Annotated in this window: 92 protein-coding genes and 1 tRNA gene (2 of these 93 running past the window's edge); 23 read left to right on the forward strand and 70 right to left on the reverse strand. The window is 37.7% G+C overall.

What is annotated here, in order from left to right:
- Window positions 1-2,505, reverse strand: the 5' portion of a protein-coding gene (locus ACWNCI_RS05875; protein WP_449387548.1) for a TonB-dependent receptor domain-containing protein. It extends 783 nt beyond the left edge of the window; only the first 2,505 of its 3,288 coding nucleotides appear in the window; its start codon is at window positions 2,503-2,505; the stop codon falls past the left edge of the window.
- Between the two features lie 45 nt (window positions 2,506-2,550).
- Window positions 2,551-3,501, reverse strand: coding sequence for a FecR family protein (locus ACWNCI_RS05880; protein ID WP_449387549.1), 951 nt, complete (start codon window positions 3,499-3,501; stop codon window positions 2,551-2,553).
- A gap of 295 nt (window positions 3,502-3,796) precedes the next feature.
- Between ACWNCI_RS05880 and ACWNCI_RS05885 the strand changes: the two genes are divergently transcribed.
- From ACWNCI_RS05885 to ACWNCI_RS05895, 3 genes are all read left to right on the forward strand, one after another.
- Window positions 3,797-4,417 (forward strand): RNA polymerase sigma factor, encoded by a 621-nt coding sequence (locus ACWNCI_RS05885; protein ID WP_346985163.1) that lies wholly within the window; start codon window positions 3,797-3,799, stop codon window positions 4,415-4,417.
- A gap of 263 nt (window positions 4,418-4,680) precedes the next feature.
- Window positions 4,681-5,652 (forward strand): aldo/keto reductase, encoded by a 972-nt coding sequence (locus ACWNCI_RS05890; RefSeq protein WP_449387550.1) that lies wholly within the window; start codon window positions 4,681-4,683, stop codon window positions 5,650-5,652.
- Window positions 5,653-6,459, forward strand: coding sequence for a helix-turn-helix domain-containing protein (locus tag ACWNCI_RS05895; protein ID WP_449387551.1), 807 nt, complete (start codon window positions 5,653-5,655; stop codon window positions 6,457-6,459).
- A gap of 112 nt (window positions 6,460-6,571) precedes the next feature.
- Here ACWNCI_RS05895 and ACWNCI_RS05900 read toward each other — a convergent pair whose 3' ends face one another.
- From ACWNCI_RS05900 to ACWNCI_RS05960, 13 genes are all read right to left on the reverse strand, one after another.
- Complete coding sequence (locus ACWNCI_RS05900) at window positions 6,572-6,706, reverse strand: hypothetical protein (RefSeq protein WP_346985160.1); 135 nt, start codon at window positions 6,704-6,706, stop codon at window positions 6,572-6,574.
- Between the two features lie 240 nt (window positions 6,707-6,946).
- Window positions 6,947-7,744: an SDR family oxidoreductase gene (locus ACWNCI_RS05905; RefSeq protein ID WP_346985159.1), complete on the reverse strand. Its 798-nt coding sequence runs from the start codon at window positions 7,742-7,744 to the stop codon at window positions 6,947-6,949.
- Between the two features lie 80 nt (window positions 7,745-7,824).
- Window positions 7,825-8,709, reverse strand: a complete 885-nt coding sequence (locus ACWNCI_RS05910) for a helix-turn-helix domain-containing protein (RefSeq protein ID WP_449387552.1) — start codon at window positions 8,707-8,709, stop codon at window positions 7,825-7,827.
- A 209-nt stretch (window positions 8,710-8,918) separates the two neighbouring features.
- On the reverse strand, window positions 8,919-9,779 hold the full coding sequence (locus tag ACWNCI_RS05915; protein ID WP_449387553.1) for an SDR family oxidoreductase: 861 nt from the start codon (window positions 9,777-9,779) through the stop codon (window positions 8,919-8,921).
- Between the two features lie 79 nt (window positions 9,780-9,858).
- The gene (locus ACWNCI_RS05920) at window positions 9,859-10,428 is read right to left on the reverse strand and encodes a Crp/Fnr family transcriptional regulator (protein ID WP_346985156.1); all 570 of its coding nucleotides are present in this window, start codon (window positions 10,426-10,428) and stop codon (window positions 9,859-9,861) included.
- Between the two features lie 83 nt (window positions 10,429-10,511).
- Entirely contained in the window at window positions 10,512-11,339 is an 828-nt protein-coding gene (locus ACWNCI_RS05925; RefSeq protein WP_449387554.1) for an NAD-dependent epimerase/dehydratase family protein, read from the reverse strand.
- Window positions 11,340-11,402: 63 nt separating this feature from the next.
- Window positions 11,403-12,257, reverse strand: coding sequence for a helix-turn-helix domain-containing protein (locus ACWNCI_RS05930; protein ID WP_449387555.1), 855 nt, complete (start codon window positions 12,255-12,257; stop codon window positions 11,403-11,405).
- A 173-nt stretch (window positions 12,258-12,430) separates the two neighbouring features.
- Complete coding sequence (locus ACWNCI_RS05935) at window positions 12,431-13,342, reverse strand: helix-turn-helix domain-containing protein (RefSeq protein ID WP_449387556.1); 912 nt, start codon at window positions 13,340-13,342, stop codon at window positions 12,431-12,433.
- Window positions 13,343-13,349: 7 nt separating this feature from the next.
- Window positions 13,350-13,706 carry a hypothetical protein gene (locus tag ACWNCI_RS05940; protein WP_449387557.1) on the reverse strand — a complete coding sequence of 119 codons (357 nt, stop codon included), beginning with the start codon at window positions 13,704-13,706 and terminating at the stop codon, window positions 13,350-13,352.
- 222 nt (window positions 13,707-13,928) lie between these two features.
- A complete protein-coding gene (locus tag ACWNCI_RS05945) occupies window positions 13,929-14,363 on the reverse strand; it encodes a DUF2147 domain-containing protein (protein WP_449387558.1) in 435 nt (144 codons plus the stop codon).
- 16 nt (window positions 14,364-14,379) lie between these two features.
- Window positions 14,380-15,156 (reverse strand): SDR family oxidoreductase, encoded by a 777-nt coding sequence (locus tag ACWNCI_RS05950; protein WP_449387559.1) that lies wholly within the window; start codon window positions 15,154-15,156, stop codon window positions 14,380-14,382.
- A gap of 497 nt (window positions 15,157-15,653) precedes the next feature.
- On the reverse strand, window positions 15,654-15,941 hold the full coding sequence (locus ACWNCI_RS05955; RefSeq protein ID WP_449387560.1) for a Crp/Fnr family transcriptional regulator: 288 nt from the start codon (window positions 15,939-15,941) through the stop codon (window positions 15,654-15,656).
- On the reverse strand, window positions 15,928-16,212 hold the full coding sequence (locus ACWNCI_RS05960; RefSeq protein ID WP_449387561.1) for a Crp/Fnr family transcriptional regulator: 285 nt from the start codon (window positions 16,210-16,212) through the stop codon (window positions 15,928-15,930). Before ACWNCI_RS05960 ends, ACWNCI_RS05955 begins: the two co-directional genes overlap by 14 nt.
- 358 nt (window positions 16,213-16,570) lie before the next feature.
- Between ACWNCI_RS05960 and ACWNCI_RS05965 the strand changes: the two genes are divergently transcribed.
- Both ACWNCI_RS05965 and ACWNCI_RS05970 read left to right on the forward strand, forming a co-directional pair.
- A complete protein-coding gene (locus tag ACWNCI_RS05965; RefSeq protein WP_449387562.1) occupies window positions 16,571-18,910 on the forward strand; it encodes a TonB-dependent siderophore receptor in 2,340 nt (779 codons plus the stop codon).
- 117 nt (window positions 18,911-19,027) lie between these two features.
- Window positions 19,028-20,515, forward strand: coding sequence for a PepSY-associated TM helix domain-containing protein (locus ACWNCI_RS05970; protein ID WP_449387563.1), 1,488 nt, complete (start codon window positions 19,028-19,030; stop codon window positions 20,513-20,515).
- Window positions 20,516-21,392: 877 nt separating this feature from the next.
- Here ACWNCI_RS05970 and ACWNCI_RS05975 read toward each other — a convergent pair.
- The 6 genes from ACWNCI_RS05975 to ACWNCI_RS06000 all read right to left on the reverse strand — a co-directional run bounded on the left by ACWNCI_RS05975 (window position 21,393) and on the right by ACWNCI_RS06000 (window position 26,250).
- A complete protein-coding gene (locus ACWNCI_RS05975) occupies window positions 21,393-22,022 on the reverse strand; it encodes a hypothetical protein (RefSeq protein WP_449387564.1) in 630 nt (209 codons plus the stop codon).
- Window positions 22,023-22,046: 24 nt separating this feature from the next.
- Window positions 22,047-22,286 carry a hypothetical protein gene (locus tag ACWNCI_RS05980; protein WP_449387565.1) on the reverse strand — a complete coding sequence of 80 codons (240 nt, stop codon included), beginning with the start codon at window positions 22,284-22,286 and terminating at the stop codon, window positions 22,047-22,049.
- Between the two features lie 7 nt (window positions 22,287-22,293).
- Window positions 22,294-22,632, reverse strand: coding sequence for a hypothetical protein (locus ACWNCI_RS05985; RefSeq protein WP_449387566.1), 339 nt, complete (start codon window positions 22,630-22,632; stop codon window positions 22,294-22,296).
- A gap of 1,061 nt (window positions 22,633-23,693) precedes the next feature.
- On the reverse strand, window positions 23,694-24,464 hold the full coding sequence (locus tag ACWNCI_RS05990) for a hypothetical protein (RefSeq protein WP_449387567.1): 771 nt from the start codon (window positions 24,462-24,464) through the stop codon (window positions 23,694-23,696).
- Window positions 24,465-24,517: 53 nt separating this feature from the next.
- Complete coding sequence (locus tag ACWNCI_RS05995) at window positions 24,518-25,102, reverse strand: hypothetical protein (RefSeq protein ID WP_449387568.1); 585 nt, start codon at window positions 25,100-25,102, stop codon at window positions 24,518-24,520.
- 344 nt (window positions 25,103-25,446) lie between these two features.
- Window positions 25,447-26,250, reverse strand: coding sequence for a helix-turn-helix domain-containing protein (locus ACWNCI_RS06000; RefSeq protein WP_449387569.1), 804 nt, complete (start codon window positions 26,248-26,250; stop codon window positions 25,447-25,449).
- Window positions 26,251-26,865: 615 nt separating this feature from the next.
- Between ACWNCI_RS06000 and ACWNCI_RS06005 the strand changes: the two genes are divergently transcribed.
- Window positions 26,866-27,471: a hypothetical protein gene (locus tag ACWNCI_RS06005; RefSeq protein ID WP_449387570.1), complete on the forward strand. Its 606-nt coding sequence runs from the start codon at window positions 26,866-26,868 to the stop codon at window positions 27,469-27,471.
- A gap of 440 nt (window positions 27,472-27,911) precedes the next feature.
- Here ACWNCI_RS06005 and ACWNCI_RS06010 read toward each other — a convergent pair.
- Window positions 27,912-29,002, reverse strand: a protein-coding gene (locus ACWNCI_RS06010) for an IS3 family transposase (RefSeq protein ID WP_449386732.1) whose coding sequence is annotated in 2 segments (ribosomal slippage) — window positions 27,912-28,750 and window positions 28,750-29,002 — 1,092 coding nt in all. Because the reading frame shifts where the segments join, the coding sequence is not laid out codon by codon here.
- A 50-nt stretch (window positions 29,003-29,052) separates the two neighbouring features.
- Here ACWNCI_RS06010 and ACWNCI_RS06015 point away from each other — a divergent pair.
- Window positions 29,053-29,616 (forward strand): SLATT domain-containing protein, encoded by a 564-nt coding sequence (locus ACWNCI_RS06015; RefSeq protein WP_449389484.1) that lies wholly within the window; start codon window positions 29,053-29,055, stop codon window positions 29,614-29,616.
- Window positions 29,617-29,628: 12 nt separating this feature from the next.
- Window positions 29,629-31,749, forward strand: a complete 2,121-nt coding sequence (locus ACWNCI_RS06020; RefSeq protein ID WP_449387571.1) for a KAP family P-loop NTPase fold protein — start codon at window positions 29,629-29,631, stop codon at window positions 31,747-31,749.
- 230 nt (window positions 31,750-31,979) lie between these two features.
- Here the strand turns inward: ACWNCI_RS06020 and ACWNCI_RS06025 are convergent, their stop codons facing one another.
- The 8 genes from ACWNCI_RS06025 to ACWNCI_RS06060 all read right to left on the reverse strand — a co-directional run bounded on the left by ACWNCI_RS06025 (window position 31,980) and on the right by ACWNCI_RS06060 (window position 41,227).
- Window positions 31,980-33,197 (reverse strand): site-specific integrase, encoded by a 1,218-nt coding sequence (locus tag ACWNCI_RS06025; RefSeq protein ID WP_449387572.1) that lies wholly within the window; start codon window positions 33,195-33,197, stop codon window positions 31,980-31,982.
- Window positions 33,198-33,448: 251 nt separating this feature from the next.
- Window positions 33,449-33,536: transfer RNA gene (locus ACWNCI_RS06030), tRNA-Ser, on the reverse strand.
- Between the two features lie 151 nt (window positions 33,537-33,687).
- Window positions 33,688-35,487: a hypothetical protein gene (locus tag ACWNCI_RS06035; RefSeq protein ID WP_449387573.1), complete on the reverse strand. Its 1,800-nt coding sequence runs from the start codon at window positions 35,485-35,487 to the stop codon at window positions 33,688-33,690.
- 213 nt (window positions 35,488-35,700) lie between these two features.
- Window positions 35,701-36,699, reverse strand: a complete 999-nt coding sequence (locus tag ACWNCI_RS06040; RefSeq protein WP_449387574.1) for an SDR family oxidoreductase — start codon at window positions 36,697-36,699, stop codon at window positions 35,701-35,703.
- Window positions 36,700-36,805: 106 nt separating this feature from the next.
- Entirely contained in the window at window positions 36,806-37,036 is a 231-nt protein-coding gene (locus ACWNCI_RS06045) for a glutathione synthase (RefSeq protein ID WP_449387575.1), read from the reverse strand.
- A gap of 343 nt (window positions 37,037-37,379) precedes the next feature.
- Window positions 37,380-37,598 carry a hypothetical protein gene (locus ACWNCI_RS06050; RefSeq protein ID WP_346985137.1) on the reverse strand — a complete coding sequence of 73 codons (219 nt, stop codon included), beginning with the start codon at window positions 37,596-37,598 and terminating at the stop codon, window positions 37,380-37,382.
- Window positions 37,599-37,722: 124 nt separating this feature from the next.
- Complete coding sequence (locus ACWNCI_RS06055) at window positions 37,723-38,334, reverse strand: alpha-ketoglutarate-dependent dioxygenase AlkB family protein (protein WP_346985136.1); 612 nt, start codon at window positions 38,332-38,334, stop codon at window positions 37,723-37,725.
- 1 nt (window position 38,335) lies between these two features.
- Window positions 38,336-41,227, reverse strand: a complete 2,892-nt coding sequence (locus tag ACWNCI_RS06060; protein ID WP_449387576.1) for an AsmA family protein — start codon at window positions 41,225-41,227, stop codon at window positions 38,336-38,338.
- A 158-nt stretch (window positions 41,228-41,385) separates the two neighbouring features.
- Here ACWNCI_RS06060 and ACWNCI_RS06065 point away from each other — a divergent pair, with 158 nt between their 5' ends.
- The gene (locus ACWNCI_RS06065; protein ID WP_449387577.1) at window positions 41,386-41,616 is read left to right on the forward strand and encodes a hypothetical protein; all 231 of its coding nucleotides are present in this window, start codon (window positions 41,386-41,388) and stop codon (window positions 41,614-41,616) included.
- A 6-nt stretch (window positions 41,617-41,622) separates the two neighbouring features.
- Here ACWNCI_RS06065 and ACWNCI_RS06070 read toward each other — a convergent pair whose 3' ends face one another.
- Both ACWNCI_RS06070 and ACWNCI_RS06075 read right to left on the reverse strand, forming a co-directional pair.
- Window positions 41,623-42,087 carry an NUDIX hydrolase gene (locus tag ACWNCI_RS06070; RefSeq protein ID WP_449387578.1) on the reverse strand — a complete coding sequence of 155 codons (465 nt, stop codon included), beginning with the start codon at window positions 42,085-42,087 and terminating at the stop codon, window positions 41,623-41,625.
- Between the two features lie 4 nt (window positions 42,088-42,091).
- Window positions 42,092-42,841, reverse strand: coding sequence for an NUDIX hydrolase (locus tag ACWNCI_RS06075; RefSeq protein WP_346985131.1), 750 nt, complete (start codon window positions 42,839-42,841; stop codon window positions 42,092-42,094).
- Window positions 42,842-43,394: 553 nt separating this feature from the next.
- On the opposite strand from ACWNCI_RS06075, the gene ACWNCI_RS06080 reads away from it, so the two are divergent.
- The 8 genes from ACWNCI_RS06080 (at window position 43,395) to ACWNCI_RS06115 (ending at window position 57,575) form a co-directional block, all read left to right on the forward strand.
- A complete protein-coding gene (locus tag ACWNCI_RS06080; RefSeq protein ID WP_449387579.1) occupies window positions 43,395-45,659 on the forward strand; it encodes a TonB-dependent receptor in 2,265 nt (754 codons plus the stop codon).
- A gap of 10 nt (window positions 45,660-45,669) precedes the next feature.
- Complete coding sequence (locus tag ACWNCI_RS06085) at window positions 45,670-47,961, forward strand: glycoside hydrolase family 3 protein (protein ID WP_449387580.1); 2,292 nt, start codon at window positions 45,670-45,672, stop codon at window positions 47,959-47,961.
- 114 nt (window positions 47,962-48,075) lie between these two features.
- Window positions 48,076-49,152 (forward strand): formylglycine-generating enzyme family protein, encoded by a 1,077-nt coding sequence (locus ACWNCI_RS06090; RefSeq protein WP_449387581.1) that lies wholly within the window; start codon window positions 48,076-48,078, stop codon window positions 49,150-49,152.
- 18 nt (window positions 49,153-49,170) lie between these two features.
- A complete protein-coding gene (locus ACWNCI_RS06095) occupies window positions 49,171-50,841 on the forward strand; it encodes a sulfatase family protein (RefSeq protein WP_449387582.1) in 1,671 nt (556 codons plus the stop codon).
- A gap of 78 nt (window positions 50,842-50,919) precedes the next feature.
- Window positions 50,920-52,092, forward strand: a complete 1,173-nt coding sequence (locus tag ACWNCI_RS06100) for an esterase (protein WP_449387583.1) — start codon at window positions 50,920-50,922, stop codon at window positions 52,090-52,092.
- 250 nt (window positions 52,093-52,342) lie between these two features.
- Complete coding sequence (locus tag ACWNCI_RS06105) at window positions 52,343-53,221, forward strand: alpha/beta hydrolase (RefSeq protein WP_449387584.1); 879 nt, start codon at window positions 52,343-52,345, stop codon at window positions 53,219-53,221.
- Window positions 53,222-53,489: 268 nt separating this feature from the next.
- Window positions 53,490-55,946, forward strand: coding sequence for a glycoside hydrolase family 3 N-terminal domain-containing protein (locus ACWNCI_RS06110; RefSeq protein WP_449387585.1), 2,457 nt, complete (start codon window positions 53,490-53,492; stop codon window positions 55,944-55,946).
- 198 nt (window positions 55,947-56,144) lie between these two features.
- Window positions 56,145-57,575 carry a sugar MFS transporter gene (locus ACWNCI_RS06115; protein WP_449387586.1) on the forward strand — a complete coding sequence of 477 codons (1,431 nt, stop codon included), beginning with the start codon at window positions 56,145-56,147 and terminating at the stop codon, window positions 57,573-57,575.
- A 67-nt stretch (window positions 57,576-57,642) separates the two neighbouring features.
- On the opposite strand, the gene ACWNCI_RS06120 is transcribed toward ACWNCI_RS06115, so the two are convergent.
- Window positions 57,643-57,993, reverse strand: a complete 351-nt coding sequence (locus tag ACWNCI_RS06120) for a hypothetical protein (RefSeq protein ID WP_449387587.1) — start codon at window positions 57,991-57,993, stop codon at window positions 57,643-57,645.
- Between the two features lie 189 nt (window positions 57,994-58,182).
- Here ACWNCI_RS06120 and ACWNCI_RS06125 point away from each other — a divergent pair, with 189 nt between their 5' ends.
- Complete coding sequence (locus tag ACWNCI_RS06125) at window positions 58,183-59,760, forward strand: sigma 54-interacting transcriptional regulator (RefSeq protein ID WP_449387588.1); 1,578 nt, start codon at window positions 58,183-58,185, stop codon at window positions 59,758-59,760.
- A 19-nt stretch (window positions 59,761-59,779) separates the two neighbouring features.
- On the opposite strand, the gene ACWNCI_RS06130 is transcribed toward ACWNCI_RS06125, so the two are convergent.
- The 16 genes from ACWNCI_RS06130 to ACWNCI_RS06205 all read right to left on the reverse strand — a co-directional run bounded on the left by ACWNCI_RS06130 (window position 59,780) and on the right by ACWNCI_RS06205 (window position 76,644).
- Window positions 59,780-60,418 (reverse strand): TMEM175 family protein, encoded by a 639-nt coding sequence (locus ACWNCI_RS06130; protein ID WP_449387589.1) that lies wholly within the window; start codon window positions 60,416-60,418, stop codon window positions 59,780-59,782.
- A gap of 177 nt (window positions 60,419-60,595) precedes the next feature.
- Entirely contained in the window at window positions 60,596-61,945 is a 1,350-nt protein-coding gene (locus ACWNCI_RS06135) for a sigma-54-dependent transcriptional regulator (RefSeq protein WP_449387590.1), read from the reverse strand.
- The gene (locus ACWNCI_RS06140; protein WP_449387591.1) at window positions 61,945-64,155 is read right to left on the reverse strand and encodes a tetratricopeptide repeat-containing sensor histidine kinase; all 2,211 of its coding nucleotides are present in this window, start codon (window positions 64,153-64,155) and stop codon (window positions 61,945-61,947) included. Before ACWNCI_RS06140 ends, ACWNCI_RS06135 begins: the two co-directional genes overlap by 1 nt.
- A gap of 124 nt (window positions 64,156-64,279) precedes the next feature.
- A complete protein-coding gene (locus tag ACWNCI_RS06145) occupies window positions 64,280-64,945 on the reverse strand; it encodes a YoaK family protein (RefSeq protein WP_449387592.1) in 666 nt (221 codons plus the stop codon).
- 4 nt (window positions 64,946-64,949) lie between these two features.
- On the reverse strand, window positions 64,950-65,423 hold the full coding sequence (locus tag ACWNCI_RS06150; RefSeq protein ID WP_449387593.1) for a Dps family protein: 474 nt from the start codon (window positions 65,421-65,423) through the stop codon (window positions 64,950-64,952).
- Window position 65,424: 1 nt separating this feature from the next.
- The gene (locus ACWNCI_RS06155; RefSeq protein WP_449387594.1) at window positions 65,425-65,850 is read right to left on the reverse strand and encodes a DoxX family protein; all 426 of its coding nucleotides are present in this window, start codon (window positions 65,848-65,850) and stop codon (window positions 65,425-65,427) included.
- 10 nt (window positions 65,851-65,860) lie between these two features.
- On the reverse strand, window positions 65,861-67,750 hold the full coding sequence (locus tag ACWNCI_RS06160; RefSeq protein WP_449387595.1) for an amidohydrolase: 1,890 nt from the start codon (window positions 67,748-67,750) through the stop codon (window positions 65,861-65,863).
- Between the two features lie 2 nt (window positions 67,751-67,752).
- Window positions 67,753-68,499, reverse strand: coding sequence for a M17 family peptidase N-terminal domain-containing protein (locus ACWNCI_RS06165; protein ID WP_449387596.1), 747 nt, complete (start codon window positions 68,497-68,499; stop codon window positions 67,753-67,755).
- Between the two features lie 241 nt (window positions 68,500-68,740).
- Entirely contained in the window at window positions 68,741-70,126 is a 1,386-nt protein-coding gene (locus ACWNCI_RS06170) for an alginate export family protein (RefSeq protein WP_449387597.1), read from the reverse strand.
- Window positions 70,127-70,141: 15 nt separating this feature from the next.
- Complete coding sequence (locus ACWNCI_RS06175) at window positions 70,142-70,774, reverse strand: hydrolase (RefSeq protein ID WP_346985109.1); 633 nt, start codon at window positions 70,772-70,774, stop codon at window positions 70,142-70,144.
- Between the two features lie 86 nt (window positions 70,775-70,860).
- A complete protein-coding gene (locus ACWNCI_RS06180; protein WP_449387598.1) occupies window positions 70,861-71,799 on the reverse strand; it encodes an alpha/beta fold hydrolase in 939 nt (312 codons plus the stop codon).
- A 668-nt stretch (window positions 71,800-72,467) separates the two neighbouring features.
- Complete coding sequence (locus tag ACWNCI_RS06185) at window positions 72,468-73,181, reverse strand: lycopene cyclase domain-containing protein (protein ID WP_346985107.1); 714 nt, start codon at window positions 73,179-73,181, stop codon at window positions 72,468-72,470.
- Window positions 73,182-73,637: a beta-carotene hydroxylase gene (locus ACWNCI_RS06190; protein WP_449387599.1), complete on the reverse strand. Its 456-nt coding sequence runs from the start codon at window positions 73,635-73,637 to the stop codon at window positions 73,182-73,184. It abuts the gene before it with no gap.
- A gap of 24 nt (window positions 73,638-73,661) precedes the next feature.
- Window positions 73,662-74,498, reverse strand: a complete 837-nt coding sequence (locus tag ACWNCI_RS06195; protein ID WP_449387600.1) for a phytoene/squalene synthase family protein — start codon at window positions 74,496-74,498, stop codon at window positions 73,662-73,664.
- A 5-nt stretch (window positions 74,499-74,503) separates the two neighbouring features.
- Window positions 74,504-75,973, reverse strand: coding sequence for a phytoene desaturase family protein (locus ACWNCI_RS06200; protein WP_449387601.1), 1,470 nt, complete (start codon window positions 75,971-75,973; stop codon window positions 74,504-74,506).
- A gap of 2 nt (window positions 75,974-75,975) precedes the next feature.
- Window positions 75,976-76,644 (reverse strand): MarR family winged helix-turn-helix transcriptional regulator, encoded by a 669-nt coding sequence (locus tag ACWNCI_RS06205; protein WP_449387602.1) that lies wholly within the window; start codon window positions 76,642-76,644, stop codon window positions 75,976-75,978.
- A gap of 166 nt (window positions 76,645-76,810) precedes the next feature.
- On the opposite strand from ACWNCI_RS06205, the gene ACWNCI_RS06210 reads away from it, so the two are divergent.
- On the forward strand, window positions 76,811-77,260 hold the full coding sequence (locus tag ACWNCI_RS06210; RefSeq protein WP_449387603.1) for a PA2169 family four-helix-bundle protein: 450 nt from the start codon (window positions 76,811-76,813) through the stop codon (window positions 77,258-77,260).
- Window positions 77,261-77,326: 66 nt separating this feature from the next.
- Here ACWNCI_RS06210 and ACWNCI_RS06215 read toward each other — a convergent pair whose 3' ends face one another.
- From ACWNCI_RS06215 to ACWNCI_RS06225, 3 genes are all read right to left on the reverse strand, one after another.
- Window positions 77,327-78,379: a UDP-glucose--hexose-1-phosphate uridylyltransferase gene (locus ACWNCI_RS06215; protein WP_449387604.1), complete on the reverse strand. Its 1,053-nt coding sequence runs from the start codon at window positions 78,377-78,379 to the stop codon at window positions 77,327-77,329.
- Complete coding sequence (galK, locus tag ACWNCI_RS06220; protein WP_449387605.1) at window positions 78,363-79,550, reverse strand: galactokinase; 1,188 nt, start codon at window positions 79,548-79,550, stop codon at window positions 78,363-78,365. The genes ACWNCI_RS06215 and galK overlap by 17 nt, the downstream gene beginning before the upstream one ends.
- An 80-nt stretch (window positions 79,551-79,630) precedes the next feature.
- A complete protein-coding gene (locus ACWNCI_RS06225) occupies window positions 79,631-80,503 on the reverse strand; it encodes an AraC family transcriptional regulator (RefSeq protein WP_449387606.1) in 873 nt (290 codons plus the stop codon).
- A gap of 161 nt (window positions 80,504-80,664) precedes the next feature.
- On the opposite strand from ACWNCI_RS06225, the gene ACWNCI_RS06230 reads away from it, so the two are divergent.
- The gene (locus ACWNCI_RS06230) at window positions 80,665-81,261 is read left to right on the forward strand and encodes a hypothetical protein (protein WP_346985100.1); all 597 of its coding nucleotides are present in this window, start codon (window positions 80,665-80,667) and stop codon (window positions 81,259-81,261) included.
- Between the two features lie 131 nt (window positions 81,262-81,392).
- Here ACWNCI_RS06230 and ACWNCI_RS06235 read toward each other — a convergent pair whose 3' ends face one another.
- From ACWNCI_RS06235 to ACWNCI_RS06260, 6 genes are all read right to left on the reverse strand, one after another.
- Window positions 81,393-83,426 carry an alpha-glucuronidase gene (locus tag ACWNCI_RS06235; protein ID WP_449387607.1) on the reverse strand — a complete coding sequence of 678 codons (2,034 nt, stop codon included), beginning with the start codon at window positions 83,424-83,426 and terminating at the stop codon, window positions 81,393-81,395.
- 107 nt (window positions 83,427-83,533) lie between these two features.
- The gene (locus ACWNCI_RS06240; protein WP_449387608.1) at window positions 83,534-84,505 is read right to left on the reverse strand and encodes a glycoside hydrolase family 43 protein; all 972 of its coding nucleotides are present in this window, start codon (window positions 84,503-84,505) and stop codon (window positions 83,534-83,536) included.
- A gap of 108 nt (window positions 84,506-84,613) precedes the next feature.
- The gene (locus ACWNCI_RS06245; protein WP_449387609.1) at window positions 84,614-85,732 is read right to left on the reverse strand and encodes an endo-1,4-beta-xylanase; all 1,119 of its coding nucleotides are present in this window, start codon (window positions 85,730-85,732) and stop codon (window positions 84,614-84,616) included.
- 8 nt (window positions 85,733-85,740) lie between these two features.
- Window positions 85,741-87,189, reverse strand: coding sequence for an MFS transporter (locus tag ACWNCI_RS06250; RefSeq protein ID WP_449387610.1), 1,449 nt, complete (start codon window positions 87,187-87,189; stop codon window positions 85,741-85,743).
- A gap of 29 nt (window positions 87,190-87,218) precedes the next feature.
- Window positions 87,219-89,129, reverse strand: a complete 1,911-nt coding sequence (locus ACWNCI_RS06255; RefSeq protein WP_449387611.1) for a sialate O-acetylesterase — start codon at window positions 89,127-89,129, stop codon at window positions 87,219-87,221.
- A gap of 12 nt (window positions 89,130-89,141) precedes the next feature.
- Window positions 89,142-91,529, reverse strand: a complete 2,388-nt coding sequence (locus ACWNCI_RS06260; RefSeq protein WP_449387612.1) for a beta-L-arabinofuranosidase domain-containing protein — start codon at window positions 91,527-91,529, stop codon at window positions 89,142-89,144.
- A gap of 528 nt (window positions 91,530-92,057) precedes the next feature.
- On the opposite strand from ACWNCI_RS06260, the gene ACWNCI_RS06265 reads away from it, so the two are divergent.
- The gene (locus ACWNCI_RS06265) at window positions 92,058-92,744 is read left to right on the forward strand and encodes an NUDIX hydrolase (protein WP_042721007.1); all 687 of its coding nucleotides are present in this window, start codon (window positions 92,058-92,060) and stop codon (window positions 92,742-92,744) included.
- A 310-nt stretch (window positions 92,745-93,054) separates the two neighbouring features.
- On the opposite strand, the gene ACWNCI_RS06270 is transcribed toward ACWNCI_RS06265, so the two are convergent.
- The 3 genes from ACWNCI_RS06270 to ACWNCI_RS06280 form a co-directional block, all read right to left on the reverse strand.
- Complete coding sequence (locus ACWNCI_RS06270) at window positions 93,055-94,959, reverse strand: DUF294 nucleotidyltransferase-like domain-containing protein (RefSeq protein WP_449387613.1); 1,905 nt, start codon at window positions 94,957-94,959, stop codon at window positions 93,055-93,057.
- 4 nt (window positions 94,960-94,963) lie between these two features.
- On the reverse strand, window positions 94,964-95,593 hold the full coding sequence (locus ACWNCI_RS06275; protein ID WP_449387614.1) for a 3'-5' exonuclease: 630 nt from the start codon (window positions 95,591-95,593) through the stop codon (window positions 94,964-94,966).
- 176 nt (window positions 95,594-95,769) lie between these two features.
- Entirely contained in the window at window positions 95,770-96,357 is a 588-nt protein-coding gene (locus ACWNCI_RS06280; protein ID WP_346985090.1) for a Crp/Fnr family transcriptional regulator, read from the reverse strand.
- 139 nt (window positions 96,358-96,496) lie between these two features.
- On the opposite strand from ACWNCI_RS06280, the gene ACWNCI_RS06285 reads away from it, so the two are divergent.
- A complete protein-coding gene (locus ACWNCI_RS06285; RefSeq protein WP_449387615.1) occupies window positions 96,497-97,390 on the forward strand; it encodes an SDR family oxidoreductase in 894 nt (297 codons plus the stop codon).
- 266 nt (window positions 97,391-97,656) lie between these two features.
- On the opposite strand, the gene ACWNCI_RS06290 is transcribed toward ACWNCI_RS06285, so the two are convergent.
- The 7 genes from ACWNCI_RS06290 to ACWNCI_RS06320 form a co-directional block, all read right to left on the reverse strand.
- Window positions 97,657-99,384, reverse strand: a complete 1,728-nt coding sequence (locus ACWNCI_RS06290; RefSeq protein WP_346985088.1) for a sodium:solute symporter family transporter — start codon at window positions 99,382-99,384, stop codon at window positions 97,657-97,659.
- Window positions 99,385-99,387: 3 nt separating this feature from the next.
- Window positions 99,388-100,548 carry an aldose epimerase family protein gene (locus ACWNCI_RS06295; protein ID WP_449387616.1) on the reverse strand — a complete coding sequence of 387 codons (1,161 nt, stop codon included), beginning with the start codon at window positions 100,546-100,548 and terminating at the stop codon, window positions 99,388-99,390.
- Window positions 100,549-100,571: 23 nt separating this feature from the next.
- Window positions 100,572-102,068 (reverse strand): L-arabinose isomerase, encoded by a 1,497-nt coding sequence (gene araA / locus ACWNCI_RS06300; RefSeq protein ID WP_449387617.1) that lies wholly within the window; start codon window positions 102,066-102,068, stop codon window positions 100,572-100,574.
- 249 nt (window positions 102,069-102,317) lie between these two features.
- On the reverse strand, window positions 102,318-103,016 hold the full coding sequence (locus ACWNCI_RS06305; RefSeq protein ID WP_346985085.1) for an L-ribulose-5-phosphate 4-epimerase: 699 nt from the start codon (window positions 103,014-103,016) through the stop codon (window positions 102,318-102,320).
- Window positions 103,017-103,050: 34 nt separating this feature from the next.
- Window positions 103,051-104,751, reverse strand: a complete 1,701-nt coding sequence (locus ACWNCI_RS06310) for a ribulokinase (protein ID WP_449387618.1) — start codon at window positions 104,749-104,751, stop codon at window positions 103,051-103,053.
- A gap of 165 nt (window positions 104,752-104,916) precedes the next feature.
- A complete protein-coding gene (locus ACWNCI_RS06315; protein WP_449387619.1) occupies window positions 104,917-106,902 on the reverse strand; it encodes an alpha-L-arabinofuranosidase C-terminal domain-containing protein in 1,986 nt (661 codons plus the stop codon).
- A 61-nt stretch (window positions 106,903-106,963) separates the two neighbouring features.
- Window positions 106,964-109,600, reverse strand: a complete 2,637-nt coding sequence (locus ACWNCI_RS06320) for a glycoside hydrolase family 3 C-terminal domain-containing protein (RefSeq protein ID WP_449387620.1) — start codon at window positions 109,598-109,600, stop codon at window positions 106,964-106,966.
- Between the two features lie 277 nt (window positions 109,601-109,877).
- On the opposite strand from ACWNCI_RS06320, the gene ACWNCI_RS06325 reads away from it, so the two are divergent.
- Window positions 109,878-111,599 (forward strand): S41 family peptidase, encoded by a 1,722-nt coding sequence (locus ACWNCI_RS06325; protein WP_449387621.1) that lies wholly within the window; start codon window positions 109,878-109,880, stop codon window positions 111,597-111,599.
- Window positions 111,600-111,703: 104 nt separating this feature from the next.
- Here ACWNCI_RS06325 and ACWNCI_RS06330 read toward each other — a convergent pair whose 3' ends face one another.
- Window positions 111,704-114,427, reverse strand: a complete 2,724-nt coding sequence (locus ACWNCI_RS06330; protein ID WP_449387622.1) for a T9SS type A sorting domain-containing protein — start codon at window positions 114,425-114,427, stop codon at window positions 111,704-111,706.
- A 261-nt stretch (window positions 114,428-114,688) separates the two neighbouring features.
- Window positions 114,689-115,343, reverse strand: partial view of a glycosyl hydrolase 115 family protein gene (locus ACWNCI_RS06335; RefSeq protein WP_449387623.1) — the end only. It continues 1,868 nt past the right edge of the window; only the last 655 of its 2,523 coding nucleotides appear in the window; its start codon lies beyond the right edge, outside the window — the gene reads right to left on this strand; the stop codon is at window positions 114,689-114,691.

Below are 115,343 nucleotides of genomic sequence, written 5' to 3' on the forward strand. Positions count from 1 at the left end.
ATTATAGATGAGACCGTTGGCAACGGGATCAAAATAGGGCAATCCGGTTCTTTCGTTAAATTGGGGACGAATGACTGATTTACTGTAGGCCAGTCTGAGATTGATCTTACTAGTTGGACTGTATGTAAAATTGGCGGAGGGCATCCACTGCCAGGCTTTGTCGTCGATTACTTCTCTATTTAGATTTCTTGAGTCTTCCTCATCGATCTGTTGAGAAAGTTGATCGTATTTGAAATATTCAGCCCTCACACCCCAAACCAAACGGAGCTTACTTCCAAAACGATTGTCAAACATCAGATAGGGAGCATGCTGAGTAACTTTACCTTCATATTTGTTATTTTTATATAAAGGGCGGGTTTGCCAACCTATTCCCCCCGGCACATAGTATGAGCCATTGAACCAGTTTGACAGTGACCCATACATCAATAAGTAATTTTTTTCAGTATTTGGAACATCCCTGTTCTCATCAACTCTAAGAAAGAATTTTTCCTGTTGATTGGTATTATTTTTTAGGGTTCCTGCGTATCCTGTTTTAATATCATTTCTGAAGTTACCGATATTTAAACTCCATTTGAACGAAACTCCGAAATTATAATCCGTTTCTTTATTTTTTATAATACCTCTTGCGAAATTATTACCTGAATTATAAACTTTATGATACGTTAAAATTTCACTTCCAATAAAATCGTAAAATGTCTGATGCATTGTATAATCTTTCGTATCCGCCTCTACTCCAGTTCTTGCAGCAAACCAGCTTAATTCGGTATTTCCAATTTTGTGGCTTCCTTCCAGTTTATTTTGTAATAAGGTCTGATAAATTGGATAATCTGTATTATCGGTATATGGCCTGTCCAAAGTTGAAAGTTGAGAAATATCATTATTCGGAATTACACCATTATAGAAGTAATTGTAAGATGCTTCTGCATTTTCAGGCAGTCCGCTTCCGTTAGTATATTCGTTCCAGCCTGTTACCTTTGTAAGCGTATTATCATAGATGTGGGTATATGAATTACGGAATGAAAACCTGTTCTTTCCCAGCTGCAAACCAAAGTTTAACATTGCTGCTGCTGTTGAATTGTAGTTGAAGGACGCTCCCTTGTTTTTAAAATTATAAAATTTAAAGGATGTTGCTTCATCCGTAAAGTACGAAGTGTCAAGCCAGTTTCCTCTTCCTGTATGATCAATATTTAATTTATTCTGTTCATTTCTTATAGTTACAGCTCCCGCAAATCCCCATTTATCATTATTTTTAAGCTGAAAACTTTTACCAAATGCCAACTGGAAGCTGGAGTTTAAGTCAGCTGTTGTTTGATAAGTTGAAAAGTTATCTTTAAACTGTTTTGACTGCTCAAAAAACAATTGGTTATTCCAATCCATAGGCTCTAATCCCTGGGGAAAGGCCTTCGTCCCGTCATCATATCCCCAGTAGTCGTATTTTCCACGTTTACGGGTAAGAAATTCTTTAAATGTAGAGATATCATTATAAGATGTTCCCATATTTATGGTAATAAAATCTTTATTCGGGATGTCCTTGGTTTTTACTTCAACATAACCTCCTGCAAAACTTGCGTTCATGTCAGGCGTTGCAGTTTTGCTTACAACAATGCTTTCTACCATTGCAGTCGGAATAATGTCAAAAGAAAAATTATTATTATATGCTTCCGTACTTGGTAGATTAATACCATCCATTGCCGCTGTATTCCAACGTTCACCCATCGAGCGCACTACCACATATTTGTTATCAATTGTAGTGACGCCTGTGACTCTCTTTAACGTTGCACCAACGTCGCTATCTGGTGTTTTGGATATTTGTTCAGCCGAGATCCCATCGCTCATCTGAGCCGCTTTTTTTTGCTGAATTAATAACCCTGCCTGTGTATCAGCTTTTCGAACGCCCGTGATTACCACTTCTTTTATAGAAGTTTCTTTATTAGAAAGTGGTTTTAATGCAAAAGAAACTGCATTGGTTTCATTTATTTTTATAAAAAGCTTTTCTACACGTAAAGGACTATATTTATCTGCTACCACAGTAAGGGTGTATTCTCCGGCAGTTATATCCAGCGTAAAATTACCATTGTTGTCTGTAATGGCCCTTCTTCCCCCTACGATCACTTCCGCTCCAATAACGGGATCCCCGACTTCATTTACGATCTTTCCCGACAGCCTTCCGTTTCCCAAAATATCGGAGTGGTCTCCATTATATTTCAATGACACGAGATTTCCACGCATTCTGAATGTCACAGGCAGACCATCTGTAATTTCCTGCAGGCATTCCTTAATCGAAATACTCTCACACTTTATATTTTTTACTTTTAATCCTTTAAAATCTTCTTTTGAATATGTTAATCCTAAACCTGTTTTTACGGCAAATTCATCAAGTGTTCTAACCAACGGACTACTCGCAGAAACCTCAAACGATACCTTTTGTATCAATTCCTGTCCATGTAATGATACTGCAAAAAATACAACAGCAACAGTAAGCCCGCATTTCATTATTTTACTCATTATAATTGATTTCCTTAATTATTTGATTTGTTTATGAATAGTTTTTTATTTTTTAAGTGTGTAGGTGTTTGTATTGTCTTTCTCTACTTGAAGGCCAACCGCAAAGGCTAATACCTCAATATTATCATCAATACTTCCTTTAAGTTCTGCCGAAATTCTTTTTGAGGCAATTCCTGTAGGATAGATGATATTTATTTTATAATGATTTTTTATAACACTGATAATTTCTCCAAATGGAACCTCATTGAAACTCAGGGATTCTATTTTTGTCACGGATTTCCCCGACTTCTCATCAATATTCTTTGAATAAACTGCTGCTGTACGAGCGATCCCGAAATTGGTCCAAACCTGATTAGGTTTTAAGTAACAAAGAGGTGCGCCTTCATAAGAAACAGCAACTTTACCTTCATATAAATCTACTGCCTTATTATTCCCGGACTGTGAGATTTTAAACACTGTACCTAGCACTTTGGTACTGAAGTTTTCAGCCTGAACCACAAATGGATGTTTTTTTGATTTTGCCACCGAAAAGATTGCATCACCTTTTAAGCTTACCCACCTGGTATCTTCAGGAAATGACTTTTCAACGGTCAATTTTGCACCTTTTAATAAGGTAACTACAGTACCGTCTTTCAAAATTATTTTTTGGTTTACAGATTTGGCAAAATAAACATCCGATTGAAAATATGTTTTGTAAATAGAAATACCACTCAATGATAGTAACAATATTATAACTGCAGCTGGTATAAACGTTAACAGCCTTTTTGTAGTGAAATAGCTGCTTTTTTGAAGAGTAACTACAGAACTTTGTTTTATATTCAACAATATATGTTTCTTTGTTAGATCCAGATGTTGGATATCCAGATCTTTTAAAGCATCTTCTTCCAACAATTTTGAAAGCTCAGCTTCATTTTTTGTCAAAGTTTCACCTGATGTTTCCCTACCCCAGAAAAAGAAAATAAATGCCTTTAGCTTATTGTCTTTATTGTTTTTCATTCTAATAGATTAATTTTTTACTTTTGTATAATGCAAGAATGTAAGGAACTTACCCTCTCTATTTATATAACAGGTAAAATCTTAAATACTCCCTCAGCATTTTTTCAAATTTACATATCAACATATTATGAAATAAAGTTTTATTAATAATTTAAAATTCTAAATATCAAGCATTTAAATTATTATTAAAATATTATCAGACTACAATCATTAATGATTAATTAACAATCAACTATGGATTTATTCATCGAAAATTAACATTAACATCCTATTTTTGTAGTGTAAAAATTGTCTCATGGGTAAGACGGATTTAGTTCTTCTAAAAAAAATTAGAACTGGGGACCAGAATGCGTTTTCACTTCTATATAACCGTTACTATGAGGGCCTTTATAAAATGGTCTTTGTAAGAACAAAAAATAAATATAGTACTGAAGAATTGCTTCAGAATTTATGGCTGAAAATTTTCGAAAACCCGGAATTTGTTCAGGTTGACGATGAGCAATGCGCTAGAAAATATTTATTTCGTTACATGCATTTCAGAGTCATTGATTTTTACCATGCCTCAAGCAGTAATCCTGAAAATTCAGATATTTCAGAAGATCTATTAGATGATATAAGTGCTTCAGAATATTTTGAAATTTTTGAAGAGAACGATATACAGGAGCTATTTGCAATGATTAAAGATGTTCTATATGGTGTTACTGATACAGAGCAGAAGGTATATGATTTGAGGATCCGCCAGAATAAAACGGTAAAAGAAACAGCTCAAATACTTGGTATTACTGATAAGACAGTGCATAATAAACTAAACAGTGTTCTCACCAAAATTCGAAGTCAGGTAGAGCCAAAGTATAAGTCTTCCAAAAATTTGCTTTATTTTCTGATGTATATAGAAATGGTTTCTACTATGAATTAATTTGCTTACTCAAGTAGAATACGCTCTCAGTGAAACCTAATTCCGTTCATCAAACATCTGCACCATTGGGGCAACAAGCAATTGGAAAAAGAAGTGATCTCGTGTGAAAAATGATAGTAGATTATGATAAGTTGCATATTATACGAATGACTTTATTTTGTTTATCTCCATGTTGAACCATACAGACAAGTAAATTGAACCGTAGAAGAAAGTAATTTAGTTAATAAATGAAGACCTTTGTCCTATCACATTAAATCAATCAAATGTCAGAAATTACTAAAATTCAATTGGGTCATAACGGACCTATGGTGTCTAAACTTGGTTTGGGATGTATGCGAATGTCATCCATCTGGGGCGGGCCCACGCCGGATGAAGCTGAAAGTATTGCGACCATTCACCAGGCTTTGGACAGTGGGATCAATTTTCTTAATACCGGGGATTTCTATGGAGCAGGTCACAATGAGATGCTCATTGGCAAAGCGATCAAGGGAAAACGTGATGAAACCTTCATCAGTGTCAAATTTGGGGCAATCTTTCATAATGGGCAATGGATCGGGATGGATCTCCGCCCAATAGCGATCAAGAATTTTGTCAACTACTCTCTTACCCGGCTGGGAATAGAGACCATTGATCTTTACCAGCCAAGCAGAATGGATGACAGCGTACCTATCGAGGATATCATCGGAACAATTGCCGGCCTTATTCAGGAAGGCAAAGTACGCCATATCGGGGTATCAGAGATCACTGCTGAGCAGCTTCGTACTGCTAACGATATTTATCCGATCAGTGCACTGGAAATTGGTTATTCTTTGGCAGGCCGTCAGATCGAAAATGATCTACTACCCACCGCCAGAGAATTAGGAATCGGTGTTGTAGCTTTTGCCAATACGGCCGAAGGTTTGTTAACCGGTGATCTAAAAGCACCACTTTCACAAGATGACTACCGAAATTATTTCTCCCGTTTTCAAGGCGAGAATCTTATCCATAATCTTGAAAAAGTAGAAGTCCTTAAACAGATGGCTATTAACAAAGGCTTTACACCAACACAACTTGCTATTGCCTGGGTGAAAGAACAAGGCGATCATATCATGCCATTGGTGAGTATGAGTCGCAGGTCAAGGCTGCCTGAAAATATCGCCGCGATGGAAATTGTGTTTACTCCTGAAGAAATGAACATTTTAAACACTACATTTGCAATAGGTGCCATCAAAGGCGAGACCTATCTTCAAAGATAAATGGAAAGCCCAGCAGAAATCCTTCCCGGTGTTATATTCTACTCTTACCTTTCTTCGGAACGGAAAGAAAAAGCCTGCATCTGGAATCATCATACTTTGGTCATGCAGGTTTCGGGTCAGATGGTTCTGGAGACCTCGGAGCAACATTTGATGATGTCTGCCGGCGAAGTATTGCTGATTCACAAAAATCAGCTGGGAACTCTTACCAAAACGCCTGAGCCGGGCGGACATTACGAGACCATCGTCATCTCGCTTCAGGAGGATCTGATGCGTAAGATAGTTCTGGAAGAGAAAATGGAAGCCTATGCTAAATATAATGGGCTTCCAAATCTCATTTTCCCGAATAACGAGTTTCTGAAAGGGTATTTTCAATCCATTGTTCCCTATGCCAGAAACTCGGGTGCTGAAATGACAGACGAAATGGGACTTTTAAAGGTGAAGGAAGGCATTAAATTAATGCTGCATGTTGCACCGGTGCTCCGCAATTTTCTATTCGATTTTTCCGAGCCTCATAAGATAGATCTTGAAAGATTTATGCTCAGCAATTATCGCTTCAATGTTCCGGTAGAAAAGTTTGCACAGCTCACAGGACGAAGTCTTTCAGGATTTAAAAGAGATTTCCAGAAAACCTTTGAAATGCCACCACGAAAATGGCTGCAGGACAAAAGATTGAATGAGGCGCGGCACTTAATTGAAAGTAAAAACAAAAGGCCCTCATCCATCTACCTAGATCTTGGGTTCGAAAGCCTCTCTCATTTTTCTCACGCATTTAAAAAGAAATTCGGAAAGGCACCTACTTTAGGTTGATAAAAAGTTAATTAAAAATAAAATGAATACTTTTAAGTACATTTATATGTAAATAAATCTTGAAATAAACTCAACTATCCCAGCAAAGTCAGCAATTCCAGACTTGTACTTTTTAAATTAAACGACTTCCTAAATACCAAAGGTGTTTGACTGCCACCAATACCAGATTTTGTTTTCTTACTGCCAGTTTCAGGGCTATGGCTTCTCCGATTCCACCTGATGCTCCTGTTATTAATGTAGCTTTCATTACTTTGTTCCTTTAATTTTGATGGTACAAAATTGATAATCTCCATTAACTAAAAAGTATCCAGAAGTCGGTTATTTGTGCTCAATTGGCAGTTTGTATAAATGGAAGACTAATTATATCTTATCAGGGCGCATTATATTTAGTAGAACCAAAAGAGCTTCAAGCTATTAACAATTTCCTTTATCTAGTACACATGGCAAATATGACAAAACACCCGAGGAAGTTTGTAACTCGTTTATGCTATATCATTTTAATGGCATCGAGCCTTTTTTGCAAACCAGTAATGAGATTTTTTGTAGCTACTGAACCAATAGGCAAACGTAAGGGAGGATTTTTTAATGCAGTACATTCAATAATCGCCCCTGCAACATCTGCAACATTATCCAGTTCACCAAAGCCCGCGTCGATAAATTTTCGAATTTCATGAACCGGGGTACTTTGATAAACGTCCATAGGTTCAGCGATCCTCAGGCTGTTTCCAAAATTAGTACCGGTAGGCCCGGGTTCTGCAATGGTAAACCTGATATTGAATGATGAGACATCCTGGGAAGTAGCTTCCACAAAACCTTCGATTCCCCACTTAGAGGCATGATAAAGACTGAACCCAGGATAGGTAATCTGTCCGCCTTCAGATGATACCTGAACAATATGTCCACCTTCGGATTGCTTTCTTAAAAAGGGAATCAAAGCCTTTATCAGCATGATGGAACCCAATAAATTTACCTCCAGTTGTTTTATGATTATTGAACTATCCAATTCTTCTACTGCCCCAAAAACACCTATTCCTGCATTGCTGACTGCAATATCAATTTGTCCCAATTTTTTATAAGCATTGGTGACCGCTTTTTCGATGCTTGCCAAATCCGTCAGCTCCAAATAATCCACATGAAGTCTTCCAGAGTGTTTTTCAGCCAGATCATTTAGCAGTTCCGGCTTTCTTAGTGTGGCAAAAACCGTATGTCCTGCCTCTAAAAGTTGTTCCGTTAAATTACGTCCTATACCGCTTGATGTGCCCGTAATAAACCATTTTTTATTCATAGTAGTTCTTTTTTACAGGGCAAATTTCGAACTAATGACATATTGGTAGTTAACGAAATAAAAACCAATAGTTATAAAAATCAAACTTTTCTATACATGGATGGAGATATACCTTCGTGTTTTTTGAAAAAGCCCGAAAAATGGGTAAGTTCGCGAAAACCCAAACGATGGGAAATTTCCGAAATATCAAGATCGGTATGCTTCAAGAGCAGTCTCGCTTCTTGTAAAAATCGCTCCTGGATAAGCTGCTTTGTGGAGCTTCCCATGTTTCCCTTCAAAATACGGTTAAGATAGTTCGGATGTACGGACAATGCCTCCGCAAAATCAGAAGCTCTATTTAAAATACGACCATGCGGCATTATTTCTGTATTGAACTGTTGTTCAAGTAAATCCAGAAATGCTTTTATAATACGTGTCGAAGTTTTATTATGCCTATCTACATTCGAATCTTGGGGAGACAGTTTCGAAGCAAAATGAAGAAGTTCATATATTTTGCTCCTGATTAAATCATACTTGTGTTCATTATCGCTATCATGCGTATCTTCCATCACTTTAAAAATGTCATCTAAACGAAAAAACTGTTCCTCTTCCAGTTCAAACACCTTTAATCCATCTTGTTGGAAAACGGAGTAAGCTCCCAATGAACCAAAATTATGGAAAAAGTCAGTATTAAAAATACAGTAAACCCCGCTATGCTCCCCATCATTTGGTATCCAGTTATACGGACTCAAAGGATTAGCAAAAAAAATTGCGGCTTTCCGGACTTTATAGGTCTCTTCAGCAAAATGAATGTTATAGGAGCCTCTAAGTAAATTCATTTTATAAAATGACCTTCGGTTATAAGGTATAGGTCGTAACGCACAAGGGTCTTTTTCTGTAATCCGCAGAATATTAAAGTTGCCCGGATTAGATTTGTGTCTAATTTCTGATTGATCTAAAAAGTCATTTATACTAATAGTCTGCATAGTCCAAACTTATAAAAAATAAACTATTTTCCAATTCTTACACCCAATTTTTTTTTAAGTTAATTGCATGCTGGACAAATTCTGACCCCATCCTAAAATTGCTTGCATGCGTAGCCAACGCCATAGTCTTACCGGAATGGCATTCAACATATTTTCAAACAAAAACGGCAGTAGTCATGCCACTGCCGCTCTCATTAAATTTTTTCCGTTTACAATAGCTCACCCATCCCGAATACCGTCAAGCCTCTGGCAAACTGTTCGGCTACGGCCTGGTTGGCGGCTTCTATATATTGTCCGGTTATGGGGTCAACCACGGTGCGTAATGGCCGGGTGCCTTTTGGAGTAGCGATAAGTTTTACAATAGCATCAGCAACATCCTGCGGATTAGGAGTTTTAGCTTGCATCTCTGCGGTCAATGCGGTTACCATTTTGTTGGGAATATCGGCAATGGCACCGTAGCCCTCAAATACCTCCTGATCAGATGCAGGGTTGTTTTTTTGCTGCATTTCCGTAGGGAAAGCACCCGGCTCTACAATAGCTACATCAATACCTAAACGTTTTACCTCGTAATGCAGTCCCTCGCTTATTCCCTCAAGTGCAAATTTTGAGGCAGCATAAATGGTAGCGAACGGGAATGCTACCCTTCCAAAGCCACTGGTTACGTTAATGATCAGTCCATCGGCCTGTTTGCGCATGGCTGGCAGCACTTGTTTCATTAGTCGCCAAGGTGCATAAACATTAATATCAAAGGTAGTATGCACATCGGCTACGGTAAAGCTCTCGGCCACACCGGTCATGCCATAACCCGCATTGTTCACCAGCACATCAATAGTGCCTTCTTTCTCCAAAATGGTGTTAACAGCCTGTTTCGCACTCTCATCGTCTGTCAGGGTAACATCCAAAACGGTCACGTTCTCTACGGCCGCAAGAGCAGCCGCTTTATCAGCATTACGGCCCTGAGTATCGCGCATCGTAGCATACACTTTATGTCCTAAAGCAGCTACGCTTTGGACGGTCAGCCAGCCAAAACCACTATTTGTACCAGTTATTAATACGATCTTTTTGCTCATCTTTTTTATTATTTTAAATGAATATGCAAATATTGAAAATAGTAGTAAAAAAACATTTACCAAATGGTAAAAAGCATCATTAACGGATATTCCGGCGTATACGACTTAATGATTGCTGGGTGACGCCCAGATATGAAGCCACGTATGACAGCGGGATGCGATTGATGAGGTTGGGGAACGCCTCAATGAATGACAGATAACGTGTAGTGGCATCTTCTGAGACCAGCGGACTGCGCCGCTCCATGGCCAGCGTAAGGCATTTTTTTACCATCTTCGCCTTCATCATTTCCCAGCCCACAATGGTATTAGATATATCGTCCCAATCCTTTTTATTAAAAACAAGCACCTTGCAGTCGGTCACAGCCTGTACATATTCTGAAGCAGCGATCTGCGATTCGAACTTTTCGTTATCGACTACAAAATTGCCTTCGTCCACAAAATAATTGGTGACCTCTTCACTCTTGTTGTTATAATAACAAAAGCGGAACACACCTTCCAACACGAATGCTACATAACGGGGCACCTTACCTGCTTCCGACAGGTAGTCGTTCTTTTTAAATTCGAGCGTTTCAACTTTGCTCAGTAAAAATTTGATCTGCTGTTTGTTCAGGTCACCAAACTGCAGGATAAGATTTATCATCGCTTCCATCAAGTAAAGATAGTGCACATCGAAAAGCACTTAATTACCATATGGTAAAAAAACGAGGCGAGCCTGACAAATTGCGTAAGTTGTCAGAGCATGTTTTCCCGCGCCGCCTGATAAACAGTCCTTACGGAAGGTTGAAAGCCCAAAGTGCGGGCCAATGATGCATCAGCATGCAGATACCAAGGATTCACCAGCGGCTCTGCGGATGAAGTCATGGTTTCACCAACAAGGCGCAATAATTCGTAAAGTGTGGTTGGCGCCTCATCTGCGATATTGACCACCCGCCCATCCATAATCCCTTGTAAAGCCATCATTATAGCCGTATATATATCGCGATGATGAATGGTGCTCATCCGCATCGCCGGATGATATTTAGCCGCGACTACATGTTTAGGCAAGTCTTCCAAGTGGCCGTCACCATCCCCATACACAAATGGGAAGCGAAGAACTGACCAGTTCAATCCGCTTTTGCGTAACTCATTTTCAGCAGCCACTTTGCTGGCCGGATAGGCATGCTGCGGGTTAAGTGCATCATCCTCCCGGCCGGGGTGAGGATTGTTCATATCGTAAACATGGCTGGTACTTGCAAAAATGAAGCGGGCATCCGGGGAGTTGCGTTTTACAGCATCAATGAGGTTTTGCGTACCCTCCAGGTTACTTTTCCAGATGAGATCCGTGTCCGGTGAACGAAACACGGCTGCCAGATGAATGATGGCTTTTGCATCTTTTACTGCTTTTTCCAGCGATGCGGGATCAAACAAGTCTCCATCTATAGCCGTTATTCCGGCCGCAACCTGTTTTCCACGTACCAGTGCGAAACAATCATATCCTGCTTCAACAAGGCGGGGTAAAAGCCTTGAACCTATCTGGCCGGTTGCACCTGTTACCAATATTTTACCAAATTGTCTGTCCATAATTAAATTATTTTAGACAAAGGTGGGGTTAATGTAGTAGTCAGGTGTGGACAAAAACCGCTTTTATAAGGACAAATCCTGATAAAAGCCGGCTATTGTTTTACCGGTTACTTTTTTAAACAAACGCGAAAAATACCCGGGGTCATTAAAGCCGAGCTCAAATGCCAGTTCCTTTACCGATGTTTTTTGGTTATGATATATTCTACGCCTTGCCTCGATGATCAATCGGTCTGTGATGAATTCCTTTGGGGAAACGCCGGAATGCTGTTTTACAATCCTGTACAAACCATCTGTACTTAAAGCCAGCTTTTCTGCGATCTCTGTTATGGACGGCTGATCAGTAAGATTCTCTTCCACAAATAGCTTAAACCCTAAAAATTTATCAAGGTTTCCTGCCGTGTGCTTTTTATGCATTACAAAATAGGCGGCGTTTATTTCTGTAAGCAGGCTGTTCAGGTAAGCCAGGATCAGTTCCGGATCAGTATCGGCAGTACGTAGCAGGTCATTTAAGGTTTTGAATGTAGTACAAAGCCTAAGTGCAGCATCGGGCGGGAAACTGATTTTCTGCTGGTTCAGAGGGTTGAGCAAAAATGGGAACTTTCCCGGCAACCGCGAAAGGCATTCGTCGTCAAATCCCAGTTTATAGTAATCTACGCTGTGACCAGCTGTCAGTTGCCTGAGCTGATAGGGTAATGCAAATAAAAGCTCATGCCTGCTAACCGTGATGGTTTCCCCGTCGATAACCTCCTGACTACTCCCATGCAGCACAAAAAGAAGGAAATAATAAGGTAAACGTTGAGCAGAAACATATTGAGCCGCCAACTCCGGAGATACATGCCCGAACTCCGGGGAAACAATACGTATAGAAAGTCCTTTGTTTTGACTCAGATTTTCGGGAAAAGTGTTGTTACTGCGCATAACTTCTAACGATCATTAGTAAACGAAGTTAATCAATTATTTTTTTTTATGCCTTAAAAGAGAGGTTGAAACTATCCCAAACTCTTTTTTGAAAGCAACGGAAAAAACGAGACAGAGATTCAAAACCGAGTTCCAAGATAAATATCCGAAGGTTCAAAACTTATATGAGTATTTCAATTGAAGGACTGACGGAAATCCAACGGACTTTGCTTTGTCTTGCTCTTAAATAATTTATTGAACGACTGAGGATGCTCAAAACCAAGCTGATAGGCAATCTCACTTACAGACATCTGCGTTGTGGATAATTTTTCTTTCGCTTTCTCGATCAGTTTCTCATGGATGATCTGCTGCATCGTCTGACCGGTCAGTTGTTTCAACAGGCTGCTTAAATACTTAGCGGATATGTTCAATGCACCGGCAAAGTATTGTACAGTTGGCAATCCTTCAGACAGCAGTGCTTCGTTGTCTAAATATGTGCTTAAGAGCTCTTCCACGCGGTTTAACACCTGATGGTTAGTGATCTTCCGGGTGATGAACTGGCGCTGGTAAAAACGTTCGGCGTAATTCAGCAAGGTTTCCAGGTGTGAGATAATAATGTCCTGGCTGAACCTGTCGATATTGGAATGATATTCAGTTTTAATATTTTTAACTAAGTCATTGATTACTTCCTCTTCCTTATCTGAGAGGAACAGCGCTTCACTGGTAGCATAGCTAAAGTATTCGTATCGTTTAATCTTGGCAGCAAGTGATGTGTTCCAGAGAAAATCAGGGTGTACGAAAAGCATCCAGCCTTCCAGATCCGGAGGTACGCCGCTGTCTTCACCACGCAGGATCTGACCGGGAGACATAAAAGCCATTAATCCTTCATCAAAATCGTATTTCTGTTGCCCGTAATGCAAACCATCACATCCTCTTTTCATTGAAATCACATACAGGTCGAATACGACCGCATCTATACCTGTATCATTTCTGAGGCCTTTCAGGTCAACGATGCTGATCAGCGGGTGATGAGGTTTTGGAAGTCCCATCAAACGGTGTATTTCTGTTATGGAACTGATTCGGTAAGGTGTACTACTGTTAGCCATGTTGCATTTATTTAAATTTAAACGGATATTTGAGCCATATCATCACTAATGGCATCACTAAAAACGGGATCTCTATCAACGCAATACGATAATTTCCCGCCCGCAGCGCAAGCCCCATGATCATAACGATCAGAAACGCATTTAGCATATTGCCAAGGAAAAAAGTGTCCGGGATCAGCAAAAGTATCCCAATTACTACAGCTACAGCAGTCATATATGGCATGAATGTTTCGCCGATCCCTAAACTCTCTATCATCTTAACAGACTCAGGATTGTTTTTGTAATATACGGAATCCCAAGCATGTTTGAAACTAAGTACTACCGAAATGAGCAGCAATACTGTGGAAATAATGTTTTTCATCATGGTTTAACTAAGGATAAAAGTATTCATGATATAACCTCCGAGTATTGCGATCGGCACACCGATTATTGCGCTTGTTAACGCTTTCCTGGCTTTATTTGGATATGCCTTCCTGTGCCTGAAATACAGGAAGAACCCTATAGGGGGAACGACATTGGACACAACAAACCAAAACCTCGACAAATTGTCTTTATTATCTTTCATGAGCATTGTTTTTATAATTAATTACTGAACCCTTTTCCATTTAAATGATTTCCCCACCATTGGAATCCCTTTGTAGCCCCGGGTTTCAAGGTCATTACTGCTTTTCAGTTTTCCTTTCAAACTATAGGTGTTTCCGTCCTGTATGCTATACAGCTTACCGTCTACGTACTCGCCGTCCTTATAGACAAGACCGGTGATATGTGTAAGACCTTGCACAGACCTGTTGCGGAGTTTTTCATCAGGATTTTTAATGTCTTTCTTTGATGTTTTACCATCGGCTTCGAACATCTCTTTCGACCATAAAAGTTTGGCTGAGTAAGTGTTGCCCACTTTGAACAGCTCAATCTTGTAATCATCACATTTCCAAACTCCGATAATTTGATCCGCAGGTAGTTTCTGTGCAAAGGATGCCAGTGATAACAGCATCGTAAACAGTGCTAAAATTGTTTTTTTCATAACTGATTATTTATTGTTAATTATTAAGTTGTTTAAATTTTTCAAATTCCTTGTGCCCAAACTTCATCAATTGGTTAGGCATCAAGCGGCTCAGAAATTTTATCACATTCACCAGGAATGGCTTGATCTCAGTCTGGTCGTTCAGAAGTCCTTTGATGGCTACACTGACCAGTTTATCCACCTCCATCATTTGACCCGGATTTGGTGGCAGCACCCAATCATTCTGAAGGTTGGTATTCACCCCTGGGGGAACCAGTTCGAATACCTTGACACTGGTTTTGTTCAATTGCAGGCGCAGGGCCTGAGTATAAGCATGAACTCCTGCTTTTGAAGCGCTATAAACCGGAGCGGTGGAATAAGGCATAAAAGCAATGGCAGAGGAAACGTTTACAATGGCCGCCGAACGCTTTTTGATCAGGTGTGGCAAAAACTGATGAACCATCCGGATCGTTCCTGTGAGATTGATATCGATCTCACGGGTCATGTTTTCCAAATCCTTGCCTGTGTCCTGAACGTCCAGTAACCGCATTTCACCTGCATTGTTAATGATTATATTCAGATCAGGGAATTGTTGCGTCATCTCTTTATAGAGGCGCTCAATGTCGTGCGGATTACTTACATCGCTCTGAAAAACTTGTATTTTTGGAAAATGCCTCTTGGTATCATTTAAGGCTTCTTGTTTACGACCTGTAATGATGATCGTTGATCCCAGCTGGGTAAGTTGTTTGACAAGTTCCAACCCTATACCGCTCGTTCCTCCTGTAATCAGGATGGTGCTATTCTTTAGATCCATTTTTTTCTGTTATTGTTGATGCAAAGTTCTGCCAATATCGCTGAGCAGATGTATCCAAAATTCGCGAAGTTGTAGTAAAAAGGAATATTTGCAGGTTTATAACAGGTTAACAGTCTAAGCTTTATTTAAGATCGCAAACACCATTTGCTATACAAACGTTTTTAGACAATAAACCTATAACAAAAGAGAAATTATTGGAAACACTTGCTGAAAACAAAAAATCCTTATTTTTCGAAGTAAGGACAACAAAGAATAACTGACAAATATTTTAAACCCTAATTGTCAGCGAAAATATACTGTCTTTAGATATAAAGATTATAAGAAGTCTGAAAATATTCATTAATCTTATCATTTATTTTGATAATCAAATTAAGATAAAAATTTAATTTATCGGAAGTTTATATTATTATTTTAAAGCAGGTATCTTAACAAAACTATCATTAAACCAATGGATTATCAATGGTTCTTTTGCATCGGCATGTCCTATGTTCACATTTTTAGAGCTTTGATTTTAATCTGCTTAATGTTTGAGGGGTAAGTCCCAGATAAGATGCAACAATTTTGTTTGATAGTCTTGTCAACAATTTTGTTTGATTGGTCAAAACCCAACGAACTTTTTCTATTGCTTCTAAACCCTGAAAACAGTAAATACGTTCTTGGGATTTTATATAGGCTAATTCTAGAATTTGTCTGTAAATAAAAGCAAACTGTGGAACTGTTTCAACCAAATGAAAGTAGTCATCGCGGTTTATAACTAACAGTTCCGAAGGTTCAATAGTCTGCATAAAGGTTTTGATTGATTAAGCTTGGCAGCGCAGTTCCAAAAGCATCCTCAAAATGAAAATATCTTGTGGCCTCCTCTCCTTCTTTATTAACGCTAAAAAGTCGTATGCAACCTTTATTTACAAAATAGAAATGTTTACAGATTTCGTCTTCTTTCAACAGAAACTCGTTTCGTTTGGTCTTTTTAAATTTGGAATATGAGGAGATATAAGAAAGTGTCTTATCGTCAATTTCAGTTCTTGATTTAAAATATTTTTCTAATTGTATATACACTTTAAATGTTTTAGCTTTCGTTACATTGCAGTTAACTGCAATGTAACGGATTACGTCAATCTCATTTATTAAACTATCTTATGAATACAGTAGAAAATGTTCTCTTTCTAACTTGCAGTTTTCGACAAACTTCTTCAACTTTCAGTCATAACTTTGCATGTGTATATCCAAGTATTTTAGTCCTCTTTTTCTTAAAACATTTCCCGCTTTTAAAATGCTTCAGAAGATTCTATTATTATAATTACGTAGATAGCTATAACCTTAACAAATTGATATTGCTAATCTATTTAAATAAATTTTCATTATTATTAATTAGAATAAATAAAAATTATATAAATTTGCCGAAAATTTATATACTATGAAGAAAGCAGTAATTCCTTGTTTGCTTTTATCAGCATTTCTAGGTGCGCAACAAGTGAATGATTCGTTAAAATCGAAAGATATTGATCAGGTTGAAATCATTGGAACAAAATCCGTTATTGCTGATAAGAGTGAGTATGTCGGAAAAATCCCATTAAAAAATCTTGAAAATCCACAGGTCTATACCGGAATTACCAGCAGGCTCATTACACAACAAAAAATTTACGATCTGGAAGATGTCGTACGCTATGCACCGGGACTGAATAAATCCAATGATGGCTGGGCCGGCAATATCATGTATGGCGGAGCCAGTTTTGTCATGAGAGGCTTTTCAACTCAAATACGTGCAACCAACGGATTGGCAAGTGATATCGCTTTGACCACAGATATTCAGAACGTTTCCAGAATAGAAGTGATCAAAGGGCCTTCTGCCACCTTGTTCGGAGGGGTCGTTACGACCTACGGAGGCTTGATCAACAGGGTTACAAAACAGCCTTACAAGGAAATGAATGTCGCTACAGAAGCCAGTGTCGGTTCATATAATTTCCAGAGAGTCGGGGTGGATGTCAACTTACCGATAAATCAGGAAAAAACACTTTTATCGAGACTCAATGCATCTTATACCAATCAGGGAACCTTTATGGATAACGGAGGCTATGTGAGAAATATTCTGGTTGCGCCATCATTTTCCTATCAACCCAATGATGATCTAAAATTTACGGTCAATACGGAAATATTCAGCACACAGACAGCGGGAAAAGTAAACGCCTTTATGTTTTCTATCCTTCCCTCTTCCGTGAAGCAGTATCTACAACAGATCCTGACCGGTCAAAATGTTCCGCAGGCCAATATAGATCAAATCGTAAGTCAATTGCCCACCACCGTAAAAGATGCTTTCGGAACCAATAACGTGAATGAAATCGGTCTGGACCGCAAACGTTCTTTTACAAATAAGAACATGACCTCCGGCTCAAAAGGATTTAATATTAATTTTGAGGCAGAATACAGAATAAATCCACAATGGAAATCTGTGACTGCAGGTATTTTCAGTTCGGGGTCTGACGATGGATATGAAAGCAGGCATATCATATTACCGAATGTAGTACAGGCTGTTCTTACTTCCTTTCCGACAGGACAAATCAAATATGGAACGCCCGGAGCAGATTACATGGCCAGAACTTCAAGGAAATATGAGAGTTCCGTAGATGCGCACGATATCCAACAGAATTTTATAGGAGATTTCAATATAGGAGAACTCAGGAACCGTATGGTCATCGGAATCGATTATTATCATTACAATGGTGTTTCGAACTGGCGTAATTATACCGGGAAATTATTCACTGTTCCCTACGAATCTATCTTCGATGTTGTAAAAATTAACGGAGAAAATCCCAATTACTACGATTTTGAACGTTATGCAGTAGATAAATTATTACAAAACAATCAGGCAAAGAAAACCACTTACGGCAGCAATACGAATATCTACAGTGCTTATGTGAATGACGTACTCAATATTACTGAAAGCCTTCTTTTGAATGCCGGGGTAAGATATGACCGTTTCAATGCCAAAGGAAGCTATAACGGAATCACCAATACTTGGGAAGGAGGCTACAACCAGACCGCCTTTTCTCCAAAATTTGGTATCGTCTACCAACCTGTCCTGGACAAAGTCTCCTTATTTGCCAACTACCAGTCAGGATTTAAGAACGTTGCAGGGACGGATGAAAAAAACAATTCTTTCAAACCTGAACATGCGTTTCAGTGGGAAACGGGCGTCAAGTTTGCGTTCTTTAACGGACTGTTCACAGGAAGTATGAGCTATTATAATATCATTGTTAATGATAAAGTAAGAACAAATCCTGACAACATATTCTTCAGTATACAGGACGGGACACAAAGGAGTAAAGGTTTCGAGGCAGAACTTTTGGGTAACCCAATTCCGCAACTCAACATAATGGTAGGATATGCTTACAACGACAGTAAAATGACAAAGGCAGATCCTTCCATAGAGGGACTCAGACCGGCTGGCTCCGGACCGTACAACCAGTTTAATATCTGGGGGCATTACCATTTTACTAAAACATTCCTTAAGAATATGAGTGTTGGTGCCGGAATCAATTATGTAGGTGAAACATTTGTGATGAACCAAAATCCGGACGGTGCTTTCATTGCTCCGGCCTACTCTCTGGTCAGCGCAAAAATATCTTATGATACTCTTAAGTACAGCTTAGGATTGCGTGCCAACAATTTATTGAATGAAGAGATCTGGACAGGAAACTGGTCTGTTACGCCTCAGATGCCTCGCCAGATCATCGCAAGTATTGCCTTGAAATTCTAGTTATATTATATCACTAATGACCGGTGAACTCTGTCAGTAGATTTTACCGGTTTTATACTATTAATTTTTATGTTTTTGAAAAAAATACGAGCGCTCCGATCCAGGAAATTAAAAAAGATGCAATGGGCCTATCATCAGAAACGATGGTTTGGAAAATGGCATTTGTATGTAGGTATTTTTGCCGGATTAATACTAACCATCGTAGGACTTACCGGCAGTATTCTTGTTTTTCAGGATGAAATCGATCAGGCACTCAACCCGGAACTTTTTGAAGTTGCAAAAACACAAAAAAGAATTCCGATAGAAGAGATCATCCCCATAATACAATCCAAATATCCGGGTATCAAATTCGAATATATTATGGATACTGATGAAAATAATCCTTTGTCAACTTATCGGTTCTATGGTTCCGATGATAAACAGGAATATTTTATCAATCCCTATACAGCAGAGTTGTCGGGGAAAAGAATCGCAAGCAGCGCATTCATAAGAGTGGTAACGACGATCCATAGAACCTTGCTTATTCCCCAGGCAGGAAGGTATATTGTGGGTTTGGCAGCGCTTTGCTTAATTATACTTACGATCAGTGGCGTCAGGTTATGGTTGCCAAAAAAAATCAAGCATCTGAGAAAAAGCCTTTCGGTTGATTTTAAGGCAAGCTTCAAAAGACAGAATTATGATTGGCACAATGTATTAGGGGTTTTTAGTGCCCCTGTCGTGATAAGTCTGGCCTTAACAGGTCTGGTGATTACTTTCAACACAGTATTTATTGCATTGTTGTTTTTGTTCAACGGCAGGTCTCCACAATCTACAGCTTCTATTTTTGGATCTAAATCAACAGTTATCCCACATCAAAAACCATTATCTCCTAAACAGCTGAGCGAAAAGATATATAAGCTATTCCCTGATATTAAAATTAAAGGGATTTCTATCCCAAAAGAGCAGAACGGGTCTTATCGTTTTGATGTGTATAAAAAAGGTGTTCCGAAAACAGGAGAACGTATGCTATTTATTGTGGACCAATACTCAGGTAAGATCCTGGTCAACAGTGAAACTGATTTTCCCAATACAGGAAAATCGTATTTAAGCTGGGTCACACCTCTTCATTATGGGACATTCGGCGGATGGCCTACCCGTATTCTGGCACTACTGGGTAGTTTAATTCCCCCAACATTGTTTATAACCGGCATCATCATCTGGTGGCCTAGGTATAGGAAACAACGGAAAAACAGGAACTTCGGAAAAACTGCTGGAAAAGCATCAAAAGAAAAATCGCCGGAGAACTTAAACTTTATTTTTTATTTCAAAAACGGAATCCGTTATGCATTGGTGATATTAACTGCATCACTTTCTTGTGGAGCTTTATACGGGATCAGTTCAGGGATTGTTACTGCCCCTGCATTTTTTATGGCCTATTATATAAGTATGATTGTTGCCGTTAATTTCATTATTTCTGTGATTTGCTTTATAGTTCGTTTGATAGGCTTACTTTTCAGAAAACAAGGAAAGACATTAGTGAGATATTTTGCTTATTCACTTGCTTTTGCACTCGTATTTATACCTTTAATCGTGATCTTGAATGTTTTTGATGTTAAAATTTTCTAACAGTTTGGCGGCTTCTTGTAAAGGTGATTTAATAATTTTTACACTTTAAAATTGTACTGTTTTTCGGTGAGCCTACATATATTTAACAATTGTAATATCATCTGAACAATCCTGATAAATAATCCTGGAATGTTTGGCTTATGCATTTAATTACATATAGAAAGAAAATGTTGGAATCAAAAGAATTGGGAGACCGTGTTTGAATCAGTTGCCAGTGGAAAATCAAAAGGTCACCAAAATAGTGACTAATTTTGATTTTTTTGTTTTGGTTTCTAACCTGGCGGAGAATGAGGGATTTTGTACCCATTCCTCATCGCTTTATAGATAAGATTTTCGCTGTAGCATCTTTGTGGATGTCCTCAAATAGGACATTTGCAAAAAAGTGGTAAAATCCTAATTTAAATTTTACGTAGTAAAAGTAAAAATTTCTACCCAAACCTGCAAGTAAAAGACCAAATTTGAACAAGTTTTTTAGAGTTCAAACCAAGAATTTAGTCCTTCTCTTTGTTCATTAAATTTCCTACTTGAAATATTTTTAAAAGAAAACGAAGAAAAAAAGAAAGCCTTTTGAAAATGAGCGTGGCATTCTGTCAAGGTTTTTTGGAAAAAGTTTTTGCGTAGATTTTATACGTAAAAAGTTTTTCTGAAAATCCGGAGGACTTGACCTTGACAGAATTTAGCTGTTGGACTGGGAAGCGAATTATCTTTGGCTTCTGTTTTTTTATTTTTTGGTGAATACTTGTTAAGACTAAAATAAATGATAATTTATCCAGATCAAAACTATTGGTCTGAAAGGCCATCAGCAACGGTAAAAGAAGTAAGGTGATGATGCTTTTCATAATTTATATTTCGTTTGATTAATTTGATATTATGGCTTTTAATATAAGCCTGTATCAGAAAATTTCATATCCTGTATTTTCGGCAATGGCCTGATTAAGACTTTCTTTTTCCGTATTGCCAAAGGTTTTATTGAACCTAATTTATCATCAGTTTCAGTTCTGATGCCTGTGACCAGGTCAAACTGAGTATCAGTGAAAATTGTATATTCATCAACATAAGCTTTTGTTGAATTATTGGTAAGCTTGCTGACATGAATCAATTCAAAATTTCCGTTTTTATACTTGAAGTCATAGGTTATATTTCCGTTTTCTATTTCACTCCGCATTTGCAAAATGCCATGTTCTATAAAAAAACTTGGAATCTGAAAACCACTGGATTTCCCTTTATTCTCTGCAGGATATTGAGGTTCGATGATCTTAGTAGAAGATACTTTCAAAATTAATTTTCCGTCGGGTTGGCAAAGAAAGATCTGCAATTTCAGGGTTCTTGTCTCATCTATGGTGTCCATCTTAACTAATACCTTGTCTTCTTTTCCATCATTATTTAAATCGCCATATTCATCCCGTACCTGATAGCTATAATTGTCCCTAACCTTGCCTTTTTGAGCTGATAAGAACATTGGAACAGACATTAGAATAAACAAAGCGTAAAGGTTTATATTTTTCATTTTGTTTAATTTTCCCGTTGACTTTCAGTTCCTTGAATAGGGTATCCAGAAATCTTTGCTGTTCTTCATCTTCTTGAAAAAACGCTGATAGATGACACTGCAGCTTGAAATATCCTCAATATTATTTGTATTAAAACTCCAATCTTCTGTATTATTGACCAGAACTGATAATTCTCCACCGCAACTCTGCCAAATTTCTGAAAATTTAGTTATTTCGTTTTTAGGCAATTTTTCAAAAGCTGCACTCACAGTGTATCCTTTCATCTCAGGATTAAAGAATTTCAAAAACATATAAACCGGAACGCCGCCCCAGAATGATGACAGGTTTTCCTTTTGGAAGCTCGATCGTGGTCAGATTTTTTTCATTCATAATCCTGTACTGCTGTCCCTCTTTGAAAAAGCTTTCTTCATACGTCAGTTTTGTTCCACTAGGCAAGTTTAAATTTCTGACCATTAGAGGTTCTGTGGTTATAAAATAATGATAATCAGGCGCCCTACTTCCGTTTGGTTTTCCCATACCGCTCAATCCATCAAGTATGATCAGAACGCCCATGACCAGGACAGCAACGAATGATAAAACTCCTATGATAATATACCTTCTATTTCTCATTTGCTTACTTATGAATGCCCAATGCTAATTGTTTTTATGCTAATATACTTCATTTTATGCAGAGTAAGAATTACTTACTACCTACTGAATCTCTCATGCCGGGGTTCAAGTTTTATTCCGTTTTGGAAGCCATTAAATGATACAATCCCAAACTTTTAACACTCAATCTGAGGATTGCAAATGTTAAAATTCAATGATTGAATTTTATGTTTTAAGCCTTTAACCAAAACTCCGGATATGTAATCGTTCGTATCTATAAACAGGAATTTGCACGATCAGAACACCATTTCACCATAACGGAGCGCTTTTTAGCAATGAAAGACAGACCACTTTTTTCAATTTTCAGAAAGACCTTCCATACTTTGACTATTACGGATAAAACAACTGAAAATATAGTTTTCCAGCAGGACTTAGAGACATCTTCATCATATACCGAAAAAATTAGATCAGCATTATTAAACTGAATGGTACTGATATAACTTTTTGAATTACAATTTTAGGATTATACACTGTGAATTTTCCAGACAAACAACCCTTCAAAGATTAGCAGTTGCAGCGATCATTTGTTTCTGTCATTTTTTGGATGCCAATGTATTTGCACAGAATGGCACCTATCAACTGAAGAATAAAAATGGTTAATACTCCTTTATCTCTTTTGTGAAATCTCCTTATTTCCGTTCCCAAATCTTACTTTCATAAAAACCAAATGTTACCACAAAACTTAATTCCTATGTGGTAATCACTGTGAATCTGGATCGGATAAAATAAGGCAATTGGGTTTAAGTTTATTTTATTAATCCAAAAGGTAAATGAATATATGTAGGTCAGAAATACTACGGTTTAATTAGCTTTAATTACCTTAACATCCTGAATGTCATAACTTTTATTGATCAGTCATTATCCAGAGCAAAAAAATAGATTTGTTTACTTTCCTTACGAAGAGAATTTCCAATTGGGTTACCTATTTCGCTATAACTTGGCACAAATTATAAAATTTAAGCCTTTATGTATTTTCATTTTTAAAATATTTTTACCTTATGTTTGCTTGTCGTCAATTTTCATTACAGCGGTTTTTTCCAAAATTCATAACCCGGTGAGTAGATCTGAAGATTCTCCATCTTTTTAACATAAGATTTTTCGAACATTGATAATTTGATTTCTATCACATCGATAGATTTGGCCTTTCTATTTCCCTGTGAATCATAAGACACTTCCTCTTCTTTATTTTCTCTTTTAGACAAAAAATAATAAAATAACTTCCCTTCCCAATAAGAAACGTTTGGGTCGTCCATATCAACGGTTATCTTTTTGGAATTTTTGCTAATGTATTCTTTAATTTTATTAAAATCAGCGGCATTTTTTGAGGTTTTACCAACAGTAAGATACATTAAGTTACCTTTTTTGTCTTCCACCATATCCATTTTAGGGAAAGGTACTGTGTTTAAAACAGCTATAGTATCTTTTTCAGGATCATAGGCAACAGTTTTATAACCATAACCAAATATTTCAGTCGGTTTTTTCTTTCTCACCATCCAGTCGTTGGTTGGTTCTAAGGACAAATCCGTAGGAAATCTGCCATCCGTTTTAAAGTAGCCCAAAGTATCTTTTACAAAAAAAGAATTACTTAATAGTTCCAAAGCTTTTTCTTTACTTACACTCTTAGGCTCCGTGGCAATAATTTCATTGGTCTTTTTCACTTTGTTTTTGTAAAATGCTGAGATATCAAAATCGTTCGATATTTTTGCTAAATCAACCATTTTTTTTTCCTGAGAATTGCAGGAGGTAATGATCAATGATATTAAAAGAAGTAAGAGTTTAACGTTATTTCTCATAATGATATAAATTTGACAGTTATTTCTTCTCAAGACTATATTTGCTGATGTCATTAATTCTTAAATAATTCGTTCACTACTTCTTCCAGCTTTTTCTGTAGCAGACCTGCTTCGGTCAATTTAATTTTTCTATTGATTCTCATATCATTTCTAAGTTTCAGATAAAAATCCAACTCATTTTTTGTAGTTTTAGGTTTAATCTGATGAAAATTAGACAAAATCCAATAGTTGCCACTGCATTTATCATTATACAATTCCAAAAAGATAAAATCATCCTTTTTATCGCCAGTGATATCTTTAATAACGAATGCAGGAATAGTCAAATCGCAACCTTTTACCGTTGATACAGACCAAAATTCTGAAATCTTTTGATTTGTTTCGGGAGAGATAAAAAAATAGGTAAATGATGATGTATCTTTCTCCTTATTATCAAGAGTACAGATAGCTAATACAACCGGATTATTATCTATTTTAGTGATGTATGCTTTTTTTAAGGTTAGTGGAATTTCCTCGCCGCTATTGCTATTGTTTGTTTTTGAAGGAATGGTCTGCTTTGCATACTCAAAAGTTTCCTTTCTCCAATCAGGTAAAGTACTTTTATTTGTTTTGCTTACCTGTGAGTTTATACTGATAAACATCAGCAAGGTTATAAAAAGTAGCAGTTTTTTGTTTTGCGTCATTTTTCTTTTGTATAAAATTCTACATTTTATTATATAAGTGCTTACATTTTTAAGAGCTGTTGCTTTAAGGTATTTAGCAAATAATTTTTCGATTTCATTAATTCCGTGCACGAAACGAGCAGTATTGGAAAAATAACTAATAGAAAAAAATTCTTTTTCATAGTCTAAATTAATTTTCGGAATTTCAGAGTTGGAATATTTTTCTAAAAATCCGCAGTATAAATCCCATTATAAAGTTTTACCTCCGACTACGATGTAAATATAGATTACTTAAAAACAGTATAATTGTAAAAATGAAAAGTCTAAAGATAAAGCCAGATATTTTCTTTATCTACATCAACTTTTTTGAAGAAATCACTTGGTTTCTCATTTGTTAATTCTCTAAAATTCTTGATGAAATGAGATTGGTCGAAATATAAGTTGTCGTTAGACAAATCGGTAAGGTTTGCACTGATTTTTTGTTTAAGCAGAGCATTCCTGAACCGTTGAACTTTTCTGTACTCGGATGGTGTTTTTCCGACGTTTTTTGAGAATATCTTGTTGATATGCTGTCTTGTGAAATTAAATTTTTCGGCAATGTATTCAAGTCTCAGACCTGAATCAATATCTGATAATATCCGCTCAATGACAGTAAGATCTTTCTGTATAAATTTTGATATTAAATAATCCTCCAAAAGTTTGCTCTGTCTGTCTCTGCAAGTATTGCTGAAAATCAATTCCATTTTTTCTTCAAGATCAGGATAGGGCGTAAAATCTGAAATCTGTGCTTCTTCGAATATTTTTGGACTGCGAATAAAATGATTTATTTTGATTGGATTAAAATAAATAGTTATCTCATTGACCAGTTTCTCGTAAATAATTTCAATAGGTTTTGAATATTTGGAGAATAGACTGGAAACAATCTTATTTTCTTTGGAAGGTCTTATGATATAGCGGTTTTTTGAAAATGCTTCTTCCGCATTTTGGTATATGGAAAGGATACAGTAGTTGTTAGGGAAAGTCAGATAACTTACAGGTTTGGAACTGCTATCCTCTGAAACAAAATAGTATCCTGCAATATGTTCTTTCAGAATACTGTTTTTAGGTTTATAAAAGTCAACTTTCATCCGTCACATTTACCTTTTAAAAATTATTGAAACTATCTACAACGGAGTGTAGTAAATCATTCCGTTTTAGTAAGTATACAATATAAAGCAAGTACTCTGCCAATTTTACGGCTAATGTAATCAGTTTATATTTATCCGCTTCCCATTTATAAATTTAATTAATTTTTTTGGTCTTCTGGTAGTCAGATACATTACTTTGATGAAACTCACATAAACTCTTAAACTAACGTGAACTCGAAGTAGTGACCGTGTTACAAGGCTTTAAGCTGGATGCAAGGAGTTCCTTTTGCCAAAATAACGTTCAGCAGTCTTCTATGGAGAATGGTCATATTAACTTCTTTAAAGAGTAATTTTTCTTATAAATTTTTGATCATTTTTGTGCTTTTTATTTTACGTAAAGTATTTAAAACCAAACAAATATTATCAAATTCACATTAAAATACAGCTGAAGTGTATGATGTTCTGGAATAAAAAACGGTAAACGATAGGATATTTTGGGAATAATTTTCATAAGTGGTATTTTAGTATAAAAAATGAGGTAAATTAGCATTGCTGCAATTACTGAAAATATAGTTGTAGTAAAGAATAAAATCAATAAAGCGATTTAAAAGTTTAATGAGAAAAAGAAATTACATAATCATAGGAATTTTGGCACTTATGGCTTTGTTAGCAATAGGATTTATCATCATACTTGATGGCTTGAGAAGCATGGGGAATCCAAATGGATACAGAGCACCTGATTACCCGTATTTTATTACGACAGAGCCTATGACAGTTAAGAATATAGCATTTCCTAAAGGAACAAAACTAACATATGAGGAACAGTTTTTAAAAGAAGGGAGGCAGGAAAGAATAATGAATGAAGGAAAGCTAATGAATATAGAATTGCCAAAAGGAAAAACGATCCTTTGGGGTGGGATACCTGTATATATGATCAGAAAATTTTTCAATCCTGAGATGAAAGGATATTCGGTCTATGCAGATTTTAGCAAACTGAATGATGATCAAAAAACAAAATTTTCAGACATGTGGCAAAGCTGTGAAGGGGAGTTGGGCGTTTTGGTCAAAAACCCCGATGACTGGAGCTTTAATACAAAAAATATCGCTGATATCTCAGATTGCAGCGTGACCTATCAGCGTTTTTTCAAGGAAGATGCACAGCAGCAAAGGTTTCTGGACAGCTTGTTAGTTGAAATTAAAAAATTTGGTATGACTAAATAAAAAAGATACGCAAACCTTGTTTTATTACTACCTCAGGCAACTATAAAAATCATCTAATGAAAAAAACACAGTTTCTCTGTTTTTTATTTTTAATCCTTGCTGCTTGTAAAAACGAAGGAAATAAAGACCTAAATTACAGAAAAGAAAAGCACAAAACAAACCGTTTCATAACAAGAAGAAATCTGGAACAACTTCGAAAAGTATTGTAAAAGAAAGTATACTGCTCGATGAAAACCAACGAAACAGGATTGAAATTCTAGATGCGGATCTGCTGCTTTTTAATGGTAAGGTTAAAAGATTCTTCTCTTTAAAAGATTTTAAGAAAAACTTTGGAATAATGTACTGGGAGCAAAATCCTGACCGACCAAAGCTTCCACTTTGTCATTATGCTCCTGAAAAATATGAATGAGCATTGTAAGCTACCCAATTTTGTGACCATTCTAAATGATAGATTCTTTCATTTTTTGTTTATATTTTTTAGGGCTTATATTTCCTAATGCTTCGTGCGGTCTGTTGTAATTATATTCTATCCACCACTGATTTGCTTTTTCTTCGGCATCCTGTAGATTTTTAAAGACATACATATTGAGAAGCTCATTTCTACAGCTTTTATTCAGTCTTTCAATAAGGCTGTTTTGTGTAGGTTTCCCTGGTTGTATATAATGGATCTCTATTTTATTTTCCTGAGCCCATAGCTGAAGATTTTTAGATATAAACTCAGGGCCATTGTCAACTCTTATGCGTTTAGGCTTACGCCCTTGTTGTTTTAACTGTTCTAAAACTCTCACTACTCTTGCAGAACAGATACTTGTATCAATTTCCATAGACAGTAATTCCCGGTTATAATCATCAGCAATATTTAATATTCTGAATCTTCTCCCGTCATATAAACTGTCGCTCATAAAATCCATACTCCAACATTCATCAGGCTCCAGAGGAATATTGATGTTTTCTTTGATTCTGGTGGGAAGTCTTTTTCTTACCCTTCTGCGAATGCTCATTTTTAAGGCCACATAAACCCTATGAACCCGTTTATGATTCCAAATATATCCCAAATTCCTAAGTTTATGATATAGCTTCCAAAAACCATAACCTGGATGCTCTTGCGAAAGTCTGGTCAGAGCATCAATTAATTCATCGTCGTTCTTTCTGCTTTTGTACCGATAGCTGCGCCTGCTGATACCAATTGTTAAACAACTTTTCCTCTCACTGAAATTATATTTCTCCCGGATAAAGTTGACAATTTCACGCCGTCCAGAAGGCTTTACCACTTTTTTGACAGAACATCTTTTAAAGCTTCAATCTCTAAACATCTTTCTGCATAAAGTTTTTTAAGTTTAGAATTTTCGGATTCCAGATCCCGCATCTTTTGAATATCCGAACTTTCCATCCCAGAATATTTACTCTTCCAACGATAAAATGTACCTTGTGTAATACCATGAGTACGGCATATTTCTATCACACTCTTCCCAAGTTCTTGTTCTTTCAAAATTCCAAAAACCTGACTCTCTGAATACTTACTCTTTTTCATATTTAAATTTAAAGTTTTTTAAAGCAAAAACTCTATCTTTAAATGGATACATTTTCAGGGAAGTTTACAATAAAAGGCTAAAAATAATTTCTAGAATGTCTAATATAAGCCTTGCAATATTATCAGCTTATCTAATTATTGCCGGATTGATCTCTGTGTATAATATTAAATCAAATCTGGATTTTGATTTCATTAACTATATTGTAACAGCTTTAAGTATCATACTTTTAGTACTGTCATTACATGAAAATGCTCAAGACTATAAATTAAGAGCAAACAATTTTCATAGTTGTGGTTTAGAACTGTCTATTTTGTATGATCAATTAAGAATCTTTAAAACACTTAGTACAGTAAAGACTTTGGAAGAAAAGGAAAAATTTGCTAAACAACTATCTAAAGATTATAATATAATTCTTAGCAAATACGAAAATCACATATCAATTGACTATAAAAATTTTCAATTAAATCACAGAGAATATTTTACTAAAATTGATTCATATAAGAAATGGCAAATTATCATTAGTAATTATTGGATTAGATATGGTTGGTATACTGTTATTATTTTAGGTGTCCCATTATTATTAATCACTGTTTCTATTTTTACAATTAAATAATTTCCTCATTGAATGTCTAATATTTACTTAAACGATCAGCCAGTAAACTTAAGAAATAATGACCGTTTTTCGCGCTATGAATTTTCCAAAAGAATAGCCCAAACCATAATCAACCGTAGCGATTCGATTGGCATAACAATCGGAATTTATGGACAGTGGGGCGAGGGAAAAACAACCGTTTTAAATTTTATTATAGAAGAATTAAAAAATGATAAGGATATCCTTATTCTAAATTTTAACCCATGGAGATATACTGATGAAGAGAGTTTGCTTAAAAGCTTTTTGGAAAAAGTAGCAAATTTAATTGATTACCAATTGAATACAAATAAAGAAAAATTTGGAGAATTTCTAAATAAGTACGGAAGCATTGGATCATTATTTGGCTATGACGCAAGCCCTATAGGAAAAGTTATTTCTGAAAAAAATATTGAAACACTTAAAGAAAGAGTCAATGGGGCGCTTAGTGCTGGTAATAATAAACTTGTAGTAGTAATTGATGATATAGACCGTCTTGATAAAAATGAGATCTATTCCGTATTCCGACTTGTAAAACTTACTGCAAATTTTGAAAAAACAACATATCTTTTATCATTTGATGAAAAGATGGTTTCTAATGCTATTGGAGAAAGATTTGGTGAAAATCGAGAATCAGGAAGCAATTTCTTAGAAAAAATCATTCAAGTGCCTCTTAAAATACCACAAGCAAGAAAAAGTTCGCTATACAGTTATTTTATAAGTTTACTTGATAAGGTTATAGATGACAACAAAATCAATATTAATAAAGATCAAGCAATTGATTTTACAACACAATTTAACGAAAGTATTTTACTCCGTTTAAGCACTCCTCGATTGGCAGTAAGGTACTGTAATGTTTTATCTTTTTCATTACCAATTCTTGATGGTGAAGTTAATTTGGTTGATTTAATGCTCATAGAAGCCCTTAAAATCTTTTATTTTGAACATTATGAATTCGTAAAAAATAACCCCTTGCTGTTTTTGGCTTCCTATTCAACTAATTATGGAACTAATAGAAATGAAGTAGAAGAACGAAAAAAGGAATTAACGGAAGGTTTAGAAAAGCTTGAAGATGGATTGACAAGAAAAGAAAAAGTCGCTGTAAAAAATTTATTGGAAAGATTGTTTCCACGTCTTACCGAAGCTTTTCACAATTCTTTTTTGGAACAAGGAGTTAAACAATGGATAAGAGAGAAAAGAATAGGGTCATCGCAATATTTTAATAGATACTTTTCTTATTCTCTTTCAGATGACGAAATTTCTGATAATGAATTCGAAGAAATCTTAACGGTAATGAAAAAAGATGATTATGAAAATATAGATGAAGTATTAGCAAATTTTATTGCCAGAATAGGATTAGAAGAATTTATTTATAAGATTAATCTATATGATAGCGACTTTGACTGGAAAACTACAAAAAAGTTAATCACTTCCTTAGTTAAGATTTCTAGTACATTCTCTGATATTGCAGATAATGAGAATTTTGGAATCTCTACAGAGACAAACCAAGTAGCATTTCTTATATGCCATTTTCTAAAGATTAATAAGGAGCAGCCAGATATTTTCGAATTTTTTAAATCTTTACTTTATAAAAGTTCTTTAAGTTTCTCTTTCACCTTAGAATATTTTATAAGAAGTGCTAAAAATAAAAATGACCAGCTTTTTGAAGAGAAACAAAACATTGAAATTGCGAGAACTCTCAAAGAGATTGTTTTAAATGAAAGTGATGAGATTACTCCAATTTACGAGGTTGCAGGTGACAATTTAGCTTTTTTATTAACTACTTGGTATAAGGATAATCCGCAAGAGCTTAGTGAATACTTTTCAGTTTTATTTAATAAAGACCCAAATAATGTAAAGAAATTTTTAATCGCATTTGTATCAACAATAAAAAGTATAACATTGCAAAAATCTTTTAAAGCCGATTTGAAAGAAGAAGATTTTACTATTTTAAGTGAAACACTTGATACCAATTTAATGTATGATATTATTGTAGACAACTATTCTGGACAGTTAGAGAAAGCAGAAGTTAAATTTTACAATTCTAAAGAAGGACAGACTGATATTAATATTTTGAGACAATTTATCTATTGGAAACAAAAAGAAGCACTACAGTAGTAAAGCAAAGTATTTCTTACAATTACAACGGACGTTAGTTAAAATTGAAACAAATCAATGGGCTTAACTTTAGACTTGTTGAAGGAACCGGAAATAAATATAACCTTAGAAAGTTTCTAGAAATGTTAACTAGGTTGAAAATGATTGGGAATTTCTTTACAGTATCTTTAAATAAAATTACAGCTATAATTAAGTATTAACTAATTCATAATTTACACTATACTAATTTATTATTTGGTTTTAAGTAGATCCTTTAAAATCGCTATATCATCACTCACTTTCTTATCTAAAATCTTCGCATAATGCTGTGTGGTTTTGATATTCGTATGCCCCAGCATTTTACTCACACTTTCAATGGGAACACCATTAGACAATGTAACTGTAGTAGCAAACGTATGTCTTGCAATATGAAACGTCAAATCTTTATTGATGCCACATACATTGGCAATTTCTTTTAGATACGAATTCATTTTCTGATTGCTGAGAACCGGAAATAGAACATCTGAATTGACACACTGAGGATGATTCTCGTATTTTAAAACCAGTTCCTGAGCCACAGGCAATAACGGGACCCTGGTTGAGGTATCGGTCTTTTGACGATGGGTAAAAATCCATTGATCGCCATCAATGCCGACGTTTATGTTTGATTTTGATAAATGCTTGACATCCACATAGGCCAGACCTGTATAGCAGCTAAATAGAAAAATATCGCGAACCTGATTCAATCGGTCTGATGTAAATTCTTTTTCATAGATCATCTGAATTTCTTCTTTGGTAAGATATGGACGCTCCACAGCTTTAATCTTTGCTTTATAGCCGAGAAAAGGATCTTTTATAATCCATCCGTGCGCCATACATAATCGGATGATCTTTTTGAAATTCTTGAGATACTTCACAGCCGTATTGTTTGCGCATTTTCTTACACTGCGCAGCCAGAAGTCATAATCACTGATAAAGCCGTGATCGATTTGCGTGATATCGATATCAGAAACTTTGTATTTCCAATTAATGAATTCCTGTGTATGCTTTAAAGATGTTCTATAACGCTCCAACGTTCCCGGGGCAAAATCCTGACCGACCAAGGCTTCTACTTTGTCATTATGCTCTTGGAATATCGGAATAAGCATTCTTTTCTCAATATCCATTCCAAGCAGTTTAGATTTTAAACTTTCTGCTGTTACAAAGTTTTCTTCTTTCAGCATCAGGTAGTGGAAATCGTAAACTTTTTGTTCCAAAGTTTTAAGATAAAGATTCAGTGTTTTAGCTTCCTGCGAATTACCCAATGCCTTGTGTGATTTAACATCCCACTTCTTCGGATCGATATACCTTTTGGCAGCAATGTCTGCTGCCTTGCCGTCTATCGTAATTCGTAAGTAGATGGGAGCGGTTCCGTTTGTTCTGATCTTGTTCTTTTTGATAAAGAATAACAGGTTGAATGTTTTGTTCATTGTGTGATAACTTTAATGGTTTAATAATTTACTTTTTGTTACCACTTTTTGCAAGATGTACAATCGTTAAACTGCCTATTGGTCGGGCTTTGCCTGATTTTTCGTGACCCATTTTTGTAATTTTTTGAATGGGACACGAAATAGGACATATAAATCGTGACCTATTTTGGTTTTTTTTGATACCAGCGTAAAACAAAAAACGCTGTAAACATTGATGTTTACAGCATTTTAGCTTATTTTGGTTTCCCAACTGGCGGAGAGTGAGGGATTCGAACCCCCGGACCTGTTACAGTCAACAGTTTTCAAGACTGCCGCAATCGACCACTCTGCCAACTCTCCAGAAACTCCGATTTTATCGTCGTTTTTCAGTGGTGCAAATATAAAAAAAATTTTAACATTGGCAAAAACATTTTAAATAGTTTGCTTTTTGATATTTTTAAAAAAAATGAAAAATACAAACCCTCAAATTAACTGAAGGTATGTATTACTCCTAATTTTCAGGAATTACAATTTGAGAAATTATTGATTTATAGTGTTGCAGATGGCATTTTATATTTAAGTCTGTTCTGAAATAAAGGGAAGTTTCAAAAAGACTTTCATAATAATTAATCCCGTCAAGCAGATTTTCTCTGAAGTTTTTCCATTTTTTTATCTGACCGGCAGTAATGTTTCCTGTAAAATTTATAATGTCATTCTTAAGATGATCAACATACATTTTCAATTCATTAATAAACATATTGGGTCTTGTTTTATGGGAAATAACATTTGTTTTTCCATAAATATGCCTTACCATTTCAGATAACGATATTTCCTTGTCAAAATAAGCCAGATTTGGTCCCGGACAAATCACAACACCTTGCTTTTCACCTTTTATTTCAATTGCGTTTTCCATATAGGCGGCATTCACCAAACCTACACATAGACAGGCTTTTTCAGTTATACTCTCTTTTTTACTATTATACATTTCAGGTGTTATTTGCAGCCTTTCAGATTCCAGTTCGTGAAGCTTTATATCCTGGTATTTTTTTGAGGCTGTACAAATTCCTTCCGGTGAATATTCTTTGCTTAAGGCCAGTAATTTTTTTGGACAAGAGCTTCCATAACGGCTTTTTCGCTGTTTTTCATGTCTGATAATCTCATTGGAAGATCCTTTTACGGTATTAAAAGGCACACCAAGCGGTGAAAGATTACTTATATAAAAGTCTTTTTCCTTTGCCTTTGTAAGGAGCTGTCTTGTTTCCTGATCCATAGACGTAGCTTCAGGCACCAGCAGAAAAGGTGATCCCCAGCCGATACTGTCAACATGATAAGTGTTTAAAAGAAACTCATGTTCTTCGGCAGTGCCTACTCCACCCTGCACTGTGATTTTCATCTCCAAAGGGGTTTCGACCATAAATTTACCTTTTTGTTCGAGAATTTTATTCATCATGCTATGTGCAGATTCTACAAGCTCATGTTTTTTCTGTTTAAATTCTTCAAGAATTGGCCCAAGCAAAAGGCCTTCTGTCGCAAAGGCATGGCCACCGCAGTTCAATCCGGATTCAATCCTGTATTCTGAAACCCAAAGTCCTTTTTTAGCTAAAAAATTCCCTTGAACCATCGCCGAACGGAAATCACTTACTTTTAGAATAATCTTCTTTTTAATATTTCCGTTTTCATCAGGATAGAAATCATCAAATTCTTCAATATAACTGTATAAACGTGGATTCATTCCCGCAGAAAGAACCATTGATGAGGAAAGTCTGCTTTTAGCAAATCCGCGTAGTGAGGCATGAGCATCATTGTATATTACAGGCAGCTGATGATGATTTTTAAAATTATCCTTATCCACTTTTGTCATGATATTGACGTCAATACTTCCCGGAGAAAGATGTTTTTCAATAAAGTTTTTTATCGATGAGGTAATTCCGTCCTTTTGATTCAGTAGATTTTGTAGACCGGCTGTAAGTTCTGATGTGTTGGGAAGCATTTCCAAAAAATTCATCAGTGCCGTTTTATTTTTTGAGATTTCTTCTTTAAATGCTTCAAACTTTTCGTTGACGATATCATCCATCATATCAAGATAAGCGGTAATCCTTTTGGCACGGTAATCTTCAACCCTGTTAGAAATACTTGCGTAATTAAGGTTGAATTTAGCATTGTAAAAATTTTTCATTTTCTCTATAATCTCATCATCAATTATAGAAACTACGGATGAAATACCGTATTGCGCTACACGGACAGGGCTGTCTATAGTGTACGCCAATCCCATTACAGGAATATGGAAATTGTGTAAAGGCTTTTTGATCATTTTTAATATTGATTAAAATAATTGTTATGCCTAAATTCCCATCAATCATTCACTGGTGCAAAAATACCAGTTTAATATTAATTATGCATACAATAACAGGTTAATTTAACAGATTATTTTCAAAATCAAATTCTCCAGGATTTTTGATAAAAAAAATCGGATAAATCTAATGTCTATCCGAATTAATTTTTATTTGTTATAAACTTTAAAGTTTTACTCTTTACTTCCTGAAGATTTGATTTTAAGAAACATAAAGGCAAGCCCGAGACCAAGCCCGGCCATCATTGCTAATCTTGTTTTTTTGGAAGGTACCGGCAAAATTGTTTCACCGTAAATTCTGTGGGGTTCGGAAGAAGGCTCTAAAACATTTCCTGAATCAGAAGGTGCATTTTTCAGTTTCATCATGAGTCTCATGCCAGCAGAAGCAGTATTGATAATTGGTTTTGGGAATAATCCATATAAACCTGTCAGAATTCTTGAAGTAAGGTCCGGGAAAAGTTCTTTTTTAGGATGTTTTGCCAGTTCGACAAATTTTGCAGCTGTATCTCTGGGATCTGCAGCAAATGGCGGAATTTTGAAATCAAGACCTGAAAACTTTGCGGAATGCATATTCCCGGTAGAACGTTGAATTTGAGGATAAAGATTGCAGATATGCACATTGGCAAAATCCGAAATTTCGCCATGCAGGCACTCCATCATCCCACGAATTCCGAACTTTGTAGAAGAATACACAGCACTGTACGGTGCAGGCATAAAACCTCCGATTGAAATATTGTTAATGAGTATGCCTTCATTTTGTCTTTTAAAAATTGGCAATACCGTATAGGCGCCATGCATATATCCGAAAAGATTGGTTTTAATAACCTGCTCATTTACATCCATCGGGATCTCTTCAAATTTCCCGCTTGCCATCACTCCCGCATTGTTGATCCATATATCTATTCTTCCGTTGAATTGTAATGCCTTATTGGCGAGGTTCTGCACATCAGAGGCCACCGAAACGTCCGTAGGGACCGCCAGTGCGGCAACTCCAAGATCTCTGCACAAAGTGACAGTTTCGTCCAGCGCTTCTTTTCCTCTTGCTGCTACAACAATATTACAGCCTTCCAGCGCGAAAGCTTCTGCTGCAGCTCTCCCTACTCCACTGCTTCCTCCTGTAATGACGACTGTTTTTCCTTTAAGGCTTTGTTGGATTTCATTATTGGATTTCATTTTGTGATTGGTTTTGGTTAATTACCTAAAAGAACCTATTATTATGCCATAAGCGAATTTATACGACTAAATAAAAAACCCTGAAGATTATTCAGGATTCTTATTTTTATTCATCAAAAATTACTCTTCCGTTAAATGGTTCGCTCCAACTTATAAAAATACTGTCTTCGTGTCTTCGGATTTCAGCCTGAAGTGTTTCATATTCGGCGTCTTCGTTTTCTCTTTCAACAATAAGATCAGAGCCTGTACCGACGTTCCCTTTGCGGAATTCAATCTGATATTGTTTCGAGGATTCATCTTTTACAAAATCCTCTTTTCTAAAATTTCTGTGTGCCATGATTTCTATTTTAGTTGGTACAGAATAAACCGTGCCAAGAATCCGAATTGTTATTTTTTCTTAAAATATCTTAATTACTATTAAAAATATTCTATCAGGAAATCAAATGGCATAATATTTTAATACTAATTATTACTCATGTTTAATTTGAGTTTTCATGGTTATTAGTTTTTATCCTCAGTTTTCTGAGGATTTTTTGTTTTTATGAATCATTTTGTTATTAATATCATAAAATGAATGCTTTTATCACTAATCCAAACATATAAATCGTACAAAATTTAAAAAGAAACAATAAAAAAAAGAGCAACCGAAGGCTGCTCTGTATTAGATCTATTTGTATTAATTAAATTGAATATGCTCCTTTATTTTGAAATACATTAATTCCTTCGATTTTATCTTTCTGAATATTATAAATCATTTCAACCGTAAAATGTGAAATTTCATAGAGAACATACCTCAGCGTATTAACCGTTCTTTCATTCATGATCCGTCCTTCATTCATCACTAAACTGAATTGATCCTGATTAGGCATATTTTTAAAATCGTAATAAGAAATATTCATAGCTGATGTTTTTAATACTTTGGTTATCAATAGACAATTTCTTTGCCAAATTATATTAAGACATATTATTTTTACTATTTTATGGTATTAATAAATAATTATTTCTATTTATATAATATCTTGCTTAAATTTCACGGATTAATCTAAATGTAAGATTGATTCTCGGCTTCATCATCCGGGATGATTTTGCAATCCGATGTTCCCAATGCATCTGTAGATCACCTTTCATGATTAATAATGAACCATGATTTAAAGCCAGGCTGTATTTCTTCTGGTGATCATCAACTTTTCTAAAGTCGAAATTTCTTACGTGTCCTAAACTTACAGAAGCAATTACAGGACGGTTTCCCAGTTCACTTTCCTTATCCCGATGCCACGCCACCGAATCATTTCCGTCGCGATACAAATTGAGCAGGACAGAATTGAATATATAACCCGAGCATGTTTCAATCTTTTCTTTTAAAGTAAATAATTCCGGTGACCATTCATTAACAGTAAAATCATTATTTCCAAGATGATACATTTTGTTGCTGTCGCCATACCAGGCCGTTAAACGCGGAGTCAGTACCGTTTTGTCGTACATTTTCTGTGTATTCTGCTTCCATGGTGTTGTAAGCATCAGATTTTCCTGAAGCTCCGTTGCTTCTTTTCCTGTTAAAAAATGATCTGTATACTCCAGAAGTTCTTCCGGAAATTCATAATATTCATCTGAACCAAATAAACTTAACTGGCTCATTTTATTTTTCTTTTAAATCTTTAGTAATCTGCTTTTCAGCATTTTTCGCCCGTTGTTCCTGCGCTTCTTTTTCTTTACGCTGCTGCCTTTTTGTTTTCTTTTCGGCTCTTCGCTCTTCACGGATTACTTTATTAAGCTTCCTGTTGTAAGCTGCATCCAGAATGCCCTGACCATTCTTACTGAAAATTTTAATCTTCGGCTTTTCGTGTGTTCCGGTTACGACAATAGGAAATCCGATGAGACCGCCGGGAAGAATTCCAATTCTGACCCTGAGATCGAGCAATCCATTGAAACTTGTTGTTCCGCTGATGCTCGGCCTTAAAATAGAAACCCTGAAGGTAAATTTGTCCACATGAATAAGATTATTCTTAATATGGGTTTCAATATTAACCCCTTTCATATCGGGATTATTGAATGCTTTAGCACCGATATTATCTCCCACTGCAGAAAGCATTTTTAAATTTTTAACTTCAACATCACGAAGATTAACAATACCACCACCTTCAAGCGATGGATAAATAGGCTTCATATTTTTATCAAAGTCTCCTTTTAATTTATAATCAATGGAAACAATTCCTTTGACATTTTTGGCTGCAGTAGCCATTTCCCTCACCATATCAATTTCTTTGTAAGCCCGCTGAACATCAAAATCCAGCACCTTGAGCGCAATATCATAGTTAGCTGTAAGCGGAGATTCGTTCTGATATCGTGCATCAATATTCATTTTACTTCCGATAATGTCAAACGACGTATTTTTAAGATAAACCTCACCTTTACCCACAGAAGCCTGGCCTTTAAGATGGTTTAAGCCTAATCCTTTAAACTCTACTTTCTTGACATTGGTTTGGAGAGAAACATTCAGATTTTTTGGGATGATCACTACTCCACTGCTTTTTGGATTTTCTACTTTGGCATATTCAACGTCAATGGATTTTTTTGAATTATCTCCATTTTTTAAAGCCATGAATTCATCAATAAGAATATAATTGGAATTCAAATTAAATTTTCCGTGGAGCGTTCCTTTTCTTTCAATAAAATAATTAATTGTATTTAAAAGATAGCCATTTAATGCAAAATCAGATTTTCCGTAGGTAGCAAGAAATTTAGTAAACCACATTTTTTCATTTTCAAAACGGAAATTTCCTTCCTTAATAAAGAATGATTTGGGTAAAAATTCTGTGGTCGCCTTTATATTTTTTAAAATTAAAGTTCCTTTATTATCCAGCTTGCTATACTGGCCTGTTGTTGCATAACTTTGTCTTCCATTTAAAGATAAATCTGCCATGATCAGTCCGCTGACATCAAAACCTTTTCTGGCAAAAACACGGTAAATCCTACCGACATTCAGAACGCCTTTTGCCCGAACTTTATACAGAACATCCTCAAAATTCTGAAGGTCTGCATTTACGAACACAGGATTACCTTCAAAATCAAACCTGAAAGGATTTAGTTTTACGCCAAGACTTTTAAAAGTTCCATCTGTATTAACGATATTCGCTACAATATTGATATTCTGAATAGGATTCGGGTAATATTTTGTTTTAAGCCAGCCGTTTTTAAGATTCAGGTAACCATTTGTTTTCGGGAATAATTTTTTATCAAGACTGAAAATTCCATTCGATTTAATATTAGTATTCATTAAACCTCGGACATCGATATCTTTCAGTCCAAGCGCCTGGTCAAGGATTTGCAGATCAACAGTACCTTTTATATCAGCATTTACCTGCATTTCATTTAATCCTTTTGTTTTAACTACGGCTTTAAAGCTGTTGTTTCGGCCGAGATCAAAACCTAAGTTTTTAAGATCAATGGCAAGCTGTTCCGTATCGAGAGATGGCAGATCTATATTAAGATCCATGTTGAGATTGTTCATCGGAACCGGTGCTTTTCCATTGGAAACCAAACCGTCTTCTACCAGTAATCTTGCTTTAAGTCCTGGTTTAAGATTCTGCTGTTCACTAAACCGTCCTTTCAGATTGAAAAATAGATCACTATTACCTTCAATTTTAGTGTCTTTTGCCCAATCGAGGTACTGTGGCGGAAGCACGGAGATCATATCACGAATAGTCGTTTTTTCGGAAGCAGCTCTGATATCCAGATTATATCCATCTTTCAGAATGCTTAAAAAACCTGTAAATTTCAGCGGCAGATCGTTGATTCTTAATTCATTTTTCCTTAAAACAAAAGTCAGTGCATTGGTATTGATCCTTGTGATCAGGTCCGCATGCACGGTTTTCTGTTTGGCATAATAAATCCTGTTGAGACTAAAATCAATTTTGTCAATATCCAGATTGGTTTCTAGATCGAAAATATCTTCGCTCAGGCCGCCTCTTCCGGTATAATTAAGACCTTTGGCATCCACCAGCACTTTTGCAGAATGATCTCTGTATTTAATATTCCAGTTTTTAAGTTTGATCAGGTCAAGCTTTATAGAAGTCTCCGAACCTGTTGTATCTTTTGGTTTTTGAGAAGGTTTAGAAACATAGACATTGTAGTTGGCCTCTCCTTTACTATTGACAAACACATTTCCGTACGCATCGGTAACGTAGATTTCATCGATCTTTACCTCTCTGTCGAATATAAGATTTTTAAGATTGATTCCTACTGCTACTTCCCTTGCGGCAAGTAAAGTATCGTTCTGAAAAGGCTTCGACCCTTTCAGTAAAAAATCATCCACAGAAACAGTAAGCGACGGAAAATGCCTGAAAAATGTAAGATGCGTTTTCCTGTAATCCAGCTTTCCTGCAAGATGCTGATTGGCAAATATTTTTACTTGCTCCGAGATCGTTCCCGGAAACAGAATGGGTATGATAAACATTAAAAAAAGAATGGATGCTATCGAAATCCCCAACCATTTTAGAACCTTTAAAATTATTCTTTTAAACCTTTCCATCAGCATGTAATTTTGAGTATAATAAATTACACTTATCTAAAATCACGCCATAGAAATTGAAATTATTTTACAGAAATGCCATAAAGGTTTAATTATTACATAAAAATAGCTGAGATGGCATAATTTATTCATTAGCCAAAAAACTTAAAAATAGTAGTATGAATTTCAAAGAAGCTAAAGAACATAAAAAAGAATCACTGAAAAATGCTGATGAATCTGTATTAAATCTTTTTCATGTGGTCATCACCCCTTCCAACACGGATGAAAGTGCCAAATTTATTGAAGATTTTCTGAAATCTCCGGAAACATTTAATGATGAAAGCTGCCAAAAATACTGTTCCGACGGGAATTATGAAGTGGTAAGCTTTAAAAAAGAAACAAACGATTAATAAAAATTATTTTTTGAACGAAAGCATTTCTTCAAGTTGAAAAATAAGTCCTGCCTGCGCGGGATTTATTCTTTTTTTTGCCTCGTCGGAAGAAAACCATTCCCAACGATCTACTTCGGGAATTTCCATCTTTCTTCCGGATTTTGGCGGCCAGTCTATCGTTATTACATTGCTTTTCATGTCAGAAGTTTCAATATCTCTTTCCAAAGCCCATGCAAAGACTTTTTTACCACCCTTTTGAGTAATCGACTCTAATTCTATAAAATCTCCGTCAATAGTTTTACCTGTTTCTTCTTCGAATTCAGTCTTGGCATGTTCCAGTAAATTTTCGCCTTCAGAAACTTCGCCTTTTGGGATAGACCACGCTTCCAGGTCTTTATTTTTCCAGAAAGGCCCTCCGGGATGCAGAAGAAAGTAAAAGAAATTTCCTTCTTCTCTTTTAAACAATAGAATTCCGGCACTTATCTTCATAAAATTACCAGCTACTTAATCCGTTTTCCAGCGCTTTTGCATAATTTTCTTCATCAAAAGAATATAAATCCGGAGCTTTATGCGCGCCTCCTTTTCGTCTTTCATCCAGCTTTTTCAGAATCCCGAGATTTTTGATCTTCCGGTAGAAATTCCCTCTGTTAAGTTCTTTTCCAAGGATCACTTCATACAATTTCTGAAGCTCAGAAAGTGTAAATTTTTCAGGTAATAAATTGTATCCTATCGGCTTATGCGAAATTTTTTCCCTCAAAGTCAGCAAAGCTTTTTCAATAATATGACGGTGATCCATAGCAAGTTCGATCTCCGGAAGCTCACTCAGGTAGATCCATTCACAAGTTTCACTGTATTCATCGGCAATCAGCTTAAACCGGTCCGGATTATAAAGCGCGTAATATCCTATGGTGACGAATCTCTGCTTGTGAAAGAGCGTTTCATCAAAATCTTCGAAATAAAATTCGCTCCTGTTCTTTTTTCCAAAAACACCGAATTCTTCAAGATAAACATCGGTAATCCCTGCCCTTTCTTTTAAAATTCTTACCACAGCTTCATCCAGATCTTCATCTTTGCGGATGTATCCGCCAGGTAAAAGCCATTGTTTGCGGTAATTCATTTTAAGAAGCAGAACCTTCAGCTCATTCTGATCAAATCCGAAAATCACAGGATCTGCAGAGAGATGAGGTAAGAAAAACTCTTTATGTTCATTCGACTTGTCTAAAATCTTTTGTTTAGAATCCATTTGGAAAAATTAGGGAAAATTTTATTTGAGCAAATCTAGTAAAAATTTTGAAAAAACTTAAAAAGGGTCGTATTGTCATACTTTTTGGGGAACAATTTGGTTAATTACAAGCATTGTTTCAATGAGAAACATTAAAAAAAAATTTAAAAACAAATTAACAAAACGCTGATTAATAAATAATTAAATACCATTATTAAATTTTATTAACATTTTTTTGGATAATTGAACAAAAGAATGTAGTATTGTATTGCTTCATACAGAAGCAATGAATTTAAACACTAATCTGAACGAAATTGCTTCGACGATTACACTTTCTTGGATTTAAAGAAATGAATCGAAAAGACAACCGTCTTTTACACTGAATCGAAAGCAGATCAGTAAAAAGCAAACGCTGCTGACCCCATTTCGAGAAACCTGATGCTGAGGAATACCGGCTGTAAAAACAATCCCGGTGCTGAAATAAAGTTTCATCCATACATTTTTTTGGATGCAGGATGAACTATGCCTTTAAACATGTACGATAACAACTATATAGAATTTAGAAAACTAAGCAATGAGAAAATCAACTCTTAAGATTTCAGCATTGGCATTGGTGATTTCCTTCACAACCGTTTTTGGACAGGAAACCGACAGTGCTTCAGTGAAAACAGCAGTAAAAGCAGTGGTTAAAAATGAAGAAGGCGTAAAAATCGTTACCACTTCTTCCAAAGAAGACAACAACAGAAATGTAATGTTGAACGCAGCCAACAATACAAGTCCAAGGGACGTGAATATCGGTTTACCATCAACAGTTGGAGGAATTACTATTCTTGAAAACGACCTTCCGGCAGTTTATTTCTTCTGGCCTGAACTTCCCAACAAAACATGGAGACAGAGTGTAGGTCTTGAGAAAACAGGACTTCTGAAAATGGACCAATTGGCCAATACAATGGGCGACCTTGGTTTTGCAGTGAATTCTTACTCTCAAACCGGAACAAAGGATTTCAAATTGAAAGGAAAATTTACGACGAGTACTTTTGGTTGGCTACAAGGTGACGTAAACGCTTCCGGGCCGATTTCTAAAAACGGCTGGACTTATACCGTAGGTGCTTTTGCAAACTTTGACCCGAGTACCTACAAATTAGGCTTTGCAAGAAATGCTGATGAAACAAAGATCTTCAGGGCAGGCATTACCAAATATTTCAATAATGATAAGGGAAAAATCTCGGTTTTATACAAATATGCAGATTCTTATAGCATCACCAATTATGCTGTTTTCGAATACGGTGCAGAAGGTAAAGTAACTGAGCTCGACAATTTTAAAATCGGTAGAGATTCTTACGTGGTGAGAGACGGACTGATGAAAGTCAAAGATATTCTTACCGGAGAATACTCTTGGAGGTCAATGAGTGGAAATGATAACAGGTCAAAATCGCATAATATCGATATTTTCGGTAATTATTTTTTAGACAACGGCTGGAATTTTAAATTCTCAACAAGAGCGCATTTTTCTAAAGTGAAAATGTCTAATATGATTCCTTTAAGCATTTTTAACGCTGATTCTTCAGCAGGATATACTTTGGCCTCCACTGGTCAGCCTTATTCCGGACAAGTAGGAACTATTCTGGGAATGTACACACCGGAAACTCCGATTACCAGCGTTGCCGGTCGTTTTTCGTTAAATAAACAGCTCGGAAATCATAATGTGACATTCGGAGTATTAGAACAATATTATCACGTTGACAAATTCACATCTGACCGTACTTTTTTCTTCCAGACTGTTGAACCACAACCTCAGAGACTGATTGGTCCCAATACCGATGCTGACGGATTCTACAATTACAACGCAGGTGGAGAATATCACAGCGGAACGGAAAACAAATTGTCAGTCTATGGAACAGATGAATGGAAAGTTACTGACAACTTTAATGTAAGCTACGGCTTACATTTGAGAAACCACATCCTTGACGGAGAATATTCTTTGACGCCAAGAACGATTGGTTTTAACTTTACAGATTCTGCTCAGTTCGATCATATCAGTCAAAGTTTCTTCCAGATTGCAGGAAGCCTGAATGCAACGTACAACATTACCAAAAACTTCGGAGTTTTAGCCAACTTCTTATACACAGAAGAAAACAGAAGACTGGAAAGTTACTCTCAGGCTTTCGAACCGAATACCAATAAAATTAAAAGCCCGTTGGGAGCATTCGGGATTTTTTGGAATACCAACTGGATTCAGTTGATTTCTCAGGCTACTTATCTTAAAAAGAACAACAATCTTAACAGATATAACCTCGTAAACCCGGCCAATAGTTCTCAGGCTCAGACGACAACAGTGTATTACGATATTCAGACTTTAGGATGGACGACGGATTTTGTTTTAAAACCATTCAAAGGATTCAATTTACATTACTTAGTTACATTCCAGAATCCGGTGTATAAGAAATTTAATTTCAATGCTTTCGGAAAAGACTACAATTACAGTGACAACAATGTGTTAGGCGTTGCTAAAGTATTGATGGAAATCGACCCAAGCTATACCATTGACAAATGGAGATTCTGGGCGAGTTTCAGATATTTCTCAAAACAATATGCGAACCTTACGAATGCATTATACTTTGCACCAAGATGGGAAACTTTCGGCGGGGTAAGCTATACGGTTAACAAAAATATCAATGTTGGCGCGACAGTGATCAACTTCCTTAATCAAAGAGGAGCCAGCGGAACCATTAACGGTGCCGAATTGATTACCGATGCAAGTCCGTATTACGGAAAATTGTTGACGGGAACGTACATTATGCCACTGACAGGACAATTCTCCGTAAGCTTTAATTTCTAAAAATTTAAAAATGAGAAAAACAGTTTTAAATATTGCTGCATTATTTTTAGGAGTAACAGCATTTGCACAAAATATTCAGACGGTTACGAATTCCAAAGGTCCTGTTTTAGGATATTCCACAGATTCAGGGGTGAAAATTCTGACAATTGGCGGAAATAAATTCAAAGATTTAAACAGAAACGGAAAACTGGATAAATACGAAGATTGGAGACTACCTGTTGATGAAAGAGCAAAAGATCTGGCTTCAAAAATGACCATCGAACAGATCGCAGGATTAATGCTATACAGCGGTCATCAATCGGTTCCTGCTCCGGCAGACGGTTTCAGAGCAGGAAAATATAATGGAAAATTGTATAAAGAAAGCGGAGCCAACGCATGGGATCTTACCGATCAGCAGAAGAAATTTTTAAAGGAAGATAATTTGCGTCACGTACTGGTAACAACAGTAGAATCTCCCGAAGTGGCCGCGAAATGGAGCAATAATATTCAGGCGTATATTGAAGGTTTAGGATTAGGAATTCCTGCCAACAACAGTACAGACCCAAGACATTCGGCAACGGTTACAGCAGAATTTAATGAAGGTGCAGGCGGACAGATTTCACTTTGGCCGGACGGTTTGGCAATGGGCGCAACTTTTGACCCTGAGTTGGTTAAAAAGTTCGGAAATATCGCCGCACAGGAATACAGAGCGCTAGGAATTTCAACAGCATTGTCGCCTCAGATCGATTTGGGTACAGAACCGCGTTGGTACAGAATTGCCTACGTTTTCTCAGAAAGCCCTGAACTGACCGCAGATATGGCGAGAGGTTATATCGACGGATTCCAGACAACTACAGGAAGTAAAAACGGCTGGGGAAACAAAAGTGTGAATGCCATGGTAAAACACTGGCCGGGAGGTGGACCCGAAGAAGGCGGCCGCGACGGTCACTGGGCTATGGGAAAATTTGCCGTTTACCCGGGAAATAATTTCCAAAACCATGTAAAACCTTTTACAGAAGGTGCTTTCAAACTTAATGGAGGAACGAAAGAAGCTGCAGCGGTAATGCCTTATTACACGATTAGCTTTAATCAGGATAAAAAAAATGGCGAAAATGTCGGAAACGGATTCAGCAAATATTTAATTACAGATTTACTTCGTGGAAAATACAAATATGACGGCGTAGTCTGCACCGACTGGTTAATCACCGCAGACGAACCAAAAACTCCCGGCGGATTTGCCGGAAAACCGTGGGGCGCAGAAAAATTATCCATCGCAGAACGTCATTACAAAGTATTAGAAGCCGGTGTTGACCAATTCGGAGGAAATAATGATAAAGGACCCGTTCTGGAAGCGTATCAGATGGGTGTAAAAGAGCACGGTGAAAAAGCGTATCGTGCAAAATTTGAGCAGTCTGCCGTTCGTTTATTACGAAATTTTTTCAGAACAGGGTTGTTTGAAAATCCTTATGTCAACGTAGAGGAAACCAAGAAAATCGTCGGTAATCCTGAATTTATGAAAGCAGGTTACGAAGCGCAGGTAAAATCCATCGTGATGCTGAAAAACAAAGCCAACATTCTTCCGATTAAAGAAAGAAAAACGGTTTATATTCCGAAGAGATATTCTCCGGCAACGTTCAACTGGTGGGGAATTTATACCGCTCCGTCTTTAGATTATCCTATTGATATTGAGAAAGTAAAAAAGCATTTCAACGTTACTGAAGACCCTGCAAAAGCCGATTTCGCATTGGTTTTTGTGAAAAGTCCGCATAGTGAAGAAGGTGGTTACAGCGACATCGATGCCAAAGAAGGCGGAAATGGTTACGTCCCGATTTCTCTTCAGTATCAGACTTATACAGCGACAGAAGCCCGTGAAAAAAGTATTGCAGCCGGCGACCCGGTTGTGGCACCGAATGTTCACGACAGAACGTTTAAAAATAAAACATCCACAGCAACCAACTTTACAGATTTATTGACCATTCAGAACACCTACAAAGCAATGAACGGAAAACCAGTCATTGTTTCTGTAACTGCTTCAAAACCGATGGTTTTTAATGAATTTGAAAAGCACGCTGATGCAATTTTGATGAATTTCAATGTCTCGAATCAGGCTGTTTTAGATATCATTACAGGGAAATACGAGCCTTCAGGGTTGCTTCCTCTTCAGATGCCTGCGAATATGTCAACCGTTGAAAAGCAAAAAGAAGACGTCCCTTACGATATGGAAACGCATAAAGACACCGAAGATCACAACTACGATTTCGGATACGGAATGAACTGGTCCGGCGTGATCAAAGATGCCAGAACTGAGAAATATAAAAAGTAATTGATTAGAATCTGAGTCTGTTTTACATAGGCTCAGAATTTTATTTTTTGATTTGGATCGGCAGCAATTTTTTAATATTAAAGAAAAACAAAAAGGATGAAAAAAGTGCCTTTAATGATAGTTTTATTAACTGCTTTTTTTAGTAAAGGAAATGCGCAGGGACTTTCTTGTCACCCCCTCGAAAAACGTTTTCAAGCAACAACTTTACAGAATTATTCTATTTCTGAAAATAGGTCGCTGGATGGGATGATTTTGATTAAAGGAGGTACATTTTTGATGGGTGCATCTGATAACCAAGGCAGAAAAGATGAATATCCACAGCACAAAGTAAAGGTTAATAGCTTCTATATTGATGAAACTGAGGTGACTAATGAGCAGTTTTTAAAATTTGTAGAAAAAACAGGTTACATTACAACTGCAGAGAGGGTACCGAACTGGAATGAACTGAAAAAACAACTTCCCAAAGGAACTCCAAAACCGGCAGACAGTCTCCTGACGGCTTCATCTCTTGTTTTTAAACAATCATCAAGCCCTGTACCTCTCAATAATCCAGGACTTTGGTGGGAATGGAAAAAGGAAGCCAACTGGAAACATCCTGAAGGGCCAGGGAGTAACCTAGAAGGTAAAGAAAACTTCCCGGTAGTACATATCACTTGGGAAGACGCTAATGCTTATGCAAAATGGGCGGGTAAAAGACTGCCAACAGAAGCTGAATGGGAATATGCGGCAAGAGGCGGATTAGAAAATCAGATATATCCGTGGGGAAATGAAGAACCTTATCAGGGTTTACCGAAAGCAAATACCTGGGATGGAAAATTTCCTTATTTAAATACGGAAACCGATGGCTTTAAAAGATTAGCACCAGTAAAATCATTTGCTCCAAATGCTTACGGACTTTATGATATGGCAGGAAATGTTTGGGAGTGGTGTGCTGATAATTATGACCAGAACTACTATCAGAGCTTGGTAAACATCGTGTCGGAGAATCCTCAAGGATCTGCCAAAAGCTACGATCCGCGAATGCCCAATACTGCTGTGAAAGTAGTAAAAGGAGGTTCTTTTATGTGTAATGAAATGTATTGCTCTGGATACAGAGTATCATCCAGAATGGCATCTTCACCCGATACAAGTCTTGAAAATACAGGCTTCCGATGTGTTGCCGAATATAGTGAAAATGAGAACTCATATTAATTTATAGAAAGAATAACAATGTATAAAAGAAAACTATTACTCTTAACATTAGCTGTGGCGTTCCAGATTTCTTACGCTCAGAAAAAACCCAATATCATCTATATCATGACAGATGATCATTCTTATCAAACAATCAGCGCATACGGAAGCAAAGTTTCAAAACTGGCTCCAACTCCCAATATAGACAGACTGGCAAAAGAAGGAATTCTCTTCGAAAAAGCTTTTGTTGAAAATTCTTTGTGTACTCCAAGTCGTGCTGCTCTGATGACTGGTCTTTACAGCCATCAGAACGGACAAAAACAGTTGGCAGAAGGTATTGATTCCACAAAAGTTTTCTTTTCAGAATCACTTCACGATGTTGGATATCAAACGGCTATAGTTGGAAAATGGCATATGTCGACCAGTCCAAAAGGTTTTGATTACTATAATATTTTAGATGACCAGGGAAAATATTATAACCCGACTTTCAAAAGTAAAATGACCAACGACAAATATGTTCAGGAAAAAGGTTATGCAACAAAACTGATTACACAGCACTCTCTCGAGTTTTTAGATAAGCGTGATAAAAACAAACCATTTTTACTGATGGTTCATCACAAAGCACCACACAGAAACTGGATGCCGGAATTGCAGTATTTAAATCTTTATGAAAACACGGAATTTCCGCTTCCATCAAACTTTTGGGACGATTACAAAGGAAAAGGGGTTGCTGCGAAAGAGCAGAAAATGACCATTTCAAAAGACCTCGAACTTGTGCAGGATTTGAAAGTTGGAGAGTTGAATGCAGAGGCAAAAACACCTTATGACAAATTTTCATTTGTAGCACTTTCCGGAGAATTAGACCGGTTAACACCAGAAGAAAGAGTCGTTTGGGATAAATTTTATAAGCCTAGAAATGAAAGATTTCTGAAAGCAAAACTGACGGGTAAAGAACTGGTTTTGTGGAAGTATCAGAATTATATGAGAGACTACGAAAGAGTCGTAAAATCTGTGGATGATTCTGTAGGCGAGATTTTAGATTACCTCGATAAAAACCCGGAACTGAAAGAAAATACAATCGTTGTCTACACGTCTGATCAGGGATTTTATATGGGCGAGCATAATTATTTCGACAAAAGATTTATGTATGAAGAATCTTTCAGAACACCTTTGTTGATGCGCTATCCGAAAGGAATTAAAGCAGGAACAAAATCTCAGGCTTTAGTTCAGAATATTGACTTTGCGCCGACATTTATTTCGATGGCAGGTGCAGAAAAATCTCCTGAAATGCCCGGAAATACTTTAGAACCACTATTTTCAGGCAAAGAACCGAAAGACTGGCGAAACAGTTTATACTATCATTATTACGATTATCCGGCTTTCCATTTGGTGAGAAAGCACGATGGTGTGAGAACAGACCGTTACAAATTGATTCATTTCTACGGAGATGGTGGTTTGAAGGCAGCAAAAACAAAATTTCAGTTAACTCCGGGTTACAGAGAATACAGAGTTTTGGAATTGCTTAAAAAAGTTGATTACATCACAGATGCAGAGGATATTAATTACAATGAATTGTACGACCTGAAAAATGACCCGAACGAAATGAATAATCTCTACGGAAAACCTGGTTACGAAAAAGTAACTGAGGAATTACAGGCGAGATTAGACAAGTATAGAAAGGATTTGAATGTTCCTAAAGATGAATTTTAATAATTGGAAAATTATCAGTCAGAATATTGGTTTTCTGACTGGTATTTATTTTTAAACCACATTAAAAAAAAATTAAAAATGATTCATAAAAAAATAGTTTTAACCTTGCTTTTGACTTCATCAATTATGATGTTTGCTCAGGAAAGCCTTGATTTCAGCGGAAAGAAAAATTTGGTCTCCCCGGAAATCAATGGTCAGAATGTGACCTTTCGTTTGCTCGCTCCCGATGCGAACAGCGTAAAACTGCAGGGAAACTGGTTTCCTTCAAAAGGAATGGAGCCTGGTTCTGTCGATTTGCAGAAAGACAAAGACGGCATTTGGTCATTCAGTAAAAATGATTTCACACCGGATTTATACACCTATTCATTCGTGGTAGACGGTGTTAAAGCCAATGATCTGAATAATTCTTATCAGGTACGTGATGTTTCATCGGTGATGAGTATGGTTTTGGTTGATGGAAAACAGTCGGAAAATTACAAAGTTCAGAACGTTCCGCACGGTACCGTTTCTAAAAGATGGTACAAATCAAACGGACTGAAAGAAGACAGAAGATTAACCGTTTACACCCCGCCGGGTTACGAAAACTCCAAAGAAAAATATCCTGTTTTATACTTATTGCACGGAATGGGTGGAGACGAAGAAGCATGGATGACATTAGGAAGAGCTTCCCAGATTTTGGATAATTTGATTGCTCAAGGAAAAGCAAAACCGATGATCGTCGTAATGCCGAATGGTCATACCAGCAATTCCGCTGCACCCGGAGAATCTTCAAAAGGTTTTTACAAAATCGATATGAGAACACCGGATATTTTCAGTGGTGATATGGAGACTTATTTCAAGGAAATTATGGATTTCACTGAAGCAAATTACCGCACAAAAGCCGATGCCGAAAACCGTGCGATTGCAGGACTTTCAATGGGAGGTTTTCATTCGCTGTACATTTCTGCGAATCAACCGAAAACGTTCGATTATGTCGGACTTTTTTCTCCCGCTATTCTTCCGCCGGATGAAAAGAAAAGCCCGGTTTACCAGAATTTAGATTCAAAGCTGAAAGCCCAGCAGAACAATACTTATAAACTGTATTGGATCGGAATCGGAAAAACAGATTTCCTGTACAAAAATGTATCGGATTACCGTCAGAAACTCGACAAAATGAATTTCAGATATCAATATGTAGAATCCGAAGGCGGCCACACCTGGAGCAATTGGAGAACATATCTGAACGAGTTTGTGCCGTTATTGTTTAAATAAAAAATTAATTATTGGGGCAGCTCAATCCGCCCTCCGTTCCCGCTTTTTTGCCTCTGATTTTCTTCGGCAAAAGAGCTCCACTCAGGTCGGGCTGCGTGAGATTCGCTGTTAAAATCAATAACAAAAGTAACTGTTATTTAATTTGGCCCTTAGCTGAGTGCAACGCCTTTGCGAACTTTAAAACAGTTTAATAATCAAAAAAACTTTGCGCTCTTTGCGTTAAAATTTTTACAATCAAAATAATTTAAAAATGAAAAAATTAATCATAGCAAGTATCTTCCTATTCGGATTAAATACCATTAATGCTCAAAAATCAATTCCATTATACCAAGGAAAAGCGCCCGGTTCAGAAAACTGGACGTATTCTGAAAAAGAAATGGATTCTGATTTATTCAAAACCCATTTGGTTTACAACGTTGCTGCTCCCGCAATAGAAATATTTGAAGCGCCAAAGGCAAAAGCCAATGGAACAGTGATCGTCATCGCTCCCGGTGGTGGTTTTCAAAGTCTTTCTATTAATAAAGAAGGGAGAGATTTAGCAAAAATTCTTCAGGAGAAAGGGATTACGGCTGTTGTTTTAAAATATCGTTTGCTGGAAACCAAAACCGGAGATCCGGCTCGCGAAATGATGGAAAACATCAAAGACAGAAAAGCTTTCGATGCAAAAACGGCGCCGATCAAAGTGATGGCCGGAGAAGACATCAAAACTGCGATTTCCTACATCAGGACGCATGCAAAAGAATTAAATATCAATACAGAAAAACTAGGTGTTATTGGATTTTCTGCCGGAGCGAGTGTCATTTTGGAAAGTGTACTTCACAGCAAAGATGCTTCTACATTACCGAACTTTGCCGCTTCCATTTACGGAGGTCCGAGTCAAGAAATCTTAAATACAGAAATACCGAATACTACCCTACCGCTGTTTATCTGTGCAGCCAGCGACGACCAGCTGAAGCTCGCGCCAAAATCGGTGTTGCTTTACAGTAAATGGCTGCAGGCGGGGCAACCGGCAGAACTGCATATCTACGAAAAAGGCGGTCACGGATTCGGAATGGCAAAACAGAATTTGCCTGTCGATAAATGGTCGGAGATCTATCTGGATTGGCTGAAATTCCACAAATTTTTATAAACCCTTAAAATTTAAACCACAAATCGAAGATTCGACGAAGTCAAAAGTCACAAAAGTTTTGCCTATAAAACTGAATGCAAAAACTTTTAAAGTTCATCAAAAGCACTTTGAAAATCTTTGATTTTCATCTTATGTGTTCTTACATTTTCAAGCTATTTAAATTAAATCTAATGTGACTCATGTGTCAAAAAAAATTTATGCCTTTTTGACTTCGTCGAATCTTCGATTTGTGATTAAAAAGAAATTAAATATCAAACAAAGAAATATTATGAAGAAGAATATATCAACATTAACAGCACTTTCTCAAAAAGCTAAATATTCAGCGCTGTTTCTGGCATTATTAGCAGCTTCACCAGTTGTTAAGGCACAGAATAATACAACAGTAACGGTTAACGGAAAAACATTTAAAGACTTCAACGGAAACGGCAAACTTGATGCCTGGGAAGATACAAGACTTTCAGCCAATAAAAGGATTGATGCCATCATCAAACAGATGACCAATGCAGAAAAGGTTGATCTGCTGATAGGAACAGGAATGCCGGGGATCGAAGTTCTTACCGGGCCTGTAGGAGATTCTAAGCAAGGACTTGTTCCCGGTGCTGCGGGAGGAACTGCGGAATTGACAAGATTCGGAATCCCGGCAACGGTAGTGGCAGACGGCCCTGCAGGACTTAGAATTGCACCGACCAGAGCAAATGATTCCAAAACATATTATGCTACTGCCTTCCCAGTGGGAACTGCTTTGGCTTCGACATGGAACAAAACACTTCTTGAGCAGGTAGGAAAAGCCATGGGAAATGAAGTAAAAGAATACGGCGTTGATGTATTGCTTGCTCCCGCCCTTAATATCCACAGAAATCCTCTTAACGGAAGAAACTTTGAGTATTATAGCGAAGATCCTTTAATTTCAGGAAAAACTGCCGCAGCAATCGTTAATGGAATTCAATCTCAGGGTGTGGGAACTTCTATTAAACATTTTGCAGCCAATAATGAAGAGACGAATCGTTTGACGATTAATGCTCACGTTTCCGAAAGGGCAATGAGAGAATTGTATCTGAGAAATTTTGAAATTGCCGTTAAAGAATCCCAACCCTGGACAGTAATGTCATCTTATAACAAAGTGAATGGTGTTTATACATCAGACTCAAAAGATTTACTGACTCAGGTTTTGAGAAATGAATGGGGCTTCAAAGGAATCGTGATGACCGACTGGTTCGGAGGTTTCCCGGGATTTGAATCGATAAGAACCGGTGGAATTTCTGATGTTGTCAAACAAATGAATGCCGGAAATGATCTCCTGATGCCGGGAATTCCTGCGCAGAAAAAAGTATTGCTGGAAGCTCTTAATTCAGGAAAGCTATCCCAGCAAGTGGCTGATTTAAATGTAAAAAGAATTTTAGAATACATTTTTAAAACACCAACTTTCGCACAGTACAAATACAGCGACAAGCCAAATTTGAATGACCACGCCGAAGTAACAAGAAATGCCGCGACAGAAGGAATGGTTTTACTTAAAAATGAAAATAATGCGCTGCCTTTTGCCGATAAACAAAAAGCAGTTTCATTATTCGGAGTGACATCTTATGCGTGGATTACAGGCGGAACCGGAAGCGGAAGCGTGAATAATAAGCATACCGTTTCTCTTTTGGAAGGTCTTAATGCTGCCGGTTATAAATTAGACAAAGAATTAGTCGACTTATATAAACCTCATGCTGAAAAAGAAGTTGCCGCCGAAAAAGAAAGAAGAAAAGCAAGAGGAATTCTGGCGTTACCTGAAAGACTTCCGGAAATGAAAATGGATGATGCTTTTATCGCTAAAAAAGCTGAAACTTCCGAGATTGCCTTTGTGACGCTGGGAAGAAATTCCGGGGAGGGTGGCGACAGAGTTGTTGATAATGACTTTAATCTGGCGGCAGAAGAAATAGAAATGCTGGACAAGATCTCAAATGCATTCCATGCTAAAGGGAAAAAGGTAGTTGTTATTTTAAATATTGGTGGCGTTATCGAAACCGCTTCATGGAAGGATAAGGCAGATGCTATTTTGCTGGCATGGCAACCCGGACAGGAAGGTGGACATTCCGTTGCAGATGTGGTTTCAGGAAAAGTAAATCCTTCAGGAAAACTGACGATGACTTTCCCGGTAAATTATACAGATCATGCTTCAGCAAAGAATTTCCCGGGAGTACCTGCAGACAATCCGAAAGACGTGACCTATCAGGAAGGTATTTATGTCGGATACCGTTATTTTAATACTTTTGGGGTAAAACCTTCGTATGAATTCGGTTACGGAAAATCTTACACCGATTTTACTTATTCCAATATTAAAACAAGTTCAAAAACTTTTAACAACAAACTGGAAGTAAGCCTTGAGGTTAAAAACACCGGAAAAGTACATGGAAAAGAAGTGGTAGAATTATATCTTTCAGCACCGAATCAATCTATCGACAAGCCAAAATCTGAGTTAAAAGCCTATGCCAAAACTAAAGATTTAAAGCCGGGAGAGTCTCAGACTATTACATTGACCTTAGAGCCGAAAGATCTGGCATCATATGTTCCGTCAAAAAGTGCATGGATTGCCGAAGCAGGAAATTATAAAATTTCTGTAGGAGCCTCTTCTCTGGATATCAGACAAACCGTTGATTTTTCGGTTCCTAAAGAAATTACGGTAGAGAAAGTTCAGCATGTGTTTGCTGCTGATACACAATTTGAAGATATTAAACCGTAAAAATATAACATTAGAGAGGCTGCAGTTTTTAAATCTTATTTAATTCAATGCTTTATACCCCCATAAACTTGTTCTAAATTTAATTGCTCAGCTTCTTAATGTTTTATATCAGAATAAATGGTTTTTCATGATAAGTTTATTATCTCAAATTAAGATTTTATCGGTAAAATAGGTATCTTTAACCACTTTTTTAAATAAATGAATGTTATGATCAATGATGTAAAGACTACCGGCAGGAACTATACGGTTCCTCTGATAACCATCACCCTTCTATTTTTCATGTGGGGATTTATCACCTGCATGAATGATATCCTGATTCCTTATCTGAAACAGCTCTTCAGCCTGTCATTCTTCGAATCAATGCTGGTACAGTTCTGTTTCTTCGGGGCTTATTTTATCGGTTCGCTGATCTATTTTTTAATATCAACCACACAGGGCGACCCGATTGATAAAGTGGGCTATAAAAAAGGAATCCTTTTCGGGATTTTTCTTGCAGCATTAGGTTGCGTTCTATTTTATCCTGCGGCAAGTTTTGCTTCGTATGGATTATTTTTAGGAGCACTGTTCATTCTAGGATTAGGATTTACAGTCCTGCAGATCACTGCGAATGCCTATGTTTCCCTGCTTGGGCCGGAAGATTCGGCGTCCAGCAGACTGAATATGACCCAGGCTTTTAATGCTTTCGGAACAACGATCGCACCGGTGTTGGGCGGACATCTGATTTTCGAATTGTTTTCTGCTCCGGACGGCTCTTTCTCGGCGGCAGCGACTAAGATTCCTTATCTGATCTTTGCAGGTATTCTTTTACTGGTAGCTTTGTTGATTTCAAGAGTGAAGCTTCCTGATTTTCAGGTAAAAGGTGAAGAAATTGTTAAAGGCTTTGGAGCCCTGAAACATAATCATCTCATCTTTGGAGTGGTAGCCATGTTCTGCTATGTGGGCGGAGAAGTAGCCGTGGGAAGCTTTATCATCAGTTTCCTTGAGCAGCCTCAGGTGATGAATTTATCCGAAGTGGTGAGTAAAAACTATCTTTCCCTATACTGGGGCGGGGCGATGATCGGGCGTTTCTTAGGGGCTATTTCATTGAACCATTCTCTCAGTCAGGGTAAAAAAGCATTGTATATGCTGGGAGCAGCAGCGGCTGTGTTTTTGGTGATCTTCAGTATTGTAGATCTTACTTTTGCACAGATCAGCTTCTTCCTTGTATTTATTGCATTAAATTTTATTGCATTTTTTATCGGAAAAGCAGCTCCGGCAAGAACGCTATCCATCTTTGCGGCAGTGAATGTCGTTCTGTTAATTTCCGCTATGTTAAATCATGGTGAGATGGCGATGTACAGTATTTTAGGAATCGGAATTTTCAATTCTATTATGTTCTCAAATATCTATACACTGGCTATTTCAGGATTGGGTAAATATACCAGTCAGGGTTCTTCGTTAGTTGTAATGGCTATTTTGGGAGGAGCCATCGTTCCTATCTTCCAGGGATACCTTGCTGATGTTTTCGGAGTGCAGCATTCGTTTATCATTCCGGTATTCTGCTATGTCGTGATTCTGATTTTCGGAGCTTACTGTACCAAATATCTGGGACATGTAAAGCAAGATACCGATGCAAAATCAGGACATTAAATATTATTTTTATATAAGGGAAAAACCTGCCGTTTGGCAGGTTTTTGTTTTTTATTTCAATAAAAAATTACATTGAAAGGGTCTTTGTTTTGGTATTATAAACAATGACATCATCATCCGACTTTTCTCCTATTTTCATTAAACTGTCAACATGAATAATCTTAAAATTCTTTGGCTTGTAAATTTTCACTTCGTTTGTTATCTCATCAACACTTACCTTTTCTGCATTTTCAAAGCTGATGGACTTTGATGATAAAGAAACATTTCCTGTAAAAACGGTTGTTTTATCTTTTAAATTTCTATTGGTGTTTTCACTTTTGAATTTCAAAACATCATCATCTGATTTTTGCTGAGAGAAGATTTGTTGTGAGCAAAGCAAGAGCAGAAATACTCCGGTAATTTTTAGACTTTTTATCATTTTCCTATTTTGTATTTTCTACAAAAGAACAAATAAATTTGATTGCTGATAAAAAAATAACCTTTTTTTAACACTTCTCAATGCTGGCGCGAGCACAAGAATTTCTCATATATTATTAACATACTCTTTTGTCATTAAGATTACAAATAAAAAGCAATTTCATTATCTTTAAACTTTCAATCGAGGGAAATGGATACATCTGATCAGAATCGCTTACTTACCAAAAGACTTCAGGAAATGCAGAAAGAGCAGTCGAGCATATCGGCTGTGAATATGGCACTGTCGAAGTCGCTGGATCTTTCTCAGTTTGGCGCGGCATTGAAAAATCATTTTAAAGAGGTACTGAAATATGATGAGATTATCATTCTAAACTGTGATAAAGATGAGAAAGGATTTAAAACTTTCCACAGTAGCTTCGCTGACAGGAAATATCAGAATCATGTTCTCTACCATCCAAAAGATGACATCCTCAGTCAGTGCCTGCGATCTGCAGAACCTATCGTGTTTGATCTTAAAAATTTCATTGACAAAAGCAATCAGGAAATCTCTTCCGTGCTTGCCTCAAAGAATACAGGAATGCGTATTGCTGTAGGACTCGCACTGCCTTCATTTCACGGACAGGAAAGCGTGTTTTTTCTTCTTTATAAAAACTTTCTGACTTCTGAAGATATTCCGGAAAGAATACTCACTGCAGTTTCTACACAATTGGCGATTAGCATACGTACTATTCAGATTTTACAAATGGCAGGTTCGCTAAAAGTATCTGCCGAAGAAAAGGAACAGACGGAAACAAAGTTTCAGAAAGGTTTTCAGGGAATTATCGGAGAAAGTGCAGTGATGCAAAAAATATATGAGCAGATCTCTATGGTTGCCCCTTCACAGTCAGGAGTTTTAATTTACGGAGAAACGGGAACGGGAAAAGAACTGATCGCACAGGCCATCCATGATCTTTCCCCGGCTTCACATAAAAAAATGGTAAGAATCAATTGTGCAGCTATACCTTCCAACCTCATCGAATCGGAATTGTTCGGACATGAGAAAGGGAGCTTTACGGGTGCTACGGAACAGCGTAAGGGGAAATTCGAGCAGGCGAACAACAGTACGATTTTCCTTGATGAGATCGGAGAGCTTCCTTTGGAATTGCAGGGAAGGCTGCTTCGGGTACTGCAGGAAAAAGAAGTGGAGAGAATCGGAGGAAATAAAAGGATTAAAGTTGATGTAAGAATCATTGCCGCTACAAACCGTTCCCTGGAAAAAGAAGTGGCAGAAGGGAGATTCAGAAGTGACCTGTATTACAGGCTGAATGTATTCCCGATAGAGCTGCCACCACTTAGAGAACGAAAAGAAGACATTCCTCTTCTGGCAACCTATTTCCTGGAAAAGCATGATAAGAAAACCGGGAAAAAGATCACCGGATTTTCACAGAACGTATTGCAGGAAATGTGTCGCAATCCATGGCCGGGAAATATCCGCGAGCTTGAAAATATGGTTCAGCGAAGCATCATCACCGCAAAAGATAATATTATCAAAGAAATGATCTTTCCGAAAGTCCCTGATCTTCAGCAGGAAACTTCAGAGAAATGGCAGATTAAAACGCTTCATCAGATTGAAAAAGAACATATCCTGAAGGTTGTCGAAAAGTGTAATGGTCGTATTTCAGGTAAACAGGGCGCAGCGGTTTTGCTGGGACTTCCTTCCACCACACTGATCTCAAAGATGCAGAAACTCGGCATCCATAAGCAACATTATTTTAAACCTAAAGATTAAATCTTTTAAACAGTAAGGATTAAGACTCAGCGCCCATTTCTTTGTTAATTCCCATTTCTATTTTTCCGGATGATAAAGCCCAGAAAATCCACAGCCCTAGAATAATAATCAATGCAGCAGCAGGAATGGTGAAAGAAAATAGCAATGCCAGCAGATAAATCGGAAATCCATACAGATAATTGTTCTGTATCTTCCGTATAGCTACATCGCTGATTCTCGGGCGAAGCAGTTCTTTATTCCGGCTTGCCAGAAACCAAAGAAGATTATAAGCAAGATTAATCAGTACGAATGTTCCTGTATAAATTCCTACAACGACAGAAGATGCCTCACCATTGAAAAATCTTGCCAGCAGAGAGGTAGGATATGACACAGCAGAAACCAGAAAGAGAATCAGCCCGTTGGAAAACATAATTCCGGAATTGCGGCTGTAGATCTGTTTGAAGATTTTATGATGGTTTACCCACATGATAAAAATACTGAAAAACGAAAGGAGAAATGCTAAAAATGCAGGCCATTGGTTTTTAAGAAAGATGAGCAGATCATGACCGCTTTTCACAGAATTTTCTTCCGGCATATGAAGATCCAGCACTAAAAGTGTAATGGCAATGGCAAAAACAGCATCGCTGAAGCCTTCGATTCGTACGGTTTCTTTTTCCATAGTTGATGTGATTTAATGTTAATGATTATACACAGATAATGCTTCGCTTATTGAATAAGTGAATTGTTTTGAATGATGTTTCGGCTAAAGCCTTTATTTTACATTTAACGATAAGCGGCTTCCTTCGACAGGCTCAGGATAATAACCGCTTCTATTGAATTTACTGATCCTCAGACTTTATTTATATCCTTTATCAATTCCCAGCTTCTTCATTTTAGAATATAAAGTTTGAGGCTGCATTTTCAGAAGTTCGGCTGCTCCTCCTAATCCGGAAACTTTTCCGCCACTGCTTTCAAGGGCATTCATGATGTGATCTCTCTCCATTTCCTCCATCGATTTTAATATTCCTGAAGATCCGTTTTGTTGTTCCATTACTTTCGGAAGATCAAAGCTTTCAATTTCTGATGTTCTTGTCAGAAGAACAGTCCTTTCCATAAGATGTTCAAGCTCCCTGATATTTCCCGGCCAGGGATAATTCAAAAGTTGTTCGATTGCTTTATTACTTATTGAGTTGATGTTTCGTTTTGAAGCAGCCGCATATTTTTTCAGGAAAAAATGGGCAAGCAGTTCAATATCTTCTTTTCGTTCTCTAAGTGGGGGCAGTTCTATCGGGAATACATTCAGACGATAATATAAATCCAGCCTGAATCTTCCTTCTGCTACTTCTTTTTCGAGCGAACGATTAGTAGCTGCTACAACTCTTACGTTTACTTTTATGGTTGTATTGCTTCCAAGACGTTCGATTTCCTTTTCCTGTAAAACCCTCAACAGTTTAACCTGAGAATCAAGTGGAAGTTCCCCGATTTCGTCCAGAAATATTGTTCCTCCATTAGCCTGCTCGAATTTTCCGATTCTCATGGTATTAGCGCCTGTAAAGCTCCCTTTCTCATGGCCAAACAGTTCTGATTCGATGAGGGAATGTGGCAATGCCGCGCAGTTTACTATGATAATTGGGTTTTGATTACGCCCCGAAAGATCATGTACAGAATGGGCAACTTTTTCTTTTCCCGTACCACTCTCTCCTACCACAAGAACCGAAGTGTCTGTAGGGGCAACCACTCTTATTTTTTCAACCACATCCCGAAGAGCTTCACTTTTTCCGATGATTCCTTCTATTTCCTGTATTCCTGAAACTTGTGAGACACTGGAACCTTTTTCAATATCAAACCGATACTTTGCAATATCAAGCATTACGATAAGATCTCGTTCACGGAAAGGTTTCACCATAAATCCGTAGGGCTGCGTTTCTTTAACCGCCTCCAATATAGACTGATTGGTATTGGCAGAAATATAAAGAAAAGGTAAATTAATCTTGCGCAATTCCCATGCAAGATCAATCCCGGTGAGGTTGCCTTTCAGCATAATATCGATAAGCACCCAATCCGGTCTTTTTTCTTCAATAGATTTCCTTGCCTGTATTACAGAAGAAGCTATTCCTGTGACCTGATACCCTGCTTTTTTGAGCATAAGCTTAAGATCATTGGCCACGATGAATTCATCTTCTACAATTAAAATTTTTTCTTTCATTATTCTGTTACGATATCAAAGTCTGAATCCTGACTGTCAATATCTGTATTTTTTCTAAAATTGATTATTATTTTTAACCCGTTTTTGCTTTCAAGGCTAAAATTTCCGTCCAGCTGATCGGTAAGACCGCGCATGAGATTCATTCCGAGAGATTCTGTTTCATCGATATTAAAATCGTCAGGGAGTCCTATTCCGTTATCAGAAATCATAAGTCTGTAATTGTCTTTTTCGGTCTTTTTAAATGAAACCTGAACTTCCCCTTTTCTGCTTACGGGGAATGCATATTTAATGGTATTGTTTACTGCCTCATTAAGAATAAGCCCCAGCGGAACCGCCTGAGCAACATCAAGAAATATCTTCTCGATATCCATGACAAAGCTGATGTTTTTTTCTGAAGAATAGCATTCTTTAATGTAGTTAATAAGCTCATAAATGTACCATGACATATCAATGGTTGCCAGATTATCAGACTGGTAAAGTTTCTGATGGATCAGCGACATCGCGTGCATTCTGTGCTGGCTGTTTTGGATAGCCAACAAAGCATCTTCATTATCAAGATAAGCAGACTGGGTATTCAGAAGGCTTATCACAATCTGTAAATTATTTTTTACTCGGTGATGAATTTCCTTCAGAAGCCATTCTTTTTCAGAAAGAAGCTTTTTGAGCTGCTCGTTTTGCTCATCGATCTGCTGACGTTTCAGTTCCAGGTTTTTGTTAGCCCGGTTTTTAAGCCTGGAGCGGTTATACAAAAGCGCAGCAAAAAGGATAAGGACAATGATACTTCCCATAAAAACGTATCGCAGAATATTGTCTGTGCCGATACGTGCTTCCTGCAGTTTCCCTTTTTGAGTCAGTAATTGAATATTCTTGTCTTTCTGTTCGGTATCAAACTGAACCTGAAGGCTGTTGATCTGTCTCATCTTTTCCCCATTAGATACAGAATCCGCGTGTTTTTTGTACAACTGATAATGCGTGATCGCATCCTGATATTTACCCCTGGTACTGTCTGCTTTAAACCAAAGCAGATAATTCTGCGAACGCACCATATCATTTCCCGTTTTAGCATTAACGGAATCCAGTATTTTTACACTTTTGTAAAATGCCGGATAATTTTTTTTATAAAGACGATACATGGCAAAACTGAGCAATACAGTATTTTGCCCGCCCCCCGATTCTCCGTATTCTCCATAATACTCTACCAGCTTTTTATAATAGGCATCAGCATTCTTTATCTGTTTCAGTGTAGTGTACGTATGAAAAAGAATATAATTTTCCCTCATTTCAAACATAATATCATCAAGTGGATAAAGCTTTTTATATTGTTTAATCATTCCAATACCTTCATCGAATTTTTTCTGCCTGATCAGCATCGTTGAAATATTAGAAGCAACAAGGCGTACAAAAGGTTTATCTTTATTTTTTTTGGCAATTACCAAAGCTTTATCCCAATACTCCAAAGCGTTCTGATTCTTCTTTAAATAATAATAAACTAATCCTATCTGATTGTAAATAGAAGTCATTTCCACGGAATGGTCTCCTACATTTTCAGCAGTTTTTTCTGCAAGGTGAGCGTATTTCAGGGCTTCATTATAATTACTTTTCTGAACTTCTGCCAAAGATAACAGCTTATAAACGGACTGTACTTCTTTGTATTTCACAGATTGATAAGCAGATAATGCCTGCTTAAGGAGTTCTATCGACTTATCAGGATCATCTGCTATGCTGTATAATTCTGCCAGATCTTTCAATACGGCAGCTTTTTTTTCCATAGTCTTTGACAGCGTAAAATATTTTATTGCATTTTCTTTAAGCTTTACTTTAGTATCAAAATTTTCCTGATCATTATTGTACATATAAGAGAGTTCATTGTACGCATCCCCCGCCTGTTCATTCATTTTGTTGGCAACAAAATAATTCGCCATTTTTTTCATCTTGGAAATTGCAATGTCCCATTTGCCGCTTTCTTTATCGATTTTGGCATTTAAGAGCATTACCTTTCCTTTAATGATCTTATTCCCTGTTTTTATACCGATTTTTTGAGCCTCTTTATTACAAAAAGCAGCACTGTCCAGATCTTTTTTCTCCTCTCCTGCTTTAGTTAAATAATATTCTCCCAATCTGAGATATAATTTAGCCTTTTCATTATCACTTTTTGAAGAAGATATTTGCTTCGACAGCAGGTAAGGATTTTCCTTTGTCTGAGCTTTCAAAGAGATATTTAAAAGAATCAATGTTAATGAAAAACAAATCATCAACGGATTTTTGCAGAAAAAACAACGATTGGACTTCATTTTTTAAAGATAATTCATTATCCTGTTTAATTGTAAATTTAAGCTAAATTTTACGGTGATAAAAATAGCAGATCAGCATTACTATTCCCGGAGCAATCAGCGTTACCAATCCGAACTGCTTTCCGGCAAAGGCGCCCAGAAAACATCCTGTCAGAAATCCGAAGATGGTTATCATCTGCTTTTTCAGACTGGCTATTGCCTCAGGATCTTTAAATCCGTTTCTCAGTAAATTTCCGAAATCCAGAGAAGCCTGTGTTACATTTCCCGTCATCATAGTAGTTGGCCCGTATGTTTCTTTAGCATATAGTTTTCCGAATGCATTCTGTAATCCCATGGCAAATACTGCAGCCATCACTACGGCATACATCATCCATTTTTCAAAAATTCCCATGTATGTAAATATGGCTACGAAAATTCCGCTTAACAACAATAGCAAGCCTTCCCAAAACATAATGGAATAATGATTGGTAAATCTGTACGCCATTCTTCCGCCTGTAATCACAGCCATAATAAATACGGGAAAAGTCAGCAGCTTTACCCACGCATTAAGCTCAGATCCTTTTATCAGCTGATAGGCAAATACAATAAAGTTACCCGTGACATGAGCGGAAAAAATGGAATCTGCAGATACGAAAGTTACCGTATCACAATACCCGGCAATCATGGTGAGAAGTAAGGTTACAAAACCTATATTCGTTTTTATTTCCATATGTTTATTTTAAATGTGAGCGCAGCATCCAGGCCATTTTTTCATGGGTTTCCATTAAGCCTGTAATATAATCGCTGGTTCCTGCATCATGAAATTCAGAAGCAAAATTATCGATATTTTCCCTAAGGTGAATAAGAATGCTATCATGATCAGAAAGAAGTTCTTTGATGTAGATCAGACTGTCATTAGCTTCCAGATGATGTTCCGAAAGGTGTGTTAATTCAAGATATTCTCTCAAAGTAGCTGGTGCGTAATGACCCAACATTCTTATTCTTTCTGCCAGATCATCAATCATACCGTCCAATTGCTGATACTGAGCTTCAAAAAACAGATGTTTGTTGTAAAAATCCGCGCCTTCCACATTCCAGTGGGCTTTTCTTGTTTTGGTGTACAGTACAAATTCGTCTGCTAATACTTTAACCAATACTTCAGCAACTTTTGCTAAATTTTCATTTTTAATTCCGATTGAAGTTTTCATTTTAAAGTGTATTTAATAAATAATAATCAAGTGAATACGTTCCTGCGCCTAAGGCAAGAATTAATAATAATGACAATGTGTACATGAAAGGGACATCCCGCACTTCAAGAGAATCTTTCCTGTGAACGATGAAATATCCGATAGCCGTTACACCAATTGTCGGAAGTACCGCGAGTCTCGTTCCTAAGCCGAGAATAATTAAAAAAGGTACTATGAGATCGGCAAAAGATGCCACAAGAGCATTCAGTTTCGCTGGAAGTCCCAAAGGATTGGGAATAACTTCCTTCTTTCCGTTTTCCAGTCTGAATTTCTTCAGTCCGTGTACCCTGAAAAGTTCAAATCCCAGCAATATTCTGAAGGCCAGCAACGCTGCATTGTTAAATGATGATCCTACATCCGAATGGAGAATCTGTTGTATAATTTCCATAGTTTTTAAATTAAAAAGCAAAACACGAACATCCTAAAGCTCCCCAAAACGCATGATAATTATTTACCGGCAAATTACTCATCCTTGCCTGATCATGATTGTGGGAATGAACATCACAACTTCCGGCACAACTGTGAATCTGGGAAGTAAGCGGTACTTTATGCGCTGACTTTGAATTCTTTTCAATTTCTTTCTGAGCGTATCCCCCGACAGGATAATAACCATTATACAGATTTGTCGGTGACCATTCCGGAAGAATTGGAACAGATGGCGGAGCAAATGATGAAAACTCTCCTTTTGCGTAAACAATGTTACCATCTACAACCGTCATTTCAGCTTCAATATTTTTAATATCTTCTTCCTCAATGGTGAAATAATCCTTATCAAGGACTGCCAGATCAGCAAACATTCCTACTTTGATGTCTCCTTTTTTATGATGCTCCTGAGAAAACCACGCGCTTCCTTTGGTGTAAAGTTCGAGTGCTGTTCCTCTGTCCAGCCTTGATTCCTGATACAGCTGAAGACCGCCAACCGTTTTACCAGCCGTTAACCAATACATAGAAACCCATGGATTATAGCTGCTCACTCTTGTGGCATCAGATCCTGCTCCAACAGGCACTTCCATGGCAAGCATTTTCTTTACCGGCGGCGTATTTTCAGCAGCTGTTGAGCCATAACGATCGGTAAAATATTCTCCCTGATAAGCCATTCTGCTTTGTATGGCGATACCACCACCAAGATTTTTCACTCTTTCAATATTCTTTTCGCTGATCGTTTCCGCGTGATCAAAAATCCATGGCAGACCATTGAATGGAATCTCCTGATTGATCTTTTCAAAAACATTTAAAAACCTGGAGATACTTTCATCATAAGTAGCATGCAGCCTGAAAGGCCAGCGATTTTCAACCAGCAAACGAACAACCTTTTCCAATTCTTCCTCCATATTTTCCGGAAGATCGGGTCTTGGCTGTAAAAAGTCTTCAAAATCTGCTGCAGAGAAAACCAGCATCTCCCCGGCACCGTTGTGACGGTACATATCGTCACCCTGATAGAGTTTTACCGTATCAATCCATTCGCTGAAATCCTCAAATTCATGCTTTGGTTTTTGGGTAAATAAATTATAGGCAATTCTTACCGTTAACTGTTTATTCTGATTCAATTCATTCACCACCTGATAATCATCCGGGAAATTCTGAAAACCTCCTCCTGCATCGATAACACTCGTGATCCCAAAACGGTTGAGCTCTTTCATAAAGTGTCTCGTAGAATTCAGCTGATGTTCGTAAGAAAGCTTGGGACCTTTGGCCAAAGTTGAATAAAGAATCATGGCATTCGGTGTTGCGATGATCAGTCCTGTCGGCTCACCGTTGGAATTGCGTTCGATTTGTCCTCCGAGAGGAGCCGGTGTATTTTTGGTATAGCCTACTGCTTTCAAAGCGGCCCTGTTCATCAATGCTCTGTCATAAAGATGGAGAATAAAAACAGGAGTTTCGGGAGCAATCGCATTGATTTCTTCCAGCGTCGGCATTCTTCTTTCCGCAAACTGAAATTCTGACCAGCCACCAACGACGCGCACCCATTGCGGAGACGGCGTACGGTCTACCTGATCTTTCAGCATACGCAACGCATCGGCTAATGAAGGAACACCGTCCCACCTCAGCTCGAGATTATAATTCAGTCCGCCACGAATCAGGTGAATATGCGAATCATTGATTCCCGGGACTACTCTTTTCTTTTTAAGATCGATGATTGTAGTCGTTTCGCCGGCAAACTGATCTGTCAATCCGTCATTTCCTACTGCGATAATTTTTCCCTCTTTAATGGCAACTGCTGAAATATCCTGAACTTCATTGCTGAAGCTGTGGATTTTTCCGTTATATAAAATAAGATCTGCTGTCATGGTTATTTGGCATTAAGTTGATCGATCGCATCTTTAATTCCGCCACCGGCAACGGTAAAAAATGAAGGTCCGGCCAATAAGATCAGTTTTTTCACGGTCATTTTCTCCGATACGTGCTGAATATTCAGGTAAGCCTGCGCGCGGTAAGCATCAAAAGCCCCCAACACTACATTTCCGGCAACAAGCGCTGTAGGAGAATCAATGCCTGCATCCTTAATGTCACTGGCAAATGAAACGGTCTGAATTTTCAGCCTTAAAGCTTCTCTCATGGCTACGCTTCCTACTTTTTTCATCAATTCGGCATCAAAAGTATTTCTGTCGCCAAGTCCGATGAGCAAAAGTTTTTTAGAACCCATGCTTCCTTTTGGTGGATCCATCAGTAATGTTTCCAAAGCATAGCCTTTGAATTTCCCGGTTTTTCTTACTTCAGTGATGATTCCTTTCAATGCTTCATCTAAGTGTACCATCCCGTTCAGTTCTGCAGGAAGCGCCGGAGATTTAAAAATATCGCCTTCCGTATATTCAAAAACGCAGGCAATCTGAAGATCTGCTACCGCTGCAGAAGGACCATTCACCAAACCTTCGATGGTTACACCATCTACTGTTCCCCATACTTTCTTTGTCCCGACAGCTGTTTTTACCTCTGCTTTTTGCTGAGCCGCAACATGATTTGTTATTGAACCTCCTACAAATACTGCTACGAGTAATATTTTTGAGATTCCGAAATATTTTGATATTACATTTTGCATAATAAATAGTTTTAGTAATTAATTTTTAAACTAATTTAAATTTAACCGCAAAAGAGACAAAAGGCTATTTTAAAGTTTAGATAAACAAAGTTCTCAAAAGAGTAAAAATCAAAGATTTTTAGACTATTGGGTTCTATATTTTCGATGTTGATTGACTTTTAATTCAAAGTATCTAAATCTTTTGCATCTTTTGCGGTTAAATGGAAAGTTTAAACAAGGTTGTTAATTTTTTAAGTGATAATTAAAATTTAAAGCCTAAACGGATATTATAAAATATACCGCTTTTGGCTCCGGGAATAATGTCTTCAATGAAAGCCCCTTTCCTGAAATACTGGATACCGCTTACCAATGCCATATATTTGTTAAAGCTGTACGTAAAATTGGTTAAATATGCAGTCCCGATATATCTTTTATCAGAGCTGCTGCCCGGACGATTCAGGGCTCCGCTTGGTCTGTAGACGCCATCCTGAAGAGAATACCGCCAGTTGAACACAACATCGGCCTGCATTTTAAGTTTTGAAGAAAGATCTAATGTAACGTAAGGATGAATATCAATAAGGTTCACCGGCCCGATTTGCGGGCTGAAACCGAAGTAACCGCCTTTAGGATACAAAGGATTAAAGGTTTGAAGCGTATTGTCATCTTTGGAGCGGTCTCCCGAGATATAATCATTGCGGAGATTAATGCTGGGTTTAAACTTTACATTTTCAAATAAATATCCGAGATCTACAGAGCCTGTCCATGCACGGATCGCTTTATCTCCGAAAGTCCCGAACTGGTAGGCGGCTTCCAGATTGTAGATGAATCCTCCGCCATATTTCCAGAAACGTGCACCAAACGTATGTCGTTTTTCTTTGGCAATTCCAGCTTCGAAAACCGCATTATCCCTGCGTATTCCCAGATAATACATATCCAGATTCCCGGCTTTCTGAAAGATGATTTTAGAATAAGCTCCCCAAAGATTAAGCTGTTTCGATATTGTATTATCAAAAACTCCGGCGTTAATGCTGTCTGCCATCATCGCAAATGCATCCACAGAAAAATTCTTTTGGGAATACATAAGTTTGGCTCCGGTAAATGAAAGTCTTACATTCGGACCTTCCCTTACAGATATTAATCGCCCGGAACCGTAATCCAGTTCCTGTCTTCCAACCCTTACCACCAGGTTTTTATCCTGATTCTTTAAAACTTTAACATCAACAAAGAGATTCTGAATACTCAGCTCATCTTCGTCGATTCCTCGTGGACCATTTTTTCTTCCGTTCTGCAAGGCACTCCGCACTTGTGAAAATATTCTGACACGCTCTCCCAAATGAATATCTGCATGCAGATCATACCGTTGAAGGAAAAAATTATTGTGCCCGATATTCAGCCTGCCCCAGTCTTCATTGTTGAAATCTACATATTCATAGCGTGCTTCTCCCCCGAAAGACAGATAGATATTTTTCTCATTGTTAAGCGGAAGAAATTTCACCTTATTATAAAAAGTGTCTGCAGAATCTTTGAGATATTCATAGTTTTCATCGTATCTCAACAGCTTAAAAGACTGCGCAGAGATCTTTCCCGAAAACAAGATAACCATTAAAATTCCGGAGAGGCAGGATATGAAATATGAAGACTTCAACATTTTAATTTTTAAATATTAATGATTCAGCATATTGTGAGCATAGTGAATTCCAAGTCCGTAGGAACCTCCGTATTTTTTCATCAGGTCAGTTACCGCTACATAGGTTTCCTGACGGGCCCAGTCTCTCTGAAGCTCTAGCAGATATTGTACAGACGTTACAGGTTTCACACCTGCATGGATCATTCTCTGAATAGCTCTCTCATGGGCTTCATCGCTTACATCTCCACAGGCATCGGTAATGACGTAGACATCATAGTTTTCTTCCAATGCAGATAAGGCAGGTCCTACGATACAAACCCCAGTCCATAAACCGGCGAGTACAAGCTTCTGCTTTTTGGTTCCTGTAATCGCTTTATAAGCCGCTTCATCTTCCCAGGTATTCATCGTAGTACGGTCGATATAGTTTGAAGTTTCCATAGGATATGCTTCCTGAACTTCGGGAAAAACAGGACCTGAAAAGCTCTGTTCGGCAACCGTTGTCACGATCGTCGGAACATTGAAAATTTTGGATGCTCCGCTGATGATGGCAACGTTGTTTCTCAGTTCACTGATTGCGATGCTTTTTGTGGCAAATGCCATCTGGCCTTCAAAATCAATCAGTACAAGGGCATGATTGTCGGGAGATAATAGTTTTGTTGATGGTTTCATAAAAGTTTATTTGGTTGTTAAAGTATTTTATTTTAAATCTGAAGAAAAAATTGCCCGCAACCTTGGCCACAGGCAATCGGGGCTAATTATTGTTTTAAAAACTTAAGGAGTTCTGTGTTGAATTTATCTTTTTCTTCCAGGAATAATGCGTGTCCGCTGTTTTCAAAAGGAATTAAGGTAGATCCTTTGATGGCTTTGTTCATCTGCTCTGCTAAAGCATACGCCACAATCCTGTCCTGTTTTGCCTGCATAATAAGGGTTGGAATCTTAATTTTCGGCAAGTCTCCTCTTAGATCTTCGTCTCTTAAAGCGATTAATGCCTGTTCCATGGCATACGCAGATGACTGCATTTCGATTCCGCCTAACCATGCACCGATACCCGGTGAAACAGAAGTTGGAGATAAAACGAATCTTTCACCAATTGTGTTCAGCAATCCCGGCCTGTCTACGCTGACAAGGTCTACCCATTTGGTGATTTCTTCTTTCGTAAATAATGGATAAGGATAATCTGTTTTTTTTGTATGAACAGGTGCTGCAGCGGCGAATAATGCTAATTTACTGACGTGAGCACTATTGTATTTTGCCACGTAATGCAAAGCGATAGCGCCACCCATTGAATGACCGCCTAGTGTTGCATCTTTGATATCCAACTGATCAAGAACAGATTTGATATCGGCAGCAAACTGATCGTAGTCGTATTTTCCGTATGGTTTATCCGACTGTCCGAATCCTCTTAAAGTGATCCCGATCACACGGTATCCTGCTTTGATTAAAGGAAGATACTGATATTCCCATGAAGCGTCGCTCACCGGATATCCGTGAATTAAAACAACAGGTTTTCCTTCACCAAGGTCGGTTACGTGAAGTCTCACATTGGGCTCAACTTCGATGTATTCGGCTCTTGCTTTGGCAGCAGTCTGCGCTGTATTCTGAGATTGATTTTCAGTTTTGTTTTCTTTGTTGCAGGAAACAAATAGTAAGGCTGATAAAACAGCAGCTGCGATAATGGGTTTAGTTTTTTTCATTACAAAATATTTTAAGGTTATAGATTATTTCCTTGACCTTTGCCAAAAAACAACCTAAAATATTAAAACATTGATTTGTAACATTTTAAATAAAAATCCGAATAAGATATTTTACGTAATGTCGTAAATTTATTATCTCATTATTTGCTTTTATAAAGAATTTTGTATTTCTGAAAAAGGAATTGAGTTTGAATTTATATAAAGTTTATATTTAAATTTTGGCTAAAGCCGAATGAAGCGTTCATTACAGAAAGCGGATTAAAGCTCACCTCTATTGAATTGAGAATGTTTTTTTATTTTGAAGCACTTTTACCTTAGATAAAGCCAGAATCCTGAGTTTTTGTCACATTTTCATCCATTAAAAACATATCCAAATAGGTTCCGGACATATCAAGAAACGTTATTTAATGGTCCGGAGACGTTAATGACCACAACAGATACTTTGTATAACCTATTCGACGACGTTAATTGCCTGTCCGGCGGGGTTTATGACGTGTATTTTGGGGTTGTATAAAGTCCCGCGAGACGTTGTTTACAATGGTGAGAAGGTTATTTAAAGACCTGAAGCATTAACAGACCTCATCAATTGACTTAAATACCTGTCTGTAATATTCTGTAACGTCAACAAATCATTATTTAGTTTAAAAAAATGATTTGAAAGTGGGGAATTAAGCTTCCACTTCAACCTGTGGTGCTTCTTCAGATTTTTTAAAAAGCTTAAAGAAAAATATATTCCACAGAATGAGTTCATAGCCGTAAACGGTGTCTTCAACAGGGATGGTAAAAATTCTCAGTCCCATGAATTGGTTAGGATTGTAGTTGACGATAGGAGATTCCAGTCCGGTTCCTGTAAGAATTCCATTAACAATGAGAAACCCTGGCATGAGCAGGAGATAAACGAAAGAGGCTTTTCCGATCCATCTTGCTTTGAATATAAAATAGAGAATAAATAAGCTGCAGCCTGTTGATAAAAACGTAACGAAAGTATAAATCCTTTCACAGTAAAAATTGCAGACCACTAAACAACCAATGATGGCTGCGACAACAAAGATCTTCTCAGGAAGAGGTTTCCAGTCGAGTTTAAAAAATTTATCGAGACAGAAGTAGGTAAAGATACAGGCAAAAGGAATACATATGAAAAAGAGTATTTCTTCTAATGGTAATCTGAAAAATTTTATCCCCAGCAAATACTTATCGTTGAACCACCATACTCCCATTTTTGTGAACCAGGCATCCCAGATGAGGAAAACAAAACCTACAAGCAATGAGGCTGATAGAAATTCACTGAAGTATCTGTTGAATCTGATCTTACGATGGAAAGAAAAAATAAAACATATAATGACAGTAAAAAAATTAATAAGAAGATAGAGATATTGTTGCATTTATTTATGGTTGTTAAAGTACATTTTAAAGTATTTGACGGGAACCCAAAGGAATCCGAAGCATTCGCCCTTTTCTTTTCCGGTATGCTTATGATGTTGTTTGTGTGCTCGTCTGATGGCGAGAAGATACGGATTTTCAGTATTTCTCAATAGCTTTATTCTCTGATGAATGAAAATATCGTGTACAAAAAAGTAAGCCATCCCATAAATTGCTATTCCCAATCCTATATAAAACCAATAATTAAAATCCTGAATTGTTCCGTAGTACATCAGAATAATGGTAGGAACAGCGAATATCACAAAAAAATAATCATTCTTTTCTATGTGTCCTCCGTTGCTGTGGTCATGATGATCTTTGTGCAATACCCAAAGCAGGCCGTGCATGATGTATTTATGAATAAGCCATGTCATGCCCTCCATCACAAAAAAAGTAGCTATTACAATTAGAAAATTCATTTTTTTAATTGGTATAAATGGTCATTATAAAAAAGAGGTTTTGTACTGTACATAACAGCTCATCATCAGGGAGATTTTAGCTCCGTTGGATATTCTGATCCTTTCGCTCATAATGGTCTGGGCAGATTTTCTTTTTATCTTTTTAAACAGAGAAACATAATATCTGTACGCAAGATACACTCCGAATCTTGAAGATGCGGGAAGCTTTTTAATCCCGATCAGTGCCTGCCTGAACTCTTTTTCTATTTCTTTTTCAATGGAATTTTTCACATTATTATCAAATAAAGTCATATCAAGATTTGGAAAATAGCTTCTTCCCAATGTCTCATAATCATCTTTCATATCTCTTAAGAAATTGACCTTCTGAAAAGCAGATCCTAAAATCATCGCATAAGGCTTAAGATTCTCATATTGCTCCCTGTCGCCGTTCACGAAAATCTGAAGACACATTAACCCGACCACTTCTGCAGAACCCAGAATATATTCCTTGTAAAGATCGGAATTATAATCGATTTTATGAAGATCCATTTCCATACTTTTTAAAAACTGATGAATAAGCTTTTCATCAATATTGTAATGATGCACGGTTTCCTGGAAAGATTGTAGTATGGGATTCAGCGAAATACGGTCTTCCAGTGCCTGAAAGGTTTCTTCTTTGAATTTTTTTAATAATTTTTCTTTGTTATAATCATGGAAGCTGTCTACAATTTCATCTGCCAGACGTACATAGCCGTAAATGGCATAGATAGGGTTTCTTATAGCAGCAGACAGGGCTAAAATTCCCAGTGAAAAGCTTGTACTGTATTGTTTTGTGGTTTCTTTACTGACCTTGTAAGCAAGTTCGTCAAATAGTTTTTTCATAGCAGTTAATTTTTTGTGGCTTCATGTGCAGCTATTTTTCCTGAAATGATGGATGGAGGTACACCCGGTCCGGGTACGGTAAGCTGCCCCGTATAGAAGAGATTTTTTATTTTTTTATTTCTGAGGGAAGGTTTCAGCACTGCGGTTTGGGATAATGTATTGGCAAGGCCGTATGCATTTCCCTGATAAGCGTTGTAATCTTCTTTAAAATCTTTTACACAGTAACTTCTTTTATAGTCGATTTTCAGAAGAAGGTCGTTTGCGCCTGTATGTTTTTCTAATCTCAAGATCATTCCCATAAAATATCGTTCTCTTATTTCTTCGGAATCTTCTATTCCCGGAGCGACAGGCATCAGGAGAAAAACGTTTTCACAGTTTTCGGGTGCTACGGAATCATCGGTTTTTGAAGGACAACAGGCGTAGAACAGAGGTTTTGTCGGCCACTTTTTATCCTTATAAATTTCTTCTGTGTGAAGATCCAGATCATTTTCAAAAAATAAGGTGTGATGTTTAAGATTAGGGATTTTTTCTTTGAAACCCAGATAAAAGATAAGACATGAAGGAGCAAAAACACGTTTTTCCCAATATTCTTCATTATAATTCCTGAATTCCTGTGGTAAAAGTTTCGATTCCGTGTGATGATAATCTGAAGAAGCAATGATGACATCAAAATCAATTTCCTTCTGATTTACCATCAATGAAGAAGCTTTTTTATCTTTTACATTGATTTTTTTTACATCTGCATTAACGTAAAAATGAGTTCCCTGCTTTTCTGCTATGCTTTTCATTGCATCGATAATTTTTGAGAAACCGCCCATCGGATACCATGTCCCTAACTTATATCCTCCGTAGTTCATTAAACTGTACAACGCAGGAATATCCTTTGGTGCAGCACCCAGAAAGATAACAGGGAACTCCATTAAAACAATCAGCTTAGGATGCGTAAAATATTTTCGAACAAAGCGCTGGAAATTCGTGAGAAGATCAAGCTTCAGGGCGCTTTTAGCTATTTTAGGTGAAATAAATTCAAACCATGAATGGCAGGGTTTATTAACAAAATCCTGCATTCCGACTTCATATTTGTACTGTGCATCTTTCATAAATGCATCCAATTTTTCTCCGGCTCCGATTTCCGTTCTTTCAAAAAGGTCTTTCATCTCTTCATAGTTGTGCGGAATATTCATCGTCCCATCGGAAAAAACCATTTCAAATTGTGGATCCAAAGGAACAAGGGTGTAAAAATCAGAAGCTTTTTTCCCAAAGTCATTAAAAAAAGATTCTATAATATCAGGCATCCAGTACCAGCTCGGTCCCATATCAAATGTATAACCGTTTTCAGTTTTGAAATTTCTTGCTCTTCCTCCAATATCACTGTTTTTTTCAAAAAGATGAACTTCATGACCTTCTTTTGAAGCATACGCCGCAGCAGAAAGCCCTGAAAATCCTGATCCGATTACCGCAATTTTCTTTTTCATGCTTAATTTTTAAATGAATATTCTTCGTAAACGGTTTTAATCAGATCTTTGCTGTCGATATTTCTTGAGAAAATCGGGTAATGAAAACGATCAAGTTTATTAAGGATCCTGATAAGTTCCATTTTTTCCTTGTAAGAAAGATTTCCGGCAACGATTTCGGTTGCTTCCCTTATTTTTTTCATCTGCTTTTCCAGTGCTTCTTTTCCTTTTTCAGAAATGTTGATGAATTTATTTCTTTTATCGATATCAGATTCCGTTTGCTCTATCCAGCCCCGCTTCAACAATCTTGTAATAATGAGCATCCCGACAGGTTTATCATGAATATTCTTCTTTATCAATTCCATTTTTGTCATTTTACCAAAAGCTTTAAGATTAATCAGATAAATAAAATCTTCCTGCGTGGTAAAACCGGAATCCGAAATAGCAGATTTGGAATAGGTTTTTGCATATCTGTTGAGATGTACAATCAGTGTGCTTATGGCACTTTCAGGAGTTCTTCCTGTTTCTTTTCCTTCCCAGTAAGGTTCTTCTTTTTGCTTATTTTCGTTTGATGAATTATTACACATCCATTCTTTAAATCCATCGATATCGGAAGAATAATGACGATCTGTATTTTCAATTTCAAATTGTTCCAGAAGATCAATGACTTCTTTTGTCATTTTGTAATTCATGATTTTGAATATTAGATTATAAATATACTTATAAAATATAAATTTAGTATAATAATAAACCATCAACATTTTTTATGCCAAACGTTTCTATTTTTACATTTTAAATAATTAAAGTAAAGAGGCATGTTTATTGTAACTTTCCAATGACACCAATAAAAAATTTAATATGAACAACGAAAAAACTGTATCAGTACTAAACGATTTACTGAACATTACGAATGACAGAATTGAAGGATTTTCTAAAGTTGAAGACAAAGTATGGGATACGCATTCTGCGTTAAAAAATGATTATGATCAAATGGCTTCACAGTCTCAGACAATGAAATCTGATCTTATCAGACTCATCAGTGAGCGTGAAGGTGAGGTAGACAATACGACAAGTACGGCCGGAGCATTCCACAGAGCATGGATTGATGTTAAAAATTCATTCACAGGAAACAAGGGTGAATCTACTCTTGAAAATGTTGTTTTTGGAGAAAAAGCGGCTATTAATGCCTATCAGGATGCATTGGACAGCGGAGATCTTTGTCCGGAAAGCTCACAGGTTGTTTCCGATCATCTTCATCACCTGAAATCTTCTTATGCGAAATTTGAAAATCTGGAGGAATTAAATTAATGACTATTCTATAATATCATTGAAGTAAGAGAGCCCTGTTTAGGAGCTCTCTTGTTTTTTTAAATTCTAATCTCTCAATTTATAATGTATTGTGGAAAGATTCTTCAAAATTTCCGCGCTTTGTTCGGGAGTTATGTCTCTCTGGGCTTCGGCAAGCATTTCATAGCCTACCATAAATTTTTTAACTTCAGCACTTCGAAGCAACGGCGGATAAAAATGCATGTGAAAATGCCATTCGGGATGTTCCAGTCCATCTGTCGGAGATTGGTGAATACCCGCTGAATAAGGAAATGATGTCTCAAAAAGATTATCATATTTCGTTGTAAGATCTTTAATAATCTCTGCAAACAATATTTTCTCATCTTCCGAAAACTGAAGTATATTATTTATTTTTCTTTTGCTGATAATCATCGTTTCGTAAGGCCATACCGCCCAGAAAGGAACCAGTGCAACAAAACTTTCGTTCTCTAAAATAATTCTTTTGCCTGCTTCCAATTCTTTTTTAAGGTAATCTTCCAAAAGAGATCTTCCGGTTTTGTCAAAATAAAACCTGAGATTTTCCTGAGTTCTTACCACAGCCGACGGAATAGATGACTGCGCCCAAATCTGTCCGTGCGGATGAGGATTGCTGCATCCCATCACCTGTCCTTTATTTTCAAATATCTGTACATGGTTGATAAAATCTTCAGCACCGAGTTCTTCATATTGTTGTTGCCAGGTATCCACGACTTTTTTAATATCTTTCACTTCCATTTCAGGTAATGTAAGACTATGATTTTCTGAAAAACAGATTACCCTGTTGATTCCGCGTTCTGGTCTGAGAGAGAAAAAATCTGAATGATCCTCAGAAAATTCAACTTTTTCATTGAGCAAAGATCCAAAATCATTATCAAAAACATATACTCCTTTATAATCCGGATTTCTCTGACCATTCACCCGAACATTTCCTGAACACAGATAACATTCAGGATCATATCGGGAAAGCTTTTCTTCTATTGGCTTTTCTGTCTGTCCCTGCCAAGGCCTTTTGGCGCGTTGCGGGGAAACCAAAATCCATTCGTCCAAAAGCGGATTGTATCTTCTGTGCGGATGCTGCTTACTGTCAAATGCTGAACTCATTGGTTGTATATTCTTTTGTTCCTTCGGAAATTTTCACCTGATATATTTTCATCTGAATATTAAATTCAGCCTGATATTTTTCGCTTATTGTTTTGATGACCCGATCTACGCAATCTTCTTTGATAAGATTGATGCTGCAGCCACCAAATCCTCCGCCCATAATTCTTGCGCCGAGAACTCCGTTTTCTTTTAAAGTCTGCTCCACTAGGAAATCAAGCTCATCACAGCTGACCTCAAATTCTGTGGAAAGTCCTGAATGTGTTTCGGTAAGAAGTTTTCCGAGGAAATCTACATTATTTTCAGATAAAGCTTTTGCAGCCTGCTCTACCCTTTTAATTTCTTTCAGGAGATAAAGACATCGTTTATATGAAATATCTCCTATTTCTTCACGCACTTCATCAAGCATTTCAAAACTGAAATCCCTGAATTTCTTTATATGCGGAAATTTTTTCCACAAAGCTTTTTTCCCGTTGTCAACATCATTGCGTCGGTCATTATAGCCCGAAGTGAGATGCGTATGCTTTACACAACTGTCGAACAAAACCAAACTGTAACCTTTAAGATCTGCATTAAAATATTGATGATCCAACGAATGGCAGTCGAGCATGATAACCTTTCCGTCTTTTCCGAAAACGGAGGCAAACTGATCCATAATTCCACATTTTACGCCAACGAAAGTATGTTCTGATTTCTGACCAATCAGGGAAATTTCTTTTTTGGAAAAACCTAAATTAAAAATCTGATTAAGAATAAAGGCAAATCCGCACTCCAGCGCCGCGGATGAAGAAAGTCCGGAACCCATCGGTATTGTACTGCTGAAAGCGATCCGTAATCCTCCGATTGTCTTTCCTTCTTCCTGAATGGCATTGAAAACACCCAGCAGATAATTAACCCAGGTCTGTACAACAGGCGATTGCTTTTCGTTAACGTTAAAACTGAAGCCTTCATTAAAATCCTTTGCAAAAAAAGTACAGGTTTCAGAATCTACCTTTTCCACCGCAAAGCAGATGTATTTATCGATTGCCGCAGGCAAAACAAAACCATCGCTGTAATCAACGTGTTCTCCGATAATATTGATTCTTCCGGGAGAAAGAAAAATATGTTCCGGCTCCGAATGAAAATTCATCCGGAATGCTTCTTTTGTTTTATTAATTAATTTTTCCTGGATCAAAATACAAAGATTTTATATTTAAATTTATAAGTGTTAAATTTACACGTATATTTCAAATAAACAATAACTGATGTTTGAAATTATTCCATAAAATAATTAAACTCTTTTCTGTACTGTGACGGACTTTTTTTAATGTATTCTTTAAAAGTTTTATTAAAATAGCTGAAATTATTGAAACCTGATTCAAAACAAACTTCAGTAATGCTTAAAGGTTGTTCTGCCAGGAGTTTTAGAGAATGCGTAATTCGGTATTCATTGACAAATTGAGTAAATGTTTTATTAGTAATTTTCTTAAAATAACGGCAGAAAGACGGCACTTTCATATTGGCAAGATCGGCAATTTCTTCCAGGGTGATCTGTTCTTTAAAATGATCTTTCACATAATTAAAAATATGATTGATCCTTTCATTATCCTCCACCTGCGTCTGCAGGTAATATTTTCCGGCGTTCAAAATTCTGTAATCCTGTGTCGTGGCAAGCTCCTCCAGTATTTCCAGGAAGCTGATAAGTTTGCTGAGTGATGATGATTCATGCATATCGGCTATTTTTTTACCGACAGTTTTTTTTAGATTTTCTCCAAAAACAATTCCGGCTTTTGATTTTTCGAGCAAAGCTGAGATTCTCTGCATTTCTGGTGTTTCCCAAATATTTTCACCCAGAAAATCAGGTTTGAACTGCATCACCATTTCGTAATCATTATTGGTATTTTCGTTGGTAAGTCCACAATGAGGAAGATTGCTTCCGATAAGCACAAGATCGCCATCGGAAAAATAAGAAATATTACTTCCGATCTGTCTTTTCCCCGAACCTCCGCACACGAATATCAGTTCTATCTCGGGATGATAATGCCAGACATGAGATTTTATATTCTCATTCCTGAGAAACTTCAGACTCGTAAAACTACTGCCAATATTAGGTTTTATGGCTTCAAAAGCAGGATGTGAATGTTTCATACTTAAACAAAAATTACATGTGTAAAATTAACAATTAATATTTAATTAATATACAAATTAGGTTAATATTGTACATATATATGAAAATTATATTGTATAACTGAAAAGATTAGTGCTGTAGATTTGCAGTATAAATTATTGATAACAAAAAACTTATCATTATGAATACATTATTAAAATCCAGTTTTCTTGTAGGCTTCTTATTGATCTCTGCAAGCCTGATGAGCAAAGACAGAGACTTCTCTATTTCTTTAGGAAATGTGAATGCAAAAACAATAAACTTTGAGGTATTAAACGCTAAAAACGTTTCCTTATTTGTTTATAACGATATCGACGGTGAATTATTTTCAGAAAAATTAGATACGGAAAATGCAGTATCAAAATCTTACGATCTGCAGGAATTATCTTCCGGAACTTATTACCTCGTAGCAGAATCTGAAACAAAAGTTGAAAAATACAAAATAAGCATCGGGAAAGACAATGTGTTGAAAGTTGAAAAAAATCCGGTAAGCGTAATCAACAAACCGGAATATACCATTTCAGGGAATTTTGTAAAGCTACATATGTCTGACGTAAACAAGCCTGTGAATATTTCAGTGCTGGATTTTGCAAATAACAGCTACTACAGCGAAGCAAAACAATCTGCTGACGGAACACTGGATCTTACATTTAATCTTGATCCTAAAACATCAGAAAATTACATCATAAGAGTAGAAGAAAACGGAAATGTTTTCAATAAAATAATTTCTCTTAAATAATAAATTTCTTTAAGCTATAGACTAAATTTATATAGTTATTCCGATTAATACCGGATAAATTTTACGTACAGTTATTTTTTTATGAGGCAACTCTTCTTTTCAAATCACGGAGAAAGAGTTGCCTTATTTTTTTAATTATGGTGACCCATATTGAGCTTTATTTTCTTCAGATCGCCCAGCTCATGCACTGGTCGTTCGATCTCATAAGGAATCGGCATTTTAGAAAATGTCTGGAAATACAATAAACAGGCATCTTTCCACCAAACGGCATCCCTGGCCTGAATTTTCAATTTTGACTGTACGTCCATAAACCTCTGTGCATCAATATATGGCTCCATCTGATCCCAGATTTTCTGATAATCTCTCACCTCGTGAACTCCTGAATCATATTTATAACACAGCTCATCCCACAAGGTTTTTCCGTCTTTCATTTTGTAATCCCACGGCACATGATGAAACCACAGAATAAGATCTTCCGGGCATGTCTTAATATTTCCGTAGATTTCGTTGAGAGGAGGAAAATATTGTGAAACCGCGTTACTTCCCGTTTTAGTCCTGTCGAAACCAAGTCCCTGCTCATCTGCCCGGTGATAATATACCGGCGACCAATCCGGTCTTCCGCCTTTGTAATCTCCCCAAGGTTCGGGGCCATAATGATGTCCCCCAGCAAAAATGTGGTGAAGACCCAAAGGCATCATATAATCAACAGCAGTTTCTCTTGAGGTCAGCATCATTTCTTTAACAGGATTGACAAACTTTTCATTATCCGTAAAAGTCATTGTAATCCATTCTTTTGCGATCTGATCTGCCGTAAGCTCATGATTCCAGGCCAGACGTCCGAAAGCATACCAATTGGCCTGTGCAAAATGATGACCTGTCCAGTTCACATCTTCTCCGATATTGGCCACAGCGGAAATGGCTGTAATTTTCGAGGGTCTTAATGTTCCGTCGGTAATTTTAGCAATGGTAGAACCTTCACCATCAGAATAAGTATCGCTTTCTAAAGTTTCTTTAAATAAGGGAGCGAGATAAACCAGATGATTAGCCTGTCCCAGATATTCCTGCGTGATCTGAAATTCCACCATCTCCGAAGTTTTCTTTAATGCACCAAATAGCGGATTAAATGCTTCACGAGGCTGAAAATCAACCGGTCCGTTTTTAATCTGAATGATCACATTATCCCTGAATTTCCCATCAAGAGGGACAAATTCAAGATAAGCCTGCTTGGCACGGTCGTCTTTACTTGGACTGTACACAAAAGCTCTCCACATAACGATTCCTCCGTACGGTTTCAAAACATCTGCCATCATATTGGCTCCGTCAGCATGTGTTCTTCCGTAATCCTGAGGTCCGGGTTGCCCTTCAGAATTAGCTTTTACCAAAAATCCTCCAAAGTCCGGAATTAATTTATAAATTTCCGAAGCTTTATCCTTCCACCATTTCTGAACATTTTTATTTAACGGATCCGAATTTTCTGTTCCTCCAAGAACTTTAGGGGACGAAAAATTTACGGAAAGATAAACCCTGATTCCATACGGTCTGAAAATATCTGCCAGCACTTTTACTTTCTTCAGGTAATCTTCGCGAAGCATGTTCGGAGAGGCATTAACATTATTCAATACTACAGAATTAATACCTACAGAAGCATTCGCTCTTGCATATTCTTCATATCTCGGGGATATTTTTGTAGGAAGATCGTCCCATTTCCAAAGCGAATAGCCTGCATAACCACGTTCGATGGTTCCGTCAAGGTTATCCCAATGGTTAAGAATTCTTACATCATAAGAAGGCTTTTCTGTAATATTTAAATTTAAAGTTGAAACATGGGTCTGCTGAAGTCGTAAAATATGATACACTCCATACAGCAAGCCTATTTCCTTTCCGGCAGAAATTACAATTTTATTCTGAGTTGATTTTATGGTATAACCGTCTTTCAGAGTTTTTAATGATTTATCAGTTCTCAGTTCAATAGTTTGTCCTTGCCAATGACTGCTTAATTCTTTTCTGGCAATATTTAAAGTCGGACTATTTCCTTTAGCAATGATCTGATCTGCCGATATCCCATTTTTTGCCGGAAAGCGAAGCCAAAGCTGACTTCCGTCTTCCGCAAAGATGAACAACGGAATTAGTAGGAATACTATGAAATACATTCGGAAATGCTGCATTGTAATTTTTTTTAATTTTTAATTTTCCATAGGTTTTACCTACGGCTATTATTGTTGAACCCTTCGGGTTCGCCTGTAAAATTGGTTTAAAACTTTGACAAAGTTTCTTAATTTTCTTCCAATCCTTCAATAGTTTTAATTTTACCGTCGGCATCATATTCCAGTTCCACAACTTTCATACTTCTGAGCCAGGTTCTTCCGCCGCTTGGAACACTGTCGTGGAAGAAGAGATACCATTTTCCTTTAAACTCGACAATACTGTGATGGGTAGTCCAGCCAACAACCGGTGTCAATATTTCACCCTGAAAAGTAAACGGTCCATAAGGATTGTCACCGGTCGCATAACAAAGCAAATGGGTATCACCGGTAGAATAAGAAAAATAATATTTCCCGTTGTATTTATGCATCCACGAGGCTTCAAAGAAACGATGTTTGTCTCCGTGAAGAAGAGGATTTCCGTTTTCATCGAGAATAAGAACATCTTTAGGCTCTTCGCCAAATTCCAGCATATTGTCGCTTAACAAAGCAACTTTGGATGGAATGGCAGGTTCATCATCCTGAGGAATTATGGCAGATTCCAACGCTTTATTGTTTCGGTAACGCTGCAATTGTCCGCCCCAGATTCCTCCGAAATACATATAATGCTTTCCGTTTTCTTCAAAAATACATGGATCGATGCTGTAACTTCCCAACATCGGATGCTTTTCAGGAACAAAAGGCCCATACGGTTTGTCGCTTACCGCGACACCGATTCTGAAAATATCATTCTTATCCTTTAGCGGAAAATACATATAATATTTACCATCTTTAAAAGCAACATCGCAATCCCACAACTGTCTCCCCGACCATGGAATATCCTTAACGGAAAGTACGACACCGTGATCGGTAACTTCTCCGTTTTCCACATCGTCTAAAGAAAAAACATGGTAATCGTTCATATCGAAATGATCACCATTATCATTTTCTTCAATGCCACTTTCACGATCATGGGAAGGATAGATATAAATTTTACCCTCAAAAACATGTACGGAAGGATCTGCCATATAGTCTTTCGGGAAAAGGTATTTTGCTTTGTTCATTGTTTAGATATTTAGATAATAGACTGATAGATAATAGATTTATAAATGATAAATTGATGATTGATGATTGATGATTGATAATTGATGACTATAGTTATTCAACAATTATCATTTATTTTTCTCTTTTGTTAATTGAATAATTTTTTCAACCACTGGTTTTGCTTTGAAATTTCGATCGAAAAGTAATGGATAATCGGTTCGGCCTTTTACCGGGAAATCATTTTTCCAGGACTGATTGTCAGTCACCCCCCATAAAGTAACCCTTCTGATCTTATCCTGATGTTTGATGAAGAGACGGAAAAAATCAAGATAACGGTTTTCCCAATCCTTTTGCACATTTTCAGGAAGTCCTTTGGTATAAGGATTCATTTTTGCCTCATACTCCACTTTGTCGGAAACGTTGGCAGAAGTTCCCCATGGTGAAGGCAGCGCGCTGATTTCCATCTCCGTAACATTTACTTTTACTCCTGCGGAAGCATAATCTACTATCGCTTTTTCATACTCAGCCAGCTTCGGAGTATCCAAACCAACATGTGTCTGCATACCAACACCGTCAACTCTTATCCCTCTGAACTTCATCTTTTTAACAATATTGATTACCGTTTTTACCTTTTCAGGAAACCATTCGTTGTAATCATTGTAATATAATTCTGCGTTCGGATCCGCTTCCTGTGCATATTGAAATGCCAGCGGGATAAATTCTTCACCAAGAATTTCATAAAACTTACTCTTTCGGTACGTTCCATCCTCCATAATGGCTTCATTCACAACATCCCAGCCTTTCACTCGGCCTTTGTATCTTGAAACAACGGTGGTAATGTGGTTCTTCATTCGTTGCTTGAGGACTTCAGCAGAAACATCCTTTCCGTCTTTGTCCACAAAAAACCATTTAGGTAATTGCGAATGCCAGATCAGCGTATGACCGATGATAAACATTTTATTTTTTTCACCGAAAGCCACAAAACGATCGGCATCATCGAAGAAAAATTTTCCTTCCTGAGGTTGCAGAAACATTGATTTCATACAGTTTTCCGCAACGATTGAACTGAACTGTGAGGTGATGATCTTATCCGATTTCACATCCGTTCCGTTAATTTGCGGAAGGCTCATTGCCGTTCCTACATAAAATTTATCTTTAAAAGCTTTCTTTAGAGAATTCTCAGATTTTTGGGCCACTGCATTTGAAACAGCCAAAGTCATTAAACCAAATAAAATAATACGCTTCATATTCATAATTATTGTTTTCTTCTTTCCGCCAGATCTTTCTCAATCTGAACTTCCATTTTCTTGTTAATTTTGTAAAATAAAAGCAGTCCGCAAGCGATGAAAAAGGGTATCGATGGGAAAATACTCACCAGCATTTTGGCACCGGCTGCTACCGTTTCAGGCTGAACGACATGTGCGCTGCCTTCCGTTGAAATATATCCGTATTTACCGATAATTAATGCTACTAAAGAACTTCCGATACTTAATCCAACCTTTAAACCTACCATCATCGCAGAGAAAATAATAGCCGTAGCTCTTCTGTTGTTTTTCCATTCGGAATAGTCTGCAACGTCGGCAATCATGGCCCATAGTAAAGGCGTGCTGATTCCGTAAAAGAATCCATGTAAAATCTGTGACAGGAACATGATTCCTACTGCTTTCGGAGGATAAAAAATAAAGAACAGGACAAATAAAGTGGAAATGAAAAGTGATGCAATGAAGGTATCGCGTTTTCCGTATTTATCGGCAAACTTTTTAGAAAAAGTAATTCCAACAATCATCATGATGATTCCTCCCGCATTAAATAATCCGAAACCTGCTGATTTGGGATCTTCACCGAAGAAATTCATTCCGATTGAATTGAAAAATGTAGTAATTGGCGAAATAAAGCTTTTAAGTGAAGTTTCATCTACATAATTATTAAAATAATACACATATGCCCCTCCTTTCATTGCCAGTGTAATGAAGATGAAAGCCGTAACGGTCAGCATGATAATCCATGGTCGATTCTGGAAAATATCTTTTAAATCCTCTTTTAAAGTAGATTTTTGTTCCGGTTTTGGAATAATTCTTTCTTTCGTGGTGAAAAAAGTGATCAGAAGCATTACAGAGCCTATCACGGCAAGCCAAGTCATAACGGTTTCGATACCGGCAGCTTTATCACCATGACCTGCGGATAAAATAATCGGCAGCATAAAAACCTGAACAAAGAACTGGGCAAACATCACTGCTACAAAGCGATACGATGAAATACTGTTTCTTTCGCTCATATCTCCTGTGATAACACCGCTCAACGCTGCATAAGGTAAGTTATTGGCAGCGTATAATAGCAATAATAATGAGTAAGTTGCTGCAGCATAAATCATTTTTCCTTTATAAGAAAAGCCGGGCGTGCTGAAAGCCAATAAAGCAGCAATACCAAGCGGAACCGCAGTAAAAAGAATCCATGGACGAAATTTTCCCCATTTGGTGCTGGTACGGTCGGCCAAAGCCCCGATCATCGGATTGAAGCCGAAACCGGCAATTAAACCTACAATTAGCGTGATTACCGAAGCATCTTCTGCCTTCAATCCGTAAATATCCGTGTAAAAGTAAGCGAGATACGTTACCAGTGTCTGAAAAACAAGATTGGCAGCAAGATCTCCCAAACTGTAGCCTACTTTTTCTATAACCGATATTTTTTGTGGCTGATTATTCATTTCAAATATTTGATTTCTTTAAATTATTTTTATTCTGTTGTAAAAGGTGAAGCGGGAAGCCCGGTTTTGTTTTTTAAATTTCCGTCAGGATTATCTGCCCAGTCATATCGTACGGAAACCGGATCTTTAATTTCTTCATTCCAGACCATGATATTTTTACCCTGAATTTTGGCTTTTGCCCACTGATAACTTCCATCTTTTCCTTTAATAGCAAAGCCTTTTAATTCTGAAACCGGAATAAAATCATCAGTTCCTTTTTTAAAGGATAGAATGATCTTATTTCCGTCAGTTTTCATTGACTGATAAACAGGTCCATCTGCAACAATATTTTCTTTATCGGCAATTTTTAAAGCCTGCAAAGCCAATCTATCACCAACTGTTTTTTTGTTAAGAGGATGAATATCATTCCATTCTCCGATATCTATGATTACGGCAAGTCCTGATTTTGGAACATTGAGCGAAACTTTACGTTGTTGATCTCTGAGTTCCGCCCAGTTACTTTCCACAGGCTGATTTTTAGTTTCCATAAAATTAGCAAGCTGAACAATCAGGAATGGTGCTTCTTTTTCCTGCCATTTGGAACGCCAGTCGTTGATCATTGTCGTTAAAAGATCGCCATACTCTTTAGGTTTTCCGGTGTTACTTTCTCCCTGATACCAAAGGAATCCTTTCACTTTATAATTGATCAGCGGATTGATCATTGAATTGTAAAGTCCGGTCGGTTTCCAACGAATGAAAGTCTGTCCCGGAGCCATTTTCTCCATTTTAGCACCAATTCTGTATTTCCAAGGACCTTTAAGATCTATTTTTTGTCCGCCGGTTTCAAGATAGTAGGGTTTATCCGCAATGAATTGTCCTTTTCCGCTTCCGTTGGTAACTCTTACGGCAATAATATTCTTTCCGTCCTTTAAAACTCCGGCAGGAATATCATACCATCTCGGAGGATATTCGTAAGTAACGTTTCCTACTTTTACACCGTTGATATAAGTCACATCAGCGTCTTTTATTCTCCCCAGATTAAGAAAAGCTGTCTTTTGCGACGACCCTTTCGGCAGAATTATTTCTTTTCTGAACCAAACAGAACCCTCAAACGGACCTTCCTGATCTTCCCATGATCCCGGAACATTCATAGTCTTCCAGGAAGAATCGTCAAGGTCAAAATTTTCCCAGTGCTGATTCAAACCAATGTCACTTTGATCAAGCTCGGCATACCACGCTTTGCTTAATGACTGCTCGCTAGATTCCGTAGATTTTATTAAATCATCATTTTTCCATTTTTCCGCTTCTTCCAGATATTCAGGATATTTTTTTAGTGAATTTGAATCCATCCATGCCTGAATTGGTGAACCTCCTAAACTTGTATGGATAATCCCAACAGGCACTTTGTTTTTTTCACTAAGATTTTTAGCAAAAAAATACGCAACTCCGGAAAAGTTAAGAATCGTCTGCGGATTGGCTGCTTCCCATTTTCCACCATCTAAATCATTCTGTGGAGTTTTAAAATTGTATTTCTGTGGAACGGTAAAAAATCTTATATTCTGATTATTAACGGTTTTCATTTCTTCCCCGTAAAGCGGCTTAAGCCTTCTCATCGGAAGTTCCATATTCGACTGTCCTGATGCTACCCAGACATCACCAATTAAAATATCTTTAAGGATAATATCATTAATTGTCATGACAAACGGCCCGCCTGCTTTGAGCTCGGGAAGCATGACATCCCAGTTTCCGGCATTATCTGCGGTCGTTGAATAGGTTTTATTTAAAAATTTAATATTTACCTTTTCGCCTGCATCTGCATAGCCCCAGATTTTCAGCTTCTGATTCCTCTGAAGAATCATTCCGTCTGAAACCAATGCGGGAAGTTTTACTTTAGCTTCAAATAAACTAAAACTGAAAATGGCTATAATTAAAAATAAAGTTTTAGAAGAATATATTTTCATGGAAAATCTTTTTTAATTTAATGAATCAGATTTATTATAATCTTTAGTCAGCAAACGTACTTCAATGATCTTTGAAGTCGTCATCTGCTCTTCAGTGTAAAATTTCACACTTAGGGTTTCTTTATTCTTTTCTGTTTCAGGGATCGGCAAAAGCATGAACTGTGGTGAGTTTCCGGCTTTCCCTTGCAGCTTCATTGATGAAACTTTTTTACCATTAATATCTATATTCAAAGCACGGTTGGTATTCGCATCAAAATATAAAACATACAGGTAGGCTGCATCTTTACCCGGATTTTTCATTCGGTAGCTGAACCAGCCTTTCGCATCACGGAAATGGCGGTCTTCCATATATCCGGTATTGGAATCTTTGCTTTCAAAAAAATGATCGGATTCCGGCTGCTGCTCTCCCAGTTGAATTTTATCTGTGGTAATAAGATCTAGTTTTCTGGTTTCTGCTTCTTCTGCGGCCCTCTTTTTCTGAATGGTCTCTATTTTATCCTGATCTGCCTGTGGCCAGTACAAAATATATCTTTCTTCCCGGATTTTATAAAACGGAATAAGCTTAAATCCTTTACCGAACTTGTCGGACGGATAAAGTCCTGTCAGACTAAACGTAAGATTATCATTATTAACAGGTTTCACATGATTAATAACTTCCTTACCGTTTCCTAAAATAACAGGAATATCATTTAACGGAATTTGTGGTCCGTGTGCAATGTGTCCGCCGCGGCTGTCATCTGCTAATAATCCCTGCTGATTGTCTGTTCCGTAGGTGGCAGCAAGAACAACAGGCCCATATTTAAAAGCATAATAATCGGATTGATCCGGCAATTGCTCTGCGGAAAGATGCATCGGAAGACTCATTTCGATTACATCTCCTTTTTTCCACTTTCTATTTAGGTTAAAATATCCGTCTTTGTCAGCAGTTACATCTTGTTTTTTTCCGTTTACAGTTATGACTGCCTCTGAAGGTTTCGTCCATTCAGGGCAACGCAGCCTTAGATTTACAAGTGATTTACCCGCGTGATCAAAGATAAGTTTTGTCTTCGCCGTTTCAGGAAAATTATTCTCCTGCCTGATCAGTATTTTTTTCTCTGCCCAGTTGAGCGTTGATGGAATAAATAAATTAACATATAAATCATGATCGGAATGTGCATAGATCATTTCCCCATATTTGGCATGATTTTCCAGTCCGGAACCTACGCAGCACCAGAAACTTGTTTGTGGTTGCGAGTACACGCGGTAATGTCCGGGACGCATCGGCGTAAAATATACAAAACCTCCTTTATCATGATTTTCGGTGGAAAGAATATGATTATAAAGCGCTTTCTCATAATAATCCATGTAATATGACTTCGGCTGCGTTGCAAAGAGCGCTTTCGTAAGCTTCAGCATATTGTAGGTATTACAGGTTTCGGGGCCTTCAATACTTTTAATCATGCTGCTGAAGTCATTGACAGGATTAAAGTGTTCGCTCACACTGTTTCCTCCGATAACGGAAGATCTTTTTTCAGTGACGTTGTGCCAGAAAAAATCGGCTGCATTATTCCATTGCTGGTTATTTTCTAGATCAGCGATACGTTTGTAACCGATCACTTTCGGAATCTGTGTATTGGCATGAATTCCGGTAAGCTTATCTTCACCCAAAAGCAATGGATTAAGAATCGCCTGATGAGAAAATCTATGGGCGAGCTTCAGATATTTCTTATCTTTAGTAATGTCATAAACATCAGCAAAAACCTCGTTCAGCCCGCCATGCTCGCTTCTCAGCATATCCTGAATCTGATCATCAGACAATGCAGAAACCTCATTCGCCATCCAGTCGGTAAGCTTGATGAGCATTTTTTTTGCCTTCTCACTTCCTGCATACCAATAGGCATCGCGAAGTCCCGCATAAATTTTATGGATATTATACAGAGGAACCCATCGGTCATTCAGTCCAAAACTGGAAGCACGGATGTTACCTTCTGAGATTTCTTTCCATATCTTCTTTCCACCGGGAACACCTGATACATAACCTTCTCCGGACGACATTTGACAACGATCAAGCTCATCAATCATGTAATCCAGTCTCTGCTTGATCTTAAGATCTCCTGTAGACGCATACATCAGTGATAACGCCGAAAGATAATGCCCTCCGATATGTCCGTCAAGTCCGGTATTTTCCCAGTTAGGATAATTTTCTGCTTTAGGTTTCAGTCCTGCTTCTTTGAGGTAAGGTGCCAAAAGCCTGTCAGGTTCCATAGACAGGATATAGTTTTTATCGGCCTGCATGGCTTTATTGAAAATGCTTTCCGACAATCTCACATCTCTCAGCGGGAAATAATGAATTTCCTGCTTTACCTGGGCAAAAGCTAATGATGCAAAACCTAATAATATAACAGGGAGTTTTTTATTCATTAATAAATGTTATTTCAACATTTCTAAAATAAAGGAAAGAATCTATATACAAAACATTTTTGGAATCCTGCCGATATTGTATTCAATAAAGAACGGCAAATAAAACCATAAAATCCAAATAAAGAACACATACTTATCATAAAAAATAAGATTATGAATCAATAAGAATATCAGAATGATAAAACTAAATGATTGTGTACAAAATGAATACAAAACGTTTTAAAAGAATCGATAATAATATCATCAACAACTTATCGTATTTTTAATATTAAGGTTGAAAAATTATTTTTTTAATGGTTAAATGAAACCGTTGTTGAAAATTAACATAATTTTAACATTAATTTCACCTGCAATTAATAGAATTTAGAGAAAAAATCACTTTAAACATGGGTATTTTTTCTCCGTAAATCAGTTCCGGCAGATGAATTTTACATTTTTAAAAATAAATCATTAAAAAAAAGTGTAAAAAAAACATTTATATATTTATCGTAATCTTAAATACTTTACATTTGTAAAAAAATGTAATAGATGACACAGGATTATTCTCAATTTCCCAGACATTTGGTAGCTGTCGACTGTATTATTTTCGGATTCGACGGCGAAAATCTTAAAATTCTTCTTGTACAAAGAGATTTTGAACCCAAAATGGGAGAATGGTCATTAATGGGGGGCTTTATCGGCAATGAAGAAACTTCTGATGAAGCGGCTCACCGTGTTCTTAATACCCTGACCGGCCTGGAAAATATCTATCTCGAACAGCTGAATTCCTATACAGAAATTCATCGTGAACCAACCGCCAGGATCATGTCTATTTCGTATTATGCGCTTATTAATATTGAAAAAAACATCCAGATCAATAAAAAATACAGCGCCAAATGGTTTGATCTTCAGGACTTCCCTACCCTTATCTTTGATCATAATGAAATGGTAAAAGATGCCGTTCTCCGACTGAGAAGAAGAGCTTCCACAAGACCCATCGGGTTTGAGCTTCTCCCGGAAAAATTTACCATGAAAGATCTTCAGAGTCTCTATGAAGCTATTTTTAACGAAAAATACGACAAACGGAATTTCATAAGCAAAATCAATGCGCTGGATATCCTTGTAAAAACAGAAGAAAAAGATATGACTTCTTCCAAAAAGGGTTCTTTTTTGTATCGTTTCGATGAGAAAAAATATAATAAGAAAATCGCGGAAGGATTTATGTTTAAAATCTGATGTACTAAAGCAATACTCAAGGTAAGTAGACCTATACCCGAAGTAAGTAAAATAATACTCAAAGTAACTAGACTTATACCCAAGGTAAGTAAAACAATACTCAAGGTAACTAGACTTGTACCCGAGGTAAGTAAGACAATACTCAAGGTAATTAGACCTGTACCCAAGGTAAGTAAAACAATACTCAAGGTAACTAGACTTGTACCCGAGCTAAGTAAGACAATACTCAAGGTAACCAGACCTATACCCGAGGTAAGTAAGGCATTACTCATATGAAGCAGAATATTGTTTTGCTAATAACAGAAATCTTCTATAGGCTTCCTGTAAATTTCATTTTGATTCCCTGCTGAAAGTTACTGATCGTTTTGAAAATTTCGGTCAGCGTTACACGCTCTATTTTTGTAAGCCTGCTGATTTCAATATAATTATCAGGCATTTTCTTTTCTATATTGATCTGATACACCTGATTTTTAAGCCTTAATGCCATCAGATAATAATAAGAGTGATGCAGTTCCTGATATTGTTCTTTGCTGAATACGCCGGCTTCATGAAGCTTTTTCATTCTTTCACCTGTATTTTCACTGTCGATAGTATGCTTCAAAGCGTATACCCGAAGCAGATCAACAATCGGACTCATAGCGGTTTTGATGTCGAAGACTTCCGCTTTTCCGATGGTCTGGGTTTTAATCCTTTTAAAAAAGGTTAAAGGAGGCTCATACTGCAAAGCATTTTTAGCAATAAATGAGAAAAACCTTTCATTCGGGACCTGCAACTGTTCTTGTATAAAATCTTTCAGTTCGGCAATAATAGCCTCTTCACCGTAAATATAACGGCAGTCGAAAAGGGTAGAAAATTTCATAGCATTTTCCGGAACAGTTTCATTGATCCATTCTTCGTAATTTCTTTTCCAGTGGGATAAAGAGTGCGTCCATTTCGGATTGCTGGCCATAAATTCTCCTTTACAATACACAAAACCAATGGTATTGAGGTCATCGGAAACCCTTTTGGCAAAATCCAGAAAATATTCACGCACCATTTCCCTATGTTCATTGGCTTTATCTTCATAGATGATTCCGTTATCCTGATCGGTACTCAGGGTCTGCTCTTTTCTCCCCTCGCTTCCGGTAACCATAAAAACAAAGCGTGCCGGCGGCTTCCCGATCTGCCGGATGGTGTTTTCAATAACCTTTATGGTAATCGTATCGGCAATAGTGGTAATGATCTGACTGGCAATTTCACCATGTACTCCACGTCCCAGCAACTGATTAATCATATCCGGAACCTGAAGCCATTTTTTACGAAGCTCTGCTGTGTTCCCGGCCTGCTTTACCGACTGTATAAAAACGAGCGGTGATTGTGCCTGCTCGCTCAGAAGGCGGTTTCGACTGAGAAATCCAACCATTTCACCGTCTTTTTCTACCAGCAGATATCTTGTTTTGGTTTTAAACATCATCAGCACCGCTTCATACAGATAAGCATCGCTGGAAATCGAAACGATAGGATTATCCATCACCTCCGCCACGGGTTTTTGTGGATCTATGCATCGGGCAATCACATTATCGCGAAGGGTAATATCGGTGGCATAGCCTACAATATTCTGATCTGTTTCACGTCTGATGAATAAGCAGCTTACTTTATTTTGAGCCATGATCCTTGCCGCTTCGAAAATGGGCGTATTTTCTGAGCAGGAAACGATGTCCTTATAAGCAATACTCTCTATTTTACGGGAATACAACTGATCTGCAGCAAAATAACTTTCCTCAAAGGAAGCCGGAGTTTTCACAAAATGGGCAAATTCTTCATCCAGCATTTTCTTGCCAAAATCCGAAGTGAAATAATGAAAGAACTCTTCATTGGCATTGCAGAGCTCCATAAACTCGTTCTTGGGAAGCGTGTAGACGATGGTACCTTTTTTCACCATCACTGATTTTAAAGCACGAACCCTGTTCAGCACTACGGAAATTCCGCCGAAACAGTAAGGCGAATGATGAATTTCGATGCATCTTTTATTTTGGGAGGTATCAAAGAAAAAGGTCTGATATTCTCCTTCCATGATGATATCCACGCCCTGAAGTTCAGTCACTTCCTGGCGGTAGGCTAAAGTTTCTTTAGGAAATATTTTCTTCTGCATGCTTTCGGCAACCTCCGAAAGTACACTTTCGGGCAAAAGGCTGAAAGGTGGTGTTCTTTGTAAAAGCGGGATCAGGTTTTCCATAAGCTTAAATAAATTTTAAAACAGGAAAGTGCAGCTTTCCGGATATCAGGTGATGCTTTTCTTCAAGGTCTTTTTCAGGCAACTGATTTCGCCGGCCGATTTCAAAAAAGCAACGGGCTGTCATTCCGGCATCGATACGTGCATTGTGCGAAGGTTCTGCCGTTTCATTCAGCAGATAACGATACAGCTCCGGCAGACGCATGTAGGTGGATGAAATTCCGGATGTATATTGCCTGCTTTTCAGCATCGTACAATAAAAACGACTGTTCTCGAAAGGAATGGCTAATCCTGCTCTCAGAAAATCAGCAGCCAGAATATGAAGATCAAATTCAAGGAAATGTCCGACGATCAAAGGCTGATATTTTATGATATCTTCAGCAAGAGCTGTTAATACTTCTTTCCGGTTTTTCCCTCTGGATCTCAGGAATTCTTCAGTAATACCGTGAACTCTGAACGATTCTTCACTGATGACAAGATCGTCCTCAAAAATGTATCGGTCTTCCATTTTGATTTCTTCACCATCTTCCGAACAGACGATCCAGGAAACCTGAACCACTGAAGGCCAGTTGGCCGTTTCAGAGTACGAAAGATCCCAGCGTTTGGGAACGGAAGTGGTTTCCGTATCGATAAACATGAGGTAAGGTTTCACGGGAGAATATTTATACAAATGTAGTTAATAATGATCTTTTTTAAGAATAAAAATAGTGTGATAATATACTTGAATGTACACCTAGCATTTTTGATTTGGCACATCCAAATATATAGCTGCCTTCATTAATTTGAAACTCTTTTTTGTTTGATTATAATAGTTTAAATCACGGTTTTCAGAATATTTCTCCGGACACGCGATAATGTTTCTCTGGAAAGCCCCAAATAAGAAGCAACCATATGAAGAGGAACTCTATTGAAAATATCAGGATAAGTGTTGATGAAATCCAGGTATTTTTCTTCCGGACTGCTGCTGATATTCATCAAAAGCCGTTTATGGATTTCCATAGATTTTCTTGTCAGAATGTTCTCTACAAAAATATTGAGTTCAGGGATTTGTTCTCGCAGTTCAGCAAAATCTTCAAGATTAAAGACGAAAATTTCAGAGGATTCCATTGCTTCAATCGTCAGTTTGGAAGGCGTATTGTTGTAGAAACTTTCCGGATCTGTTGTCCAGGACATTTCGTTAACAAACTGAAGAATATGTTCATTGCCATCTTCAGAGGTTGAATAGTTTCGCAAAAGTCCTTTCGCAACGAAGATTTTCAGATTACAAATATCGCCCTGTTTGCATACAATCTCTTTACGCTGAAGTTTTATCAATTGACTTTTATATACAATGAAATTAAACTTTTCATCCGTAAAATCGGGAAGGACCTTCTGAAAATAATTTTTAAGAATCTCTGACATTTTTCAAAACTGAAATTATATATAAAATTAATTCTTTTTTATTGAATTAGTGTAAAAATTGTGTCAAATGACCTCGTTTTTGGGATTTATTCATAACTAAATTTGTATCAGAAATTATAACAAAACAAAATTTAAGAATATGAAAGTATTTGTAACAGGAGCTTCAGGATTTGTAGGCTCAGCAGTTGTAAAAGAATTATTATCAAACGGACATCAGGTAGTTGGATTGGCGCGTTCGGAAGAATCTGCAAAATCCATCAGAGAGGCCGGAGCGGAAGTTTTAATGGGAGATCTGGATCGTCTCGATATTTTGCAAAAAGGAGCAAGGGATGCGGATGGCGTAATTCATACAGCCTTTATTCACGATTTTTCAGATTATCAGACTAATGCGCTCAAAGACCAGAAAGCCATTGAAGCAATGGGCGAAGTTCTTAAAGGAACCGATAAACCCATTGTGGTGACAGGCGGAACCTTAGGACTTCCACTTATCAACGGAAAAATCACAGAAGAAAGTAAAGCACCGGCAGAGTCAATCAGATTCTCTGAAAAAGCTTTCGTAGAATTATCCGAATCTGGTGTTAGGGCATCTATTATCCGTCTTTCCCCAAGTGTTTATGGAAATTCTGAATCGGGTTTCAAAGGAGGTTTTGGAGTAATCCTTGCTGAACTGGCGAAGGCAAAAGGATTTGCAGCTTATATTGGAGAGGGAAATAATGTCTGGCCTTCTGTTCATCGTGAAGATGCTGCAAAACTATTTCGTCTGGCACTTGAAAAAGGAGAAGTTGGAGCGAGATATAATGCAGTTAATAATGATAAACAACTGTCAATGAAAGAATTTGCAGAGTTAATTGGTGAAAAGCTTGATATTCCTGTAAAATCCTTGTCACAAGAAGAAGCACCAGAATATTTCACTTGGATGACATTTTTTGTTGGAGCAAATTGTCCGGCAACAAGTTTGAAGACTCAGGAAAAATTAGATTGGAAACCTTCTGAAAGAAGTTTTGTAGAAGAACTGAATCAATATTTCTTCTAAGAAAACATGGCAACTATAGATTTGAATGTATCAAATCAAAAATATAGTTGCCTAAATTAATTTGCTCCAAAGTAGCAGTATGAGTGTAGTATTCATAAGAGAAATATATCCGAACTTCGGAGGAGTTCAATATTTTGCGACAGTTTTCATTTAGATAGCACAGAATCTACGGCGTGCTGTACACATTAAAATGATCTTTCTACACAGAATAAAAACAGGATACCATTTCCGGTATCCTGTTTTTTTATTAATTTAAATTTAAAAAATTACCAGAACCTTACATACAAAGCCGTAAGCAGAAGCAAAGTAACTACAATCAGAACCATAGTTCTTGCATCTACTCTGAACATTTTGCTGTCGATGGCAAAAGCTTTAGGATTTACTTTTGGTCCGGCAAGACTGATCAGCACCATGACAACAATAGTAATGAAAAATGACCATCCCATATTAATCAGGAACGGAATTTCCGTGATCGTATGCACCACTCCATTTTCCAGTTTTTCATAGGTGAAGGCAGTGTACAGCCAGGTTTCTTTTCCAAAAATTCCGATGGCAAAGCTGTTGAAGAAAATAGCCAGTACGAAACCTAAAATAACACCTACTAATGCTGCAGTTCCGGTTGTCCTTTTCCAAAACATCCCCAAAAGGAACATGGCAAATACTCCAGGACTGATAAATCCTGTATATTTCTGAATAAAGGTAAAACCTCCTTCACCACCGATCCCTAAAACATCTGTCCAGGTAAAGGCCAGGGCAACCATCATCGCGATAATGATGACCCATCTTCCCGTTCTCACCATCTGGATTTCGGTAGCATCTGCTTTGAGGTATTTTTTATAAATATCAAGGGTGAAAATCGTAGAGATACTGTTTACTTTTCCGGCCAGGGAAGCTACAATTGCTGCCGTTAATGCCGCTACTGCAAGACCTTTAAGTCCCGAAGGCAAGAAGGTAAGGATCGCAGAATAAGCACCGTCTTTTACACCATTAAATCCAGGAAGCTGTCCTTTGGTGTACAGCACATAGGCTGCAATCCCGGGAAGCATTACGATGATCGGCATGAAAAGTTTTAAGAATCCGGCAAAAAGAATTCCGGTTCTTGCGGTTTTAAGATCTGCTCCCAAAGCTCTTTGGGTAATATATTGATTACAGCCCCAATAGTTCAGGTTTACAATCCACTGTCCTGCAAAATACATGGCCAGTCCGGGTAATACTACATATTTCTGAACTTCTAAATTCTGAGGCATGCCTAATGTCGTCGTCGTAGTTGTAGGCTTGTCGAGCATGAGCTTGAAATGTCCCGGCGCTTCATTCATCAACGTATTAAATCCTGCCAGTGCATTTCCTACCGCAACTCCGTTGATTCTCTGATCCACAATTTGCAAAGCCATATACACCGTTGCAAAACCTCCGATGATAAGTACAGCCACCTGAATTACGTCGGTATATCCGATTACTTTCATTCCTCCCAAACCGATCAGCAAAGCCATCAGCAGCAGGACAATCATAATGATGTGAAGATGCTCGCCTCCCAGCAAAGTATCAATTGCTAATGCTCCAAGATACAGGATGGAAGTCAGGTTTACAATCACATATAAAAACAGCCAGAATACGGCCATGATCAGAGAAACCGATTTATTATAACGGGTTTCCAGAAACTGAGGCATGGTGTAAATCTTGTTTTTAAGATAGATCGGAATAAACCACACAGCAATAATAATAAGCGCCACGGCTGCGATCCACTCGTAGGCAGCTACGGCCACTCCAACGAAAAATCCTTCTCCACTCATCCCGATAAACTGTTCTGCCGAAATGTTGGAAGCAATAAGGCTGGCTCCGATGGCCCACCATGTGAGAGATCCTTCGGCAAGGAAATAATCTTTACTTCCGGTAGATTCAGATTTCTTCTTTTTGTAAATCCAGAGTCCGTATCCGGCTACCACCACAAAATAGATAAGGAATATGATGATATCAATGGTTGCTAATTGTCCCATAGTTTATTTTTTAACAGAGAATTTATAAATGGTTTTAGTATGGTATTTCTCTCCAGGCTTTAATTCTGTAGTAGGAAAAGCCGGTTGGTTCGGAGAATCAGGATAATGTTGTGTTTCCAGACAGAATCCACTTCTTTTTTCGTATTTGCCACCGGTTTTGGTTTCAAATTTTCCGTCTAAGAAATTCCCGGAGTAGAACTGAACGCCCGGTTGATCGGTCATTACTTCCATCACCCTTCCGCTTGCCGGGTGATAAACAGTAGCAATGGTTCTCATTCCGTTTCCGTTCAGGATCCAGTTGTGATCATATCCTCCTCCTAATTTAATCTGCTCATCTTCAGCATTAATATCTTTACCGATTGGTTTTGATGCTGTAAAATCAAAAGGAGTACCTTTCACCCCTTTTTCTTCACCAACAGGGATAAGCGTTTTATTAACAGGTAAAAACTTATCTGCATTGATCTGAAGCTCATGATCTGTAATTAAATTGGAAAAATTTCCGGAAAGGTTAAAATAGGAATGCTGCGTAAGATTCACTACCGTCGCTTTATCCGTTTCTGCTTCGTATGAAATTTCCAGGGCATTATCGTCCGTAAGAGTATAAAGAACCGTAGTTGTTAGTTTTCCAGGATATCCTTCTTCACCATCGGCACTTACATAGGTCAGTTTCAAAGTTGGAAGTTTAGCATCTTTTACCGGTTCTACTGTCCATATTTTAGTATGAAAACCCTCTTTTCCACCGTGAAGACTGTTCGGTCCGTCATTTTTATCAATATCGTATGTTTTGCCTTCCAGTGTGAATTTAGCATTGGCAATTCTGTTTCCATATCTTCCGATCAATGCTCCGAAATAATACGGATTTCCATTGAAATAATCTTCAGGTCTGGTAAATCCCAAAACTACATCCTGGTATTTCCCGTCCTTATCAGGTGCCGTAAGAGAAGTGATGATACCACCATAATTGATGATCTCCACTTTCATCCCGTTTTTGTTGGTTAGCGTATATTTTTTAATGGAATCACCTTTCGCCGTAACACCATAGTCTGAAACCTGTACATTTTCCATGTTTTCTGAATGAGTCTTATTATTGTTTTCTTTTTTATTGCAGCCGAAAATACATAAAACTGCTAACAAAATGAGTAAACTGCCTCCTATTTTTTTCATAATGGTTAAGATTTTTTGAAGAATTAACGATAATAAATTTCATTCCAGCGAAGAGTATTCTTAAAATCGCGGATTTTAGTCTCCTCATCGATCACCAATGATTCAATTCCCGCCATTTCAGCAAAATCTTCCAGCTGTTCTACCGTCAGGTTTTCACTGTAGCAGGTATGATGCGCACCGCCGGCCAAAATCCAGGCTTCAGCAGCTGTATATAAATCAGGAAGAGGTTTCCACAAAACTCTCGCTACTGGAAGCTTCGGAAGCTCTTCGATAATATCTAAAGATTTTGTTTTGTTGATCAGAAGCCTGAAATGGTTTCCGAAATCCATTAATGCTGCCACCAGCGAATCCATATTTCCTCTGGAATTAAAAACCAACCTTACCGGGTCTGCTTTTCCTCCGATTCCCAACGGATGGATTTCGCACGAAGGTTTGTCTGCAGCCAGCACCGGATCTACTTCCAGCATGTGAGAACCTAAGATGGATGGGTTTGATGGATTTAAATGATAAGTATAATCTTCCATGAAAGCATTTCCTCCTTGCAATCCCTGCCCCATGGTTTTCATGGCTCTTACTAAAGCCGCTGTTTTCCAGTCGCCTTCACCTGCAAAACCATACCCTTTTTCCATCAGTCGCTGCACGGCGATTCCCGGAAGCTGTTCCATTCCGTGAAGATCTTCAAAAGTATCGGAGAATCCTTTGAAATTTCCGTCTTTCAGGAATTTCTCAAGTCCAAGCTCAATGCGGGCAGCCGTTTCCAGCGATTTTCTGTTGGCTCCTCCGCTAAGAAGCGATTCAGCCATTCTATAAGAAGCTTCGTATTCTTCGATAAGGGTTTTTACTTCGCCTTCCCCTATTCCATTAATTACCCCTACCAGATCACCGATTCCCCATGTATTCACGGAAAATCCGAATTGGGTTTCCGCTTCCACTTTATCTCCGTCGGTAACGGCTACATATCTCATGTTATCTCCGAAACGGGCGAATTTTGCTCCCTGCCAGTCATCCCAGCCAGCAGCCACACGGCTCCAGTCGCCGATCTGTTTCTGCACTCTTTCTTCGGCCCAGTGCCCAACCACTACTTTTCTGTTTTTACGAAGACGGCTGACCATAAATCCGAACTCACGGTCACCATGTGCGGCTTGATTCAGATTCATAAAATCCATATCCATCGTCGACCAGGGAATGTCTTGATTGAACTGGGTGTGAAGATGCAGTAAAGGCTTCTGTAAAGCGGTGAGTCCACGAATCCACATTTTAGCGGGTGAAAACGTATGCATCCAGGTAACAATGCCGATACAGTTGGCAGTATGATTGGCAGCTACTAAGGTTTCAAAAATTTCTTCCGTAGTTTTTACAGTTGGCTTTAAAACCACCTTTACAGGAATCTGTGATGAAGCATTCAGTGCTTCTACGATTTTTGCTGAATGTTCGGCAACCTGAGCTAATGTTTCAGGACCGTACAAATGCTGGCTTCCGGTAATGAACCAGATTTCTTTTGTATTGAGAGGTGTTAACATTGTTATAAATGATTGTTGATGAATGATTGTTGATATTTTTCCATAGGTTTCACCTATGCCTATTAATATTGAACCCTTCGGGTTCGGATTTTCTTATCAAACCTCATAAGTTTTAAAACCTATGAGGTTTATTTTGGTCATGCTTGATATTTTTTCCATAGGTTTTCACCTACGGCTATTAATATTAAACCCTTCGGGTTCGGATTTTCTTATCAAGCCAGAAGCAAAAAGCCAACAACTAGCTGCCAATTACTGTCCGTAATAGGCATCTTTGCCGTGCTTTCTTTCGTAATGCTTCTTGATTAAAGAATCTTTTAAACGTAAAGCATCAGGATTGATCTGTCTTGTCAGATAGGCCATTTCCGCGATGGTTTCCAGGACTTTGCTGTTGTAAACGGCTTTCTCAGCGTTTTTACCCCAGGTGAACGGCCCGTGATTTCCGATAAGAACCATTTCCACTTCTTCCGGAGAAAGATTTTTTTCTCTGAAACAGTCCAGAATCTGGATTCCTGTGTTGTATTCATAATTGCCTTCAATCAGGCTATCGTCCATCGGGGGGGCGCACGGAATATCGGAAGTCAGGTGGTCGGCATGAGTCGTGCCGAAAATCGGAATGTCCATCTGAGCCTGTGCCCACGCTACAGAATAGATCGCATGGGTATGGGATATCCCCCCTATATTTTCCCAGTTTTTATAAAGATATGCATGAGTTTTGGTATCGGATGAAGGCCTAAGTTTACCATGAATAACATTCGCATCGAAATCCAGGATGACGATATCTTTCGGCTTCAGATCTGCATAGGGAACACCACTGGGTTTAATGGCAAAAATCCCTTCATTCCGGTCTACCGCACTCACGTTACCGAAAGTGTACACTACAAGCTTTAATGCATCAAGCTGCATATTGGCTTCATAACATTCTCTCTGAAGTTCCTTATATTTTTTCATTTTCTATATTTTTCGGATGTCATTTTCATCAGATTTAATTGACCAACGAGCCTTCAAGGTTGTTTTTAGACTTTATTATATTTTCTGTGAAATCGGCCAGTTGTTGATATTGCTCCATCAGTTGGCGATATTGCTGAATATCTCTTGGCTGTGGAAGATATTCTGCTTCGAACTCCGATCCCATTGTACGGCTTGCTTGCTGAACATCAGGGTAAATTCCGGCTGCAACAGCAGCATAAATGGCAGCTCCCAACGCCGGCGCCTGATCCGAAGAAGCAACAATGATCGGCATATCCAGAACATTGGCTAGGGTTTGCATGATAAAAGGCGATTTTCTCGCTACTCCTCCAATTCCGATTACTTTGTTGATGGTAATTCCTTCTTCCTCAAAACGATCTACGATTTTTTTAGCTCCAAAGCAGATGGCATTCACCAGCGCTTTGAAAATATGCGGTGCTTTCGTTCCCAGGGAAAGATGGCTGATTGCAGCTTTCAATTCCTGATTGGCATCCGGAGTTCTTCTTCCGTTGACCCAGTCGAGGGCAACAGGAATAGCTTCATCATTTGAAATCTTTTCCGCTTCCGCTGTTAAGTTTCGAATAAGGTTGTTTTCAAATTCTTCTTTGAGCTGCACTTTTTGTTCAGGAGAAATGATTTCGGAATGGTTCAGCATATTGTTTACCGGCCACATCAGAATATCACGATACCAGGCCAGTACGTCTCCGAAGGCAGACTGTCCGGCCTCCAGCCCTGCCATTCCCGGAATGACAGATCCATCTACCTGGCCACAGATTCCTTTTACGGTTTTATCACCAATAATATCATTTGGAGCTACCATAATGTCACAGGTAGAAGTTCCCATAATTCTGATAAGCGTATTTTCTTCTACTTTTGCACCTACCGCACCGGAATGTGCATCAAAAGTTCCGACAGCAATCACGGTGGAAGTGGTTAAACCTAATCGTTTCGCCCATTCTTCATTAAGGTGTCCCGCTACTTCGTCTGAAGTATATGTTTTTTCGTAAAGCCTTTCTTTAAGCTGCCCCAGAGACGGATCGAGCCTGTTGAGAAAATCTTCAGACGGCAGCCCGCCCCAGCTTTCATGCCACATTGCTTTGTGACCGGCAGCACAGCGACTTCTTTTAAAAGTTTTTAAATCTTTTTGGTCTGACAGAAGAAATGTGATGTAATCGCAGTGTTCCATCCAGCTGTAGGCAGCATTTTTCACTTCTTCATCTACACGATTGATATGCAGGATTTTGGCCCAGAACCATTCGGAGGAATAAATACCTCCTTCAAATTTTGTATAGTCTTCACCACCCCATGTTCTCGCCAAAGTATTGATTTCTTCGGCTTCACGGATCGCAGTATGATCTTTCCACAATACCATCATGGCATTCGGGTTTTCTTCAAAGCCGGGCGTTAATGAAAGGGCTACTCCATCCTGATTGACAGGAAGTGGTGATGATCCGGTCGTGTCGATACAGATGCTTACGATTTCTTCCGGCTGTACTCCGCTCTGCTGAACGACTTCGGTAATGGTTTTCTCCAGTCCTTCGATGTGGTCTGAAGGATGCTGCCTGAAGCTGTTTTTTTCCGGACTGCAGAAACGGCCTTCTTTCCAGTGCTGATAATAGCTTACGGAGGAAGAAAGTTCTGCTCCGTTTTCTGTATCGATAAGTACTGCCCGAACGGAATCGGTTCCGTAATCTAATCCTATAACGTATTTTTTCATTAACGTGATACTTATTAATTATTGTTATAATATGTTATTAATCCTGTCTACGAAAATTCCTTGATTTCCGTTTTAAAAGATTTAAACAAATATAAGATTCTTTTTAATTAAATGTAATAATTACACTTAATTTTTAATATTTATTGATAATCAAAGTTTTTAGCTTTACTTTATCTTTAAAATAACCAATGATTGCCCGGGAATTTCCAGCGTTATTTTGCCTTTTTTAAAGGTTGCTGATTCTTCTTTGGGCTGAATTATTTCATTTTCAAAACTGTTTTCAGCAGAAAGCTGCGGTGCAGTCAGAATAATTTTGGTCAGCTTTTTTCCTAAGTTTATATTTTTAGGATTGATATTTACGGATTTACTCTCTGCATCCGTATTTACTATTTTGATGATGGTTTCTTTGGTCGTTGCGTCTTTTACGGCTGTTGCATACAGTTGATCCTGCCCGGTTACAGGTTTTCCGTTACCTGTGATTTTCAGCACTTCCGTTCCTTTATTATTGGAAAAAAGTTTCTGAACATAATAATTAGGTGTTGCGTAGGAAGTAAGATTATTGAACCAGATCAGATCCGGTGTCCACTGCCATCCTTCGGCATGAGCCAAAAGCGGCGCATAAGAAGTCATGTACACCACATCTGCATTCCTTTCAAGGCCTGTCATGAATGCCGCTTCGGAAAGAGCGCATTCCCAGTTGTTTTTATTCTCAGGTTTTACCACGCCTACTGACTGGGCGGCATATTCGCCTGCAAAAACTTTAGGGCCATTACGGTCGTAAGCATCATATCTTGCCGAATTTTTTCTGAACCATTCCGGGGAGTTGTAGTAATGTTCGTCAACGATCTGGGCGTTCAATTTTTTCAGCTCTTTCCATCCATAGTCAAAGAATTCGCCATCCGGAGACGGTCCGCTTCCGGAAATGATTTTAATATCAGGATATTTCGCATGAATGGCTTTTTCAAATATTTTGTAGCGATCTATATAATCAGGTCCCCATTGCTCGTTTCCAACTCCGATAAATTTTAGATTGAATGGCTGAGGATGCCCCATATTGGCACGAAGTTGCCCCCATTTTGTAGTTTTGGAATCGCCATTGGCAAATTCGATAAGATCCAAAGCGTCCTGAACATAAGGATCCAGCTCATCAAGTTTTACAAGTTCTCCGGTATTGAACTGGCAGGCCATTCCGCAACTTAAGATCGGTAATGGTTCTGCACCGAGGTCTTCAGACAATTGGAAGTATTCAAAAAATCCTAATCCGAAAGACTGGTAATAATCCGGTGCCGGACGGTGGGCAAATCCGGAACTCCATTTATTAATCAGATATTCCCTGTCGGAAACGTTGCCGACTGTTTTCTTCCATTGGTAGCGCTCTGCAAGGGTTCTTCCTTCCACAATACATCCGCCGGGAAAGCGTAAGAAACCAGGCTTAAGATCATACAGTTTTTGGACAAGATCTTTCCGTAATCCGCCTTTTCTGCCTTTCCAGGTATCCTGCGGGAAAAGTGAAATCATATCCATGTTTACAACTCCACGACCGGAAAAAGTCAGTCTGAGCTTTGCCTTGGCTACAGTTCTTTCAGGAGTGATAACTGCTTTGTATTCTTTCCATTCACTGCTGTTGACCGGAACAACGGAAGCTGTTATTGTTTTGCCATTTTCATCCAACAGCTCGGCTTTTACGGATGAAATATTTCCTGACACATTCTGAAGCATAAAACTGAGATCATATCCGGCTCCCTGGTGCAGTCCGATCCCTTTAAATCCTTCATTATACAATTCATATCCTTTATCATCGTTGATGGTAATCCGGGCGTAGTTATGATTGGCTTTATCTTTATTGGTAATCATGGTGATAAAACCGGAGTTTTTGTTTTCGGAAAGGGTAACGGTTTTAGGCTGTTGCCATCCCATCAGCGGCTCATTGAATTCAAAGCTTCTGTTTTTAATGAGTTCTGCATAAATTCCTCCGTCCGCAGCCTGATTGATATCTTCAAAGAAAATCCCATACATTGTAGGCTGGATTTTAATTCCGGTAGAAGCTCCGCTAAGATCAAGTGTAAAAGTTGATTTGCTTTTATTCTGAGCAGAGAAAAAGGTAGCCGTAAGAAAAATAACAGCGGTATAGATTTTATTTTTTGTTTTCATTTAATCTGAAAAATGGTTAGTTTTTAGGTTTAAAAATAATATGTGCTGATGGCAAAAAATCTTATTTTACTTTCAGCGAAAGGCTTTTTAACCCTGAATCTGCAGAAGTTCCGCCATACAAAATGGTATAATCTCCCGGTTTTGATACTAAATCATCTGCTTTTTCGTCATAAAACATAAACGAATCTGCAGATAGCGTTAGCTCAACCGTTTTAGAAGCTTTGGATGGAATGGCTACTCTTTGAAAGGCTCTTAATGTTTTTAATGGAGCCAAAGAATCATTATTTCGTTTTACGTAAACCTCAACAACTTCTTCTCCATCTCTTCCCGAAGTATTCGTTACAGGAATGGAAATGGTCATGTTTTCATCAGTGCTAATGGTATTTTTGCTGAGCGTTGCATTACCGTAAGAAAAAGTAGAATAGCTCAACCCGTGTCCGAAAGGATACAGTGGCTTTTCCGTCATATAGCGATACGTTCTTCCCTGCATATCGTAATTTTCAAATCCCTGATGTTTGCTTGTTTTAGATAAAGCATTATCCAGTTGTTCGATATTTCTGTAAAAAGTAACAGGCAATTTACCGGATGGATTATAGTCACCAAACAAAACGTCTGCTACGGCTGTTCCACCTGCCTGTCCGCCATACCATCCATTTACGAGAGCATCATAATTTTTTTCATCCTGTTCAAGACCCAGGGCACTTCCTGTACACAGTACGAAAATAACGGGTTTTCCTGTTTTTCTTAATTCGGCAAGAAGTTCGCGCTGCACTTTCGGAAGCTCAATATTCGTTTTGTCACCTCCTCTAAATCCTTCGGCATTCACCAGCATTTCCTCTCCTTCCAGGCTTGGGGAAAGTCCGCCTGCGAATATAATTACATCGGCATCTTTTACTTTTTCTTTTACGGCCGCGAAGTTCACCGGATCTTTACGGTAGACTTCAAAGCTGATGCTTACATATTTTCCTTTCTGACTGTGACGAAGCTCAATCTGATATTCCTTACCTTTCTCCATCTTTACAGGAAATTCCGACGGATGTCTTGCGTCGGGGCCTTTACGGGTGGCAATTTCTTTTCCGTCCACAAAAAGGGTATATATATCTGATGTAGAAGCTGAAAAAATTACATCACCGGTGTACGGGCTTTTGAAAATTCCTGAAATTTTCGCAGAAGTGTTTTCCCTACCGACATTTGGGGCAAGCTGCGTACCGCCGAAACTGTTGTAGCTGATTCCTGTTTTATTGACTGAAATATTCGCAGGTGTTCCTTTAAATTCATTATTGTTAAAAAACTCCACATTCATTCCTTTTTCACCATTTTTGCGGCTCAGAAAATTTTGGTAAAGTGAAGTTCTGGAAGACGGATCGGCAACTTCACTTCCTTTTTCATAAATGATTTCTGTATTAGGCAATTTGCTTTTGATTCCGTCTAAAATCGTTACAATGGAAGAAGGTGTTCCGTTATAATTGCCGAGCTGCATCAGTCCGTCATCAGCGTTCGGCCCAACTATGGCGATTTTTTTACTATTTTTATGTAAAGGAAGAACATTCTTGTCATTTTTCATCAGCACGATTGATTTCTGTGCCATCTTCAATGCCTGTTGTTTATGGGGTTCAGAATCTACCACAGTGTACGGAATGCTGTTCCAGTGAACGGATGATTTAGGATCAAGCATACCCAATTCAAACCAGCCTTTCAGGATTCTGCGCATGGAAGCGTCGATATCTTTCTCGGTAATCAGTCCGTTTGCGAGGGATTTATTAAGATTATTATAGGTATCTCCACATTCGAGATCGGTTGAGTGTTTTAAAGCATCAGCAGCCGTTGATTTTTCGTCAGGATGGGTTCCGTGGTATTTTTTCTGATAGAAATCGGCGAGTGCCCAACAGTCAGAAACGACCATTCCGTCATATTTCCATTTCCCACGCAGGATATCGCTTACCAGGAAATCATTGGCGCAACATGGCTGCCCGTCGAAGGCATTGTATGCACACATCACCTCTCTTACATTTCCCTGCTGCACCAATGCTTTGAATGCAGGAAGATAGGTTTCGTAAAGGTCGCGGTGAGAAATTTCGGCATTGTAAGAGTGGCGGTTCCATTCCGGGCCGCTGTGTACAGCAAAATGTTTGGCGCAGGCATGGGTTTTAAAATAATCAGGATCATTTCCCTGTAATCCTTTTACAGCAGCCACTCCAAGGCTTGCCGTAAGATAAGGATCTTCTCCGTAGGTTTCCTGCCCTCTTCCCCATCGAGGATCCCGAAATATATTGATGTTGGGCGTCCAGAATGTAAGGCCTTCGTATCGCCCGGTTTTTGCGGCTTCATCAAAAGACTTGTTGTACTTGGCACGGGCTTCATCAGAAATCATTTCAAAAGTTTTCAGATGCTCCGTTACATCCCAGCTTGCTGCCAGGCCGATGGCCTGTGGGAAAACGGTGGCTGTCCCAGCTCTTGCTACGCCGTGAAGTGCTTCATTCCACCATCCGTATGCCGGAATTCCAAGGCGTGGAACAGCTTTAGAATTATCCATCATCATTCCTATTTTTTCATCAACGGTAAGTAACCCAAGAAGGTTATCAATACGTTGCTCTACCGGAAGTTTAGAATTCCTGAACGGTTCAGTTTTTCCTGCCTGTGCAGATAATGATGATGTGGTAACAATGAGGAGGCCAATGCCTGATACTATCTTTTTCATATAGGAATGTAAATGGTCATACGATCTTTATGCTTTTCATCATTTAAATATTCATCAATGGTTTATCATAATCATTGTGAGAAGTACAAATATAGTATTCTATTTTAAATAAATGTATAATTAACACTTAATTTTAGAAATAAAATTGATCTGTTTTTTGGATGAGAGAGAATTTATAGCCATTTTTTATCTTACAATAGAATTAATAATATCATTTCGAAAATTTAAATTAAATTCACAGCCTGAAGAATTTAAATCAAATTCAAACTAATTGCATATGAAATACATCGTTCTCATCTCATTTTTTATGGCCTCTGCGCTGTCTGCTCAGCTGAGTAAATTTTCTGATCGTGATTTATACGAAATAGGAAAAGTCTGGGGATTAATAAAATATTACCATCCTGCTATATCACAGGGAAAAGCAGATTGGGACGCTGTTTTGCTGGAAACTTTACGCAATAATCCAAAGTCCGGACCCGATGGTATTATAAAGAATTGGATGAATATAGCAGATCAGAATAAATTTGATGAGATCATAAAAAAAGACAACGGATGCGACAGTATCACCCTTCGTAATTTTGACTCTTCATGGATTGAAAAATTAAATAAGATCAGTCCTGAAAGCAAAAAGCGTTTATCAGATCTTATCAATCATCCCAATAATGTAGGTTCATTTTATTCTAATCCGCCTGAAAATGATATTTATTTCAGTAGTAAAAATGAAAAAGTTTACGATACATTTTCAGTGGAAATCAAGATGCTGGAGCTGTTCAGAATATGGAATGCCATTGAATATTTTTATCCTTATAAATATCTTCTTGATCATAATTGGGACCATATTTTGAAAAAGTATATTCCATTGTTTAAAAAAATAAATAATGAAAAAGATTATGAATCAGCAGTTATGCAATTGGCCGCTGAACTGCAGGATACTCATACCAGTATAGAAAAGACCTATCAGTATAATGTGGTTGGAAAGCTTTCTTCCCCATTCATTTTTCAGATCGTTGACAATGTGGTGCTTATTACCGGAGTTAAAGATGAAGCAAAAATGAAGAAAGCCAATCTGGAAATTGGTGACCTTATTACTAAAATTAACGGCAAATCGATTGTTAAAAATATAAATGACAAATCAAAATATTTTGCATTTTCCAATGAATCAGTAAAGATACGTGACGCATACAGTTATCTTTTCAGCGGAGATGAAAAAACAATTGCTATAGAAGGCGTGAAAAAGGACGGAAAACCCTTCAAAACAGCAATGGAGAGGGCAACACGTATTTTTAACAATGAGTGGGACAAGGAAGGTGTTCCTAATTATCAATTAAATTATAAAGGAAAAACATACGAGTATTTAACCTATAATGAGAAAGAGAGCCGCCTTAACCCAAGTTTTCAGCTAGATGATAAGGTGTATTTCGAGTTTTCTTCATTGAAGGGAGCGGAAATTCCTGCCTTAATGGGAAAATACAGAAATACCAAGGGGATGGTTTTTGATTTGCGCGGCTACAATGACAATGCTTCCCTGCTTAAAGTTTTTGATTATTTACTCGCCAAGCCCGTGGTGTATGGAATAAAAGCGCAGGCCGATTTTAGTCAGCCGGGTAAATTCTGTTTTGTAGATAATATTGTTAATAAGGATTATAAATTTGCAGGAAAAGATAATCCTGATCCGTACAAGGGACAGGTGGTCGTTCTTATTAATGAATATACTCAAAGTGCGGAAGAAATGTGGGCCATGGTTTTCAAAAAAGTGCCTCATGTAATTTTCGTAGGCAGCCAGACGGCAGGGGCCGACGGTAATAAAACTTCAATCAAGCTGACAGACGGTAATATTCTCATTTTTTCTGGACTTGGTATTTACTATTCGGACGGAGGTGAAACCCAGCGCATCGGTATAAAACCGGATGTTGTGGTGCGACCTACTGTTGAAAGCATTAGAAATAAAGAAGATCTTTTGCTTCTGAAAGCATTTGACCTTATTGACAAGAAAAAATAATATTCTACAGTTTTTAATTACCATTAAAATCCATTCATAAATAACAAAGCCACCAAAAAAATGGTGGCTTTTAAATAGATATGAGTAATAAATCTTAAATTCATTTATTGCTTAAGAAACTTTTTCTCCACAGATTTACTATTGGGCTGGGAAATTTCAACCACGTAAATTCCGGAAGGAAGCTGCCCGATATCGATTCGGTTTCTACCGGAGCGTAGCGGCTGCTCATTTAAAACCCGGGTCCCTTTAGCATCAAATACAGAAGCGGTACCTGAAGATTTCAGCTCTATAAAAATCTCACTTTTAGCCGGACTTGGATAAAGTGCTACACCATCTTTTTCTGCAAGAATATCATTGGTACGCAGTGTTGTAAAACTTAACGGAAGGACAGATGCCGTATAAGTATTTTCCTCCGTAAGATAAGCTCTGAAAGGATTGATGAGAGGTTCGCTTCCCGCTGCCACTTTATAAAAGCCTGTAGTTCCGTTAACGGTTTTTAAAACATAGCTGTTGGCAGGAACTTTTATGATATTATAAACTCCGTTCATTTGGTTTACGGTGATGGCTTTCGGAGTGGAAACGCTTCCTGTTCCCTGGAAGGTAATGTTTCCGGTTGCATTGATGAGTACAGGAGTGTTCGCAGGGATCGTTCCGCTGGTAATCGTAGTACATGTGATAGCAGAAGTTCCCGGTGTCATCATATAGGCGGTTACTCCGGAAGGAATGGTCGCAGTGAAAGGTAATATCATAACTTCCAAACCATTAAATGTACGAGAATATGAAGCTGCCGTAGCATTAAAGGCAAACGGAACCTGGAAATCTTTCCCCTGATCTGAAAGTACAAGATTGGTACAGCTGGTTCCTGAAATTACATTGTTGCTGGATGAAGTCACTGTGTTGGGTATGTAATAAATGCTGTTGGAATTAGCACTCGCCGGTTGCCAGTTGTTGGCCGATGTAGTTCCAGTGGTATTTCTAAAATCTACTGAAGTATAATATCCATTTTCCAACGCATCCATCAGGTTGCTGTCGCCATCAGAATATGTTCCTGAAAATTTAGAGGCCACTTCGTTTCCGATATTGAAATATACATCGCCTAAATTCAGGGTAAGGACAGAACTGTAATTGGAATTACGGAGTCCTAAAATTCCTTTACATCCGTCAGTAAGCACCTGTCTTGAAATATCCAGCGTAATATCAAAATTACCACCGGTCGGGAAATTTATTTTTCCGTAATTATAAGATTTTACAGCGCCCTGACTATTAATATAATACAGTGTGGTATTGTCTGAATAACTTTGTCCTGCGGTGGTAAAACTGTTCACATGCAAAACCATTTTGTTGTAACGGTCGTTAAGCTGTAAATAACCGTTGGATGCTGTAGTATTTGAACTAAAGAGCGGACTTGCATTGGAGAATGTCGCAGTCGTATTGCTGATATTGTACCCTGTTCCGAAATTAGCATTCGTAGGTGTCATGGTTTCAATCTTATTGTAACGAATATCACTTCCTGTCATTTGTGAAACGGGACGGTCACCGCTTTTATTGAATACAAAAGTCATCACACTTGAAGCATTGATCGTAACTCCCGGACGGAACGTCTGAGCCATCGTCAAAGAAGTGGTCGTCATATTGTTCTGTGCATCGGTCAGCACTTTTGTCCCCGACGTGGTATAAAAGGGAATATCAACTTTAAGATCATAAGAATTCGCCGAAGGGTTGATCACCATTAATACCACCTGATTGCCATCCAGTGAAATATAGGAAGATCCCTGAAGTACACCTGTATTATCGCCCCAGGTAGAGGAGATACGTGTTTTTCCGGTCGTATATTTAGCATAATGAGAAAGAATATAACCCCTTTTCGTCATAACACCGGTAGTAGTTCCGTTGGTTCCGTCTCCCATTAACCCATAATAGCGTTTCGCAGAGTAATGAATCCAGGCATTCACATTTCCAAGCATTGTATTATTGATGCTGGTAGCAAAATTAAACGCATCCAGATTCCAGTCAAAATTACGCGGCGTAGCATTGGAAGGATTCCAGTTGATGAGGTATTCTGTCTGCCAGATTTCTTTATTATAATTCTGAAATTGCTTGTAGGCAGACTGCATCAGTCCGTACTGGTGACCACCATACACTTCAAAATTATCCATCGTTGCGGAATTCAGCATCGCATTGGCAAAATTATCCGTTAAACCCACACTTTCAGGAGCAATCACCTTACAGTTAATAAGATGTCCATAATCCCTTACAAAAGTTGCAATCTGCGTAGGCGTCCAGATACACCCTTGATATTGAGCCATTTCATCAGGCTCATTTTGAATAGAAATATAATCTAAAGTCACTCCGTTATTTTGCAGATAAGTCACAAAACTATTCAGATAGAGTGCATAATCCTGATAGTTTTCTGTTTTAAGATAACCGATCTGCTGTACGCCATTGGCATCTGTGTACACCGCGTTCACACTATTGTTCGTTTTCCAGGCGGCCGGCATGGTCCACGGACTGGCAAAAATGGTAAGTCCCATAGATTTTGCAAGTTGCGCCGTTGGCAGCACAGAACTCCAGTTGCTGCTTCCTTCCGGGATATACAGCCTCATGATGTTGTAGCCAGCCTGACTATTAGCTCCCCAAAGCGTCTGGATTTCCGAAGTCGTCATATGATTATAACCAAACTGCGGACTGCAGACGAAGCCTCCGAAACCTGTTATTTTCTGATACGTAATGTTTTTGTTGATTTTTACTGTGGTAAGTTGCCCGAATATGGTGATGTTTGTCAGTAAACACACGACAGCCAGGGCAATACGCTGAGCCAGTTTTTTCATAGTTTTATTTTGATTGGTTTAAATGCTTCAGCCATGTATGGTGAAGGAATATTTCAGGTATTGTTTCAGGATGAGTAAGATTAAATCCGCCATCGGGAAACCTTCCTGACTATTAAAGTCAGGCTAAGAATCTTTTAAATAAAGTCGTGGCAAATCCTCCTTCGTATTCAATTCTTGCTAAGTCGAACGATATTTAAACACGAAATCTAAAGTGGAGTCATGTATTCATAATAATTGGTGTGTTTGGTTGTACATTAGTTTTTAATGAAGCATAGTGCTTTCCGGTGCTCCGAGATAAGTAGGTTTTAGACCACCCGTATCTATTAATATTTTCTCCAAAACGATTCCCGGTTCTAAAACTCTGAAACGTAATGTATGTTTTCCGGGTTGTGAAATCTGATGTTTTGTAATGGATTTAATGATGTGTTCAGACTGCCATCTTCCGAGTTCGCCTTTGTAATGTCCGTTAAAATTAACTGTCTGTGGCGTCTGTCCGTCGAAAGAAATTTCGTAGCGAAGTCCTTTATTATGGTTAAAATTTAAAGTTGGAGCCAATAATAATTGAACATCAAACTCACCTTTGGATTCAAAATTAATATCGTATTCGAGGTAAATATTTTCATCAGTTTTCGGATACGCATTTTGTGGAAAAGTCGTCACACCGGATTTGGTTTTCCCGAAATCAGGAATCACTTCCCAATGAATTCTGTCCGAATTATTCATTCTTGCAAAATTTTCCGCTTCAATTGAAATGTAACCATCTTTCTCCTGAAACACTTTGTCTTTAGAAGCATTATCATCATAAATATAAGTCACTTCCGGCATAATATTCTGTTTTCCGTCTGCCCAGGTTTTGTATCCAATTTTCATTTGATCCATCATATGTTGCCACTTTCCGCCGGCAATCACATTGTTG

This window comes from Chryseobacterium lineare (assembly GCF_977014045.1).

Excerpts from the sequence above, each read along its gene's own strand:
- ACWNCI_RS05880 (WP_449387549.1), bottom strand. The coding sequence starts at position 3,501 with ATGAAAAACAATAAAGACAATAAGCTAAAGGCATTTATTTTCTTTTTC.
- ACWNCI_RS05885 (WP_346985163.1), top strand. The coding sequence starts at position 3,797 with ATGGGTAAGACGGATTTAGTTCTTCTAAAAAAAATTAGAACTGGGGAC.
- ACWNCI_RS05890 (WP_449387550.1), top strand. The coding sequence starts at position 4,681 with ATGTCAGAAATTACTAAAATTCAATTGGGTCATAACGGACCTATGGTG.
- ACWNCI_RS05895 (WP_449387551.1), top strand. The coding sequence starts at position 5,653 with ATGGAAAGCCCAGCAGAAATCCTTCCCGGTGTTATATTCTACTCTTAC.
- ACWNCI_RS05900 (WP_346985160.1), bottom strand. The coding sequence starts at position 6,706 with ATGAAAGCTACATTAATAACAGGAGCATCAGGTGGAATCGGAGAAGCC.
- ACWNCI_RS05905 (WP_346985159.1), bottom strand. The coding sequence starts at position 7,744 with ATGAATAAAAAATGGTTTATTACGGGCACATCAAGCGGTATAGGACGT.
- ACWNCI_RS05910 (WP_449387552.1), bottom strand. The coding sequence starts at position 8,709 with ATGCAGACTATTAGTATAAATGACTTTTTAGATCAATCAGAAATTAGA.
- ACWNCI_RS05915 (WP_449387553.1), bottom strand. The coding sequence starts at position 9,779 with ATGAGCAAAAAGATCGTATTAATAACTGGTACAAATAGTGGTTTTGGC.
- ACWNCI_RS05920 (WP_346985156.1), bottom strand. The coding sequence starts at position 10,428 with ATGGAAGCGATGATAAATCTTATCCTGCAGTTTGGTGACCTGAACAAA.
- ACWNCI_RS05925 (WP_449387554.1), bottom strand. The coding sequence starts at position 11,339 with ATGGACAGACAATTTGGTAAAATATTGGTAACAGGTGCAACCGGCCAG.
- ACWNCI_RS05930 (WP_449387555.1), bottom strand. The coding sequence starts at position 12,257 with ATGCGCAGTAACAACACTTTTCCCGAAAATCTGAGTCAAAACAAAGGA.
- ACWNCI_RS05935 (WP_449387556.1), bottom strand. The coding sequence starts at position 13,342 with ATGGCTAACAGTAGTACACCTTACCGAATCAGTTCCATAACAGAAATA.
- ACWNCI_RS05940 (WP_449387557.1), bottom strand. The coding sequence starts at position 13,706 with ATGATGAAAAACATTATTTCCACAGTATTGCTGCTCATTTCGGTAGTA.
- ACWNCI_RS05945 (WP_449387558.1), bottom strand. The coding sequence starts at position 14,363 with ATGAAAAAAACAATTTTAGCACTGTTTACGATGCTGTTATCACTGGCA.
- ACWNCI_RS05950 (WP_449387559.1), bottom strand. The coding sequence starts at position 15,156 with ATGGATCTAAAGAATAGCACCATCCTGATTACAGGAGGAACGAGCGGT.
- ACWNCI_RS05955 (WP_449387560.1), bottom strand. The coding sequence starts at position 15,941 with ATGCAGACTATTGAACCTTCGGAACTGTTAGTTATAAACCGCGATGAC.
- ACWNCI_RS05965 (WP_449387562.1), top strand. The coding sequence starts at position 16,571 with ATGAAGAAAGCAGTAATTCCTTGTTTGCTTTTATCAGCATTTCTAGGT.
- ACWNCI_RS05970 (WP_449387563.1), top strand. The coding sequence starts at position 19,028 with ATGCAATGGGCCTATCATCAGAAACGATGGTTTGGAAAATGGCATTTG.
- ACWNCI_RS05975 (WP_449387564.1), bottom strand. The coding sequence starts at position 22,022 with ATGAAAAATATAAACCTTTACGCTTTGTTTATTCTAATGTCTGTTCCA.
- ACWNCI_RS05980 (WP_449387565.1), bottom strand. The coding sequence starts at position 22,286 with ATGAAAGGATACACTGTGAGTGCAGCTTTTGAAAAATTGCCTAAAAAC.
- ACWNCI_RS05985 (WP_449387566.1), bottom strand. The coding sequence starts at position 22,632 with ATGAGAAATAGAAGGTATATTATCATAGGAGTTTTATCATTCGTTGCT.
- ACWNCI_RS05990 (WP_449387567.1), bottom strand. The coding sequence starts at position 24,464 with ATGAGAAATAACGTTAAACTCTTACTTCTTTTAATATCATTGATCATT.
- ACWNCI_RS05995 (WP_449387568.1), bottom strand. The coding sequence starts at position 25,102 with ATGTTTATCAGTATAAACTCACAGGTAAGCAAAACAAATAAAAGTACT.
- ACWNCI_RS06000 (WP_449387569.1), bottom strand. The coding sequence starts at position 26,250 with ATGAAAGTTGACTTTTATAAACCTAAAAACAGTATTCTGAAAGAACAT.
- ACWNCI_RS06005 (WP_449387570.1), top strand. The coding sequence starts at position 26,866 with ATGAGAAAAAGAAATTACATAATCATAGGAATTTTGGCACTTATGGCT.
- ACWNCI_RS06020 (WP_449387571.1), top strand. The coding sequence starts at position 29,629 with ATGTCTAATATTTACTTAAACGATCAGCCAGTAAACTTAAGAAATAAT.
- ACWNCI_RS06025 (WP_449387572.1), bottom strand. The coding sequence starts at position 33,197 with ATGAACAAAACATTCAACCTGTTATTCTTTATCAAAAAGAACAAGATC.
- ACWNCI_RS06035 (WP_449387573.1), bottom strand. The coding sequence starts at position 35,487 with ATGATCAAAAAGCCTTTACACAATTTCCATATTCCTGTAATGGGATTG.
- ACWNCI_RS06040 (WP_449387574.1), bottom strand. The coding sequence starts at position 36,699 with ATGAAATCCAATAATGAAATCCAACAAAGCCTTAAAGGAAAAACAGTC.
- ACWNCI_RS06045 (WP_449387575.1), bottom strand. The coding sequence starts at position 37,036 with ATGGCACACAGAAATTTTAGAAAAGAGGATTTTGTAAAAGATGAATCC.
- ACWNCI_RS06050 (WP_346985137.1), bottom strand. The coding sequence starts at position 37,598 with ATGAATATTTCTTATTACGATTTTAAAAATATGCCTAATCAGGATCAA.
- ACWNCI_RS06055 (WP_346985136.1), bottom strand. The coding sequence starts at position 38,334 with ATGAGCCAGTTAAGTTTATTTGGTTCAGATGAATATTATGAATTTCCG.
- ACWNCI_RS06060 (WP_449387576.1), bottom strand. The coding sequence starts at position 41,227 with ATGGAAAGGTTTAAAAGAATAATTTTAAAGGTTCTAAAATGGTTGGGG.
- ACWNCI_RS06065 (WP_449387577.1), top strand. The coding sequence starts at position 41,386 with ATGAATTTCAAAGAAGCTAAAGAACATAAAAAAGAATCACTGAAAAAT.
- ACWNCI_RS06070 (WP_449387578.1), bottom strand. The coding sequence starts at position 42,087 with ATGAAGATAAGTGCCGGAATTCTATTGTTTAAAAGAGAAGAAGGAAAT.
- ACWNCI_RS06075 (WP_346985131.1), bottom strand. The coding sequence starts at position 42,841 with ATGGATTCTAAACAAAAGATTTTAGACAAGTCGAATGAACATAAAGAG.
- ACWNCI_RS06080 (WP_449387579.1), top strand. The coding sequence starts at position 43,395 with ATGAGAAAATCAACTCTTAAGATTTCAGCATTGGCATTGGTGATTTCC.
- ACWNCI_RS06085 (WP_449387580.1), top strand. The coding sequence starts at position 45,670 with ATGAGAAAAACAGTTTTAAATATTGCTGCATTATTTTTAGGAGTAACA.
- ACWNCI_RS06090 (WP_449387581.1), top strand. The coding sequence starts at position 48,076 with ATGATAGTTTTATTAACTGCTTTTTTTAGTAAAGGAAATGCGCAGGGA.
- ACWNCI_RS06095 (WP_449387582.1), top strand. The coding sequence starts at position 49,171 with ATGTATAAAAGAAAACTATTACTCTTAACATTAGCTGTGGCGTTCCAG.
- ACWNCI_RS06100 (WP_449387583.1), top strand. The coding sequence starts at position 50,920 with ATGATTCATAAAAAAATAGTTTTAACCTTGCTTTTGACTTCATCAATT.
- ACWNCI_RS06105 (WP_449387584.1), top strand. The coding sequence starts at position 52,343 with ATGAAAAAATTAATCATAGCAAGTATCTTCCTATTCGGATTAAATACC.
- ACWNCI_RS06110 (WP_449387585.1), top strand. The coding sequence starts at position 53,490 with ATGAAGAAGAATATATCAACATTAACAGCACTTTCTCAAAAAGCTAAA.
- ACWNCI_RS06115 (WP_449387586.1), top strand. The coding sequence starts at position 56,145 with ATGAATGTTATGATCAATGATGTAAAGACTACCGGCAGGAACTATACG.
- ACWNCI_RS06120 (WP_449387587.1), bottom strand. The coding sequence starts at position 57,993 with ATGATAAAAAGTCTAAAAATTACCGGAGTATTTCTGCTCTTGCTTTGC.
- ACWNCI_RS06125 (WP_449387588.1), top strand. The coding sequence starts at position 58,183 with ATGGATACATCTGATCAGAATCGCTTACTTACCAAAAGACTTCAGGAA.
- ACWNCI_RS06130 (WP_449387589.1), bottom strand. The coding sequence starts at position 60,418 with ATGGAAAAAGAAACCGTACGAATCGAAGGCTTCAGCGATGCTGTTTTT.
- ACWNCI_RS06135 (WP_449387590.1), bottom strand. The coding sequence starts at position 61,945 with ATGAAAGAAAAAATTTTAATTGTAGAAGATGAATTCATCGTGGCCAAT.
- ACWNCI_RS06145 (WP_449387592.1), bottom strand. The coding sequence starts at position 64,945 with ATGGAAATAAAAACGAATATAGGTTTTGTAACCTTACTTCTCACCATG.
- ACWNCI_RS06150 (WP_449387593.1), bottom strand. The coding sequence starts at position 65,423 with ATGAAAACTTCAATCGGAATTAAAAATGAAAATTTAGCAAAAGTTGCT.
- ACWNCI_RS06155 (WP_449387594.1), bottom strand. The coding sequence starts at position 65,850 with ATGGAAATTATACAACAGATTCTCCATTCGGATGTAGGATCATCATTT.
- ACWNCI_RS06160 (WP_449387595.1), bottom strand. The coding sequence starts at position 67,750 with ATGACAGCAGATCTTATTTTATATAACGGAAAAATCCACAGCTTCAGC.
- ACWNCI_RS06165 (WP_449387596.1), bottom strand. The coding sequence starts at position 68,499 with ATGCAAAATGTAATATCAAAATATTTCGGAATCTCAAAAATATTACTC.
- ACWNCI_RS06170 (WP_449387597.1), bottom strand. The coding sequence starts at position 70,126 with ATGTTGAAGTCTTCATATTTCATATCCTGCCTCTCCGGAATTTTAATG.
- ACWNCI_RS06175 (WP_346985109.1), bottom strand. The coding sequence starts at position 70,774 with ATGAAACCATCAACAAAACTATTATCTCCCGACAATCATGCCCTTGTA.
- ACWNCI_RS06180 (WP_449387598.1), bottom strand. The coding sequence starts at position 71,799 with ATGAAAAAAACTAAACCCATTATCGCAGCTGCTGTTTTATCAGCCTTA.
- ACWNCI_RS06185 (WP_346985107.1), bottom strand. The coding sequence starts at position 73,181 with ATGCAACAATATCTCTATCTTCTTATTAATTTTTTTACTGTCATTATA.
- ACWNCI_RS06190 (WP_449387599.1), bottom strand. The coding sequence starts at position 73,637 with ATGAATTTTCTAATTGTAATAGCTACTTTTTTTGTGATGGAGGGCATG.
- ACWNCI_RS06195 (WP_449387600.1), bottom strand. The coding sequence starts at position 74,498 with ATGAAAAAACTATTTGACGAACTTGCTTACAAGGTCAGTAAAGAAACC.
- ACWNCI_RS06200 (WP_449387601.1), bottom strand. The coding sequence starts at position 75,973 with ATGAAAAAGAAAATTGCGGTAATCGGATCAGGATTTTCAGGGCTTTCT.
- ACWNCI_RS06205 (WP_449387602.1), bottom strand. The coding sequence starts at position 76,644 with ATGAATTACAAAATGACAAAAGAAGTCATTGATCTTCTGGAACAATTT.
- ACWNCI_RS06210 (WP_449387603.1), top strand. The coding sequence starts at position 76,811 with ATGAACAACGAAAAAACTGTATCAGTACTAAACGATTTACTGAACATT.
- ACWNCI_RS06215 (WP_449387604.1), bottom strand. The coding sequence starts at position 78,379 with ATGAGTTCAGCATTTGACAGTAAGCAGCATCCGCACAGAAGATACAAT.
- ACWNCI_RS06225 (WP_449387606.1), bottom strand. The coding sequence starts at position 80,503 with ATGAAACATTCACATCCTGCTTTTGAAGCCATAAAACCTAATATTGGC.
- ACWNCI_RS06230 (WP_346985100.1), top strand. The coding sequence starts at position 80,665 with ATGAATACATTATTAAAATCCAGTTTTCTTGTAGGCTTCTTATTGATC.
- ACWNCI_RS06235 (WP_449387607.1), bottom strand. The coding sequence starts at position 83,426 with ATGCAGCATTTCCGAATGTATTTCATAGTATTCCTACTAATTCCGTTG.
- ACWNCI_RS06240 (WP_449387608.1), bottom strand. The coding sequence starts at position 84,505 with ATGAACAAAGCAAAATACCTTTTCCCGAAAGACTATATGGCAGATCCT.
- ACWNCI_RS06245 (WP_449387609.1), bottom strand. The coding sequence starts at position 85,732 with ATGAAGCGTATTATTTTATTTGGTTTAATGACTTTGGCTGTTTCAAAT.
- ACWNCI_RS06250 (WP_449387610.1), bottom strand. The coding sequence starts at position 87,189 with ATGAATAATCAGCCACAAAAAATATCGGTTATAGAAAAAGTAGGCTAC.
- ACWNCI_RS06255 (WP_449387611.1), bottom strand. The coding sequence starts at position 89,129 with ATGAAAATATATTCTTCTAAAACTTTATTTTTAATTATAGCCATTTTC.
- ACWNCI_RS06260 (WP_449387612.1), bottom strand. The coding sequence starts at position 91,529 with ATGAATAAAAAACTCCCTGTTATATTATTAGGTTTTGCATCATTAGCT.
- ACWNCI_RS06265 (WP_042721007.1), top strand. The coding sequence starts at position 92,058 with ATGACACAGGATTATTCTCAATTTCCCAGACATTTGGTAGCTGTCGAC.
- ACWNCI_RS06270 (WP_449387613.1), bottom strand. The coding sequence starts at position 94,959 with ATGGAAAACCTGATCCCGCTTTTACAAAGAACACCACCTTTCAGCCTT.
- ACWNCI_RS06275 (WP_449387614.1), bottom strand. The coding sequence starts at position 95,593 with ATGTTTATCGATACGGAAACCACTTCCGTTCCCAAACGCTGGGATCTT.
- ACWNCI_RS06280 (WP_346985090.1), bottom strand. The coding sequence starts at position 96,357 with ATGTCAGAGATTCTTAAAAATTATTTTCAGAAGGTCCTTCCCGATTTT.
- ACWNCI_RS06285 (WP_449387615.1), top strand. The coding sequence starts at position 96,497 with ATGAAAGTATTTGTAACAGGAGCTTCAGGATTTGTAGGCTCAGCAGTT.
- ACWNCI_RS06290 (WP_346985088.1), bottom strand. The coding sequence starts at position 99,384 with ATGGGACAATTAGCAACCATTGATATCATCATATTCCTTATCTATTTT.
- ACWNCI_RS06295 (WP_449387616.1), bottom strand. The coding sequence starts at position 100,548 with ATGAAAAAAATAGGAGGCAGTTTACTCATTTTGTTAGCAGTTTTATGT.
- araA (WP_449387617.1), bottom strand. The coding sequence starts at position 102,068 with ATGTTAACACCTCTCAATACAAAAGAAATCTGGTTCATTACCGGAAGC.
- ACWNCI_RS06305 (WP_346985085.1), bottom strand. The coding sequence starts at position 103,016 with ATGAAAAAATATAAGGAACTTCAGAGAGAATGTTATGAAGCCAATATG.
- ACWNCI_RS06310 (WP_449387618.1), bottom strand. The coding sequence starts at position 104,751 with ATGAAAAAATACGTTATAGGATTAGATTACGGAACCGATTCCGTTCGG.
- ACWNCI_RS06315 (WP_449387619.1), bottom strand. The coding sequence starts at position 106,902 with ATGAAAACAAAAAATAAAATCTATACCGCTGTTATTTTTCTTACGGCT.
- ACWNCI_RS06320 (WP_449387620.1), bottom strand. The coding sequence starts at position 109,600 with ATGAAAAAGATAGTATCAGGCATTGGCCTCCTCATTGTTACCACATCA.
- ACWNCI_RS06325 (WP_449387621.1), top strand. The coding sequence starts at position 109,878 with ATGAAATACATCGTTCTCATCTCATTTTTTATGGCCTCTGCGCTGTCT.
- ACWNCI_RS06330 (WP_449387622.1), bottom strand. The coding sequence starts at position 114,427 with ATGAAAAAACTGGCTCAGCGTATTGCCCTGGCTGTCGTGTGTTTACTG.